We start from the raw sequence: 115,343 nt of genomic DNA on the forward strand, positions 1-115,343 counted from the left end.
CGAGATTGGCGATATCGAAGATCATATCGCGCGTACCACGGTAGCCGACGGATAGCTGGTGTCCTGCACCAAGCCGATCGAACATCGGAAAACCCGCGCGATAGAACGGGATTTTCAGCCGAGCCGCCGCTTGCCTGCCATGCGAATGCGTGACCAGTAGGTCGCATTGCTTGGTTCCGGCGAGTTCTTCGAGGTCCTCGAGGTCGCCAATGAGGACCTCCTCGGCCTTGACTCGCTCAATAACGACCGACTGCGTCGTTGTCACTGCTGCGGTCACCTGCGCACCCATGTCATGCAGCATACTGGATAGGTCGAACAGGAGGTCTGGCTCGGCGGCGATCGCAACTCTGCGACCACCAATATGGAAGTGCGCGTCCAGCATTGCATCGGTGAGCTGGCCACGCTGACGCCGATATTTCACCGGTACGGGCCGGCCACTGATCTCGCTCAAAAAGGTGATAAATTCGTCGTTGGGATCGAGACCGCAAAGCCGTTCGAACAGGCGAAATGGCACGCCGGCCTTGCCCTGCAGGACCTCCGCCGCGCGTCGCATCTGTGCGCCAATTGCGATCGTCCATTGAGCGCGTCCCATGCTCGCAATTTCGTCGATGCCGATGCCGCCTATGGTTGTCGGCGTAAACTCATCGGGGATATGCCCATCAAGCGAGCCTGCCAGATCAGGCAAAAAGGACGGCCGCAAGCCGAAATCCTCCAGGATGGCCCGGAGTTCGTCTAGATCACCGGGGGTAAGGTGGCATCCTGGAAGAACATTCACCTTGGACGGGTCGCGCAGTCCACTTACGCCCGGCCCCTCGACCAACGCCTCCACAATGCGCGCCACAGCCTTCTCCCAGCCGTCCTGGAACGCTCCCTTGAAATCTGGTGTCGAGACATAGACCAGCGGCAATTTTGCAAGTTGCGGATGCTTGTCCCGGATCAGCTTGAGGTAGGCATCGACATCGTCGCCATTGGTCTCTGTAACCCCGGTCGAGCAGATCCCCACGATCTTTGGCTTGGCTCGGCTGTGGATATTGAGTATCGCCTGCTCGAGATTCTCGTAGCCACCGAGCACGGTTGCGACCTCGCTCATAGCGGTGGTTTGCAGCGGCACTGCTTCCTTGAAATGGCGCACGAAGAGCGTGAGCCCGAAGGATGTACAGCCTTGCGAACCGTGCAGAAGCGGCATAGCCCCACGCAACCCCATAAAGGCGAAGGCTCCACCGATCGGCTGGCTCATCTTCAGCGGATTGACCGCACAAGACTTAGTAGACGCTTTGACGAGGGCCATAACAGGTCCTTATTCTGCGGCCTGTGGCAGGGCAGATGGTGAGGCCGCCAAGATTCCCTCGATGCGTCTGTTGCAGCAGCCGCCGACCGCATTGGTGTGCTCTCTGACAGCTTCCACGCTGATCAAGCCATGCGCGGTGATTGCATCCTCGATTGTTCCGAGATCGACCTTGTTGCAGCAGCAGATCTCCTTGGTTCGGCGCGCCGTTTCGCCGAGCGCAGGATCGCAAGCGATCTCGGCCAGCGGTGATCGCATCTGCACCATCGCCTTCGCCAAGACCTGCCATGGCGCAGGTCGACGCAGCTGCTCCCACATCGGATTGGAGAGCGACTTGTCGATCTCCTCCACCAATTTGACCATTCCAAGATAGCCCAGATAGGCATGGCACCGCTCCTGGTTGATATCGATCCAGGGCATCGCCGCCTTCAATGCGACAAACTGCGATTTGCCGCCCGACAGCATGATGTCCGCTTCCGCTTCTTTCAACATTCTGTACATTTCGCGCGGCGTCATCTCCTCGATCATGTGGGCATCCTGCCCCATCAGCTCCTTGATGCGTTCCTTGTCCTCCCTCGTCGATTTCTTCACGCTGGTTCCGACCAATTCGAGACCGGCTTCCTGCAGTGCCGCCACGACCGACCATGACTTGACGCCGCCGGTAATCAACAAGACCTTCTTGCCTTTGAATCGTGGCTTGTACGGTTCGATGGCAGCCCAGGCGCGCGTTTCCTCGCGCGCGATCACCGCATCAGTGCGCCCGAGCAACTCTTCGGGGGCGCCGCGCTCGACCAATAAGCGGGCGATCTGGCGAAGCGAATCACTCGAATCCTGGATACCGTAGAACGACCCCTCGAAGAACGGGATCCCGTAGCGCTCCTTCATTTTGCGTGCGACGTTGATCATAGATTTTGAGCAGACCAACATCGCCGCCCGCGCGCGATGAGAAGAAGCGACCTCGCGATACTTTCCGTCGCCAGAGATGCAGGAGAGAATCCGGACTCCGAGCTCGTCCAGCAATGGCTTCACTTGCCAGAGCTCTCCTGAAAGGTTGTATTCTCCGATCAGGTTGATGTCGTACGGCGTTATGTAGTCCGGCTCCTGCGTTCCGATGACATGTTCGAGCAGGGCCTCGCCGGCGAGCTTGTTACCCAGGTTCTTGGAGCCAACGAACCCTGGGGAATTGACCGGGATAACTGGTTTTCCGAACCTTTGAGACGCAGCCTTGCAAACCGCATCGATATCGTCGCCGATCATCGCCGGGATGCAAGTCTGATAGACGAAGATCGCGGGAGGGTCCCACTTATTGATGATTTCTGTGATTGCCTTGCACAGCCGCTGCTCGCCTCCGAATACGATATCGGTTTCGTTCAGATCGGTTGTGAATGCGGTCCGCCACAGATTTGAGCCAGACGACGCCGAGCCGCGATTGTCCCAGGAGTTGCCTTCGCACGCAATCGGACCGTGCACCAAGTGAGCGACATCGGTAAACGGCTGCAGCGCGATCTTGGCACCGTCGAAGGCGCAGCCGCCCGCAGCACTGCCCGGCTGCAGTTGCCTGGTGCAGCCCTTCCTGCGATCAGCCTTCGACTTACTGCCATTCTTGGCGCAGCCCGGCTCGTCGAAGATATTCTGGACCGTGGCCGCTAGCGAACTCATCCGCTTTCCCCTCAGCAAACTAATTGAAGGATTAACCGCCGTGCGTTTGTGCCATCGCCGGGTTTGGCGATGGCACGCGCACCGTTCGTCATCAGCGAATGATGTCGAAGCTGTAGTCGGTTTTGCCAAGAAGGTTGGTCTTCTTGTCGATTTCGTCGAAGATCTTGTCGAGGATCTTGACCAGCACATTCAGGCCACCCTGATAACCCCAAACGGGCGAGCGGTGATGGTGATGCCGATCAAAGACTGGAAAGCCAATTCGGATCAGTGGCGTTCCAGTGTCGCGCTCGAGGTACTTGCCGTACGTGTTGCCAATCAGAAAATCGACCGGCTCGGTAAATAGGAGCGAGCGCATGTGCCAGAGGTCCCGCCCAGGGTAGACTTGGCAGCCCTGCCCAAACGGCGAGCTTGCAAGCAGCGCCGCCATTTTTGTCTGCCATGCCTTGTTGCCGTTGGTGGAAAGCACATGGGTTGGCTCGGCGCCCAGTTCGAGCAGAAAAGCAGCTACCCCGTAGCAGAGATCCGGATCACCATAGATCGCGAACTTCTTGCCATGGATATGCGCACTGGAATCGGCGATGGCGTCGACCAAGCGGCCACGCTCTCGTGCGAGTTGCTCCGGAATGTCCTTGCCGCCGATCCGCGATAACGCCACCAGCAAGTCATCAGTTGCGGATATGCCAATCGGGTAGTTGAAGGACACGACATCCTGCCCATGCTCGGCCACGAATTGCAACGTTTTCTCCGTACACCACTCCTGCATGGAGATTGTCGCCTTGGCGTGAACGGCGTTGGCTGCGTCTTCCAGCGTGGTGCCACCGTCATACATCCGGAACTCGCCATCTGTCGGGGTGTCGAAGACTTCGGAGTTGTCGGCGAGTATGGTGTGCTGGATTCCCATCAGTTCCAGGATGCGCTTGATCTCTCGAAGGTTTCCGACCGTATAGCCATCGAAACCGCCGATGATGTTGATGGCCTGGTTCGGCCTGCGCTCCAGCTTCGGCACCGTTCCGGCCTTGCCGTCCCAAAAATGCTCCAAGATGCCCTTGAGCGCGTTGTCGTAGCCGGTGACGTGGCTGCCGACGAAGGCGGGCGTGTGGGCGAATGGCACGTCGAACTCCGCCGGAACCGAGCCCTTCTCCTTGGACGTCTTGATGAAGGCGTTCAGGTCATCGCCGATCACCTCAGCCATGCAGGTCGTGGAGACCGCAATCATCTTAGGTTTGTACATGTTGTAGCTGTTGGCGAGCCCGTCGATCATGTTGTTCAGGCCACCGAATACAGCAGCGTCCTCCGTCATCGACGAAGAGACGCAGGAGCTCGGCTCTTTGAAGTGTCGCGACAGATGGCTGCGATAGTAGGCCACGCAGCCTTGCGAGCCGTGAACGAAGGGCAGCGTGCCTTCAAAGCCGACGGAGGCGAATACGGCGCCAAGCGGCTGGCAGGCCTTGGCCGGGTTTATCGTTAGCGCCTCCCGCGCAAAATTCTTCTCGCGGTACTCCGGCGTTTTCGTCCATTCCTTGATACGCTCGACTTCGGCGGGCTCGCGGGGATCCTCGAACATCTTCTTCTTGTCCAGCATCTGCTGGTATTCTGGACCGCGGAATAGTTCGAGATGATCGAGCACGTGCTCGGCACTTTGCGCCATTATTGAGATCCTTTTACTATCGAAATTGACCGCCCCGCTCTCCGCTGAGAGCGTGACTTGTTGCCCTATTCTGCAGCCAAGAGCTTGGCCCTCGGCAGTTCCTTCCAGGGCGCCTTCGTCTTTTTCCAGACAGGCGAGTTGACAGCCATGTCCATGTCGCGCGCAAAGATCGCAAAGCCGTCATAGCCGTGATATGGACCCGAATAGTCCCAGGAATGCATCTGCCGGAACGGCACCCCCATCTTCTGGAACACATATTTTTCCTTGATGCCCGAGCCGATGAGGTCAGGCTGGAGCTTTTCGACGAAGCGCTCGAACTCGTAGCCATTGACGTCGTCATAAATCAGCGTGCTGTCCTTTACGTAGTTCTGAGCGGTGCGCTGATAATCGTCGTTGTGGCCAAACTCGTATCCGGTGCCCACGACTTCCATCCCGAGGTCTTCGTAGGCGCCAATCACATGACGCGGACGAAGCCCGCCGACATACAGCATGACCGTTCGGCCCTCCAGGCGCGGGCGATACTTCGCAATCACCGCGTTCACCAGCGGCTGGTACTTTTCAATCACCCGCTCGGCCCCTTCCTTGATCTTGTCGTCGAAATAGGCCGCAATCTTCCGCAGCGATTCTGCGATCTTTGAAGGTCCGAAGAAGTTGTATTCGCACCAGGGGATGCCGAATTTCTCTTCCATGTGACGGGAGATGTAGTTCATTGAACGGTAGCAATGTAGAAGGTTGAGCTTAGCTTTCGGAGTTGCCTCGAGTTCAGCGAGGGAACCGTCCCCGGACCACTGCGCGATCACCCGCAGGCCCATTTCCTCCAGCAGAATTCGCGATGACCAGGCATCGCCGCCGATATTGTAGTCGCCGATGATCGCAACATCGTAAGGCGTCGGCTCGAACTTTGGTGCGCCGTCGGGCTCGAGCTTGTCGAAGATCCAGTCACGTACCGCGTCGTTGGCGATGTGGTGACCTAGTGACTGCGACACGCCACGAAAACCCTCGCAGCGGACCGGCACGATAGTCTTGCCTCCATACTCCTTGGATTTAGTTCTTGAGACAGCTTCGATATCGTCGCCGATCAGTCCGATCGGGCATTCCGATTGGATGGTGATGCCGTTGTTGAGGGGAAACAGCTCCTGGATTTCGTCAAGAACTTTGACCAGTTTCTTGTCACCACCGAATACGATATCCTTTTCCTGGAAGTCGGAGGTGAATTGCAGGGTCACGAAGCTATCGATCCCCGTCGTACCAACGTAATAGTTGCGGCGCGATCCCCACGAATACTGACCACAGCCAACAGGACCATGGCTGATATGGACCATGTCCTTGATCGGTCCCCAAACCACGCCCTTGGATCCCGCATAGGCGCAGCCTCGGATCGTCATCACGCCGGGTATGGATTTGATGTTGGACTTCACCCCGCAGTCGGACTTGCCGGCCTGGTGAACGTTGAGGTGCTTGGCACGCCTTTTCGCGGTTTTCTCCGGATAGACTTTCAGCACCTCCTCGATCAGCTGTTTGTTGCGAGCCCTGATATCTGCGATACTCTGGGTCGTGGCGAGACTCATCTGATGTCCTCAAGGTTAGCTGTTGCAAGAGCGGCTTCTGACCCGGACTTTTGCAACCAGCATGCCAGCGCCTCGTGAACACAAAACCCATAACGATTAACGGCAGTTAGCGCGTCTCGCGCGGGGGGCAACGCCGTTGTTGCGAACGCGACATCGCGCTTTGCTCGCAGACTTCTTGGTTTGACCTGTTCGAAATGGAACAAGGACGAGCTATGCGCGAAATGGCCCCGCGCAGCTATCAGCGCGTCTTTTCGTTCTAGACGTGACCCCATAAATCTGCCGGGCGGACGGCTTGCCAGAATCCGCTATGGCCCGATAGCGACCAAATTCCGCAGCGCGACGAAATAACGCGAAGGGTCAGAGCGGACGTCAGCTCCGGCTCACGCTTCGCTATAAACTTGGCGCAATTTCAGACCTGATCCATTCCACGAAGGTCTGCAAAGCGCGGCGCTGACGGCCAGCGCGCGGGAACACTAGATGATGACCAACGTAGCGGATGTCGGTGGAGCGGCCAGCCAGGGGCGCTATCAGGCGCCCCGATTCTATCTCACTTTCAGCCAACCGAGTTGATTCCAACGTCACGCCAACCCCGCCGCAAGCCATGGCTATTGCGAGGAAGCTGCGGTCGAATCGCATTCCATGGATCGCTGGAGGTTCGAGCCCGTTCGCGGCGAACCATTGATACCATTGAACCTGCTTCACGTCGGAGCGAATAAGAACTTGGCTCAACAAATCCTTTGGCTGGCGGATTTTCTTCGCGATTTGAGGAGCACACAGAGGGGTGACGGTTTCCTCACCAAGCGGGATCACTTCGAGGCCCTCACCGCGAGGTGAACCGTAGACGATGTCCAGATCGAAATCGTCGTTCGTGAAGCGGGCGTACTCCGTATTGGCGGCGAGCCGAACCTCCAGTTTCGGTTCGGCCGCGAGAAATTTGGTCAGGCGCGGGGCCAGCCATTGCGCTGCGAAACTTGGGGCACAATGCACCCTCAGGAGCTGCGGCCCGCGACCTGCGACTTCTTCGATCCCGCGCCGCAAATTGTCGAAGGCCGCACCGGCGTGGCGCATCAGGTTCTCGCCAGCGGGCGTTAGACGGACGGAACGAGCACTCCGCTCGAACAGAACGGTGCTCAGGGTGCTTTCCAGCTTGCGGATCGCGTGGCTGACGGCGCTCGGCGTCAAATGCAACTCGTCGGCCGCATCGCTGAAGGAGCCAGTGCGCGCAGCCGCTTCGAAGGCCCGGATAGCGGAGATCGGGATGCTCGACAGCAGCATACCCATAAGTGAACCAGATTCACACATCCAAGACAACTGCGCGTTTGTCCCGGCCGGCCCCTCGGCTCTAGCAATGGGGCAAGAGGACCGGCTGCCTACCGCGGCGTCCAAAACGACAGGGACAGGGAGGATTCGAATGCTGCTTCGCGGCAAAACGGCGATCATCACGGGGGCGGCCTCGCCTCGTGGGATTGGCCTCGCAACCGCCAGGCGATTTGCCGAAGAGGGCGCGCGGGTCGCCATCCTCGACATCGATGGGACCGCCGCACAGGCCGCCGCGCAAGGCCTCGGCGACGCTCATATCGGAATTGCTTGCGACGTCGCCGACCAGGCTTCGTGTCAGAAGGCAGTCGAAGCTGTCGCTGACGCTTTCGGCCAAATCGATATCCTGATCAACAATGCCGGCATCACACAGCCGGTCAAATTCCTCGACATCACGCCGGCCGACTGGGACCGTATCCAGGACGTCAACCTGAAGGGCATTCTGTTCCTGTCCCAGGCAGTGATCCCGCATATGCGCAAGCAAAAATCGGGATCGATTGCATGCATGTCGTCGGTATCGGCCCAGCGCGGCGGCGGCATTTTCGGTGGTCCGCACTACTCGGCGGCGAAGGCCGGGGTCCTTGGGCTCGCCAAGGCGATGGCTCGGGAATTTGGCGCCGATGGTATCCGCGTCAACTGCGTCACGCCGGGATTGATAGGCACCGACATCACCTCTGGCAAGCTCAACGACGAGATGAAAGCGAAGGTCCTGGAAGGCATTCCGCTCGGACGGTTCGGGGAGGCCAAGGACGTTGCCGGTATCTACACATTTCTTGCATCGGACCTCTCGGCATACGTCACCGGCTCCGTGATCGACGTCAACGGCGGGATGCTCATTCACTAAGAGCAGCGATGGAGAGATGGATGTCCACGAGTTTACTTGTCAACACGCCCAGCCTTTCGCAGCGTGCGCGCAACATTCGCCGCAACGCCCTGCGTATGGGCGAAGTTCAAGGCCAAGGCTATATCGCGCAGGCGCTCGATATTTCCGACGTGTTGGCGGTCGCATATTTTCACGCGATGCGTTACCGGCCCGAGGAGCCCACCTGGGAAGATCGCGATCGTTTCCTCCTTTCCAACGGTCACTACGCGATCGCCCTTTATGCCGCACTGATCGAGGCCGGCATTATCCCCGCAGTCGAACTCGAGACGTATGGTTTCGACGAAAGCCGCCTGCCGATGTCAGGCATGGCCTCCTACACGCCCGGTATGGAAATATCCGGCGGGTCCCTGGGGCTCGGACTGAGCATCGCGGTCGGCATGGGGCTCGGGTTGAAGCGCAAGGGCTCCAAGAGCCGCGTTTTCACGCTGTTCTCGGACGGAGAGCTCAACGAGGGTTCGAAGTGGGAAGCGATGATGTCGGCTGCACACCACAAGCTCGACAATTTGATCGCGATCATTGACGTCAACAACCAGCAGGCCGATGGCCCTTCGAAACAGATGATGGGGTTCGAGCCGTTGGTCGACAAGCTCGAGGCCTTCGGCTGGTTCGTACGCCGCGTCGACGGCAATGACCTGGACGCCGTCGTGGCAGCATTCGACGCGACGATTTCGCACCCCGAGCCGCAACCGAGGATCATCATCGCCGACACTCTCATGGGCAAGGGAGTTCCGTTCCTCGAACAGCGAGAAAAGAATCACTTCATTCGGGTCGAAGCGCACGAATGGAAATTGGCGCTGGCAGAACTTGATGCGGGAGACAGGTCATGAAGTCGGTTACCTCAGCTACGCCCGGGAAACCGCGGCTCACCACCTCCGCGATGATCGCGTCGATCGCCGCCGAGGGACAAAAGACGAAACCAGCGCCGTTCGGTCACGCGCTTGTCGAATTGGCCCGGAGCTGCCCCGAGGTGGTGGGCCTCACCGCCGATCTGGGCAAGTACACGGACCTGCATATTTTCGCGAAGCAGTTTCCAGACCGCTACTATCAAATGGGTATGGCGGAGCAGCTCCTCTACGGTGCGGCTTCGGGCATGGCGGCTGAAGGATTCATGCCCTTCGCTACGACTTATGCGGTGTTCGCCTCGCGGCGCGCCTACGATTTCATCCACCAGACGATTGCAGAGGAAGACCGCAACGTAAAGATCGTCTGCGCCTTACCAGGTCTCACTTCCGGCTACGGCCCAAGCCACCAGGCGGCGGAAGACCTCGCGCTGTTCCGCGCAATGCCGAATATGACCGTGATCGACCCCTGCGACGCTCACGAGATCGAGCAGATCGTTCCGGCCATCGCGGCGCATCACGGGCCCGTATATATGCGGCTCTTGCGTGGTCAGGTGCCCCTCGTCCTGGACGAGTACAACTATCAATTCAGGCTCGGCAGGGCATCCTTGATTCGGGACGGTCGGGACGTCCTGATCATCTCCTCTGGAATTATGACCATGCGAGCGCTGGAAGCCGCAAAGGAACTCGCCGGTGATAGCGTGGACGTAGCCGTGCTGCATGTACCGACAATCAAGCCGCTCGACCACGGAGCGATACTGCGCGAAGCAGCAAAACCCGGCCGTCTCGTCGTGGTCACCGAGAACCATACCATCATCGGCGGGCTCGGAGAGGCGATTGCAGCGCTGTTGATGCGCTCCGGCGTCCATCCAGCCTTCCGCCAGATCGCGTTACCCGATGAGTTCCTTGCCGCTGGGGCGCTTCCCACGCTGCACGATCGCTACGGCATTTCGACTGCGGAAGTTGCAAGGCAGATCAAGGGGTGGCTGCGCTAAGCGCGCACCTAGATACGTCAACTTCGACTGAGGGAAGCATCGCCTACGCGGGCGTCGCCGCGGAGAACGATGGCCGCTGCCTGACGGCCGGTGCCCGAGAACCGGCCGGAGCTGCAGAAGCGTGCTGCTGCCGATCAACATACCGATACTCAACAAGGAGGAAGCAATGACCCAACGCAAATCGACTGCCATCACCCGCCGCAATTTGCTCCTGGCCGGCGCGGCTGTCCCGTTGTGCGCCGTCCTCAGCCGCCCGGCCGCCGCCGCAGAGTTCACTTACAAGCTCGCGACCGGGCAGGACCCCGCGCATCCGGTGAATGCTCGGGCCAAGGAGGCCGCCGATCGCATCAAGGAAGCGACTAGCGGGCGCTTGGAAATCAATCTCTTTCCCGCCAACCAGCTTGGCTCGGATACGGATCTGCTGACGCAGGTTCGCAACGGTAGCGTCGAGTTTTTCAACCTCTCCTCTCTGATCCTCGCTACCCTTGTACCCGCCGCCGGCATCGTGAATCTCGGCTTCCTCTTCCCCAACTACGATGCCGTCTGGAAGGCCATGGACGGCGAACTCGGCGCCTACATCCGCGCGCAGATCGCCAAGACGCCCATCATGGCGGTGTCCAAACCTTGGGACAATGGCTTCCGCCACATCACGTCGTCGGGCCGTGAGATCAAGACACCGGACGACCTCAAGGGCTTCAAGCTCAGGGTACCTGCCGCACCCAATCTGACGTCGCTGTTTCTTGCGCTCGGGGCAGGACCAGCGCCGATCAACTTCAACGAGGTCTATTCCGCGCTCCAGACCAAGGTCGTGGACGGTCAGGAAAATCCCCTTCCGATCATAGCAACGGCGCGCCTGTATGAGGTGCAGAAGACCTGCAGCCTGACGGGTCACGTCTGGGACAATTACTGGATCCTCGGCAACAAGCGCGCGTTCCAGAAGCTTCCGCAGGACGTGCAAGAGATCGTGACGAACGAACTCGATCGCTCGGCCAACGATGAACGAGCCGACATCGCAAAGCTCAGTGAATCCCTCCGCACCGACTTGACAGCCAAGGGGATGCAATTCCTCGACGTCGACCGATCCGCCTTCCGGCAGGCGCTGGCAAAGACGAGCTTCTATGCCGACTGGAAATCCAAATTCGGCGCGGAGGCCTGGGTTCAACTTGAGAAAGCCGCGGGTAAGTTGGGGTGAGCCATGGAACATGTGCACATGGACGGGGCGACACTTGCTCTTCCTGAGCCTGCCTCCGGATGGCGCAAGGCCATTGTGAACCTGAACAAGGCACTGAAGCCCGTCGTCGCCATTCCTGCCGCACTGCTGGTCATCGCAGAGGTGACAGTCCTCTTCGTCGGCATCGTCTCTCGCTACGTGCTCCATACCCCGATTGTCTGGTCGGATGAGCTCGCCGGCATCCTGTTTCTGTGGCTGGCGATGCTGGGATCGGTCGTCGCCTTCCAGCGGGCCGAGCATATGCGGATGACGGCCATCGTTGGCATGATCCGCCCGGAAGCCAGGTTGTTCCTTGACGTCTTTGCGACGGCTGCCTCGTTCGCGTTCTTACTTCTGGTAGTTCGCCCCGCCTACGAGTTTGCGGCCGACGAAGTCTTCGTCACAACTCCGGCTCTGGGAATAGTCAACACTTGGCGCGCCGCCGCCCTGCCGGTCGGCATCGGCTTGATGCTGGTCGTTGCCACTCTGAGGCTGGCAGCCACGGCCAATGTGAAGCACCTCGCGGCTGCAATCGCTGCGGTGGGAACGCTGATCGGGATTCTCGCGCTGCTCGCACCAATCCTTAAACCGCTCGGCAATCTGAACCTGCTGATCTTCTTCGTGTTTATCGTTGGCGCCATGGTTTTCGCAGCGGTGCCGATCGCCTTCGCGTTCGGCCTTACGACCATCGGCTACATAACGCTGACGACCAGCACACCCGACGTGGTCGTTATCGGTCGCATGGACGAAGGCATGAGCCATCTCATCCTGCTTGCGGTACCGATGTTCGTGTTCCTCGGCTTGTTGATCGAAATGACCGGCATGGCCCGCGCCATGGTCGGTTTCCTCGCCAGCCTGCTTGGCCACGTTCGAGGCGGTCTCCAATATGTGCTTGTCGGTGCGATGTATCTGGTCTCGGGTATTTCGGGATCCAAGGCGGCCGATATGGCAGCAATAGCGCCTGTGCTCTTCCCAGAAATGACCAGACGCGGCGCGAAGCGTGGTGACCTCGTCGCGCTCCTGGCGGCGACCGGCGCTCAGACCGAGACGATCCCCCCATCATTGGTGTTGATCACAATCGGATCGGTGACGGGCGTGTCGATCGCGGCCCTGTTCACGGGCGGGTTATTGCCGGCGATCGTGCTCGCGGTCGGACTGTGCGCGGTGGTGTGGTGGCGGTACCGTGGAGAGGATTTGTCGCACGTTCAGCGGGCGACCAGGCGTGAAATCGGCCGTTCTTTTCTGATCGCGATTCCCGCCATTGCCCTTCCATTTGTGATCCGCGCTGCGGTGGTCGGGGGGGTAGCAACAGCCACCGAGGTCTCGACGATTGGCATCGTCTATTCCGTATTGGCCGGGCTTTTTATCTATCGCCGGTTCGACTGGCGTCGCCTCTATCCGATCTTGGTTGAGACTGCGGCTCTTTCCGGCGCGATCCTCTTCATCATCGGTGCGGCGACGGGGATGGCCTGGGCTTTGACCCAATCGGGCTTCTCGGCATCACTTGCGAAGTTCATGACCTCCTTGCCGGGTGGTGCGCCGATATTTCTGATCGTCACGATCCTTGCGTTCGTCGTCCTGGGAAGCGTGCTCGAAGGCATCCCTGCCATCGTGCTCTTCGGTCCGCTGCTTTTCCCCATTGCCCGTCAGGTGGGGGTGCATGAGGTCCACTATGCCATGGTCGTCGTTCTGGCGATGGGGATCGGACTTTTCGCGCCGCCATTCGGCGTCGGCTACTATGCGGCGTGCGCCATCAGCCGGATTCATCCCGACGAAGGCATGGGTCCGATCCTGGCGTACATGCTGGCTCTGCTCCTCGGCACGGTCATAGTGGCTGCAGTGCCGTGGATTTCGATAGGTTTCCTTTAAAGTCCGCAAAACGTCTCAGCTGCGGAGATCGTCCGCAAGGTGAGCTTCTGGCGAGCTAGACAGGTTGTTCGCACAGCTCTTTGTGGAGGCAACGATCCGGGCGCGAAGCGACACACCGCGTTCAGGGCCATACGCGACTATGGATCGCGCATCGACCGAATCGCCATGCGAGTTTTCGAAAAGGCCTGACGTGAATGCGGGTCGCCCTTCGCTCGAAGCTCCGATTACTTTCACGACAGCGCGACTAGACTCTGGAAGGCCGATCCTACGTCATGTCCACTTCGATCATGGACGACCGGGTCGAGCCACTAGCAAGCCCGGCCAAGTCCGCTATGCCGCCGAAAGCGGAAGTATATGCAAATCGTTACCGGTACGGCCGCGGGGCGTTGCCGGTTGATGGCGCGGCCCGAGACATGATTCAAGCTCCGAAACCGGAGCCTCGAATCATGCGCCACGAACTCAGCGATTACGAATGGACCGCCATCAAACCGATGCTGCCGAACAAGCCGCGCGGCGTTCAGCGCGTAAATGTCCGTCGCGTGCTTAATGGCATCTTTTGGGTCCTGCGTTCAGGTGCGCCATGGCGCGACCTGCCGTTAGAACTACGGCCCCCGCGCTCGACGAAGGCGGACACAAAGGAAAAACGGCTGCAAGGTGCCCTGGCCGAGCAGGCCTGCCAGTGCGAACTTTGCTTGCCGAGACCTCAGGTGTTGACCTACTGCGATGACGATGATCAGGGCACGACGTCATTCTACTTCGCAGCTCAATGCAGCCTCCCTCTCACCTCGACGCAGCACGCCCGCCGATCACGCCAATAGCTGGCGTGCCTTGATAAGTGCGCGCGCGAGCACATCAATTTCTTCACGGGTGTTGTAAAGTCCAAGGGACGCACGGCATGTTGCCAGCGCGCCGAAGCGCTTGAGCAGCGGCATCGCGCAGTGAGCCCCCGCCCGCACCGCTACACCGGCGCGATCGACGACGGTGGCAATATCGTGCGCATGCGCACCTTTCACATCAAACGAGATGATCGGCCCCTTCTCGGCCGGCGTCCCGATCATGCGCACGAAGTTGATGTCCTCGAGCTTCTCCTGCGTGTAAGCGAGCAGTGCGCTCTCGTGCTTGCGGATCTGCGCCTTGCCTATCGAATTGATGTAATCCACGGCTGCGCCCAACCCGATCGCCTCGACGATCGGCGGCGTACCCGCTTCGAACCGGTGCGGCGGATCCCCATAAATGACGCCGGAACGCGAGACCTCGCGGATCATCTCGCCGCCGCCATTGAAGGGCGTCATCGATGCCAGATGCTCGGATTTTCCGTAAAGAACGCCGATTCCGGTCGGACCATAGAGTTTGTGGCCGGTCATGACGTAGAAATCGCAATCAATATCGCAGACGTCGACGCTCAGATGGACGCATGCTTGCGAGCCGTCGACCAGCACCGGGATACCACGAGCATGCGCGACCCTCACCAGGTCTTTCACCGGCAAGACCGTGCCGAGCACGTTCGACATCTGTGTGATTGCGACCATCTTGGTGCGCGAGGTCAGCAGTCGCTCAAATTCATCGAGTAAGAAGTTGCCGGCATCATCCACTGGTGCCCATTTGATCACTGCACCGAGCCGTTCCCTAAGAAAATGCCATGGCACAATGTTGGAGTGGTGTTCCAAAATTGACAGAACGATCTCATCACCCGGGCTGACGCGCTCACGACCAAACGTCTGTGCGACCAGATTGATCGCCTCGGTGGCGCTGCGCGTGAAGATAATCTCTTCGTTCAAATGCGCGTTCACAAACCGCGCTACCTTGGTACGGGCGCCCTCATACGCTTCGGTCGCCGCATTGGCGAGATAGTGCAAGCCACGATGAACGTTGGCATATTCGCTGGAGTACACCTGCATCATGCGGTCAAGTACCACATTTGGCTTTTGCGCGGACGCAGCGTTATCGAGGTAGACAAGCGGCTTGCCGTACACGGTCATGGCCAGCGCCGGAAAGTCACTACGCAGACGGTCGACCTCGTAACGACCATTGCTGACCGCGGGATGTTCGCTCATTGCCGTTCCTGCAGCCAGTGTTCAGCTTGCGCGGTCACAAAATCGCGCAGGTTATCGGCGAAAATCTCCTCAATCGACTCTCCGATGAACGCTTTAATCAGCAACATCTGCGCATCCTTCCCGGACAGCCCCCGCGCGCGCAAATAGAATACGAGATTGCCGTCTAGCGCTCCTGAGGTCGCTCCGTGGCCGCAGGTCACGTCGTCGGCCGAGATTTCAAGTTCCGGCTTACTGTTCGCCTCGGCCTGGTCGGATAAGAGCAGCGCTCGCGTCGACAGGCTGGCGTCGGTCTTCTGGGCGACGGGACGAACGACGATTCGGCCCTGAAACACCGAGCGGCCGCAATCATCAACGACCGCGCGGAAGTTCTGCCGACTGGTGCAATGCGGCACGGCGTGGTCGACCACGATTGTTGTGTCGGCGTGCAGTTTATCTTTGATGAGATTAACCCCGTTCGCAGAGAGCTTGGATCCCTCGCCACCCAGCGTCACGAATCCCTGATAGCGATTGATGGAGCCCCTGCACGTCATGCTGAAGAGATCGAGCTTAGCTCTGGTGCCGACCGCGATGATCCCCGACGAGATGTTCACCGCATCAGCGCCGTCAGCCGCTATGCGAATATGCGAAAGGCTCGCCTCGTCCCCAGCCAGGGCGATTAAGACATCGTTGGCCTGATAGCCGCTCGCGCCTTCGGCCGAGATGAAACTTTGCACCACGGTCGCATGCGCCCCTTTCTCGAGCTGCAGATATGAGCGTGTAAAAGCGGACACCGACGATCCCGTTGCGACCTGAACGATTTGAATAGGGCGTCTGATCGTGTTGCCTTCGGCAATCGAAATTACCAGACCATCCGAGGCCATTGCCGCATTGAGCGAGATCACCGCATCGTCCGTCGTCGAAAGCACCAAACCGGCCATTGCGCCAGTGGCCGAATTCTCCAACGCCTCTCGCAGTGACTGCACATGGAGCTCATTTTCCAGCTCGCCGAGATCCGATAGCTCAGGCGCGAATATGCCGTCCACCAAGACCAATTTGACCGCCTGATCGACAGCCACTCGCCTGGCCGACGCCTTTGCGCGCGCCAACGCCGCTGCATCCGGTCGCGGAGCGAGTGGCAACACCTCGCCGATCAGGGCACGCAGATCCGTGTATCTCCAGGCCTCCATGCGCCGATGCGGCAGGCCGGCGCGCTCATAGGCTTCGAATGCCCTCGCACGGATATGGGGGACGATGCCCGCGCCAGGCAACCGTCCGAGCGCGGCTGCGAGAAAATTGCTCGTTGCGCACCCGGCATCGGCCTTGGCCAATACTTGCTTCATGGGAAATCCCTAAAGCCGTCAGGCCGCGGTTTCGAACTGGGCGTAGCCACAGGCCTCGAGTTCCAGCGCGAGTTCCTTGCCGCCGCTCTTCACGACGCGGCCTTTCGACATCACGTGCACATAATCGGGCACGATGTAATGAAGGAGCCGCTGATAGTGGGTGATCACGATCATCGCCCTTTCCGGCGAACGCAGGCCGTTGATGCCGCTCGCGACAATACGCAGGGCGTCGATATCCAGCCCGGAATCGATCTCGTCCAGTATGCATAGACTCGGCTCGAACAACGCCATCTGCAGGATCTCGTTGCGCTTCTTCTCGCCGCCCGAGAAGCCGACATTGACGCCGCGCTTGAGCATGTCCCGGGTAATGTTGAGCGACTCGGCCACCTCACGGACCTTTTTCAGAAATTCGGGCGTGGATAATTCCCCTCGGCCGCGCGCCTTGCGCTGGGCGTTCAGCGCCGTGCGCAGGAAGTTCATGGTGGTGACGCCGGGGATCTCGACCGGGTACTGGAACGCCAGAAACACGCCCTTGGCGGCGCGCTCGTTGGGCTCCATCTCCAGGAGGTCCTCGCCCCTGAACAGGATCTGGCCGCCCGTGACTTCATAGCCCGGTTTGCCGGCGATGACGTGGGAGAGCGTCGACTTGCCGGAGCCGTTCGGCCCCATGATCGCGTGCACTTCGCCCGCATTGACCATGAGATCGAGGCCGCGGATTATTTCACGACTGTCGACACCAACATGCAGATTTTGGATTTCGAGCAGCGTCATTTTTGATCTGATCCCTCAAAATGCGTCGTCCGGAACGGCGAGCCGCGTTCGGGGGCTCGCGGGACGTTTGGTTATCCGACAGATCCCTCGAGAGAGATCGAGATCAGCTTCTGCGCCTCCACTGCGAACTCCATCGGAAGCTTTTGCAGGACATCTTTCGCGAAACCGTTGACGACAAGGCCGATGGCCTGTTGCTCGCTCAAGCCTCTTTGCAAGCAGTAGAACAGGACGTCCTCGGAAATCTTCGACGTCGTCGCTTCGTGCTCGAACGTCGCCGAGGAGTTCTTGGCCTCGACATAGGGCACGGTGTGCGCGCCGCATTTGTCGCCGATCAGGAGCGAGTCGCAGGCGGTGTAGTTGCGCGCGCCGGTCGCCTTGCGATGGGCGCTGATGAGGCCGCGATAGGTGTTCTGTGACTTGCCGGCAGCGATGCCCTTGGAGATGATCCGGCTCGACGTGTTCTTGCCGAGGTGGATCATCTTGGTGCCGCTATCGACCTGCTGAAAACCGTTCGAGATCGCGATCGAGTAGAACTCGCCGCTCGAATTGTCGCCGCGCAGGATGCAGCTCGGATACTTCCAGGTGATCGCCGAACCGGTCTCGACCTGGGTCCAGGAGATCTTCGAGTTCTTGCCGCGACAGTCGCCACGCTTGGTGACGAAATTGTAGATGCCGCCCTTGCCTTCCGAATTTCCGGGGTACCAGTTCTGCACCGTCGAATATTTGATCTCGGCGTCGTCGAGCGCAACCAGCTCGACCACGGCGGCATGCAGCTGGTTCTCGTCGCGTTGCGGCGCGGTACAGCCTTCGAGATAGGAAACGTACGAACCCTTGTCGGCGATGATCAGCGTACGCTCGAACTGGCCGGTGTTGCGCTCGTTGATGCGGAAATAGGTCGACAGCTCCATCGGGCAGCGCACGCCCGGCGGCACATAGACGAACGAGCCGTCGGAGAACACCGCCGAATTCAGCGTCGCGAAATAGTTGTCCGAGGTCGGCACCACGGTGCCAAGATATTTCCGCACTAGCTCGGGATGCTCGCGGATCGCCTCCGAGATCGGCATGAAGATCACGCCGGCCTTCTTCAGCTCCTTCTGGAAGGTGGTCGCCACCGACACCGAGTCGAACACCGCGTCGACCGCGATCTTGCGGTTCGGCGTCTGCTCGCCGCCGGGCGGCGGCTCGACGCCTTCCAGGATCGCGACCTCGCGCAGGGGGATGCCGAGCTTCTCGTAGGTCTTGAGGATTTCCGGATCGATCTCGTCGATCGACGACAGCGTCTTCTTCGGCTTCGGCGCCGCGTAATAGTAGATGTCCTGATAGTCGATCTTCGGATAGTTGACGCGCGCCCAGGTCGGCTCGGTCATGGTCAGCCAGCGGCGATACGCCTCCAGGCGCCATTCCAGCATCCAGGCCAGTTCGTTCTTCTTTGTGGAGATGAAGCGGACGGTGTCTTCCGACAGCCCCTTAGGGGCCTTGTCGGACTCGATCAGCGTCTCAAACCCATATCGATACTGATCGACGTCGGTGCGCCGGACGCGCTCGACCGTCTCTTGTACAGCTACCATTGCCCACTCCGTTCACGCATGGACGATTCTCGGCGGCGATGATTGCGTCGCCTCTCCTCCGAGCGGATCGCGCAAGTCACGGCCGACTCGAGGCCAGGTTGGGAAAGGACCAGGAGACCGACCCAAAGGGGAGCCGCCCTCGATAGGGTTTCGATCATGTTTTGCGCCGGAGTGCCACCCGTCGGCTACTCGATCTATGCCGGCACACAGGTATCAGGCACCGGACAAACGACGGCGCATTGCGGCGCATCAAAATGCCCTTCACATTGAGTGCACTGGCTCGGATTGATCACATATATGTCGTTCTTCAGGCTGATCGCGGCGTTAGGGCATTCGTACTCACACGCACCACAGACCGTGCATTGTGACGCGATTATTTTGTAGGCCATCACTACGATTCCATAAGCAAAGGTGCGGGACTACGCCTTGCCTTCAAGTCTCATGCCAAGGAGTCTTGTGCTTGATTTGTCTTGGCTACTTTCGATAGCGCAAGCCGCCGCCTCGACCGGGTGTCGTAAACCCTACAATCGGCATCGCAGCTACTTGATCTCATAGCTTGCGCATTGTCGAGATTTCGCGATAGCCAGCGATCATGTGAAGGAGTTCGCCAATAAGACGCAGCTCGGCTCGACCTGACGTAGCGGCGGAGCGCTTTTGAAGTGGTATCGATTGTAGCCGTGCCACCGTCTCGGGGGATCGCAGATCGCCCTCTGGTGATGGTTCTGCTCACCCGGACAGCGGCAGCGAAGGCATCACGATGTCAATCGGGCGACGTCGTCATCGGCTCAAGCAACGTCTCCATATCGCAACCAGAAAAATCGTCGCGAGATGGCGCCAAATAGAGCCGCTCTGGTGATCGAGCGCCCCCTGGCCGAGCCGGCGCACGCAAATGTTCAAATCTCGCAGATTACGGTCGCGCTCGGCGTCGCAAATAAATCTCAGCGGACCCCAGCAGATTGATAGAGCCGAAAAAAAAAGCCACCCCGGAGGGTGGCCCAAGTCAGGGAGGAAACGCCCGTAGGGGGCCTCTGGGATCAGGCTGCAGCCTGCTCGATCGGTGAGAACGGGAGCCCGAGACTGTCGGCCACCGCCTTGTAAGTCAGCCGGCCTCGATGGACGTTGAGGCCTGCACGCAAATGCGGATTTTCCAACACGGCGGAAAAACCCTTATTAGCCAGAGCCAAGCCAAACGGCAGCGTGGCGTTATTTAGTGCCTGGCTCGAGGTCAGCGGCACGGCGCCGGGCATATTGGCCACGCAATAATGAATGATGCCATCCACTTCATAGGTTGGATCGGCGTGGGTGGTTGGGTGCGAAGTCTCAAAACAGCCGCCCTGATCGATAGCGACATCCACGAGCACGGCCCTCTTACGCATCGAGCTCAGCATGCTCCGGCGGATCAGCTTCGGCGCACTCGCACCTGGAACGAGCACGGCACCAATCACAACATCGGCCGCAAATACCTCTTCCTCCACAGCTTCGATGGTCGAAAACCTGGTTCGAACGCGCCCTTCGAATAGCTCATCCAACTCGCGCAACCGAGGTATCGAGCGGTCGATGATGCTCACCTCTGCACCCAGACCGGCCGCCATCCGTGCCGCGTGCGTACCAACGACGCCACCACCGATCACCACAATGCGGGCCGGCTGAACACCGGGCACGCCACCGATCAACAGCCCTCGTCCGCCTGCACTGCGCTTTAGGGCGCTACCCGCCGCTTCGACCGCGAGCCTGCCTGCGACCTCGCTCATCGGAGCCAGCAGCGGAAGACCACCATGCCCATCAGTCACGGTCTCATAGGCGATTGCGGTGCATCCCGATTTTAGAAGCCCCTTGGCCTGCTCCGGGTCCGGCGCCAGATGCAGATATGTGAACAGGATCTGGCCCTCCCGCAGCTGGCTCCATTCGGACGGCTGAGGCTCCTTGACCTTCACAATCATTTCGCTCGATGCGAATACCTCAACTGCAGAATCCAGAATCGCTGCGCCAGCGCTGCGATAATCATCATCGGTTGCGCCAATGCCAGCGCCGGCATTGGTCTCGATCATTACGCGGTGTCCTGCTGCCGCGTATTCGCGGACGGCTCCAGGGGTCAGGCCCACTCGATATTCGTGTGCCTTGATTTCCTTGGGAACTCCGACCTTCATTTGCAAACTCCCTGCCTAGTGCGCCTTTCTAATTGAAAGAGCGCAGCGATATTGCGACGCAGCAGCCCAAATTGCGCAGGAATTCAGCGATCTTTGACCAGCCGTGCAGGTTTTCGATGCCGAATGGGTTGAGCGACCGTGCTCGCTAAGCTTAACCGTCGTACTCCGCGATGGAGATGACGCGCTTAATCGGATTCTCGGCTCGCGGAAAAGTTAACAACGATTCCAGTCTTGCCGACCTTGTTAAAGAACGAACAACGTAGTCTGCCAGTGAGGCAGGATTTGCCCAGAGGCTGGATTGTTTGCCACCGCTGATGGCCAAATGACCATTGATCATCAATCTGATTCCTAGATGCGCACGCTTGACGCCTTCATACTCGTCGCAAATGGGCGTGGATTGTTCAACAAATCCGAGGCAACTGTTCGCCTGACAACCAATCGACGATCCGTCCGCCGCCGAAACTGGTCGCTATCTGCACAAATTTGTGATCGTCAGCTACCGTCTCGCCAATATCAGCAGCATCGCGTCCGAGCGGATGCGCCTTCATAGCTGCAAGCACTGCATCGGCCAAATCGGGCGCGACGATCGCAACGAGCTTGCCCTCATTGGCGACATGGATCGGATCAAGCCCAAGGAGTTCGCAGGTTGCCGCGACCGCTGGCTTCACCGGAATGGCTGCTTCCTGTAGACGGAAGCCAAGGCCCGATTGATGCGCAATTTCGTTGAGGGTTGCGGCAAGACCGCCGCGCGTGGGGTCGCGCATCACCCGGATGCCGGCGCCGCCAGCCGCAATCATAACGGCGACAAGGTCATGTAGCGCTGCGGAATCCGACACGATCTCGGTTTGAAACCCGACGTTCTGGCGTTTTGACATGATCGCCACGCCATGGTCGCCAAGGCTGCCGGACACCAACACACGGTCCCCGACCATAGCCTTATCGGCGGAGAGATCGAACCCATGGGCGAGAGCCCCGATTCCGGTCGTGGAGATAAACAGACCATCAGCCTTGCCGCGCTCGACGACCTTAGTGTCCCCCGCAATGATGTAGACGCCCGCGCCGCGCGCTGCCGCGCCCATCGAATCCGCAATCGCCTTCAGATCAGACAGCGCGAACCCCTCCTCAATGATGAAGCTGGCCGACAGATAGAGAGGGCGCGCGCCGGACATCACGACGTCGTTGATCGTCCCGTGCACAGCGAGTGAGCCGATATTGCCGCCAGGGAAGAACAGCGGCGAAACCACATAACCGTCGGTCGTCATCACCATTTTACCCGTCGCAACGTCAAAGGCCGATTGATCATTGCAGCGGGCAAGCCATTCATTACCGAAGGCTCGGTGAAAAAGGCTGGAGATCAGCTGTGCCATGGCTCGTCCCCCGGCCCCATGGGAAAGATCAACGCGTCCGTTCTCGAGATCGAGCTTGCGTTGATAGCCCTGTACGCTCATGACGTTCGCCTCACCTGATCATCGCGAACGCGGCCATATGTCCAATACGCCGCACAGGCGCCTTCCGATGAGACCATGCAGGATCCTATGGGAGTTTCCGGCGTGCAGAGGGTTCCAAACAGCTTGCAATCGACTGGCCGCTTGGCGCCGCGCAGGATGGCGCAGCACTCGCACGCCGGATTGTCGGCGACCCGCAGTTCGTGCATCGCAAAACGCGCCTCCGCGTCGAACCGCGCGTAGGCCCGCTTCAGCTTCAGTCCACTATTTGGTACGAAACCGAGCCCGCGCCATTCGAACTGCTCACGCGGTTCGAATGCCTGCGAGACCTCGTCTTTGGCGCGCCGATTGCCTTCACGCCTCACTGCACGGCTGTATTGGTTCTCCACGTCGTAGCGGTCTTCGTTCACCTGCCGCACCAGCATCAGAATCGCCTGCATCACGTCGAGCGGTTCAAATCCCGCGATCACGATCGGCTTGCCGAATTGTTCCGCCAGGAGCTCGTAAGGCTGCGTCCCGATGATCGTGCTGACATGTGCAGGCCCGACGAAACCGTCGATTGCAGCCCCGCCGATATTGCGGATCTTCGGGTTCTCGAGAATGCTCTGCATCGCAGAGGGTGTAAGCACGTGGTTGCAGAACACGCTAAGGCTCTTCAGCCGCTTCTTCTCGGCTATCCGGATCATCACGGCCGTCGGGGGTGTCGTGGTCTCAAATCCGATGGCAAAGAACACGACCTCGCGGCTCGGCGCCTGTTCGGCGATCCGGATAACGTCGAGCGTCGAGTACACCATCCGGATGTCTGCGCCGAGCGCCTTGGCTCGCAACAGGGACTGTCCTTGCGAGCCAGGCGCCCGTATCAGATCGCCGTAGACGCAAAGGGTGACCTCCGGCCGCTCGACGAGACGAATCGCCATGTCGATCCGGCTGGCAGGTAGAACACAGACCGGACAACCGGGCCCGTGGATCATGCGCACATTCGCGGGCAGCAGATCCTCAAGGCCATAGCGTGATATGGCATGAGTGTGTCCACCGCAGAATTCCATGAACCGATAGGCTTTTTGCCGATCGGCTTCGGCGCTAATCGCAGCGGCGAGCCCCTGCGCAAGGGTCTTGTCGCGAAATTCGTCGGTATATCTCATGGCCGGAGTTCCTGCCCTGTGCTGCCTAGCTCCTGCAGGAGCTCCAGCGTGCGCTTGGCTTCTATCGGATCGATCTTGGCCAGCGCATACCCAACATGGACAAGGACGTGATCACCGACGTCGAGCTCGTCGATAAGAGCAACCGATATCTCCAGGCTAACACCATCGATGCACACGGCGGCCATGTGGTCAGGAAGAATTTTTACGATCTTTGCCGGAACCGAAAGACACATATCAGCCTCTCCCTTCGCTGGCGGACGACTGTTCAGCAATCTGCAAAGCGGCAATCCAGGCTTGGCCAAGGCTCAAACCACCGTCGTTGGGCGGCACCCGCTGTGGCACCAGCGGGGTCAGGCCGGCAGCGCAGCACCCGCGCCAGATTTCATCCATCAGTATCGCGTTCTGAAAGCAGCCGCCGCTCAGAACGACGGTATTGACGCCGGTTGTCCGCGCGGAGCGCATGACCCAGTCAACGCAGGCGGCGGCAAAGGTGCCATGAAACAGGCCGGCTCCGCCCGCGGCGTCAATGTCGTCTGCAATCAACCGCGCAAACATCGGACGAAGCGACAGCACGCCACCATCGATCGTCCACCCGGCCTCTAGAATCGTAGTCCGCCGCACCAGCGCCTCGAGCTTGATCGCGGCTTCCCCTTCATAGCTCTGCCAACTCACAATCCCCAAGAGCGCCGCCACCGCGTCGAATAACCGGCCTGCGCTGGTCGTGGTGGCCCCGCCCGACTGATCGAGCAAGGCCGAGATACATCGAGCTTGCCGTTGCGCTGCAAAGCGCGGCGCGATTTCGTTACCCCGTCCGAGCCAGTGTAGTATCGCGCTCGCCATGCGCCACGGCTCACGGGCTGCGCGATCACCACCAGGCATTGGCAGCGGCACGAGATGCCCGATGCGTCGGCACATCGCGCCTTCGCACAACAATAGCTCGCCACCCCAGTTACCGCTATCCGAGCCAAAGCCATGGCCGTCGAGCACCAGAGCAAGCGCCGGTCCCGCATGACCATGTTCAGCGATCACGGCGGCAGCGTGCGCGTGGTGGTGCTGGACTGCAATCAGCCCGCGGCCGCTTGCTTGCGCAAAGCGTGTGGATGCCATGTCGGGATGCAGATCATGAGCGATGACGACAGGCTCTACGTCAAGAATCGATGTGAGGTGCTGGATCGTTTCCTCGAACACACGGATGCCTTCGGGCGTGTTGAGGTCGCCAATATGTTGGGAGACGAACGCTTGGTTGTCTCGCGTGATGGTGACGGTCGATTTCAGCGCGCCGCCGACGGCGAGCACGGGCGGCACAGACTGCGCAAGCCGAATCGGTTCGGGAGCATAGCCACGAGCGCGACGAATGAATTGGGAGCGGCCAGCTACCACTGCGACCACGGAGTCATCAGCACGCGTCACAATATCCCGATCATGGGTCACGACAAGGTCGGCAATCGCCTCGAGTCGGCGCAGCGCCTGCGCGTTGTCGATCAGGAGCGGCTCGCCGCAAGGATTGGCACTGGTGACGACGATGACCGGGCTTGGTTCCGCAATCCACGCTCCTGTCGAGCGAAGCGCATGAAAGATCAGATGATGCTGCGGGGCTACAGGCAACATGACGCCAACGCGAGACAAGCCGGGCGCTATGGCGGGCGCCAGACATTTGCGCGAAGTTAAAAGCACAATGGGCCGCGCTGCGGATTCGAGTAGCGCGAGCTCGAGAGCGTTCGCTTCCGCGATCTCGTTGACGCACTCTATGGAACCGAGCATAACTGCAAACGGCTTCTGACGGCGCTGCTTTCTGCTGCGCAGGCGCTGCACAGCGTCCTGGTTACGGGCATCGCAGAGGAGCTGGTAGCCGCCGAGACCCTTTATGGCTATGACTTGACCGGCCGCGATTGCAGCGACAATGGCGTTGATCCGATGGCTAAGCCGAGGGCCGCATTCTGGACACGCGATCGCCTCCGCATGAAACCTGCGGCTCGCCGGATCCGCATATTCGGCCGTGCAGGCGGCGCACAGCCTGAACGCCTTCATCACCGTGTTGTGGCGATCGTATGGGAGCCGCCCGGCAATAGTGTAGCGTGGACCACAATGGGAGCAGCTAATGAAGGGATAAAGGTAATGGCGATTCTGTGGATCGAACAGCTCGCCGAGGCATTGCCCGCAGGTCGCGGCGTCGGCGATGATGTGCGTTGACAATTTGCCGCCTTCGCTCGCGCCGATCGAAAAGTTTTCTGTCGCGAGCGCCGCTGTCTCCTGAACGCAGATGTGGTCGATGCGCGCCAATGGAGGCGCCTCGAGCGGCAATGTGGCAAGAAATTCCGACGCACGGCCACCTTCGACTTCGATTGTGACGCCCTCCGGGCCGTTGGCGACAAATCCCGCCAATCCGTACCGCGTAGCGAGGCCATAGACGTAAGGACGAAAGCCGACCCCTTGCACCGCTCCGCTCACGCGCACGCGCAGTCGTGTCCGGTCGCAAATGGTTGCGGCGCTCATCGCCTGGCGTCCTCTACGGCCTGCCTTTGGTGGGCCACCTGTCTATCGATCCAAGCGTAGAGCGCGCCAAAACCCTCGCCGGTACGGGCCGAGACCGTAAGCACTTCGATCTTTGGATTGGCGCGTCTGGCATATCCAACGGTCTTGTCCAGATCGCACTCAAGCAGTGAGGCCAGATCGATCTTGTTGATCACCATGAGTGAAGAAGCCGCGAACATATCGGGATATTTCAGCGGCTTGTCTTCACCTTCGGTCATCGACAACACAACGATCTTGCAGGCCTCGCCAAGATCGAAGGCCGCGGGACAGACCAGGTTACCGACGTTCTCGATGAAGAGAATACCGCGCGTGAGCCGCGGCAAGCGGCGATAAGCCTCGCCAATCATTGCAGCATCGAGATGGCACCCCTTACCCGTATTGACTTGAATAGCTGGCACGCCGGCCGCTCGAATGCGTTCGGCATCGTTTGAGGTCTGCTGATCGCCCTCGATGACTCCGGTCGGATAGCTGAGCTTGAGCTCGGATACGGCGCGGACGAGCAGCGAGGTTTTGCCCGCACCGGGACTCGACATAAGATTAAACACCAGCAGCTCGTCGGCCGCAAAGAGCGTCCGGTTGTCGGCCGCGATCGCATTGTTCTTGCCGAGGATGTCACGCTCGACCCGAATGACGCGTTCGCGGCTCGTGCCCTTGACCTTCAATCCAGCTGGGCCGGCGCCGCAGCTCAGAAGCGCTTGCCGACCATCACTCTGATAATGTTCGTGATCATGACTGTGGCGGGCATGGGACGAATGCTGCACCCTCTCGTCGCCGTGAAAATGCGCGTCATGGCGCTCGCCATCGTCCTGCCTATGAGGATAGCAACGGCCTTGGCTCTCCGGATCACGAACTCTGGCAAGTTCGATCGAAGACGTCGCTTGGCTACAACCGCAAACGGTACACATCAATCGATCTCCAGTTCTTTCACTCGCATCTGCTCGCCGCCCGTTACTTGCAACTGATAGCTGCCGCAGCAAGGACAGGGGTCACCGCGGCGAGCAATTTCGACACTGTTAGAACAGCTCATGCACCAGGCGATACCCGGAAGTTCGAGGATCTCAAGAGCTACCCCCTCGGCAATCGTTCGCGTCGCAACGACAGCAAAGCAGGACCTGATCGCATCAGGCGCGACATGGCTGAGCGCCCCGATTTCCAGACAGATGCTCCGCACCCGCGACAAGGATCGCTGACGCATCTCCTCCTCGACGAGTTGGATGATGCCCAGACAAATCGCCACTTCATGCATCGTCAACTTTGCGAAACCTGAGCGTGAATCCGACACAGGGATCAAGCGATTCAATCACCGCACGAACCGCTTTCTGATGCCGTCTCGCCCTCAGCACCACGCCCTGCAGGTTCCGGACAAGCGGTCCGCTCCTATGGAAATTCCATTCCGTCGGAGCAAGAAATTCGAAGCGGCATATCTGGCCCTGAGGATCAAGCTCAACCGCGTGATAGAGCCTGCCCCTGGCGCATTCGACCGCGGTCGCGGCGCGTCCCGAACCCAACCGGTAGCTTTCGATGATCCCAGGCTCCGCTGAGTCGATATGAGCGCCGGACTTGAGCCAATCGCAGAGCCGAACGATTTCTGCAATTCTGGCCTTCAGCCGCTCGACCGCACCCGACCGACCCAGCCAGAGCCGATCACGCGTCATTTGGCGTGCCCATGGACCCGTCTCGGGCGCACGCCCCCCAAGGTCGGGACAATGACAAAATGTCGGGTCATCGCCGAGCAGCCGTTCAATGATGTTGCGGTCGTCGGCAACGGACAGGAACGAGTGCGCGATCCGGATCGATTTCAGGTCGATCTCGTCCAGCGCGGCTATGCGAATTGCCAATGGGCTGCAGGGCCTGGGCACGCCATCTCCGTTCGGCATGCCGATCGCGGCCAGCCCAGCCACAATCCTTGCCGTCGCTTCGCGTCGAGCAGGCCCGCAGGCCGGTTGTCCGCTACCGATAAGTGCGGACATTCCCTGCATCACGGAGCGAATAGCCGCGGCACTGGCGGTGTCCCGGGCAAGATGTCCGACCAAGAGACCCCGCAGCAATTCCGCGATGCGCTCGGCAACGACCAGCGCAACACGATGCTGCCTTGTCGTGGGGCTGATCGCTTCGTCGCGCGCCGTCTCGATCGCAGACAGCAGCGCCGTTTGCTGCGCAACGGCACACAATGCGAAGAGCCGCGGGATCTGTTTGAGCAGCGACGAGGCCGGTTTGCCGACGAACAGCCGCGCCAGCGGTGGCCGGCCTCGGGGCATGATCTCGACCGCGGCAATTACGTCGGCAGCAAGCCAGACCGAGACATCGATTTTGTTGCGGACCGCGAAGCTCATATGCACCGCTGCGTCATTAGCCCACGCAAAACATGTCGGCAGCAGCCGTCCGCGCGCAGTCTGCGAGGTCCCACCGGATTGCGAGCATTCTTTGAGTTCTTCATGTGAAGTACGCCTCCATAATTTCCTGCAGGCGCTCGGCAGAGTCCTCGAAATCCTCGTCAGCAGCCAAGGCAACGATCGGCACGTCTCCGACCTCCACCGTATCAAGGATGACGTCGTCCAAAGAATTGAAGTACTGCACCGACCAGACGTTCCTCACTCCGGTCGCCTGCACGCGGCATGTGCCGTAACCGCGGAAGATGAGCTGGACCGGACCATTGCCCAAACTTTGCTGCAGGAACGCCATGTCCACAGCACTCATCGGCAGCAACGTCAGATTGATAACATGCGCCCGCATGCCCGACCGCCAGACACGCGCCCGCTCGCGTATTTCCGCAAGCACCGCGAGCACGTTCATGGCGCCGTCCGGTACCGCGCCGATCGGAAAGTCGGCAGACGTCAACTCAGTTGCGGCGCGCTGCACAATCTGCGGGATTGCCCCAACCTCAACATATTCGTGCGCCGATTCGGCCCCGATACGCACGCGCCAGATTCCCGCAAGGACCGCCTCCCGGAGTTGCGCAAACGAGCCATCCGGCAGCGCAACCACGCCGGCGACCTCGCCCTCCCCGAGCACCTCGCCAATCAGCTTGCGCTCGAGCTCGCTGAGATTGGCGAGTCCGTACAGCTGCGTCCGAGTGCTCTGCCTCTGGCCGCGAGCGGCAGCGGCGACATTCGACAACAGCACCGTGACATTCGAATAGTTCCTTGCAAGCTCGTTGCCGTCGCGCCGGGCGCGCTTGGCTACCGCCTCCATAGTCGTCAGCCCGCTATGGAATACATCGAGACTTTCCGCGCCCGTGGCAGACTTGCTCACCACCTGCTCGGCGTCCTCGGATACGACGCGGACCGCTGTCTTCATGATACGATGTCCCGTTGGATCTATCGGGAGGCATAGCCGGCACAAATGCTACCCGCGTACAGCCAAACGATCGGTGCGACGATGCGGCCGATCTTGACCAAACGGTCCAGACGCCTGCCGATCAGGCAGAGCGTATCGTGCCGATGGCACAAAATTGGCGTCGATCGACGACGCGGGCCGAGTCTTCCGACCAGCTTTCCAGCCAACGCATGCGTAGGACCTGCGCTTTGCACGCAATGCCGAAAAGCCTTGATCAATTCAGGAAGGGATAATGCGACATGGACGGCCCGGAGCGAATGCACGGCAGCGACCGCCAGCAGCACTTCGGGCGCGCTCGCGGAAGCGTGCGTGGCCAGGCGTGCATGCGCGCTGATGCTCTTCACCTCGGACGGACAGGGTGCGAGATCATGCCGCGCCGGCTGGAACTTCATCAGACTCCCTTCAGATAGTCCTTGGTTTGAGCTAGGTGAGATGTAGCAAGGCACGTGCCAATCATCGTCGCGCTGTGAGGGAGACTGGAATCATCGCTCGAAGCATTGACCTTTCCATGCGGAAGGTGCGCGCGATTGATCGATTTGCGAGCAGGCGTAGTCACCGCAACATCCGCAGCAGAACCGCTAACGTAGATGCTCGGGCAATTGCGGCTCACGACCGACCAGGTCCGCAAAGAAGGGGCCGCAGTCCTGGCCGTTACGGCTGGCGTCAAGCCCGTCGAGTGCTTCCGAGATCAGTCTTGCTTCATCCTCATCCAAGAGTCGCACGGCGGTGTCGATATGAACGAGCACCCTGGCGCCGACCGGGGCGCAGTAGAGCAGCATGACCGAGACACGCCGCTGTTCGTTGCGATACTCACAAAGTGCCGTGATGTCGTCCGTCTCAACAATCATCATTGGTAAGCCAAGACACATGATCAATCGCGGGCCGCTAGATCGGCTGCGCTCCCATCTCATAACTTGCATGGTCGATATTGTTCGCCAACAGCCGTTCTGATGCAGGCAGCGGCGCCGTTCGCAGTGTGGCCGGCGAGCCCCACTGCGCCAGGAGTTTGCAAGCCAATTCGATCGCCGGCGCAATCTGGAAGCGCACCTGAGCTGTCAGCGGACCGCCCCAGTGCTCCAGGTCCAGCGCCTGACACCCGATGAGAGCGAGGTCTCGCGGGCAGCGGCCAAGCAGATCGGCCGCACTCAAGACCTCCTGAAAGCCGGTCTGATGTAGGCTTATCTTCTTGGCGCCAGCAAATTTTGGCACCTCGGCATCCCGCATGAGCTTCAACTCTCCGGGTGGGAGTGCAAAGTCGATGGCGTCGAACACGATCAGGCAATCGGCCTGCTCAAGATAACTCACGAGGTAGAGCCCCTGCGTGCCGCCATCAAGGACGGTGACGTTGTCAGCGACTACATATCGGCGATGGAACTCCTCTACCGCCCGCACGCCGAACCCCTCATCGGCCCACAGGATATTGCCGATGCCAAGCACAAGGATCCGTTGCTTTTTCTCCGGAACTAGTAACCGCGTGCCATTCAATCGCGAAACTCGCGCTCACCCGAAATCATGGAGGAGATGCTCCGGCGCGACATGATGTCCTCCCGGATCACTGCGTAGATGTGAACCAGCACAAAGACCAAGATCACCCACAGGCCGAGATGATGCCAGGTATGGACGTCCTGGCTATTCGGCCAGATTGAAAACACCCAGCCGAACAGCCTGTCCTGCCAACTGTCGCTACCGGCGCCCTGCCCATAAAGTGCAAAGCCTGTGATGATCATGAACGTGATCGTTTGCGTAAACATAAGGAACATTGCGAGCTGAGCCAGGGGGTTGTGCCCGACGCGTCTGTCGGGCTCAACTGCAAGGAACCCGTACCGGCGAATCTCGTGGTGCACCTCGCGCCAAAAGCACCCGCGCCAGAGCGGAACGCAAAAGATCTGCGTGGCATGTCGATTTCCAATCAGGGCCGAGTAAATGCGCAGAACAAAGCCGACGCTGAGGACATATCCCGCAGAGAAATGCGCAAATCGGATATAGCCGAACAGGAAATTGCCGCTTGCTTGTCCCGACATCGCCGGTGTGCCCGTTCCAATCAGATAGCCGGTTAAGGCCAGCATCAGAATGGCCGCCGCATTGACCCAGTGCCACAGTCGCACCGGCGCGTCATAAACGTAGGCGCCGCGATGGCCGATGCTGCACTCGGTCGGTGCCGCATCGACGGCAGCGAGGGGCTGCCGAGCCTTGTTCAGCATGTCCCTAACGAACATTGACTGAAGCCATTTCTTGGCCGTCAAGACTCATCACATGGGTCGAGCACGCCAGGCACGGATCAAAGGAATGGATCGTACGCAAGATCTCCAGGGGTCGCAGCGGATCGGCCAACGGGGTGCCGATCAGCGAGGCTTCAAAGGCGCCAATATTGCCCTTGGGATCGCGAGGAGATCCGTTCCATGTCGTCGGCACGACACATTGATAGTTGTCGATCTTTGTGTCCTTGATCTTGATCCAGTGTCCAAGCGCACCGCGCGGCGCCTCAGCGAAACCGTAGCCCATCGCCTCCTTGGGCCAACTTTCCGGCTTCCATCTTGTGACATTGGCAGTTGCCGTATTGCCTGCCTTAATGTGGACGACCAACTTATCCTGGAAATAACGGAGCTGATGCGCCGCCCACTGGCATTCGAGTGCCCGCGCCGCGGTACGGCCAAGCGTCGAGAACATCGCCGTCAGGGGAAGATTCAGTCCCTTGAGCAGTCTGTCGGTCGGCTCCTTGAACTCGGCTTTGCCCTGCGCATAACCGATGATGTATCGCGCCAAAGGTCCGACCTCGACGGCGTGGCCGCGCCAGCGCGGCGCTTTGATCCACGAATACTTGCCGCCTTCGTCGAGTTCCTTGATATCGGTCTGACTGCCCTTGACTTTTGGCCCGAGCTCGAAACTCGGTTCGGTGATGCCATCCCATGGATGCAGTCCACAGCAATCGTGCGGGTATTTATACCACGAATGCGTGACGAACTCCTGGATCTGCTCCGGATCACTATGGTCGATCGGCAATATCTCCGTGAGGTTGCCATCAAGGATCACGCCGCGCGGCAGCTTGAGATTGTTCGAAGAACAGTCGTTGGCGTTTTCGAGGATGTCGCCATAGGACATTACGCTTTTGCTTGAAAGTCCGCCGCCATGGAGCCAATCCTTATAGAACGAGCCGATCATTGCGACGTCGGGCAGATAGACCTGCTCGACAAACTCGATCGAACGGTCGATGATCGAGGATACGAGATTAAGGCGCTCCATGTTGATCGCACCCACCGCACCAGTTCCGTCGATGTTGATCGCGCAGGGCACGCCGCCGACCAGCCAGTTCGGATGCGGATTCTTGCCCCCATAGACGGCCTGGATTTTGACGATCTCCTTCTGGAAGTCGAGCGCTTCCAGATAATGCGCCAGGGCTATCAGGTTCGCCTCCGCCGGCAGCTTGTAGGCCGGATGCCCCCAATAACCGTTCTTGAAGGGACCTAATTGCCCTGATCCGAAGAATTTAGTCAGCCTGATCTGCAGATCCTTAAAATAGCCAGGAGACGACAACGGCCACGGCGAGATGGACTGCGCCAGCGCGGAGGTCGACTTGGGGGCGGCCTGGAGCGCGGAGACCACGTCGACCCAATCGAGTGCATGCAGATGGTAGAAGTGCACGAGATGATCATGCACGAGCAAGCACAGCTGCATGATGTTTCGGATCGAATTGGCATTCTCCGGAATCGTGATCCCTAACGCATTCTCAACCGCGCGCACAGAGGTCAGCGCATGGGTGCCGGTGCAGACACCGCAAATCCGCTCAGTAAACGCCCAGGCGTCGCGTGGATCGCGCCCGCGCAGGATGACTTCGATGCCACGCCACATCGTCCCGCTCGAAACCGCATTGCGGATCACGTTGTCGGAATCGACATTGGCTTCGACACGCAGGTGGCCTTCGATGCGCGTCAACGGATCGATGACAATTCGCTTGCCGGAGCGATCGAGATTGAACCCATTTGGTATCTGTCCGGCCACCGTCGCCCTCTTCTCAATTCCGTTTACTTTGGTGGAGCTGTGCGATCCGGCTTGTTGGTCAACCGCTTCACGGCGGTGACCGCCGCATGGGCGGCGACGGTCAGCCCAACCACCCCGGCAGCAGCCATACCAATCTGATCGGCGTTCTTCTCAATGCCGAACTGCTTGATGGTCGTGAGTCGGTCGTAAAATGAACCCTTGTCCCAAAAGCCGTCTTCGGAGCAACTGAGGCAGCCGTGGCCGGATTGAATCGGAAATGAAACACCGCCGTTCCACCGAAGGGCCGAACAGGCATTGTAGGTGGTTGGCCCCTTGCAGCCCATCTTGTAGAGGCAATAGCCCTTGCGTGCGCACTCATCGTCCCACTCTTCGACAAATTGGCCGGCGTCGAAATGGGAACGTCGATAGCATTTGTCGTGAATGCGCTCGGAATAAAACATCTTTGGGCGCCCTTGGCGATCGAGCTCCGGAAGCTTTCCGAACGTGGTGATGAAAGTCACCAAGCCGCTCATGACCTCTGCGATAGGCGGACAGCCGGGCACCTTGATGATCGGCTTGTTCTTGATCACCTGATCGATCGGCGCAGCGCCAGTCGGATTGGGCTTGGCCGCCTGGACGCATCCCCAGGACGCACACGTGCCCCAAGCGATGATCGCCATCGACTCTTCCGCCATCGACCTGAGCTTTTCAACGAACGGCTTGCCGCCGTCAATGCAGAACATGCCCCCCTGCTTCAGCGGCGGATTACCTTCGACCGCAAGCACATACTTGCCTTTATACTTGGCGCGGACTTCCTCCAGGATGGCTTCAGCCTGGTGTCCAGCCGCCGCCATGATCGTATCGTCATAGTCGAGCGAAATCATCGACAGCAGCGTGTCTTTGATCAGCGGATGGGCCGAGCGGATGAAGCTTTCCGAGCAGCAGGTGCACTCGAGCCCGTGCAGCCAGATCACGGGTACGCGCGGCTTGGTCTCCAGGGCGTCGGCAATAGTGCTTGCGGCAAGCGGACCAAGTCCCAAGCTTGCGGCCGTCAAACTGCAGAATTTGTGGAAACTACGACGCGTGATGCCCTGACGTCTGATCACGCTGTAAAGCGTCTCCGTTGCCCCACCCATGAACCCTTCCATGTGAGTCGTCGTCGGCAGTAACGAACTGCTGACGCAGCAGCAAGAAACAGGCCATCGGAGCGCAACGCTTGACTTGGTGCCAAGCCAGCCTTTCGACTCTTGTCCTATCGGCGAGCCGGCCAGCAAACCCCAGGCTCGCGCCGTTGAGCCCTGTCACGCCAGTGATGTCGGGCTTTGAACGTCGATGTGAGAACTTCAACAGAGCAGCACAATGATTTTGCCAATCCAGGGCGACGACGTCATACCCGCTTTTGCACGATCGGAACACGCGCGCGCATACCGGTTGTTGAACGAGTTGGTGCAGTTGACGGGCACCGTCCATCTCAATCAGACTTGCTCTCTGCGGGCCAAATGGGGTTCGATCCGTGTCATAGTCCGACTGCGGAAACATGCCAAAGTGGCCGGCCCAGCGCCGAACAGAACGCGATGCCGAGCCGCGCAGCGCAGCGCACATGCTTTGATTTGCAAGGCGGATCGGTCCGATCTGTCTGTCATTCAATGTGGCTGCCGCACGGCGTTACCAAGGGATCGGGCGCCACGGTCTGGATGTTCTAAAGCGATCATCTAGGAGAGCATCGCGCGGGTCAATCGACGGCAAGCCGCGGTTCTCTTAGCATATCACGACGCCGCACTCGCCTGCGAGAGTCTCTTCGCGATGCCGGAAGCGTCACGTTCGTTCCTAGCACCGGCGCAATCCGGCCGAGGATAGCAGCTCCGGCGCTGAGTTCAGTCATCGGTGTCTAGCGGCAACGCCGGTTTCCAACCACGCAAAACTGTCGTCGGGGTCTTTCAACGCCGGGCGAATTATCGAATTATTCCAGCATAGACGATGTACTGGACTTGTTCGCGATAGTACTTGCGGATTTCTCCGGGCGCGGCCGTTCCGACCACCACGATCAGACGCTCCTTCGGGTCGCAGAAAAATTGTGTTCCGTAAGCGCCGGTCCAGGTGAACTCACCTGGATTGCCCGGAACCGCCGAGATACCCTCGCTTATGCGCACAGCCACTCCGAGTCCAAAGCCGAAGCCGGCACGATGCGCCTCCACATTGGCGACCTTATTCTTGATCTCCGGCCCGAGGTGGTTGGAGATCATGTGGCGCACCGTCTTCGGGCCGAGAATGCGCTGCCCATCGAGCTCCCCGCCGTTTAGCAGCATTTGCCCGAAGCGCACATAGTCACCGACTGTCGCAAACGCGCAGGCTCCTCCGCAGTCAAACATTGTCGGACTTTCGAGGAGCTCGATCTTTTGTGGCTTTCCAGTCAGCGGGTCGTCTGGAAACGGATGCGCGAGGCGCTCGCGTTGTGATGTGGACAAATGGAAAGTGGCATCCTGCATCCCGATCGGCTTCCACAGGTTGCTGGCAAGATAGTCGCCCAATCGTTGTCCGCTGACCTGTTCCACAACAGCTCCGAGCACGTCGGTCGAGAAGCCGTATTCGAATTCCGTCCCCGGTTGGTGCGCTAGCGGCAACTTGGTAATGGCCTGGATGAATGCCTGCTTGTCACCCTTTAGCGGCGGGGCTGCAAAATCCGGGTAGAGACGCGCCACTTGGTCTGGACTATCTGGAGGCGCGCCATAGGTGAGACCTGATGTGTGCCGATAAAGATCGTGGATGTAGATCGGAGAACTCTGCGCTTGATACTTTAACGAACCGTCAGGCCGTGGCACCGCGACCTTCATGTTTGCGAATTCCGGGTAATAATCCGTAAGCTTGCCCTGTAGAGGCAGGCGACCTTGCTCCATGAGGGTGAGCCCGGCAACGGCCACCATCGGCTTGGTCATAGATGCAAGCGCGAACATCGCATCGAGCCGCATCGACGATCCTCTTGCAGGATCAAGTTGGCCATACGCCTTGTAATGAATCAGCTTGCCGTCTCGGGCGATTGCAACCACCGCGCCCGGCACGCGCTTGCTTTCGATCTCACGATCGAAGAACTCGTCTAGCTTGGCAAGGCGTTGCTGAGAAACTCCGACGTCATCGGCCATGGCCTCGGGCAGAGGCGCTGAATGCACTGAGTTGAAGCTGATTCCAGCAACCACTGCGGCCATAACAAGCTTGTTCATTCTATCCTCGCCAATAGACGGAGCTGGCTTGCGCTGCTCCAGCTCTGGCATGTCTGGTCTGGCAAGCGGAACGCCCCTCGACCCGGCTTGGCGTGCCTGCGCTCATGTGCTTCTCCTGGAACAGCGTCTGTCGAGGAGAGCTAAGGTGAAGATGACCGCAAAAGCGAACATCACCATACCGCCCGCAACCACACTCGCCTCGCGCCAGCGTGATGCTTGGACGTAGTCTATGACGTAGGCCGACAACACCTTGGTGCGCCCGGGAATATTGCCGCCGATCATCATCACGACGCCGAATGTGCCGATCGTATGAGCAAAACCAATCACAGCGGCTTTGACAAACTCCAATCGCGCCAGCGGCAAACCGATGGTAATGAAGGCATACAACGGAGAAACCCGCGCCGCAGCTTCCAGCGGAGGGTCGCCCATCGCAGCAAAGGCGTTGCGGATTGGCTGCACCACCAAAGGCAACGCCGAGAGCACCGATCCGACTACGATTCCTGCGAAGGTAAAGGCGAGCGAGCGTTCGCCCCAGAAAGAAGCGAGAAGCCCGCCCGGGGCCGCTGGGGCCGAGCAGCACGAGGACGCAGAAACCGAGTGCCGTCGGCGGTAGCACCAGCAGCAGCGTGATGATCGCTGCCACCGCCTCGCGCAGAGCAGTCTTTGAACGCGCTAGCCACCACGCGAGCGGCGCACCAATCACCAGGAGGATCATGGTCGTCACGCTGGCGAGCTCGACCGTAAGCGCAACGGATTGCCAAATCTCTGCCGAAAACGCATCCATCGCCGTCAGCCCCCCAGCGAGAGACGGTCGCCGTCTCGGGGCAGTGATCGCCTGCACGTCCGGCGCGCCGAGGCATGGGGCGCGCAGCGCCTCTTAGTCGTGCGGAACTTCGTGGCGGCCCCCACATTGACGCGCGTCGTTCTCGCAAGCAAGAGCAGCGTCGCAAGCTTCATAGGAAACTCCTGTTACGGGGCCGCTTCGACCGATCTTGACGGCGGCAGCTCCTCGCTCGTCGTCCAGCAATCCCTGTGCCGCTTGCGCAATGTGGTGCACCTAGGCTCAACGCGAGAAAATACGCACAGCCGACGAGTTCGCTGTGGAGTGGATCTTGCGCTCTGTCAGGTTTCCGGCATCTTTGTTCCCGAGCAGACAGCGGCGGCACAATGATGCGGCAGAGTTTGACGCCCTCAGGGTTGCTATTGGATCTTACGGCGCTTCATGATCACTCGACGCGACCCTTAAGTGGATTCTGTTTCGAAAATTGCCCCGGTCGTTTAGAGTTCGCTCGAGCGCGGGCGCGGCTGAGCGCAAGCACAATCCGCCACAGTCCCATTTACGATAATGGACGCGGCTGGTAGCAAGCGTATCGGAATTCATGCCTTGCTGGACATTGCCGCAAAGGGCCTCCAAGCAGCGACGCCTTCATCCGGTAATCATGTGCGCACCGTGATAAACGAGCGCACAACCTTGCGACATGCAGCTAGTGTGCCGGGAGGCACCGAAAACGGTTTGCAGCGACCTACAGAGCGTCCGGGCGGTGCCGTATATCGACCGTGATAGTGCCCCGGGCGCGGGAGACACATGCACAGATCTTTTCGTTCGCGCGTTTCTGCGGCTCGCTGAAGAAGACGTCACGATGATCAAGCTCACCGTCGATCTTGATGATGTCGATGGCGCAAACACCACACTCGCCGCGCCGGCAATCCGCAATCACCTCGCAACCGGATTCATTGAGTACGTCCAGCAGCGAGCGATCACTCGGAATTTCGATTTCGAGGTTCCGATCGACAAAGCGAACCCGAAATCCTTCAGTCGGCAGCGAGCCGCTCGACCCGAAGGTTTCGTAGCGCAGGTCGGACACCGTTCGTCCTGCGCTATCCCAGGCCCGGCGCGCGGCATCGAGCATCCGCATCGGACCGCACAACATGGTCAAGGCGTCAGGCGGCAGCGAGGCGAACAGATTATCGAAATTGAGCCGGCGCCCCTCATCGGCTGCATGGACAATAAGCCGCTCGTTCAGCAAGGGGGCGAGGACATCCAAATAGGCGGCCTGCTCGCGGCAGGGCACAGCATAATGCAGCGTGAAATCGGCATCGCGGCAGGCGAGCACCTGAGCTGCCCCAACCAGTGGCGTAATGCCGATGCCGCCCGCGATCAGGCAGTAGTGCCGGCGCGCCCAGTCGATCTGCAGCAACGAGGCAGGCAATGTGATGCTCAGCCGCGCACCCGGCGCAAGGGACCACATGTACCGCGAGCCGCCGCGGGTGTCCTCGGCGCGGCGCACCGCGATACGATAGCCGCCTCGGTCGGCTTCGCCGACCAGCGAGTAAGACCGCGTCTCTGGGCGCCCATCGATAGTGACAGCGACATTGATATGGCTGCCGACCGGATAGGTCGCGCCATCAAAGCTTTCCGGTCTGATCAGCAACTCGCGGATCGAAGGCGTCAGATCGCGCGTCGCGACAAGGGTTGCCGGTATCCAGCTTTCAATGAACCGCATGCAGATTCCTTTACTCGCCTGCCATCCTGATAAGCGCCAGCCCCGGCAGTAGGTCAAAATGCGTCTTGTTCTGGAGCACCAAGCGCAAATTGCGCGCCGCCACTCGCGCATGCTCGCGCATGATCGCCTCAGCGCGCGCACCTTCGCGGTTTTCGATTGCGTCGATCACGACGCGGTGTTGATCTTGCGCAATCATGAGCGTGTCGCGCGCATCCGGCAGTGTCGATTGGGTCATCACAAAGCCGCTTGGGGAGGCAAAGGGCAGCGCGGAGGCGCGATCCACCTGCCGGATCAAGGGCGGGCTACGCGACAATTCAGTCAACATGGCGTGAAGGCGCGCATTGAGCGCGACGTAGGAAGAGAAAGCGTCCACAGAGATTGGATCCTGCCGCACCACGCCGTCGATCTCGTCAAGGCATCGTTTCAAGGGCTCGAGATCGCGCGACGAAGCACCGCGCTCGGCTGCAAAACGAGCGGCGAGACCTTCGAGCGTGCCACGCAGCTCAATCGAATCCATGACATCTCGCTCGGAGAACGTCTTCACCATGAAGCCGCCAGAAGGAATGGCTTCCAGAAGTCCCTCCTCCTCCAGGCGGACCAATGCCATTCGCACCGGGGTGCGCGAAGCGCCGGTCGTCTCAACAGCCTGCAATTCGGAGATCCGCTCGCCCGGCCGCAAGTCGCCGGACAGGATCAGATCGCGCAAGCTGAGCTGGGCACGTACAGTTTGTGAGACGGAGCGATCGCTTTCGCGCTCGGCCATGCCCTACTCCGCGGCCTGCCGACTGTGCGATTTCTCGGCGTCGATCATCCGCTCTACCAGGCGGCGGGCCCACATCGCGCCCGCATCGATATTAAGATTGTAAAAGGCGCGGTCAGGATTTTCGTCAATCGCGCGCTGCTGCGCCTCGAGGATGACCTCGTCCTCACGGAAGATGCCAGAAACACCTTGGCGGAGCTCGGTGGTCAGGCGCTGTTCGTTTAACCGATAGTTGCGCACAAATGCCCAGAAATAATGGCAGCTCGTTTCCGTTTCGGGCGTGATCGTGTTGAGGACAAGACCATTGACCCCGGCAGCGCGATTGCCTTCGGGCGCGCCGGTTCCAGTGGGCGCCACGCCGACGTCGATATTGATCGTGCACGGAGCCTCGAAACGAATGATTTGCCAGCGGTCCACCGGACCAGGTTTTTGCAACTGCTTGGCCCAAAATGGCGGCGCGGTAATCCCCTTCATCCAGCGCGTCACGGTGGCGGTCTTCTCCCCATGAGTGACGTCAAACGGCGCTTCCGCGATGGCGTCGTTGCCGATGCTGGCGCCGTGCACAAAAGTTTCGTGCGTCAGGTCCATGAGGTTGTCGATAACCAGACGATAATCGCATTTCAGATGAATGGTATCACCATCGCCGGCCCAAGCGGGATCATCGTTCCAGTGCATGTCCGGCACCAAGGCCGGGTCGGCTAGCGCCGGATCACCCATCCATAGCCAGACGAAGCGATGGCGCTCGACGACGGGATAAGCACGCACACAGGCGGAGGGGTTGATCGTTTCTTGCGAGGGCATGAAGGTGCAGCGGCCCTGCGCGTTGAATTTCAGACCATGATAGCCGCAGACAACGCTGTCGCCCTCAAGGCGGCCTTTTGAGAGAGGCACTAGTCGATGCCAACAGGCGTCCTCGAGCGCTACCACTTCGCCATTGGTGCGCCGATACATCACCACGTGCCTGCCGCAGATCGTGCGCGGCAACAAGGCCTGCTTCACCTCGGCATCCCAAGCGGCTGCGTACCAGACATTCATCGGAAAGCACCGGCTCATGTATCACCCCAACTCTGGACACTTTATGTATACAATGTCCAGTAACTTCGGCTGAAGTGTGGCCATAAATGCACAATTGCGCGGCTGGCCCAGGAAAGTTTGTATACAGAAAAGGGTCCTAAATTGATCTCGCCAGCCAAGCATCAGCTTGGGTTAGAGCGCGGCAAAACGGCAGCACCCGCTGAGTTCGACCTCGCCGGCGCGCATGCCCGACGGCATCTCGCGCCAGAATCTGCGCTGTCCTCATATGGCGATCTGCTGGGTCCCTAGCCTGATGGGGCTCTCAGCACCGTCCAGCGTGCGCAACAACCGCGCGATAGCCCGAGATCGGATCGAGCTTGATAGCTCCAGGTGAAATACGCAGCGCGAATGGCAGCACCTTTATTGATGCCAACATCGTGCATACGCGCGCTCCCCGAAGCGATAGCAAAGGGTCGATGGGCGACATTCAACACCCAAGCAGAAGGCGCCATTGGTCCGTGCGATCCGAATGGCCTCCGCCAATTTTGCCGAAGCGCGCCTCTGCGCGATTTACGATAGTGGCTCCCCTTCCCCGATGCGCATGGATGGCGTGAAGGCGCGTTGCTCAAGCATCGCGCAATGCTTGAACAATCCGATAAAAACGACGGAATCAGCGCGCCCATTCATCTTGCGCCGCGCCGCATGCGCTCGTGCTCGGAGATTCTCATCAAACGACGATTCGGCTCTGTAGTACGCCTACATGCGGGAGCTATCGAGCATGTTCGGTGTTCCCATTCTGGCCAACCGCGAGGTCGAGCAGCGACGACGATACCCCGTCTTGAGGGGCCACGTTGCCGCTGAACTCGGCAACAGACGGCAGGACTTCAAGGGCCATAAGATTGCTTCTTCTTGGACGACCTCTGCGGGCTCTTGTGCGCACAGCCAGATCTCCGCCTTCTGCTGAGCTGTGCGGTCACTTCACCTGGAGACAAATGCCCCGCGAACGGACATGCTTTGCCGCTAGCGAAAATGCAGCGCCTCCATCACAGAATTTGCGGCAATCGGGTTCTAGATCTTCGATGTGCCAGACTTCCATCCTGTGAATGCCTACGATCAAAACTATCGATTTTACCAATCTCACGCAGTGTTGCATCAATCTCATCAGTCGGGGCATCCGATCACGCCAAACTTCCAGCTCGAGACGTGCCCGCGCTACGCCCAGCCGACCAAAGATACGCATTATGCTGCAACGTCATGTTCGAGCTTGCAACCGCGGTCCGAGCACCTGGACCGAGAGCCAACGGCGAGAGACGGTTTATCCGCGGACACTTGATTGGCCGCAGATCGGGCATCTGGTGCATATCTTGCTTAGCGAAAAAAGATAACGTAACTGAACGCCTGCCTTTGGGATGACGCGCCGCCTCTCGGATCGTCTTCAATCGGACACGGCTAAAACGACGAGCCTCGCATGATGCTGTCGCCTCTCAACGACGCGGCGGCTTGCATTCGAGTATATTCGGGAAGGAAGCGTCATGACCACCATGGCAACCGCGGCGCCCGCGCGCGCGTCGCAAACTTGGTATAAGATCCTCTACGTCCAGGTGTTGATCGCCATCGTGGTTGGCGCCTTGGTCGGTTGGCTGTGGCCATCTGTCGCGACCAACGATTGGGTCAAGGCGCTCGGTGACGGATTCATCAAACTCATCAAGATGGTGATCGCGCCGATCATCTTCTGCACCGTCGCATCCGGCATCGCACACATTCAGGATGCAAAGAAAGTCGGGCGCGTCGGCGTCAAGGCATTGGTCTATTTCGAGATCGTCTCCAGCTTTGCGCTGCTGTTGGGCCTTATTATGGGTAATCTGGTCCAAATCGGTCATGGCCTTGCAGTCAAGCCGGACGCTGCAGCGGTCGCCAATTACGTCAAGCAAGCGGAAGCCTCCAAGAGCGTCGATTTCGTTCTCAACATCATTCCCGATACAATAGTTGGCGCGTTTGCTCGCGGCGATGTTTTGCAGGTGCTCCTGTTCGCGATCCTGTTCGGTTTTTCTCTGATGGCGCTAGGAGAACGCGGGGAGCGGCTGCGCGGCATGATTGACGACGTCGCGCACGCGGTGTTCGGCGTAATCGCCATCATCATGAAAGCGGCCCCGATCGGAGCCTTCGGCGCCATGGCCTTCACGATTGGCAAGTTCGGGCCGGCAGCGCTCGGCAATCTGATCGGTCTGATCGCGCTATTTTACGTGACGGCTGCGCTTTTTGTGGTGGTGGTGCTCGGCATTATCGCACGCATCGTCGGCTTTTCGATTTTCAAGTTCATTGCCTATATCAAGGACGAGCTTTTGATCGTGCTCGGCACTTCGTCCTCGGAAAGCGCGCTGCCGCAATTGATGGGGAAGCTTGAGCGGCTGGGCTGCTCCAAGCCCGTGGTCGGCCTGGTGGTCCCAACTGGGTACTCCTTCAACCTCGATGGCACCAACATCTATATGACGCTTGCCACATTGTTCATTGCCCAAGCACTCGGAGTCGATCTCACCTTTGGCCAACAGCTCACGATCTTGCTCGTGGCAATGCTGACCTCCAAGGGGGCAAGCGGCGTCACCGGCGCGGGCTTCATCACGCTCGCCGCAACATTGTCGGTCGTCAACCCAGCGCTGGTACCGGGTATGGCAATCGTGTTCTCGATCGACAAGTTCATGAGCGAGGTACGCGCCCTTACCAACATCACTGGCAATGGCATTGCAGCCGTGTTCGTATCCTGGTGGGAAGGCGAGCTAGAGCACGCGACGTTGCACGCTCGGCTCGACCGGCCCACCACTGTCGACACAAGGAGGTAGGCCCCGGATCTTGGTCGCCGTCATTGCAAGACGCGTCGAATCCAAGCGCAACCGCATTCACGATCCTTCGTAGTTCAAGTCGGCAGCGTGTTTGAACTGCGAATCGGAGCTTTCTCCCACGGGATCTCCAGAACGCAGCTCTTGCTCCGCGTCACGCCCCCGGCAGTCGCCTGTGAGGCGCTACCGCACGCGAGAAGGAGCTGCAATTTTGGAAAGTCATTTTCAAGCGTGGTCTTTCGAGGTCAGGCTGCTGGCCAGCCGAGCGCCTGTGCAACATTGCCGAGCCAGACAGTAAGACTGCGAAAGAACGTATCCAGCGTGACGGACCAAGGCGTTGGCTTGCCCACAAATGGCCACGTCCGTGGTCACCGCACTCGCCTCGCCCGGCCGGCTAGGCGGTAGCCTCTTTCGCGTTCGGCTCAGTCTAACGGCGCGTATCCAGATCGCGATAAGTGTGATCTGCGTGGACTAGATTGGCACCTTGACTGAGACGAGGCGGCTCGAAGAAGCTAGTGTCGGCTCGGCGTCATATACGCGCTCTCGATTCCGGCTAACGGCTCATCGGCACGAAACCTGGGCTGAGATGGCCGCGAGGCATAGACAGCCGTTGCATAACTTCGCCTTGCTATCTTGGCACATTACATTGCGTTCCCTTCCGCATGATCGATCGCGAGATGCGTGGTCCCGCAGCTTGCATCTATCTTTTCCGGATTCGGCGAGCGGGATGCTTTTTCGGCCGCGACGTCCTCGCTGAACTGCAGCCCTTGTCCTCGTCGTGGCGTGCCAACAGGTCCCGGCGGCGATCCTAGGGCCGCAACCTCGAATGCCTGCCCCGAGGTCACCGGCCGCGGAGGAAACCAGACAACGCAGCCTCGATTGTACACAGGTCAGCGCGCACTATTGAAAGGTTTAGGACAACTATACGTACGTTTGTAATGCGTATTTCTTCGGCGCGTGCTGAGTTCGACAGAAGGCAATCGATCTCGGGTCCGCTCACGAGCGTCTGTCGGCAGCGAAACGATTGCCCCATTTTTGCCTAAAATGTTATAGCTCTCCCGCCGGAGAAAAGGCCGGACGGTATAAAAATGCGTAGCCAGATCAGCAGTTTGAAAGTTTCAGCGCCTCAGTTTACCTTCGGCAGCATAACGTTGGCCGTGGTAACGCTGGGTTGCTTGTACCTTCACGCGCAGTTCGCTGCGACGGCGTTCGCCTATTTGTTAGTCGTATTGCTGTTTTCGTTGATGGGCAGCTTCATCGCGTCATCCGCGCTTTGCGTCGTGGCCATCGCGGCTCTCGCTTACTACTTTGCGCCGCCGGCGTTCAGTCTGCGGATCGATGATCCACAAGATCTTCCGGTGGTCGTTGCGTTTTTCATTGTCTCGATCGTCGGAACGCACTTGATCGGAAAAGTCCGCCAGGAAAGCCAAGCCGCGCGTGAGGCCGCAGCCAAGCTCCGGATCAGCGCAGCCGATTTGGAGGACCGCGAGAAACGCTGGCAAGCAATCTTTGAACACAATCCGGCCATGTACGTCATGGTCGACGAAGCCGGTACCGTCCTCAATACCAATACGTTCGGCGCGGCACAGCTCGGCTATGCGCGTTCCGAGCTGATCGGCCACTCCATCCTGGGAGTCTTTCTGGAGGAGGATCGCGAGTTAGCTCGCGAATGCATTCGCGCCTGCCTTGAAGATATCGGTCAATCGCGAACCTGGGAGGCACGGAAAGTCAGGAACGACGGCTCGGTACTGTGGGTACGTGAAAATGCCAAAGCCATGATCTGGGCTGATGACCGGCCCATTGTTCTGATATCCTGCGAAGATATCACCGAACGGAAGCGGACCGAGTTTGCCCTGCAGCGGAGCGAAGCACATTTGGCCCAGGCCCAGGAGCTGAGCCATACAGGCAGCTTCGGCTGGAATGTCGTCACCGGCGAGGTCTTCTGGTCAAAGGAGACGTTTCGAATATTTGAGTTGGACCCGCAGACCGTTCCGTCGCCGCACCTCGTCGTCGAGCGCACGCATCCAGATGATAGGGCTTCGGTTCAAGAGGTCATTGATCGGGCGATGCGAGATCCGAAGGATTTCGAACATGAATACCGGCTGCTGCTGCCGGACGGCTCGGTGAAGCACATCCATGCGCGGGCACGAGCCACGAGAACCGCCAGCGGTGATATTGAGTTTGTCGGAGCAGCGACGGATGTTACCGCGGAGCGGCAAGCAGAGCAGAAGCTGCGGCGCAGTGAGGCCTATCTCGCCGAAGCCCAGCATCTCAGTCACACGGGCAGTTGGTCCTGGGACGTTCACGGGCTCGATTTTGTGTATCGCTCCGCCGAGGTCGATCGTCTGTTTGAGTTTGATCCGCAAGAGACTGTATCAATAGAGACCATTCGCTCGCGCATCCATCCAGACGATCTCCCCGGGCTCCAGGAGGTGCAGCGCCAGGCTATCGAGCTCAAGCAAGACCGCTTCGAGTATGATTTTCGAATTCTTCTAAAAGACGGCGGGATAAGGCGCATACACTCTGTTGCGCATGTCGTGGTCGGCAACGATGGCTGCGTGAGCGAACTGATCGGAACGCATATGGACGTGACCGAGCAATACGCCGCTAGAGAGCGCCTGGAAAACACACTGGCTGCGCTGCGCGAAAGCGAGCAGCGCTTTCGCGATTACGCCGAGACGGCTTCCGATTGGCTCTGGGAGACCGGGCCGGATCACCAGGTTACGCGCTTGTCCGAGCACACCAGCGCTGCGGGAATCTTAGCGACAGGATTGATGGGCCTGCTCCGCTGGGACATTGCGTGCGATGTGGAAGAGGAACCTGAGAAGTGGCGGCAGCACCGGGCCACACTGGAGGCGCATCTGCCGTTCCGGGATCTGGTCTACCGTACCGTCAACCGGACCGGATCTCCGATCTACGTTCGGACCGGCGGCAAGCCCTTTTTTGATGCGAACGGCAAGTTCCTTGGCTACCGCGGCGTCAGCACCGACATCACCGCTATTATTCGCGCAAATCAAGCCGAACAACAGTTGCGGAAGGCACAGGCGGAACTTGCGCATGTGACACGTGTAACGACGTTAGGAGAGCTGACAACCTCCATTGCCCATGAAATCAACCAACCACTCGCCGCTATTATCAGCAACGCTGACGCGTGCCTCGGTTGGATGGGCCGCGAAACTCCTGATCTATCAGCGGCGCGCTCTTCGGTTGAGTGGATTATTGAAGACGCAATACGGGCAAGCGAAGTAATCCGTCGCGTGCGCGCACTTGCGAAGAAGGGCGAGATCGAGATGGTGCCGCTCGATATCAATGAGGTCGTTGGGGACGTCATTGCGCTGGTGACACGAGAGCTGGTGAGCCACCAAGTGGCTTTACGAACCGAGTTGACGGCAGCTCTCCCTACGATTCTCGGTGACCGGATTCAGCTGCAGCAAGTGATCATCAATCTGGTGATGAACGGGATCGAAGCCATGGACGCAGTCACGGACCGAAAGCGTGAGTTGCTGATTCAGTCATCTATGGACGATATGGGGCATGTGCAGGTGGCCGTGACAGATTGGGGCGTCGGGATCGCCGAGAATGATGCGGACCGCGTGCTAGATCCTTTCTTCACCACGAAGTCCAGCGGACTGGGAATGGGTCTTTCGATCTGCCGGTCAATCGTAGAAGCTCACGGAGGACGGCTGTCAGTGGTGCGCAAGCAGGAGCCGGGCGTGACATTCCAGTTTGCCCTGCCGTTGCATGAGGAGGTCGGCTCGTGACGCGACGCTTTGACTCGCCAAGCAGCAATCCCGAGACCTCGACAAAGGCGATCGTCTTCGTCGTCGAGGACGACATCTCCATGCGTCGGTCGCTCACCAACCTTTTTCAATCGGTAGGTTTGGACGTCGTTGCATTTGGGTCGGCCCGCGAAATGCTGCAGAGCGCACTTCCGGATGTTGTTAGCTGTCTGGTTCTTGATGTCCGGCTCCCAGGCTTGAGCGGCCTGGAGTTCCAAACTGAGCTGGCGAAGTCGAACATCCATATTCCGATCATTTTCATTACCGGCCATGGCGACATTCCCATGAGCGTCAGGGCGATGAAAGGAGGCGCGGTCGATTTTCTTACCAAACCGTTTCGCGATCAGGAATTGCTTGACGCGGTGATCGCCGCGACCGAGCGCGACCGCAAAAGACGGGAGGCCCAGCAAACCGTCGCGAACCTGCAGTCCCTATTTGAGACCCTAAGCCCGCGCGAACAGGCGGTGATGAAGCTGGTCGCTTCCGGCCTGATGAACAAGCAGGTCGCCGCTGAGCTTGGGCTCGCCGAGATTACGGTCAAGATCTACCGGGGACACGTAATGAGAAAGATGCGTGCCCGCTCGCTGGCCGATCTGATCAGAATGGCTGAGACTCTGGGGATCGGCGCCAATCGTTCTGAACAAACCTAAGTATGATTTTACAATTTCGTCACTCGAGCCCACTTTTCGCCCAGGGTGGCTAATGCCTCGGCAGCCGTTAGTCCCGCGCCAGGAGGAATCGTCTTGTCCACGCCTTTGATTTCTGTCGTTGACGACGACGCATCTGTCCGTGCGGCGACGGAGAACCTATTGAAATCGCGCGGCTACATCGTTCAAACGTTTGCGTCGGCCGAGGATTTTTTGAGGTCCCAGCGGTTGAATGAGACCTCCTGCGTAATTACGGACATGCAGATGCCGGTTATGAGCGGCCTGGATCTGCTGGCGGAAATGCGGACCCGCGGCTACGGGGTGCCGTTCATTTTCATTACTGCCTTCCCGAACGACCGCGTGCGCGCCTCAGCTCTGAGCGCAGGGGCGATTGGCTTCTTGGCCAAGCCCTTCGCCGGACATGCACTGATCGAGCACCTCGATGCCGCACTGAAGGAAAGCCGCAACGGAGGACGCACTTGAAACGATCAGCCGGCGGCGAGTCATTTCAGCCCTGAATGTTGAGATCCGGTCGCGAGCTCGGTACGATCTTATATGAAGCGGACTCTCCGAAATCTGGCGGCACCAGCGGTAGTCGATGTCGTATTGCCTTCTTGGCCCGTGAGCTGCCCACCAGGCATCAGGCCGCTCAGAACGACGTTGTCACCAACGGCCGCAGTACTTGGCACTTCTAGGCTCCGCTCGTCTCTGCTTTTTGACACTTCGGGTGACCTTGCGCAGAAGTTATTCGACAAGCTCAAGCGCTTCTTCGCTCAGATTCGTAGCAGCAAAATACGATTGCGACATATCGCTTGGCGCAACAAAAGAGCTTCGTTCAACCCAGAAGCTCTCTGTGGGGCCATCGTGAGAAGTCATGCGTGTTTTGGGTGATATGGGTTGGCGCGCAAAGGCCCTGCGCGAGTTCTTTCGGCCACGACGCCAGTCACCACATTTTTGCCCTGCTTGTCTATTGGAGCTTGGCATCGCTCCGCGCCTTCTTCAGGCCACCCCTTGTGACGACCTCTTCGACCCTCCCCAACTGCTGCGCATGTTAGATGGTGCACAAGACCTCCACAGCCAAGCCGCCCAGATACTCATGCGAAACGCCCGGCCGCCTAACGGCGGCCGGGCGGAACTGGTCTGATCTGACGCAACCAATCAGCGGATGCGAGCTATTCCATCTATTGGATTGCGCATCGGATCGGCTGCCCAGTAGGCACTAAGCCCGGTGGCGCGGCTGCACTCCAGGCGGTATCTCGCTCGAAACCAGCAGGCTCTCTACGGGCTGCGGCGGCAATAGACCGCTTAGCTACGCAAGATTTTGCGAAGAGCGGCGCTAAATAGTCTAGATGCCGACCTTATGTAAGATCCTCTCGTCACATGAAATCGTCCTCGTAGTCGTACCTTGAGGAGCTTTCTACGTTCTCGCTATCGCTACCGTCACTGTCGTCAGCTTTTGAAAGGTACCGCCCAGTGGTGCCTTTCCGCTGCCATTCACCATCACTGTTCCTTATCCAATTGGCCGACTTCTCTGGGTCGAGAACCATGTTGTCTTCATCAACCTCGACGAACCCCATCTTTGCCGCACGGGCTCTTGCTTCTGGATTAGCCGGACGCAAATTGAGCAATGGCCTTTCGCCGTCCATTCGGAGCTGGTGCTCAAGCAAGATATCGCCGGCGTTCTCGACAAGCGGATGAACGACTTGAAGGTCCACAGTTGATGTAGTCCCAGTTCGCCCAGGAAATAGCTGCTGCCATCTCTTGACGTCGAACTCCGTCATGCTGTCGCCGCCCTCCATTCTTAGAAGTCCGACACTCTTGTTCCCCAACTGGTAGCTGAAGTATCGCGCGTCGTCGGAATCTCGGGTTGTTCCATAGTCTTCGGCAACCTCTGCAGTTCGCCTTGCTCTAGCGGACACGAAGTCGGAGTACTCTTGCGGGTTATCGGCGATGTACTTGATCTCGTCGCCATGATAGGCCTTCGCGGCTTCCCGGAACGATCTGCGATCTTTGAATTCTATCACAGGAGGAGTTGAAACCAGCGAATACGGCCTTGTCGCCGAAGATGAGCTGCCGCTTGAGCCAGATTCGCCCAACCGCATGTTGGTGAACGCATCCGCAAAGCTGTTTGCATCCGCTTGCTCGTCAGCTTCGGCAGAGGGCGGTGATTGGTAGTAGTACGAGCCGTTGATGCGATTATACATGGCGATTGGTGCTCCCGTCGGGCAAGATTTCTGCACTTGGTCAAGGCCTGTTAGGCCGTGTGGAGCTGATAGGCAGCCTGGCTTACGAAAACCTGACGTGGATCCCGCTAATCGTACTTCACTCTGGCTTGTCACCGTGCTTGCTTCCAAACGAGCACGGCACACGCTCAAGCCATTGGCATTCAGTAGGCTTGATGAGGCCGCGAGCAAGTCCCAGAATGCCTCTTCACAAACAATTGGATCGTTCGATGTTGGCCTGCTGACCCCATACAAAGTCCCGCCGCACCGCCTCATATCCTTGTTCTTCGTTGCGATGGTTCAGTGGAGCTCGTGGACGGGCCGTCTTAAATAGATTGACGACGTCCAGGCTTTGACCGGCGATATCGCTTATCCAACTACGACTCGTAGAAGCGCACCCTTCGTCAGCGTCAACGCTCATTTATCCAAATCCGCATTTCGCCTTCACCGCGGTTAGCCCAGCTGAACCACGGAATGAATGTCAACCGCTGCGGTTCTAGCTGTCCAGGCACCTTGTCGTACTGATAAAGTTCCGCTTCTTCGCATTGCGTGTGTTGCAGTCGCACTCCGTCAGCCTGCAGCAAAATCTTGCCCTTGAAGAGACCAGTTCCGTCGACAAGCGAAAACCGGCTGTCTGCAGGAAGCCAAACGTTGTGTAACTCGGTCCCGTTGTCGACTTCCTCAAGGCAATAAACTAACGGGCCACGCTCTATGGCCACCTTGCCGGCCAAATTACGAACTTGCGGATGGCCGTAGACGCGACGCACTTGCATCGGCAGCAATAGTTTGACGCGATCTCCCTGCCTCCATGTCCGGTGAATGTGCAAATAGCCATTTCGCGGCTCGCAATTGATACGCTCCCCGTTCAGGCTCGCCGCCGGCGCGCTGCACCATTGTGGTAGGCGCAGAGCGAGCGTGTGAGAGATTGGCCGTGCAGATTCGACGGCGATCTCCACCTCGTCTTTCCAGGGATAGTTGCCGCTCATGAGCAGTCGCAGCTTAGCCCCGCCGACCGATATTTCCACCCTATTGCCGACGTAGAGATTTACATAGAGCGTATCGGCGCGAGGCGTATAGATATAGTGACCTATCGATGCGAAAAGCCGTGCGATGTTCGGTGGACAGCACGCACAGCCAAACCAGGGCCTTCGCACTGGCGAGACATGATTATAAATGCCATTGAACCTCAGCGTTTTTGGATGCATTTCAAGCGGGTTAACATAGAAATAATGACGACCGTCGAATGCGATACTGCCGAGAACGGTATTGTAGAGCGCGCGTTCCATCACGTCGGCATAGTGACCATCCAGCTCCATCTCCAGCATACGACGCGCGAACATCATTATTCCAATGGACGCGCAACTTTCCGCGTACGCAGTATCGTTCGGCAGATCGTAGTCGCAGCTAAACGCTTCGCCCGCGCTTTGCGAGCCGATGGCTCCGGTGATATAGAACTGGCGTTGCACCATGTTTTGCCACAGCCGTAGGCAAATCTGACGTTGCTGATCGTTCTGACGCAGACGCGCAAGATGCGCTACCCCGGTCATAAGGTATACAAAGCGCACCGCATGGCCGGTGGCAGTCCGCTGCTTGGAAAGTGGCAAATGCGCTTGGCTATATGCTTTGTTTTTTAACATCCAGGGCGGGCCGCCTGATTCGGTGGCGCAGGATTGCCGGCGCTTCTCGTACTCAATGTCGTAAAAATGTGGCTCCGAGCCGCGTTGCTCCACGAAAAAATTGGCTAGCGTGAGATATCGCTGCTCATGCGTCACTTCGTAGAGGCGCGCCAACGCAAGTTCAATTTCCGGGTGGCCATCGTAGCCATGTAGCTGATCGCGCTCCGGGCCGAAAACTGTGTCGACGTGGTCAGCAAGTCTGCAACCAACCTCGAGCAATCGCCGTTTGCCCGTCGCCTGAAAGAAAGCGACACCCGCTTCAATCAAATGGCCGGCGCAGTAAAGCTCGTGGCACTCTGCTAGGTTGCTCCAGCGCTCCCGAGGCGCGTTCAGTATGAAATAGGTGTTAAGATAGCCATCGCCACATTGGGCGGTTGCAATCAATTCAATCAGCTCGTCGGCAGCCTTCTCCAGCTCTGGATTGGGCGCCTGGCATAGTGACCAAGCAACCGCCTCTAGCCATTTTGCGACGTCACTGTCCTGAAAAACCGTTCCATGGAACTCGCCTCTCGCATCTCCTGCGGCGATGCGGAAGTTCTCCACCGCGTGGCTCGGTATCGCCTCGGGATTGCGATCGTTCAGCACCTCCCATTGGTAGGGAATTGCCACTTCCCTTACCAACTGCTGGCATTTCCCAATCAGCGGATCCAAGACGTGCAGGTTGTGAAGATCGATTTCGGCAACATTCCGCTCACTCATTTCGTTCCTCCCTGGTGGGTCGGAAGGACGCCTAGCAAGGCAAGCCGACTCACCATGATTGCGTTGCTGGGGTTGCGGCCCAGAGGTTTGCGGCTGCACAGTCCTATTCCCGAAGCGAGCGTTGCAGTGACAGAAATGGAGAGGGTTCTCCTGCGGCGTCGTACGACCAGACATGGGCGGGCAGCGGCTCGTTCGAGGAGCGGGCCAGCAATTCCTATGCCGAGAATGAGGACTGTTCTTCTGGTCGATCCGATCTGCGGCTCTGCGATAAGCATCCGTTGCGATCGCTGGTCCACCAACCGGATTTGCCAGTCGAGCTAAATCCCGCATCGCCGCGGCGCTGGGTCGATCCTGGTACACGAACCGGTCGGCTGTCCCCGGGCAGATAATAGCCCACGACCCTCGCCGGCCGCAGATACAGCCGGAACGCCGCTCCCTTCGTCGCGACCAGCCGCCCGCACCTGATTCGAGCCTTCAATACGCTGCGCGGGAATGTCCGGTTTCAAACAGTCCTTTGATGACGCGTGGCAGGTGGGAGGGCCGCGCAGGGCGCGTGAACCCCAGTCGGATCGAATGGGCAGCCGCTACGCAGGATTCAACGGAGAAACTGGGCCGTTAATCCTAGGCAATTCCGACGGGTCGAAGCGCATGCTCAAGTCGGCCGACATGGCGCGCATGCTGGCATATGGAAAACAGTAAGTTGCCGCGCCTACGCGCTGCCAATGAGCTAGCCGCAACGAAGCAGCCCGAAGATCTCTACGCCGGTCTGCTCGTCGGCTTTGGCAAGGGCGCGAGGATACGGAGCATCGGTTCTGAATCGGCTTCAGGCTGATTTAGCCTTGTGGAACGGTAGCCCTCGCTCCGATCGCGTTAGTCAGGGCTACGATGATGACCCAAGCAAGATCGAATCTGCTCGTCCAGCTGATCGGTCTATTGATTGACCCGTTGATGCCGGGATCGTTCTCCTTCGAAGCCCACCCGTCCGGCCGATCAGCGGAGCCCGAGGCGAAGGCGACAGCATTGCCTGAGCGCGCAACCAGCAGAAACTACGAGCAACTTCGGATGCAACTAGATCAAGGACTTGTCCGCTCCGTCATCCACAACCAACGCAACGGAACGCAAATCCAACACCCCCATGCCGAGGCGAGAGGCTCCGACATTAATACTGCGGTTTCATTCGACGGTCACCGATTTGGCGAGATTACGTGGCTGATCTACGTCCGCACCTCTTATGAGGGCGGCATGGTAAGCCAAGAGCTGAAGCGGAATGGCATAGATCATCGGCGTAAAGTTCGCGACCGTCTCCGGCAACACAATGGTCATGAGTGTGTCCAGCGTCGCTTCCAAAGCGCCCTTCGCATCGGTGATCAGGATGATCTTGCCGCCGCGAGCCGCAACTTCTTGCATATTCGATACGGTCTTCTCAAAGAGCTCGTCGTAAGGCGCAATCATCACCACAGGCACGGCCTCATCGATCAAGGCGATCGGTCCGTGTTTGAGCTCGCCGGCGGCATAACCTTCTGAGTGGATATAGGAAATTTCCTTCAACTTGAGTGCGCCTTCCAACGCCAGGGGGGCCGACGTGCCACGACCGAGATAGAGCACGTCCCTCGAGTTGGCGATATCACCCGCGAGCTTTTCGATCTGCGGCTCGGTCAACAGCGCCGCAGCAATCAACCGCGGCACTTCGATGAGCTCGCGCACGAGCTTCGATTCATGGATCTCTGACAGCTTACCGCGCTCTCTTCCTGCTGCGACGGCAAGCACCGCCAATACCATCAGCTGGCAGATGAATGCCTTCGTAGAAGCGACGCCTATTTCTGGCCCCGCCAGCGTCGGCAGCACGGATTCGCTCTCGCGCGCAATCGTCGACGTAGGGACGTTGACCACAGATATCGTGTGCAGGTCCTGGCTCTTGGCGTATCGCAACGCAGCTAGTGTGTCAGCGGTTTCGCCGGACTGCGAGATGACAATCGCGAGATCGCCCTGACGCAAAGGCGCCTCCCTGTAGCGGAACTCGGAGGCTACATCGATCTCGACAGGCAAGCGAGCCAACCGCTCGAACCAGTATTTGGCGATGTGACCGGCATAGTTTGCCGTTCCGCATGCGGTAATCGAGATGCGCTGAATGGAGTTAAAATCGAACGGCAATGTGAGCGGCAGGGCTACGCGCTCGCCTGCGCTATCAAGATAATGCGCCAGTGTTTTGCAGGCCACTCTCGGCTGCTCGTGGATTTCCTTGGCCATGAAATGGCGATAGTTCTCTTTATCCACAAGGAGTGACGATACGCCAGGCTTTGATGTCTCCCGCTGGACGACGGAGCCGTCTGCGCCATAGATCACGCAGATCGCGCGGGTAAGGACGGCCCAGTCGCCGTCTTCAAGATAGGTAATGGTGTCGGTCAACGGCGCGAGCGCGATCGCGTCCGATCCTAGATACACTTCGCCGTTGCCATGTCCGATCGCGAGGGGCGATCCCTTGCGCGCACCAATCATAAGGTCGTCGTGGGCCTTGAAGAGGAATGCAAGCGCGAAGGCTCCGCGCAGCCGCGGGAGCGACGATTGTACTGCATCCTGCGGCGAGTAGCCATTCTTGAGATAAGATTCGACGAGATGCGCCACCACCTCCGTGTCCGTCTCTGAGCGGAAGTTGGCCCCATCCCGCTCCAGCTCGGCTCGCAACTCGCGGAAGTTTTCAATGATCCCGTTATGAACGACCGCGACATTTTCCGTCGCATGCGGATGAGCATTGCTCTCGGTCGGTTTTCCATGAGTCGCCCAGCGGGTATGACCGATACCGGCATGACCCTCGGGCGGACAATAGCGCAGCCGCTCCTCAAGGTTTCTCAGCTTACCTTCAGCCCGCCGGAGCTCGATACGTAGCCCTTCGAGCGTCGCGAGGCCTGCGGAGTCGTAGCCACGATATTCCAATCGCTTAAGCGAAGCGACCAACTGCCCCACGACCGGACCACGCCCCAAGATGCCGACAATTCCACACATATCGATTAATGCCGCCCAAGTTCAAAGAGCCCGACGTCCCCGACAGGAAATCTGGTCATGAAATTCGCTTTCGACAAAAACTGACTTTCGCTGGATAGCGACGATGGCGTCATTGCCGAACGAGGCCGCCGCAAGGATACGTCGTGCAAGTAGTGTGGCGTCACCTTACAACGTCCTGCTCTCGCATTCACGCAACCGTTCTAGGGTTTGTCGCGCTGGTGTAATAGGCTCATCAGCCTCTGACGGTTTCCAGCTATGTTGGTCGGGATGAGACTAATTGATTGCCACCGAAGCTCCATTGTACGAACGTAAGCTTTCGATATCGAACTTGTTCGAAGAACTATACCAACGTTTGCTGCATTCTCACATTTCGTGCTCGCGTCGACCATTCGCCGCTTACGACAGCGGGCCGTCAGCAGAAGAGCGATGATCATCGTCGATGATCCTGCCGCCCAGACTATGGGTTCCGTTCAGAAGAAGGATCGGGGCATTTTGTAGAGCTAATGTTGTTGATGCGCGGGCTTCGCCGTGCTCTGGCTTACGTGCCAGAGTTCAGACGAATGCATCGACTACCGCGGCTTGAGCAAGTCACCCTCTTGCGCCATCGCCACACCGAGCGAATGCACGCACCCAATGAAAGACAGAGAACACGGACTTTCGGACTTTCGGGCTCTCTCATTGACGTATGCACATAACGGGGTTCGCCATCTGCGATGGTCGTTGGCTTTCATTTTGAAGCTCGATGGTATTCCCCCTCCAGCACGATATAAATCAATGTATATAGTGTGCATTTCTGCACGATGTGTATGACTAGATCTAACGATCGGCTTCCTCTGATTGCGGGTGAAGTGCGCCGGCGGATTTCTCGAGAAGCCCGTTTCGCAAAGTACGATTCGAAGGGAAGCTTTCTTTCCAGCGTAGCTAAGAGAGACCATGGCGACTCAGGATTCGAAGCAGCGCGTTGCGCTGATCACCGGCATCACCGGGCAGGACGGTGCGTATCTCGCCGAATATCTGCTCGGTCTCGGCTACACCGTCCACGGGATCAAGCGCCGGTCGTCCTCGCTCAACACCGCGCGCGTCGATCATCTCTATCAGGACCCGCATGCCGGCAATGTGCCGTTCCTGATGCACTACGGCGACATGACGGATTCGACCAATCTGATCCGCTTGATGCAGCAGATCCGGCCGACCGAGATCTACAATCTGGCCGCCCAGAGCCACGTCCAGGTCAGTTTCGAAAGCCCGGAATACACCGCCAACGCGGACGCGATCGGCGTGCTGCGCTTGCTGGAAGCGATCCGCATCCTCGGCATGGAGAAGGACACCCGGTTCTATCAGGCCTCGACCTCGGAGCTCTACGGGCTGGTGCAGGAGGTGCCGCAGAAGGAGACCACGCCGTTCTATCCGCGTTCGCCCTATGGCGTTGCCAAGCTCTACGGCTACTGGATCACGGTAAACTACCGCGAGGCCTACGGCATGTTCGCCAGCAACGGCATCCTGTTCAACCATGAGAGCCCGATCCGCGGCGAGACCTTCGTGACGCGCAAGATCACCCGCGCCATCGCCCGCATCGAGGTCGGCCTGGAGAGCAAGCTCTATCTCGGCAATCTCGATGCCAAGCGCGACTGGGGCCACGCCCGCGACTATGTCGAGGGCATGCACAGGATCCTGCAGATCGACGAGCCCGGCGACTTCGTGCTCGCGACCGGCGAGACGCGGTCGGTCCGCGAATTCGTCGAGCTGGCGTTTGCCGAGGTCGGCCGTAGCATCGAATGGCGCGGCAAGGGCGTCGAGGAGGTCGGCATCGACAAGGCGTCGGGCAAGACCCTGGTCCAGATCGATCCGACCTATTTCCGCCCGACCGAGGTCGATCTTCTGATCGGCGACGCCAGCAAGGCGCGCGCCAAGCTCGGCTGGGCGCCGAAGACGCCGTTCGCGCAACTGGTGAAGGAAATGGTCGAAAGCGATCTCGTCGAGGCCAGGCAGGATGCGGCCAATGGCAAGCACGGCGTTTGAACTGAAGGGCAAGACGGTTTTCGTTGCCGGCCATCGCGGCATGGTCGGCTCGGCGCTGATGCGCCGGCTGGCGCGCGAACAGGCCGATCTCCTGACGATTTCGCGCAGCGAGGTCGACCTGCGCGACCAGGCCGCGGTCAACGCCTGGTTTGCCGCGAAACGGCCGCAGGCCGTGTTCCTTGCCGCGGCCAAGGTCGGCGGCATCGTCGCCAACAACACGCTACGCGCCGAATTCCTCTACGACAATCTGGCGATCTCGACCAACGTGATCCAGGCGGCGCACGCCAATGGATGCGAGAAGCTGATGTTCTTCGGCTCGTCCTGCATCTATCCGCGCCTCGCACCGCAGCCGCTGCGCGAGGATTCGATGCTGACCGGGCCGCTGGAGCCGACCAACGAGCCCTATGCGATCGCCAAGATCGCCGGCATCAAGATGGCCGAGGCCTATCGCAGCCAGTACGGCGCCGATTTCATCAGCGTGATGCCGACCAACCTCTACGGTCCCGGCGACAATTATCACCCCGAATACAGCCACGTCGTCGCCGCGCTGATCCGCCGCTTCCACGAGGCCAAGGTCTCGGGCGCGACCAACGTCGTGGTGTGGGGCACCGGCACGCCACGCCGCGAATTCCTCTATGTCGACGATCTCGCCGACGCCTGCATCCATCTGATGAAGACCTATTCCTCCCCTGAACTGGTCAATATCGGCACCGGCGAAGATATCACCATCGCCGAGTTCGCCCTGTTGGTCGCGGCCGCCATCGGCTTTCGCGGCGAGATCAGCTTCGACACCTCGCGCCCGGACGGCACGCCGCGTAAGTTGCTCGACGTCAGCCGACTGGGCAGGCTCGGCTGGCGCGCCCAGACCTCACTGCAGGAGGGCATTCAGTTGGCGTATCGGGCGTATCTCGCCGACAGCAGATGGACGGCCAGAGTAACCGCGTGTCCCGACAAGCGGGCGCAGGGCCGATCCCAGAATACTCGGCGGTGAATGTCCCAACATAGCCGGGCTAACCACTCACGCAGATAATCAACCTCGCCGCGCAGTCAACCCAGTTCGTTAACAACAATGCTCGGTGGGACGCCCAACGCCGAGTGATCCGGTATGTCAAAGCTGCGGCTCAGCCGGCCGACTTGCAGGGACAGAGGCATGATCGACGTGCTTTCCACAGCCATCAAGTTGCGAGCTATCGACGGTCGGCACGAACGCCGCCTTGCGACCGGTCATTAGCTCGACGCGCGTCGCTATTCCCTCTGAGCCGACGTTTAGAGAGACTCTGCCATCACCATCCGCGCCGACAGCGTCGCGATGCACATGAGCACGCCTAACATCGCGAACGCTAACGGCAAGCCGACCATGTGTGCGACGAGCCCGATGCTGGCGGGACCGACCAGTATACCCGCATACCCGGCTGTGGTGATGACTGCAATCGCAACGCCTACGGGCATCACTCTCTGCTTGCCGGCGCGTCGACACAGTACGGGTACAACATTTGAAACACCCAATCCAATAAGCACGAACCCCGCCATGGCAATCAACGCAATCGGCGCGGCCACCACGGCCAAGAAGCCGGTCAAAATTGGCACGGTCCCGAGCATCAATGTGGTACGGTCGCCGAGCCGAGCTACCATGGTATCTCCGCTGAGACGGCCTGCGGCCATCGCAATTGAGAAGAGCATACAACCAAGGCCGCCGTGCGCCTCTGCGAGGAGGCCTTGCCCAACGAGAAGCAAAGCGCTCCAATCAAGCATTGCACCTTCGACGAGAAAGGTGACAGCCGCGAGTACGGCTACCAGCAACACACTGCGATTGGGCAAGACAAACAACGGTTCCTGCGGTTTCAAACTCATGGCGAGCAGCCGCGGCCATGCTGACATAATCGCGATCATCATTAAGGCCGAACAGACCAACGTCGAGATAAGCGGGCCACGCTGCAGCGAAAGGAACGAGGTCACCGCGGCAGAGCCGGTGAATTCGCCAATGCTGTACTGGGCGTGGAAGCCGGACATCAATGGACGTCCTGTGACGTGCTCCAATTCGATCGCATGAATATTCATGGCTACGTCGATCGAACCAAGTGAAACACCGAAAGCAAACAGCATGGCACCAAGGCTGAGAGGTGTGCCGGCAACTGCAAGCCACGGCAGGATGAGCGAGATGCCAAGCCCACCCGCGATGATGATGGGCTTGCTGCCGTACCGCGCATTCGACACACTGGTCAAAAGCATAGCGATGACGGACCCCGCTCCGAGACAGAGTAGCAGAAGACCGAGCACGCGGTTATCCACCCCAAGCCGCTCCTTCGCGAGCGGCACCAAAGGCGCCCAGGCCGCGAGGCCGAAGCCGGCCACAAAAAATGCGAGCCGCGTCCCGAGCAGGCCCGCAGACCAATTGGCAGATGGTATCACAGGCACTCCTGAGAGAACGGCTCGCGAGCGCAGCGCACCTCATCCCTGCGCTACGCCTGCAAGCGGCCCGAAGCTCGATGATGACGGCCTCAAGTTGACGATCTTCATCTCTGCAAATGCTATGCCGTCGCAAAACGGGCCCAAGTCCTGGCGCGCGAACGTCAAATGAGAGTAATTGTCGATCACCATCCGGCGTGTCGCGCAATCTTTCTGGGATAAACCAGCCCTACGAGTGACAATCGTCTTTGCTGGTACCCGACGGAGCGCAAAGCTCAAGGATCCTTGTCGGAAAACATACAAAGCCCAGCGCGCCCTTCCATGCGCTGATTCACCTCGAACACGGTCGTCAGTTTTTATGACATCCCTTTTCAGCCAATCCGGAAGCTCTCATCATAAGCAACGACACTGGTTGCAAGATCAATACAACGCGCATCACCAGAGCGGGCTTCCAGATCAACACCTAGCTTTATTCGGCACTGTCGCGGAGGCCAAGGCCCCCTTCATTCGTGCGGCGTGCGCGACGCCTCGGGCCGTGCATCTGGCTTCTGCGCAAGCGCTTCCGTCAGCCCAATGATCTCAGCGAATTGCCATCTCGTTATCTGGGAGAGATTGCGCCGAGTGCGACGATGGTAGAAGCTGAGCAGGCTGAACGTGTGCGCGGGGATCTCTGGGACGAGCTGGGACGTAATTAAGTCCCCGCTGATGACGAAAAAGACCTCTCCGCCGATAAAGCCGCCGGGGACGATTGAGCCTTAGTGAAAGGCGATGACCGATAGGATGGCGGTCGCGCGCAAGCCGTCAATGCCGGTCCAATACTTGTGAAATTCCTTTTATTCCCGGCTTCAGGCTGGTGATCCCCTACGCCGTGCCAAATGTCTTCGCATTTCGGGTGATCCGGTCTTTCAAGGTTAGTGTGCACTGACGAAGATCACCACCATTTCGAGTGGAACGGCAAGAACATCAGCCTCCAAATGTTCTGGGCTTTCCTCTGATATTGGATATCTGGCTCGTGCGCTGTGTTGTCTTTGGAGCAATCAGCTGGATGTCCATGTCGTTCTCGTCGACACCGAAAGGGGCAGCGCGGCGCCGCGAGCACATCAATTCAATTAGCTCCGCGATCGCTTGGCCAGGTCCAGGACGGGTGCCTTCGACATCAAGGGCCCGCTGGCATCGTTCAAGCGCTTATACCCGCACCTTGCCGAGGTCGCCGTTCTGACCAGCTCGAACGGCGCGTGGTAAGGAACGAGTATAGCAACCAAAGATCGATCAATATCGTCGCGGCCATCACGCTATAAGCCCATGCGCTCTGCACTAGATTGAGCTCGATCAGAACCCGTGACAAACCGAAGCCCACGATCCAAGCATCGAAGCTCATGCAGATGCGTCGAAATATCTCCGGATCAAGTCGGCGAATGACGTAGGATCCCAGCGGGATGCCGAGCACAACGCTGGGTACTAAGACATGGAGAAGACTGCCGCTTTCGGAAATGAACAGACCGAGCTTGTAATAGACGAAAGCGGTCACGCTCGATTCCGCCACGCGCACCAGGGCAAGGCCGGCGCGAAATTCGTTTTTGACCAGGCCCTGATTGTTAAACAGCATCGCCAAGGGCGGGCCGGAGATAGTCGTCACCGAATAGAGGATGCCCAGCATCGATCCGAATGGCAGACCGATCAGCCAGCTTGCTTCGATAGGGCGGCGCCAACCGGCGGCTTGCAGCAGGATCAAGGGAAGAATGATCGTGTAGGTGGCGAATTTGATCCAGCCTGGCTGCAGTGAAGCCAATGCATAGCCGCCAAGCGCAATGCCTGGCAAGAGCCCAACCAAGATGGGAAACACGCGTCTCCAAACCGCCGGTACGCCCTTCAAATTGATGAGGAGCACGTAGACGTTGACGAAGACTTCGACGATGACGATGGCAGGATTGAGAATGCGATTGGTGTAGAAAACCAGCGCAAGCGGCACAGTGAGCGACGAAAAACCGTAGCCAATGGCTCCGTTTACGAAAGCCGCAAAACACGTCGTTGCAGCCAGGAACCAGATAGAAGCATCAAACCCAGGCATTTCCTTAACTTTCTCACGCCAGAGGGCGTCCAATCCCGCCAGGGAATCAGGCGTAAACATTGGTCTTCAAGATTGCGAAAGATTCTGACCACTCGCTTACGAGCTCCGGCCGCCTTGATAATGGCGACGGCCGTGGTCAAGTGCAGAGCTTCTACATTCGCTCCCTGTTACGGGCTGCAGTTGTGCAACAATAAGCGGCGCTGTACTCCCCGCTACCTAACTAAATCACCCAGCCATGCGCCTCAGTTTGCTCAACCAATGGCCTTCGTATCGAAATCGCAACAGCGTCAGCATCCGTATAAGTGCGGACAACCAGTTCTCCAATCCCACAGAATTGCACTTGCGGTAGCACCCTAAGGCGGATCAGACCGGAGTTCATCTCTTTCAGCTAGCAATTCAACGCGGCCAGACGAAAGAAAGCAAATTCTCTTTCAAGAGCAATTTGGATGATAGAAAAGCTGTCTTCTGCTCGAGAACGCATTAATTCTCTCCGCGCGCGGCGCGGTGGGCCAACGTTCGGCTGCGGTGAACATGCGGCAATTCATCGTGGCGAAGCAACAGCGGATTGTTGACGTGTTCTTCGAGAGCCCGATGCGCGGCAACCTCGGCGGCAATGGCGCGAAGATCTCGATGCAACGGAGCGTTACGCCCCTCCTGAGGCTCCGCCGTTCACGACGCCGACACCTTGAAATGATCTTCTTTCCCCTCTATGAGGCAGTCCTTTGCCGCGGGCGAACGATGGGTCGAGAGGAGCGCCGCCACGAGAGACCGTCCTTTGGTCCCGCCCCGAATTTCGGGCAGCATTACCACGTTTGGCAAGAAACGTCCCTACCGAGAGCAGTAATCAGTCAATCCGGCCTGATCCTGGCGTTATTGCTCGGCCGGCTGGGCCTCGGCAGCGCTGGTGAGGTCGAACTTGGCGCCCTTCTTCGCGTGACCGGCACTCGCATCGACACGGTGATCGGAGGCGATCGCGACATAGACCGCCGGCAGGACGAAGAGCGTGAACAGCGTGCCGATAGACATGCCCGCGACGAGCACCAGCCCAATCGAGAAGCGGCTCGCGGCGCCAGCTCCTGTTGCCGCCAACAAAGGTACCACGCCTGTGACCATCGCCGCCGTCGTCATCAAGATTGGACGAAGTCGGACGCGAGCCGCCATCTCTATCGCCGAGCGACGGTCAAGTCTCTCCTTGAGCTGCAGCTCGTTGGCGAACTCAACCATCAGGATCCCGTGCTTGGAAATTAAACCGACCAGCGTCAGCAACCCGACCTGAGTGTAGATGTTCATCGTCGCCCAGCCAAAGAATAGTGGTATCAAGGCGCCGACAATTGCCATGGGTACACTGATCATAATAATGAGGGGATCGCGCAGACTTTCGAACTGCGCCGCAAGCACCAAGAATATGACGATCAGTGCAAATGCGAAGGTGATGGCAAGTTGGTCACCCTCGTGCACATATTGCCGCGCGTCGGCAAGGAAGTCGTGGCTGAAACCCGCCGGCAGCTTCTTTGCCTCTGCTTCCAAAAAGTCCACGGCTTGACCGATCGTGACCCCAGGCATCGGCACGGCCTGAAAGGTCGCGCAGTTGAGCTGGTTGTAGTGGGTGAGCGCGTTCGGATCAGTCGCAGTCTCGACCGAGACGACGGTAGATAGCGGAAGCATCGAGCCCGTCGCAGTCTTTACATAGTAGTTCCCAATCGCTTCCGGGGCCATGCGTTTCTCGCGCGGCACCTGCGGGATCACCTGGTAGGAGCGGCCCTGCAGATTGAAGCGATTGATGTAGTTTCCGCCAAGTAGGGTGGCGAGCGCGTCGCCGATATTCTGCATGGTGATGCCAAGATCGTTGGCCTTGGACCGATCGACCTTGATTCGCACCACCGGCTGGTTGAATTCGAGGTCAGAGTCGCTAACGATGAACAGACCGCTCTTGCGCGCGGCGTCCTTCAGTTTCGACATCTGCTCATAGACGGATTGGAAGCCAAGCGTCGAATTGATCACCATCTGAACGGGCAGGCCGTCCGATCCGCCCGGAAGCGCCGGTAAGCTAAAAGCAAATGCGTTAATGCCTTCGATTTTCGACAGCTCAGCTTGAACAAGGGACCTAAGCACGATCGATGATCGCTTGCGCTCGTCCCATGGCTTCAGCAACATTCCGGCCATGCCTGATTGCGAGCCGCCACTTCCGTTGAGCACGAAGCTCAAATCGGTCTCGGAAAACTTCCGGAATGCCTTTTCGAGCTTGGCACCGTAATAGTCGAGATAGTCGATATTGGCATATTTCGGCGCCTTCGTGAGTACGAATACGATACCTTGATCCTCCTCGGGTGCAAGTTCCTTAGAGGTATGCACATAGAGAAAGCCGACAAGGCCCAGCATGGTCAGCGCAAACAGCCAGGTAATTGGGCGATAGTCGAGCGAGCGATCAAGCTTGCGGCCGTACCAGCATGTCATGGCAGCGAACACGCGGTTCGCGGATCTTGCAAACCGCCCCTCCCCGGCGCTCTTTAGAAAGACCGAGCACATCATCGGCGACAGCGTCAAAGCGATCACGCCAGACACGATCACCGCCCCGGCCAGCGTGAACGCGAACTCGCGGAACAGCGCACCGGTGAGGCCACCGAGAAAGCCGATGGGGGCGTATACGGCCGCCAACGTAATCGTCATGGAGACAACGGGGACCACGATCTCGCGCGCTCCCCTCGTGGCGGCCTGCAGGGGCGGCGCCCCTTCCTCTAGATGACGATGGATGTTCTCCACCACGACGATCGCGTCGTCGACCACAAGACCTATCGCGAGCACCATCGCAAGCAGGGTCAGGAGGTTGAATGAGAACCCCAGCGCCAGCATCAAGCTGCAGACGCCAACGAGCGACAGCGGAATGGTGACGACGGGAATGACGACCGATCGCAGCGAGGCCAGGAACAGGAAGATCACCACCACCACGATCACGATGGCCTCGATGAGCGTCTTCTCCACTTCATCGATCGACGATTGGATGAATTTCGTTGAATCGTAGGCCACTTTCATCTTGAGCGATGGCGGCAGGTTACGCTCCATTTCTGGAAACAGCGCGCGAACACCTCGCACTATGTTCAGCGGATTGCCTTGTGGACCCGCCTGCACGCCGATGACGACCGCGTGCTCGCCGTTCATGACGGCACTGACGTCTGTCGTCTGTGCGGCAAGCTCGACTGTCGCAATGTCCTCAATGCGCACAAAGCCACCATCATTGGCTTTAACGATCATGCGCTTGAAGTCATCTACACTCCGTAGGTCGGTATTTGCCGTGACGTCGGAGATAGTGAAATATCCCTTGGTCTGGCCGGCCGCCGCCTGGAAGTTATTGGCGGCGATTGCAGCCGAAACATCAGCCGGCGAGACGCCGCGCCCTGCCATTTTCGCCGTATCGAGCCATAGCCGCATCGCAAAACTTTGGCCGCCCAGGATGTCTGCCGCGGCGACGCCGTCAACGGTTGACATAACCGGTTGCACGACGCGCGAGAGATAGTCAGAAATCGCGCTGGCCGTCAGTTCCTCGCTGGAGAAAGCGATATACATGACAGCGGTGGCCTGACCCGTTGCCTTAGTGACGACTGGATCGTTTGATTCCTTCGGGATTAAATATTTGATTGAGTTGACCTTAGAAAGCACCTCGGTGAGCGCCTCGTTGGGATCGAAATTCAGCTTTATGTGGACTTGGATCGTCGACGTACCGAGTACCGATGAGGAAGTGATGTAGTCGACGCCCTCGGCGGAAGCGACGGCCTGCTCCAGTGGAGCGGTGATGAACCCCTGGATCATGTCGGCGGAGGCGCCAGGATAGGAAGTCGTGATATTGACGACCGTATTGGACAGCTTGGGATACTGCCGGATCGGCAGAACGGCGGCCGCGCGAAGTCCGATCAGCAGGATCAGGAGACTGAGGACGACGGACAGCACCGGGCGTTTGATGAAAAGTTCGGTAAATGCCATCTCGACTCGCATTCAAGGTAACGCAAATTCGCGAGCAGGTCGCGCTGCCCGCGGCTAATGCGCGTAAAATTTGGGAGCTGGAAACGCCTGATCCAAAGGCACACGCTCCCAAGCAGGGAGCTCAGTGCTGCGCTTCTTACATCTTGGTTGCTTGGATGGACATCGGCCCTACCCTTCTCATCACTGACCGCGACCTCGAATTGCGGGAGCACTTCCCAAGTTAAACATCCATGTCTTTTTTGCGCCTAAGCAGCCTGCGGGCCGCCTCGAGACGTGGAATTGGGCTCACCTGTTTCCATGTAGTTTCGTCCTCAGACCTTGATGGAACTCAACGACTTTCCAGCAAGGAATCAAGCCAGCTCAAGGCTTCGCTTCGATCGCTCGTTCGAATGATCCGGCTTCGATGTCGAAAGTAGAAACGATCTGATGGATGCTCAACTCTACAAAGGTGAGTGGGTAATATAGGATGGGCTGTCAAACCTATACCAAGGTTTTGTCAAAACGGAACGCTGAAGCCTCATCGCCCGCCTCAACACCAGTGAAGAGCTCGCTAGGTTGGAAAACCGTATCTTTTGACTCGGCTCCGGCGCGGCCTGCTAATTCTACGCACGTCGCGCGCCTTCATAACGACACATGATAACTGCGCCAAAGCAGGCCTTCGGACCGAATTCACGCTTCGAGCTACAGAACGGGAAAGGAACGTATGCGGAGAAGTCCGAAGCCCGGGCGCGGAAGTGTGACTGAACCTTGCGGGAGCGACAGACAACCTGTAACGATGCCAGCATGCCGCGCCGCCGCCTTTTAGTGGCGGGGCCTGTAGCTCAATGGTTAGAGCCAACCGCTCATAACGGTTTGGTTGCAGGTTCGAGTCCTGCCGGGCCCACCAATTTCGTTAATAATATGTTGGTCCACTTTAAGAACGACTCGCTTGGGCTATAAGAGCGACTCGATTCCGGGCTCTAAGAACGACTCGATTTCGTAAGTCATTGCCAGATCACCTCAAATCGGAAGAAAATCTCGAACCCAAACATTAACGCTGCGCTGCTTTCACCGTGAGTACGGTGCGCGATTTCGCTGAGATCGCAACTATGGTCAGCGGCCCCTGGGCCGTCGGCTAGTCCGACGGCGCCGATCGGGATGCGAGGATGGTATTGCCGCCGGTGGTGGTGGTGCTGCTGCTGGTAGTGCTGGAGATGATGATGCCGGTGACGATGCCGATGCCGTGGCGATCATCATCGACATGCCGACGAGCAGCAGCACCATGCTGATCATGCGGCGCCGATGATCGGCGCCTGCTAGGAGGTTTCTCTGGGTCCCATTCGTACATTTCGACGATGATGATCATCGTCGCGTCGCTGGCATTTCCGGCGCCTACTCTCGAGCGGCATCCAACTCGGCCAGCCGCTCCAATGCCTGGTCTATTGACCGGTCGTCTGCCTCGGTCTGCGCGCGCGCGACGTCGCGGTCCAATTGGTAGACCAGATCCGCAGATCCCGGTCGTTCAATGAGGGTACCAGATCAAAGGCCTCATGCTCGATCACCAAAAGCGGGACACCGTCTTCACCGTAAAGCTTGAACGCTTCGGCCGTCTGCGTCGGCAGCCACCGTTCGTAGTCCCGCAACGGGACGCGGAACGCGCCGTCGTATTTCCTGAGAGCAAGGCGGTTGCTCAGCAGACCTTGATAGTCCTCGTTCCGTCGAGCCCGAGCCCGCGTCTGGCGGGCCCGTTCGTAAACCGCGCGTCTGGCTGCGCGAAGAGCGTCCATCTCCGCCGCGGCGGCATTGCTGGCGAACGCCACCCCACCGCCCTTCGCGGTTCGCACCAGAAAGCCTTGTTTCTCGGATAGGCGGCCTTTGTAGCCCTTTTTGACCGTGCAAGCCTGCCAGACGTCTACGACGGTAAGCGAGGCCGGTCCTCGAAGAATTTGGGACGGCACCCTCTTCAAGCTCAACGGATGATATTCAAGAACAGAATGCAATCCAGTGTCGTAGACGGCGGTTAGCCAGTCCCGATGAACGGGCAGAACGTCGCGGTTGAACATTGCACAAGCTTCTTTGTGATCGTCGACGACCTGCACGTTCCACCCTCCGACCCTGGATGGCATCACCTGCCTGACCAGCGCCGCAAACCTTTCATCAGCCAATCTCGGCATCCGTCGCCCCCTCGCTTTGTGCCGTTTCTGCTCTCGCTTTGGCTTCCAGAAGATTAAGTCGAGGCCGCCGACGGCGATGCCGACGGGGCAACCGTCGCTTCTTCGTCAACGAATCCTTGAAAGCTCCAGGCATCAATCGTCTCGAAAAGCGACGGATTATTTTCGACGACATGTACCGGTGTCATTTCTCACCGCGACGCCTTCAATTTTAACGATCCGCGCGGGACGCCGCCGGTCTCCGCGTCCACCCTTTCAGGGCCGCACGTTTTGACCACGCTTCATATCGCCGACGTGTTTTCCTCGCTCGCGTCTTGCAGGATGCGGTCATAGAATCTTCGGCAGCAGGAGTGCGACGATGAGAGCCACCGATATCGCAGCCTACTTTGTGAAGAAGATCGCCAAGCCGATTCAGTTTGATCTTGTTTGTGGAAGCGACCACCGCTTCTATGCGATCGAGCCGACTGCAGTCGAAGACGACGTCATCCATGTGCTGGTTTCGCTGAAATACGAGATGTCGGGGCTCGAGAAGCGGAAGCGGGACGAGTATCTCGGGGCAGTCGCGATCCCCTTTTGTGATGGCGACACCGTGGAAAGCGTCTTCGATACGGCGATCGCAGTCGCCGCCTTTGGGGAACGAAGTGAAAGGACCCACACCGGCGGAGACGACGACAACCGAATCCGCCGGGCCTACGCAAAGTACGTGGAGCGTTCAGAAGCGCAATCAGCCCGACCGCGGATCTAGATGGGCAGCACCAAGCTTAGGGGTTAGCCAGGGAAGGCCTCGGAACGTTGCCAGGATCTAGAACCGGGCTCATCTCCTCGATTTTTGCATCGATCTTACTAAGAACAGCGGCCGGAACGACTTCCCGTTCTGGGAGCTGCCACCAATGGTCGTTCACCAACGATACGACCTCCTCGACGGCCGAGATGACCGCCGGTTCAGGTAGCCGGGCGCGATTGGCGAACTTTCGCCAGCGGTCCGGAGTAAGCGCTTTGAAGGATTTCTCTCCTCCCAAAGAGAGCGCCATATCGTCCTTCGGAAAATAAGCGGTGGTTGATAGGACGTCGTACACGGGGCCGATGGCCGGAGTGCAACCATCACCTGGATATATTGTTGACCAGTTCTTCAAGTGCATGTCGCCGTTGCCGACGAGCGCGGCAAGTGCCAGTCGGCGGACGAATTCGAGTGCGGCGTCGGTCGAAACCGCGACATTCAGCGCGGAGGCGATGTCGTGGTATGATGCGTCATCGTATTTTTGGGATGGCTGCCGGCCAAAGATCTGAGCGAAGTCTTCGATGTGAATTCGAGTACCTTTGGGCCCACGGTCGAACCGCTTCACCAGCAAGACCTTGCCGGTCGATAGCGTATTGAATTCTTCGGGAATTCCCTCGAAATCGGATTTTTCGACAAGCTCGCGTTCCGGCACATCCATTCCGAGGACCTCGGACAGCGCCAAAATGGCGAATTCGTTTTCTGACAATCCGACAAGATTGGTCGAGGGGAATTTTGCGATGTACTGACCTTGCCCGTCGCCGATAGGCAAAGTCAATCCGCCACCCTTGCCCGTGTTTTTCATCACGGAGAGCTTCATCTGAACTCCCGCCAAGGAAAACCGCGCTTTGATCTCACGTGGATTGTCTTGTACGGCTATCGTGGTGCTGCCGTCGCTCGGCACGACGCGCACTGCACCTGGCAGGTCTTCGCCAAGCGCCGCCAGGAGGTCGAAATCGTTTCCTTGCCTCACTGCTCCCGCGTGGTGCTTTTCCATCGCCTCGCGAAGCTTGTCCTCGGGCAACATATTCGCGAAGAACGCGGGCAGCATGTGCGCTGCGGGCTTCGGATCCTTGCGAAGGCCACCATCGGCGGAGCGGAGCGAGAGGCTTAGTATCGGGGGCTTCGCCATAGCTCGATAGGCCGGATCGAGACTGAAGGCGTTGAAATCGCCCGGCGTACGCACAACCGTTCCGACCTTGAGGTCTTTAAGGAACACATCCAGCGACTGAATGGTGTTAGGGGCGCGGACCCGGGTGCTCATCATCATCATCCATATCGGTGGTGAACGCTGGTCGGTCCTCGTCTTCGGACGGCCGAAGGAGTGCGTTGACGCCGGGCACCATGGCCTGTGGGATCAGCATTAGCTCCATGCCGAGGGCGCGCGCGACGTTGATCAGCGTGGTCGCCCGCGCAGCGGCGTTGCCCTGCTCAATATCGCGGTAACGTGGCCGGGAAATACCCGCTCGTTCGGCCACCTGCTCTTGAGTCAGGCCCGCTTGCTTTCTTGCATCCCGGAGGAGGCGTCCTAGTTGTTGGGTTGCTTCGGAGTTCCGTTCCATGATCTGTTTACATATCTTTTTTCTTTTATAAGATACGAGAAGGTATCATTTCTCGTCACCCTCGTCAAGGATCTGATCTGTTTACGTATCATTTAACAATGAAATGATCCTCAAACGTATCTTCTAGGCCAAAAGCACGGTTCCCTAAAGCAATCTGCGACCAGCGCGGGGCGAACCGCGGCGTCCGTATGGACTTCCACGGCTCCCGCCGCCCCGCCAAAACGGCTGTAGAGCAAAGTCTCCGACGGCGCCGGCGACACGCCAAAATCAAGGAATTTTTTCAAGTGCAGGCAATACGTCCGCCACAGGTAGTTTTGCAGATCCACGCTGGTTACCTACGCCGGTAGTTTAACTCCGGTCAGCTCGCCCAACTTATCGATGAGTTCGTCCTGGAAGCTCGGATCAGTCGCCTGATTCGCCGGCTCCTGTTGCCGGAGTTGATGCCAGTAGCGGCCGCTAACTAGCGCGGCCGGATCGTCGCTCACGGCCAGCCAGGCTTGCGTCTTCTGAGCCGTTTCGACATCTACCGGGGCGCCCGCGCCGCCCATCTTCGTGCGCGCCCAGCCTGGATCGACCGCGTTGCTTAGGACGCGCGGCCAGCGTCGCGCCAGCGCGGACGCCAGCGCAACGAGGTGCAGCTTGCTCTCTGCGTAGGCCCTGGCCGAATCCCAAGACCTTTTCGTCCAATCGAGGTCGTCCAACGAGCCTTCCCCGCCACGATGCAGCCCGCTGCTGAGATAGACCAGTCTAGCGGGGCGCTCGATCAGTGCCGTCAGCAAGTAGGGTGCAAGAGTATTGATCGCCAGCGTTCCAGCATGGCCTTCCGGGGTCGAACCACGACTCCGCTGTGTGTAGACGCCCGCGTTATGGATGACCGCATCCATGCGCCCGATCGCATTCACTTGGTCCGCGATGCCTTTCGTCTCGACGCCGCTCTGCAGATCCCCAACCACAACTCGTTCGGAGCGCAACGCGAACTCTCCGAGGGCTGCGGCGCGATCCGCCGATCGCGCGTGCAGCACCACTCGATGCCCCTGATCGAGAAGCGACTGCGCCGCCGCCCGGCCGAGACCATCCGTACTGCCAGTAATGAATACGATCGCCATGCGCTGCACCTCCGGATGTTTCCGAACGCACTCTACAGCACGTGGTGCTATTTCAGCCACGTACCAAAACTTGCCCCGCATCTAGACGCCAACCACGCCCCAAATTTCTTCGGTCGGAAGTAAGACGTCCCGTGTTGAGGGGCAGAGAGGTTTCAGATCGCAACGATTTGCCAACCATAGATGCTTTCCGAGCCGGCCGCTAACCAATCGAAAATCGATCCGCCTCATGTTCGCGTCTCGAAGCTGAATGGGGAAATCAAACATGACGGGATCGGCAATTCTGGAGAACGTGGGTCGCTATCGCGCAATCGCTTCGCTGTGCCGTCAAGCCGCAGCATTCCGCCCAGTCCAACGAATCTCATTGCTGACACAGGCCGACGAATGGGAGCAGAGAGCGGTTGGTGAGATCGAAGAATACTTTGACGCCCAAGACTCTCCAATACCGGGTCAGCCCTCAAGCAGCGTCAATTGACCTAGAGCTCAGTACGAAAGCGGACAGCTTGACACGTCAGGGGACAAAGTCGCCTAGGTGCTTGACTATTTGCCACGAGTTAGTCGTGCGCGGCGAGATCAACCCCGACCACCCGGCTTAGTGGGTTGTTGCAAGACGCTTCCTGGTCTCAATGCCTGGATCAGCGCCAGATTTTTGCTCGCGATGATCGAACTCTTTGCTGCGACCTCGCGGTTGACATCACCAATATGATCGGCGTCGGTTAGTACCCGCGCTGGCAGGTCCGCCCGCCCCCAGAGAACTGCCGCAAATCGGGGCGTAAAGGCTAACCATACCTCCACCGAACTGTCGTGGAGATCGTTCGGACCATTGGACGTCTTAATGACATTCGAGCTTCCGATGATGTATTCGGAATTGCTTGGAGCCTCGACGATCACCAGCGACTTTTCCTGAAAGGCCCTCAGCACTTCTCCGCTTGACTTCCTGAGCGCACGCCCTGGGATCTCCTTCAGGACGTCTGGGTTATCGAGGCTATCAATGAGACGGGCCTTCTCGTCTTCGGGCAAAGGGCCCTTTGTCCGCTCGTAGTCGCCTATCGCAGTTTCGACCCGGGAGCGGAAGGTTTCGGGCTTCAGAACTCGCGCGTGCATATCGGGCACGCGCCGCCACTGCTCATAGATGAAATGATCTAGGAGCCGACGGCTCCGGGCCGAAAGTACCGGACTTCCTCCCTCATCGAGCTTCTGCTCAATTCGATCGAAAAGCTCATTCGCCGCTCCTTCGAGGCGGCTGTATCGCTCCTCAAGGGAAAAGTCCCGTTCGCCATCCGCATTTGCCGGCGAATACAGATAACGTTGGAGCAGGATGTTTTTCGGAGTCGAAGGCCGGATCAGATTGTCGTCCAACCTTTTATCATGGAAAAAGAACTTGCCATCTGGGCGCGCGAAGCGCTTTGAAAGCATTTCGGGAATGAAGTGCTGCTTCTTCGTCGTGTTCATCAGATCCTTAGCGCCCCTTCTCAGAGCGTTGCGACTAGCCCTCTTCGATCCATGCATATGACGCCCAGCAACCGCCTCGGGGCATCGATGGAACGCTAAACTCATGCGACGCAACTGCCGCCATCGGCGGATGCTGGGAGGCCGGTGCCTCCCCTCATCAAAAGTCGAAAGACAGTTGACCGGGTGCCGATCGGTAGTGAGAACAAACCTGTTCCAACTTCCCGAATCTCCACCGGAGATACGCGTTTACAAAAACTGACTTCCGACTGGCGCTATGACTTCGCATAGCTCTGCCTCCTCTGTTGCGCGGAAAAGACAACCCGCAGGCTCGCTCCTTGTACGCGGAGCCCGGACCGATTGAGCCTCCAGCCTTGCGGCTAGATCACAGAAGAGATGCCGATGGCGGCAGACCGAGACTACCCTCACAGGGGAGCCCCGGACCGATGAGAGTCGGCGAGTCGTGACTACTCGGCAAGTCGCGATTCTTGAAATTCACCATTTGCCACGTTGGGCGAAGGACCAAATCTATCTGTTTGGTACAGCACCCAAGGTGGACACTCGAAGATGCCGTCGAGGCATCGGAAGGGTGGATGACGGTCAACTTGCGTCGTCCACGAGACGCTTTAAAGCGTCAGTCGGCAGGATCCATCGTCTCCACTCAGGGTCCTCTGTCGCACCGACACCGCGGTAAAACGATTGCGCCGGCGCATTGTCGGTCAGCACGAACCAGCAGAAGCGCTCGTGACCCGTTTTACGAGCATGCAGCGCCATCTGGCGCATAAGCCTTCGGCCAATACCCGTGCCTCGATATTCGGGATCGATATAGAGCCACTTCATCATCAAAAGGGGCTGCAAAGTATGCATGAATGGGATCTCGTAGTGGACCGCCATTCCGGCGAGTGCCCCTGGGCCGACGTCTGCAACGTAAGCGCCGAACTCTGGCCGCTCACCGAAGCCACGGCGAAGCAACTCCGCTTCGCTGAGCGCGAAGTTCTGACCACGCTCAAAACTGACGATCGCATGCATTAGCCGAAGCAATTCCGGAACGTCGCTCTCGACCATTGGCCGTATCGCAATTGTGTTCGTTCTACCGTGGCTTGTCGGCTGCTCCATGTAGCGCGTACCTTTTCCTCGGCTGATGGACGGAGGGATCACTTTTATGCGGTATCGCTCTCCGCGGCCAGCCGAGATGATAGTTCACGTCCGAATCTAGCCGCTCGCAAGATATCGCCATGCCGCAAAGCTTTGTCGCTGTGGGAGTAATGCGGCTGTAGTCCGCGTCCCCGCCGGGTTGGTGCGTACGCGGCCTATCATTGGTTATTGCAGCCTTATGGTGGCAACGAATAATAGGCCCATCAAACGTAGAAACTACTGTACCATCCCTGGGATCAGCAGACACCTTGATCGACCGTTCGCGTGGCCGAACTAGCAAGCCGACGCTTGCATCCCGCTGTAGAGGCCTTTGACTGCCGGCCGGGCGCCAAACGTCACGCAACACGCCTGCAGTCCTTGGTCCGAAACAAGGGCGGGCTGCGACCGACGGCGTCGCAGCCCGCATAGGCTTGCGCTACGGGATCAATGGACGATGACGTCCAGCTTCTTAAACCCGCGCAGTGTGTTGTTTATGGCTCGTTCGCTGGATCTGATCTCAAAACGCTTCACTCTCTTGGCAAGCGCAGTCAGCAATGCTGCCATCTCCATGCGAGCCAGGTTTATCCCGATGCATGAGTGTTCACCGTGGCCAAAGGCCAGTTGGCCGGACACTCCCTCTCGACGTACGTCGAACCGGCCCGGATCCACCCATCTCCGCTCATCACGATTGGCGGAGCCGTAAAGCACGATAACACGCGATTCTTGCGGAATCGCCATGTCGTCGAACGAGTGCTCTTGCACAGCAAACCGTGAGAATCCTTGGATCGGCGACTCCATCCGAATCACTTCGCTGATCGCGTTGGGAATCAGCGTCGAATCCTCCCTGATGAGATCCCATTGATCGGGATTATTGGCGAATAGCCAAATCGCACTGGAGGTCGCAAAGATCGTTGTATCGAGGGAAGGCTCCACATAAGACAGCGCCATGAGGCTCGCTTGCTCCTTGGGTATTTCTCCTCGATCCGCCGCATCGTGCAACATCTCGGCCCACTGCCTGGCTTGAGCTTTCCGCGACCCTCGGCAATGAACTGTGCGAGCGCGAGATGAGTTGCCGTCGCGAAGGACGGCGACAGACACGCTGCAGCTTCCCCAAACCGCGATTTTAGATCATCTGGGACTACCAAGAAGCCGAGGTTCAGGGACGGTTTCAGCGTCTTGCTGAAACTCCCGATGTGAATGACTTTTCCGTAGCCGTCTTCAGACGCGAGTGCCGGCCGGGCACGCCCCACTAGCTGAAGTTCGCTCAGATAATCATCTTCGATGATCCAGCGGTCACCATACGTGGCCATTTGAGTAGCTGGCTCCGCCTTTCCCTAGACATAGTAACCCCAGTTGGGGCGTGCTGGCCTGGTGTCACGAGGCCTATAACCTCCCGCTTGGTTGCATCTCCCACCTCTATCGCAATATCGCTGCACGCGGTCCCGGCGTGATCTCCAAGGTCGGGCTGAAGACTTTCGTGGATCCGCGCCTCGAGGGCGGCAAACTGAACGAGAAGACCACCGAAGATCTCGTCGAACTGATGCGGATCAATGACGAGGAGTGGCTTCGCTACAAGTCCTTCCCGATCAACGTAGCGTTGCTGCGGGGCACGACGGCCGATCCGGCGGGGAACATCACCATGGAGCGGGAGGCGCTTACGCTCGACAATTTGGCGATGGCAATGGCCGCGAAGAATTCTCGCGGCTTCGTCATCGCGCAGGTGGAGCGGATCGCCGCCAGTAACTCGCTCAATCCGCGGGAAGTGCCGATTCCGGGCATCCTCGTCGACTGTGTCGTCGCCGACGCTATCCATGCCGCTGGTGACTCGTTCTGCCCTCCAGAAGCTTAAGCTGGAACGCCGCCTGCGATCCTGACGGAATGCTCGTTCGAGTCTTCCTCAACGAATCCTTGGGAAATCGCCAGAGCCGAAGTCTCGAAGGCAACGGATTCTTTCCCATTAAACGAACCGGCCCCGCCCTTCGCCGGAACGCTTCAAATTGTAGCGATCGTTCGCGGCACTCGTTCACCGCCGCCGGCCAATCCTCGAAGCACACGCGAGAGCTTCTCCCGCGCACAGAAACTTTGCCGCAGGCGACGTGCCTGGCCGGCGCCAAAAATGGAAGTGCGACGTGTCCTCGGCCCCCTCAAGCATCTGCAGGCGGAAACTGCCTTATCGGGACTGCCACGTAATCGTCTCAGGACCGGAAGATCCGGCGGGCCCGGGCACCGTCACCTGTATCGACGTCGAGACCGGCACGTTCGTCGGTAACGCGCGGATCGCCGATCGGGACGATCGTCCGATCGGGGACGAGGAAGTCACGCGGATGGTCGGGGGAGCGTACCGATTGGCCTCGATCGCGGTGGATTTGGAGACGGATCTCCTGTCTCGCCGCAGCAGGCGCATTTCGGATATCCTGCGGACCCGCCGACGTCTCTGGCGTCGCCGCTGCCACGCCCGACTGCACGCTCTCGGCTGATTTTTCGCGCCGCCCGCGTCTTGCAGGGCCGAACCATTAAAATCTTGAGCACGAATGTAGCGCGATCACGGCCACTTCGGACCGGCCGGGAAATCATCCGGATCAGGCTCGTCGGGATCGACCTCATCTTCCTGACGGCCGGTCAGCCGAGCGCAGGCATCGTCGAGGAGCCGCTGGCCGACCTCCTGCCAGACCGACTCGGGACCGTACAGTCGTAGCGCGAGCGCCGGCGCCCGCCGGTCCTTTGTTCGAATCCTGGATGTCCCGATGGCGCCATTACATTATCTGCCCCTCTCTCGGGAGGCCCCCAATAGCGAGTTCGGGAAGGCAGGCGATGATGAATATCCTTATCGACCTCAATATCGAAGCAAAATGGCGGATCCAATTATCGCCAACAGGATCGCTCTTGATCTCGGACGCGCCCTAGCTGCCATTCGACAGATAAGGCTCCGTTTAAGGCGCCCTGAGAAGACGGCGGAGTCTTGCTGTGGACATGGACGCCGCTGGTCTAATCGAAACCGTTGACCTCCCGACAGCACACGTCCCGGTCGCTCTAGCATCGCCACCGGCAATGGAGAGCTATTTCACAAGAGAGACATCTCATGTGCGAAGGTTGGGGATGTCCCCCTGTTCGACTTACTCTCCCCCCTCGTAGAAGAGCTCCAGCGGCAGACCGACCACTGCCTTCCCGATCCAGTCGCGCGCGATGACATTGGACGGCCCCATCGCGATCGCTGCACGGGCGTCGCGATAGGCGCGCTCGATCGGGCCGCGATGATAACCGTAGCCGCCCGTCACCGTCAGCGCGGTCGCGGCGACCTTGTTGGCGACCTCGGCGGCGTGCACCTTGAACTCGGTCAGCGGGATCAGGATTTCGCTTTGCGGCTTGCCGGCGCGCCAGAGCGCGTCGAGCTTGCCCGCGAGCTCATTGCGCCACGGCCGCAGCGTCTCGACCAGCACCTTGGCCGCGCCGAGCTCCTGGCGGATGGCCTGATAGTCCGACAGGCTCTTGTTCCTGTCCTTGTGCACGAAACTCGTGGTGTGGGCGATCGCAGCATTCAACGCGCCGCGCGCGACGCCTTCCCAGACCGCGCCGAGCCCGATCAGATAGACCGGCGACACGCCGTCATAGATGATTTCCTTGCCCTGCCCTTCGGCGCCGAGCCGGTCGCGCTGCGGCACGCGCACATTGCTGTAGCGGATCGGGCCCGAATGGTTGGCGCGCACGCCGAGCGCGTCCCAGGGCCGCGACTCGATCCCCTCCGCCTTGCCGTCGACAATGAAGAAGATGATGTCGGCCTGGTCCTTGGCGCCTGGCGTGCGCGTCTGCACCACGTAATAGTCGGCCTGGCCCGAGCTGGTCGTGAACGACTTCTCGGCGTTGACGCGGTAGTCTTCGCCGTCGCGCGAAGCTTCGGACAGATTGTACCACCAGTGACCGCCGGTGGCGCGTTCGCTGGTCGAGTAGGTGCCGAGCAGGCTGCCATTGCTGGCCTTCAGCCAGCGCTCCTTCTGATCGGTGTTTCCGAACAGGTTGATGGTCTGGGCCGCGCCGACGTGCATGACATAGACCAGGCCGGTGGAGGCGTCGGCCTGCCCGATCCGGTACGCCGCCTCGGCGAAATCCAGATGGCCGAGGCCGAGCCCGCCGAACTGGGTCTCGTTCAGCACGCCGGTCCAGCCGGCCTCCGCCAGCGCGCGAAGATTCTCGCGCGGGAAGCGGCTCTCGCGATCGTTGCGGTCGGCATTCACCTTCACCGTCGCGTCGATGCCGGCATCGAGCCTGGCATAAACGTCGTCGTCGATCTTGCGTGCGAGATTGTCGTTGGCCATGGTCAGTCTCTCCGGGTTGCAATCATGCGACAGCCTGCGTCGGCTGCTTCCGGCTGAGATCGCCCTGCGACGATCCGCCGAGATAATGGGTCTTGATGTCGGCACGCTGCCGCAGCTCGGCTGCGCTCCCTGCCAGCACGCTGCGCCCGTTCTCGAGCACCACCGCGTGATCGGCAAAGCGCAGCGCCACGGTCGAATTCTGCTCGGCGACCAGGATCGACAGCCCCTGCTCGCTGTTGAGCTGCTTGAGCGCGCGAAAGATCCCTTCGACGACCAGCGGCGCGAGCCCCATCGATGGTTCATCCAGCACCAGGAGCCGAGGCCGCGACATCAGGGCCCGGCCGATCGCCGTCATCTGCTGCTCGCCGCCGGAGGTCAGACCGGCGAGCACGCGGCGATGCTGCTTCAGGCGCGGAAACAGCTGATAGATGCGCTCGAGGTCTGCGGCGATCTCGGTCCGCCGCGCATCACGCCCCATCGCGCCGGTGATGAGATTCTCCTCGACCGTCAGCGAGGCAAAGCAGTGCCGCCCCTCGAGCACGGGCACGAGGCCGGCGCGAACCAGGGTCGCCGCCGACGTGCCCGCGACGTCGCGGCCGTCAAGGATGATCCGCCCGGCGGTGATCTGGCCGCGACGCGCCGAGAGCAGCGCCGAAATGGCCTGCAACGTGGTCGACTTGCCGGCACCGTTGGCGCCGAGCACGGCGACGATCTCGCCGCGCCGCACCGCGAGCGAGACGTCGCTGACCGCCGCGATCGCGTGGTTGTAGGTGGCTGCGAGTGCCTCGACCGAAAGCAGGGTTTCACTCATCTGTTGATCCATGGCGTTGCAGGACGCGGGAGCCGGATAGCTCCCGCGGCCTGTGGCTGCGTCAGTTGCTGACCGCGTCGTCGCCGGAGGTTCGCACCTTGATGCCGTGCTCCTTGGCATAGGCGGCGGCCGACTTCTCGATGATCGGGCGAAGGAAGGCCCAGTCCGGCGCGATCCAGCCCGAGACGACCTTCCATTTGCTGCCATCCCACTGCTGGAAGGTGACCCGGCCGTCGCCCTCGTGGTTGTCCCAGGTGACGTTGATCGAGTGGAACAGATCCTTGGCGCCGAGCGCTTCGACTCGCGCCGGATCGAGCTGGAGGTGCTCGAAGCCCCAGCGCACTTCGTCACCGGTCAGGGTGCGCTGGCCGAACTTCTTCTGCGCGATCCTGATCGCCTCGACATTGAGGATGCCGTTCACGATTCCCAGATTGTGGTAGACGCTGCCGATCCGCTTCTTGTCATCGAGATTGCCCTTGCCGGCGCCGTAGACCGTTTTGATCACCTCCTGCAGCACCGGATATTGCTCGCCGGATGCCTGCGTCGTGATCGCGATATAACCCTTGGCGGCGTCGCCGGCCGGAATCACGTCTTCCTCGGAATTGGACCAGACGTTGCCGATGATGTGGTCGGCGGGGAACCCGACCTTCTGCGCGGTCTTCAGCGCCACCGGGTTCATCACGCCCCAGCCGCGCAGCACCACGTAATCGGGCTTCGCCCGGCGGATCGACAACCATTGCGATTGCTGCTCGTTGCCGGGGTGCGGGACCTCGATCTGCTCCAGGCTGAACTGATACTTGTCGGCCAGCAGCTTGTAGATCGGGATGGTCTCCTTGCCGTAGGGCGAGCCGTGGTAGAGCACGACGAGCTTCTTGTCCTTCAGCTTGTCGACCCCGCCCTCGCGGCTCGCAATGTAGTTCACGATTCCCGAGGTCTCGCTGTAGGGATTGAGCAGCAATGGGAAGACGTAGGGAAATACGCGACCGTCGGTCGAATCAGTGCGGCCGTGATTGATGGTGATGAGCGGCACCTTGTCTTTGGTGATGCGGTCGATCATGGCATAGGCGATGCCGACCGACAGCGGATTCCACGCGGCAACCCCGGGCCGCCCCTTCAGCCGCTCATAGACCTCGACGCCACGCTCGACTTCGTACTGGGTCTCGCCCTCGTCCCAGGTCAGCTTGACGCCGTTGACGCCGCCATCGCGGATGTTGATCAGGTTGAGATAGTCGATGAACCCGCCGAAGAAGCCGGTGCCCCCGGCCGCATAGGGGCCGACCCGGTAGCTTTGCAGGGGGAAAAACTGCTCGTCGGCCCGCGCGGCAGGTAGCCCGGCCAGCACCGAGGCGACCGCCGCGGCAAAGGCAAATTTCAGATATCTCGATTTAATCATCTTGAACTCTCCAGTGGTGCGAAATGTCATGTGTTGCTGATGGCGGCCGGCCGCGTGACGGCGCTCCAAAGCCGATCCCACAGCGCGACCAGGCCGCGCGGTTCGGCAATCAGGAATGCGATGATGAGCGCACCGACGACGATGCGCTGGCTCATCTCCAGCACGCCCGAATCGAACACACCGCCAAGCAAGGCCGCGCCGGCGCGTGACAGGATCAGCGGAAACACCACGATAAAGGCGGCGCCGAGAAATGCGCCGCGCAGCGAGGCCAGCCCGCCGATGATGATGATGAACAGGATCTGGAACGAGCGGTCGAGATTGAAGCCGGCCGGCTCGACCGTGCGCAGATAGGCGAAGGCCCACAACACCCCGGCGATGCCGATCAGGAACGAGGAGACAGCGAAGGCCAGGAGCTTGGTGCGCAGCAGCGGCACGCCGATCACCTTGGCCGCGAGCTCGTGATCGCGCACCGCGATGAAGTTGCGGCCGCTCTGCGCGCGCAGCAGTCGCAAGGTCAGGAACGTCGCCACCACGACGACACTCAGCGAGAACACATAGCGCCCGGCCGGGCTTGTGAAGGTGAGCCCAGCCACGCCGAGCACCGGAGCATCGATCACGCCGGACGGATTGTCGTTGGAGAACCAGCCGAACTTGGTGAGCGCCCATTGCACGAAGAACTGCGCGGCCAAGCTCGATACCGCGAGATAGAACCCGCGCAGGCGCAGGCTTGGCAAGCCGAACACGATGCCGATCGCGGCCGCGATCAGGCCGGCGAGCACCAGATCGACGATCAGCGGCAGCTCCGGAATCCGGAGGTGAAGGTTGTAGGCGGCATAGGCTCCGACCGCGAGGAATGCGGCGGAGCCCAGCGACACCTGCCCGGCATAGCCGGTGAGAACGTTGAGCCCGACGGCGGCGAGCGCCAGCGCCAGAAATGGCGTCAACACCGCGTCCATCAGATAGTCGGAACCAAGCAGTGGAACGGCGCCAAAGGCGATAACCGCTGCGGCGGCGATCGCAATGGTCCCGACGCCAGGCGCGAGCCGTCCTCCCGGTGCTGCTGCGCTCATCGCCTAGACCCTTTCCACCAGCTTCTGCCCGAACAGCCCGGACGGCCGCACCAGCAGCAGCACCAGTGCCACCACATAGGCGGCCCAGGCCTCGATGCCGCCGCCGAACAGCGGCCCGACATAGACTTCCGCGAGCTTCTCGATGGCGCCGATCAGAAGACCGCCGATGATCGCGCCGGCGATCGAATCGAAACCGCCGAGCACCAGCACCGGCAATGCCTTCAACACCACGAGCGACAGCGAGAACTGCACGCCGAGACGCGCGCCCCACAACAGCCCCGCGACCAGCGCGACGATGCCGGAGGCGGTCCACACACTGGCCCAGACCCGCGGCAGCCGCAGGCCGACGGCAAGTGCCGCGAACGGGTCGTCGGCAACCGCGCGGAACGAGAGCCCGGTTCGGGTGTAGCGGAAGAACAGCGCGAACAGCGCCACCAGACTCCCTGCGACTGCTGCGGCGAACAGATCGAACCGGCTGATGAAGACCCCGGCGATGTCGAGCGGCACGTCGCTGATCCCGATGTCGAGGCCGTGAACCTGCGTGCCCCACAACAGCTGCGCCGCGCCCTCGATCACGTAGGACAACCCGAGCGTTGCCATGAACAGCGTAATCGGCGGCTGGTTGACGAGCGGCCGCAGCACGGTTCGCTCGACGCTCACGCCCAGCACGACCATGATCGCGAGCGTGACCAGGAACGCGACCGGAAACGAGATGCTCCGCTCGATCAGGCTGACGAAGGTCAGCGCCGCGAACAGCAGCATCGCTCCTTGCGCGAAATTGAGCACGCCCGAGGTCTTGTAGATCAGTACGAAGCCGATCGCGACCAGCGAGTACATCACCCCCGACAGCAGGCCGCCGACCAGCACCTCGATCAGAAACTGATAGTCGAACATCAGATCGCGAGCTCCGTGACGTCCTGATGCGCGACGCCGAGATAGGCGTCGATCACCGCCTGGTTGGATCTCACCTCGTCGGGCGTGCCGTCGGCGATCTTGCGGCCGTTGTCGAGCACCGCGATGCGATCGGACAATCCCATCACCACGGCGATGTCGTGCTCGATCAGCACGATGGTGGCGCCGTAGCTGTCGCGCGCGTGGCGCACGTGCTCGGACAGCTCGAGCTTCTCGCTCAACGTGACGCCCGCGAACGGTTCGTCCAGCAGCAGCAGCGCAGGCCGCGCGACCAGCGCCCGCGCCAGCTCGACCCGCTTCTGCAAGCCATAGGGCAAGGTTCCGGCGGCGCGCTCGCGGACATCGTCGAGATGCAGGAAGCGAATGACGTCGTCGGCGGCGGCGCGGTTCTCCGCCTCGATCCGGCGCGCCAGTGGCGAGCCGATGATCTGGCGCAGGAAACCTGTGCGGACACGATGCGCGAGCCCCATCAGGACATTGTCGAAAACCGACAGCCCCTTGAAGATCGCGAGGTTCTGGAACGTGCGCGCGACGCCGTGCGCAGCCAATCGCGCCGTCGGCACCTGAACGAACGCATGCTCGCCGAGCCACACCTGGCCGCGGTCGGGCCGATAGAGCCCGCTGATGACGTTGAGCAACGAGCTCTTGCCGGCGCCATTGGGCCCGATCACGGCGCGGATCTCACCCGGCGCGACCGCAAGGTCGACGTCGCGCAGCGCCGCGACGCCGCCGAATGTCAGCGCGATGTCGCTCAACGCCAGCACCGGCCGTGCCGCGCGATCGGCGGCCGGCGCGAGCCGCCGATCGGGAGCATCGGCCATCGCCGTTGCCCGCGGCTTGCCTTCCGCTGGAGCCGCCTCCAGCGCAAGGACGTCAGCATTCGTCGCCATCGCCGTCACGTCGAAAGGCTCCCGATCATTCGGCGGCCTGGGCGTGCGCGGCGGTTTTCGCCTCCAGCGCACGGACCAGCGGAATGACGCGGCGGCCGAAATATTCGACCTCTTCCTGGAAATGCAGGAAGCCGAGCAGCACGAGATCGACGCCGACTTCCTTCAGTGCCACGATGCGCTCGGCAATCTGCTCAGGCGTGCCGATCAGATTGGTCTTGAAGCCGTCATTGTACTGGACGAGGTCCTGGAAGCTCGACTTCGCCCAATTACCCTGACCTTCCGGCGAGGCCTCGCCGGCATTCTTCACCTCATGCGCGAAGGCGTTGACCGCATCGGGATCGGCCTTGACGACGATCTCGTCCAGCACCGCGCGCGCCTCGGCCTCGCTGTCCCGCGCGATCGCAAAGGCGTTGACGCCGATCTTGACGGAGTGATTGTTGGCTCGCGCCTTGGCCCGGATGTCGTCGACCTGTTTCTTGATCTCCTCGACCGAGTTGCCGTTGGTGAAGTACCAGTCCGACACCCGCGAGGCCATGTCGCGCGCGGCGCGCGAGCTGCCGCCCTGGAAGATCTCGGGCAATGGATACGCCGGCTTCGGCTTCAGCGTGTAGTCCGAGAAGCGGTAGAAATCGCCGCGGAACGTAAAATTGTCCTGCGTCCAGATCCCGCGCAGCGCGCGGATGAATTCTTCGGAGCGGCGATAGCGCTCGTCGTGGTCGAGCCAGGGCTCGCCGATCGCGGCGAACTCGCCGCGGAACCAGCCGCTGACGATGTTGACGGCAACGCGCCCCTCGGTCAGCTGGCTGATGGTGGCGATCTGCTTGGCGGCGACCGCCGGATTCCACGGTCCGGGCAGCAGCGCCGCGATCACCTTCAGCTTCGTGGTTGCGGCGAGCAAAGCGTGGCTGAAGGCGACCGGCTCATGCTGGAACTCGGCGCCATAACCGGCGGTGAAGCGGATCTGGCTCAGCGCATAATCGAAGCCAGCCTGCTCCGCGATCTGCGCCAGGCGGCGGTTATAGTCGATGTCCCATCCGGTTCGCTGTTCGATCTTGCTGATCACAAGGCCACCGGAAACATTTGGAACCCAGTAAGCGAATTTGACCTGATCATGGCTGGTGGTCATTGGAATTACCTCAAATGTTGGACGTGAAGGGGTGAGGAAGGCAGCACGAAGCGTTCGCGCGGGCGCCCATCCAGCGGGCTGCAGCGCGGCTCATGCGAGCGGCCGGCAGATTTGAACTAAGGAAAGGATGGCCGATCAGTATCCGTGATACGCGCCGGCACACGCTCGCTGCGTCAACAACACACCGGTCGACACGATGTCAGCGGCGCGGCGCGACTTCGAGATCGGTCAAACGGGCCATTGCAAGTCATCCGCATTCCCCTCGCAGGCAGCATCGGCGAACGATCAATAGTCTCAGAGAAAGCAGAGACGAGCGAGTCCAAGGCAATCTCTTTTTCAGCCAGTCCGGGAAAGCGGTATTCTTTTGTTGATGCAAAATGCATCGTTTGATGCTGAACGGTCGATTTTCTTCGGATTGAACGCGCCGCCAAACACCAAGCGACGCTTATAACGCGCTGGTATTGCGTCTAGCCCCGAGCCTTGCTGCTCCATTCGGTAAGGCGAGCATGCATGCGCGAAGAGATGAGGAGCTGACTATCACGGACCAATGTGGGTTTTGCGCGCCTCCAGGAGGTGTCGGCAAATTGTTCCAGCGATTGGTAATTGCCCGATGAAGCCAAAAGCATTTCTCTGTCGAAGCCAATATCTATTACCGCATGGTAGGCCGGAGTGGCCGTCCGGTTAGAGATGCGAGCAATAATCGGGATAGCTTTTTTTGTTTTTGGGTTTCTGCGTGGCAACCGAAGCCAAGGTATCAAAAGCGATATGGCAATATGTATTTTTGTACCTTAAGCTGGATCTGTAATGCTCAGGAGGTTGCCAGCATGGATGGTGCAGACTCGATGTCTGATTTGGTCGATTTCGCGTTCGAGATCGCTGGAAGCGCAGGTTCTCACGCCACCGAATGGTTTCGACGGCCGATAGACATCAACACGAAGGATGACGAGAGCCCCGTTACGGAGGCAGATCGGCGTGTCGAGGAAGCCATCAGAAAGGCGATTTCCGCTCGATTTCCAGAGCATTCGATTTTCGGTGAAGAATACGGGATCCAGGGTGATCTCGATTCGCCTACGTGGGTGGTCGATCCCATAGATGGCACGCGCAGCTTCATTTCCGGGTCTCCGCTTTGGGGAACGCTGGTCGCGCTCGCTATCCAAGGACGTTCACAGATTGGCGTCGTCGAGATGCCCGCATTGCGGGAACGCTGGACGGGCGCAACCGGCCTGGGTAGCTGGTTTGTCAACTCGAGCGGCATTCGCACAAAATGCCAAGTTCGCGACTGCAGGCGCCTCGCCGACGCGAACTTCTACACCACGTCGCCCCTCTATTTTGCAGAATCAGAACGCGATCAAATCCTGGGCATCAGCCAAACTGCCCGGATGTGTCGCTTCGGCGGCGATTGCTATAATTATGGGTTGCTTGCATCGGGACACATCGACCTCGTCATCGAGACGCGGATGGAGCCTTACGATTTCATGGCGCTGGTGCCGGTGATCGAAGAAGCCGGCGGCATTGTCACCGACTGGGAGGGCAAGCCGCTCACGATCACCTCCGGCAAGCGGGTCATCGCTGCAAGCACGGCAGAACTTCACGCCGAAGTTCTGCCGTTGCTCTAGAAACGATAGAAGCGCGGCTGAGCCGGTCAGTTACGTGGAAGGATGGGCGCCAGCATCATGTCGGTTGGACGCATCGAGCCTATTGTCGCATCGCGCTATGGCCAGCCGACGATAGAAACTGCTAAGATACTGGGGAGCATCTATGTGGCAAGAGGAACGACGGCGTCACATTCGATCGATGTTGGCAACGTTCGGCACGCTAAGCGTTGATCGGCTGACGGAAGATTTTGGAGTATCGCTCGAACCGATACGCCGCGATCTCATGGAAACGAAAAGAGCGGAGAGCTCCGCCGGGTCCGCGGCGGAGTCATTCCGGTTGCCAAGGACAAGGAGGCTCCCTGCCAATTGCGCACTGCCGTACGTAGCCGCGAGAAAAGAGCGATTGCCAGGGCAGCGGCAGCAATGGTCGAGGCCGGTCAGACGATCTATCTCGACGCGGGAAGCACGACAACCACCCTGGCCCAACGCTTAGCTCAGATGGAAGGGCCCATTGTCGTCACCAGCTCGGTGAATGCCGCCAAGTGCATGACATCCGTTAGAGATTGCACACAGCGCGGAAACAGGGCGGTGATCCTGGGTGGGGACAGACGATCCGCCCGCAACGCTCTGGGCGATTACCGTCAATGAGATAGCTCGCTACCGAGAAGATTTCGCGATGGCCTCTCCTTTCGGTCTCGATGCGACCGCTGGTGCGACGAGCCACATCCCGACGAAGCAGAGATAGCAAGAGCGATGCTTGCTCATGCGCGGAAGCGCGTTATTCTCGCCGACTATTCCAAAGTAGGTGTCGTTAGCCGGGTTTCATATAGCGCGCTGGTAGACGCTGACTGCGTGATCGTCGACGTCAGAGCCGCGTCAGAACGCCATGTTTTCCGCAACTGTGCTCAGTCAATCCGAACGTAGTTGTCGCTTGGGGACCGCGGCGCATCGAGAGGCACGTGAGGCATTTCCCACATCCCCAACTACCTAGGCTCCAAATTTCTAAAAACTCAGCAGGCCAGTATCCAGCCCGATACGATAGAGAGTTCATTGTCGAAGAAGATCGTAGTTTGTCTTGAGAAACTGGACCCTGACGCCTTGGGCTTGGTCCCGTACCAAGCGGCAGATCTTCAAGGTTGCGGGCCAAGCGGATCATAGAGTGTCCCTTTCCGCATGTAGCCGATCACCTGCGCCGTTTCCTTGGCGAGGAGAGATCGATGAAGGAGCAGTGAAGGTGTATACTGACGAACTGACGATCGATTCTGAGGGTGTCTAACCCATCATAACAACCTGCCCCGTCCTACCCTTTCAGCGACTCACGTGCTGTCAAGAAAATCTGAAACGAACCCAGTTGTGAGCTGCGGTGAGGCTCTAGCGACCGCTTGCGGCTCGCGCCATTGTACGGCCATCGAATTGCTCAGAAGTGAGCGGAGCGCGTGTCCGATGTAGCGCAGCGCTGTGCTGCCTGTGCGGATATAGCCGCGCACCCGGATCGCTCGTGGGCACGTGCACGTGGTTGCTGCGCGATTGTCCGCGGAAGTCGCTGCCGCCCTCGTCATCGCCGTCCTCCTTGAAACTGCTCTGCCCGGCCCAGGCCTAGATCAACGTGCCATCCACACTGAAATGTTCGCCCGACAACCATCCCCGGTCATTGGCGATCTCCACCACTTTGTTGAACAGCGCGACCACCGCATCGTGTTCGATCAATCGCTCGCAGTTCTTACGACCGTAGCCGGCCGCTTACCGATCCAACATGACGTCCGGATGGTCGGCCTTGCGCCGGCTCAGGGCGGTGTCGCTCATGTTCGCTCCATCGGTCGCATTGGGCGACGAATCGGACCGACGGCAGTGCGCGGACGCCATCGCCTCCCGCGCGTTCAGGCCGGCGCACGCTAGCCTCCCCCCACAGCGTCGCTGCGGTAGCGGCTGGTCGAGGTCTGGTAGTACTGAGCGCGGATGGCCGCCATGGCCTCGATCAACGCGCCCCACGGCGCGGGAAAGCGTTCTTCCGCCATCACCCCGTGCAGCATGCGCGTATGGCCGGCCAGCTCGTCGTTAAGGAACTCCACCACAGGCATAGCCGGATAGCGTTGCAGCAGCAGGATCGCGGCGTTGCCGGCCTCGCCGGCCGACCTGTCCTTGTCCCGTCCATGCAGATCGTTCTGTAGGCGCCCTATCGCGGAAATGAGTCGCAGGACCTGACGAAACGCCGGACGCGCGCGCAAGGTCGCCATGTCCAACCCCCACAGCAACGACAAGCAACAGAACACGTTCACGTAGGCGATCGAATCGATGCCGTTGTGCAGGTACTCGGCGTAAGACCAGCGTTCCGCCTCTGGCGCCCGCGCCTGTCCGGCGCGCAGCGCAGCGCAGTAGCGCCGGGTATCGTGGAGAAGCTGAGCATAGTCGCGACGATCGTAGGCAAGCGCCGCCAGCGAAGCGCGTAGCACAGCGCAGCCCTCGAATCCGGGGAGCGCGCACGGCTCGCCCTGCCCTAGTGCCTGCTCCACCGCGGCGAGTTGTTCCGACGCGATCAGGCCGAGGTCGTTGCAATCGTCGAGCCAGAACAGCAGCGCCAATTCGCGGTAGAACGCCACGATCAGCGTTTCGTCCTGCGGATCGCGGCCGGTGCGGGCGCTGGTATCGCGTAGGCTCGGGTGGATGCACTGCAGGATGTACTGGCCGCCCCTGACCGCTTCCATGGCATGCTCGTCGGCGAACCCGGTCAGGGAACGCCCCCACTCCAGCACCTGCTGCAGCGCGCGTTGGGGCTGGATCATCGCGCCGCTCCTGTTCCCTCGGCCTGGACGCGCCGCCCCCAATGAAGCGAGAGCCACAACCCGGCGAGTTCGGCCACGCGCACGACCCGGGTGGGGCAATACAGTTCCTTGCCGATCCACAGCGGCGTTTGCGGCAGTGCATACGCCGCATGGCGGGCGAGCATCCACTCCAGCGCACGCGCGACCGCCTGCGCGATGCGCCAGCGCCCTGTCGGCTCTTCGCTGCCGTCCATCACGCGCAACGCAAACAACGCATAGGCGGTTTCCTCGAATGTGGACGCGCGACCCGCGCCCCAGCCGCCGTCGTCGCGCTGCGCCTGTATCAGCGCCGCCAGCGCGCGCTCGTCGCGCCACTGGGGCTTGCCTTGCGCCAGCGCAGCGATCGCATGCGCGGTGGGATACAGCCACGAAACGTGCCATTTTTCGTTGTTCCATAGACCATACGGGTTGCGATTGGCCTCAACGTAGGCGCTGGTGCCGTCGGCGGGCTTTCCCAATAGTCGCAAGGCATGCAGGGCATGGATGTTGGTCGACACCGAAGCATTTCGCTCGCCGGGGAAGGTGGCGAACAGATCGCCGATTTCGAAATGGCGCAACGCATCGACCGCCGGGTCACGGCCAGCAAGGTGCAGGACGCATAACGCAACGGCGGTGTCGTCCGCATCGGCCGCGAAGTGCAAGGCCGGCCCCAGACCGCGCCCGCTCAGACGCGCGTCGAGCCGCGCGACTATCCCGCGCACCGCCTCGGCGAGCGCGGGATGCGCAAACAGCCCGGCCAAATGCAGGGTGTACAGAGACCAGCATGGCTCGAACACATTGATCGGCCAGACGTTGGGAACGACACCTTCGATGCCGCTGCGCGTTGCCCGCGATGCCGTCTGCAAATACGCGTCGGCGCGCGCGACCTGCGGCGTGCTCCCCTGTGTCGCGGCATGCGCGCGCCACGCGACGGTGGCCGCCGGACTGATGCCGATGCTGCCGTCCTCATCCGGGCGTGCAGTGGTCGGCGACGTCCCCCAGGCTTCCCAGGAGTGCAGCAGCGGATGGCCGCTCGGCAACGTCGCCACCGCCGCCAGCTTGATCAGGCACGCTTGCCGCAACGGCAACAGCGCTGGGTGGCGTCGAAACGTCACGCCGCCCAGCAAGGATGCGGCCTCGCCGCAAAGCTGTGGCAGAATGAGTTCCGCGCCGATCGGCGCGTCTTCCGGGACTGCACGCGCATAGGGATCGGGCTGGCGCTGGAGGAACCGGGTTGCAGCCTGGACTGCGTCGGCAGCGCCGGAAAGAGGACAGGCGCGCTGCAATGCCAGCAATGCCGCCCACGTAGGCGCATGGCGGAACAGCGGAAAGTCCGCGCTTCCCCATCCGCCATCGGCCTGTTGCTGCGCGATGACCCACGCGTATGCGTCCTGCCGACCGGTGACGTCGCCGTGAAACCGCAGAGCTCGCGCCGTGTCGTAGACGGACGGACCGACGCTGCCGCCATCGCTCATCTCGCTCAGCAGATGACGCAATTCGGAAATGATCTGTTCGGAGAGCGCGTTCACGCGGGATGCTCCTCCTGCAGACGGATGGGCAGACGTCGAGCATGTCGCCGCGGGCCGTCGCATAGGCAGTGCCGGACGGCCGCTCTGCTCCGGCGCGGGCGCCCCGATGCTGGCGCCGGGCCGCCGCATAGGCTTGCGCTCAGCGCGCCGCGGCCGTGCGGGGCAACCGCTGCGATCGGTGCCGGAGACTTCGCACACAGTGCAGCATGCACCGCTGCCGCCAGCCGATCGCAGCGGCACACGGGCATCTCCAAGCGGACGGGCACGCTCATGCGCATGGCGCGTGCTTGAACAGATACGCGTTGGCCTGCTGCAGGATGTGCGCCAACCGTTCTGCACCCGGCCCCAGCGGCGCGATGGCCTCCCCGGCATCGCGCAACAGATCCAGCGCGAACTGGCGCGCTGCCTGCAGTCCCATGATCGACGCGCAGGTCGGCTTCTTCGTCGCCGCGTCCTTGCCGGGGGTCTTGCCCAGCGTCGCGGCATCCGCGGTCACGTCGAGAATGTCGTCGATCACCTGCAACGCCAGGCCGAAACAGGCGCCGTAGCGATCGAGCGCACAGTACAGCGCAGCGTGCGCGGCATCCTCCGCGATGGCACATAGCGCGCCCATGCGAACGGACGCGCGCACTAGCGCTCCGCTCTTCATCCGGTACATCGCCACGATCCTGTCCAGCTCCGCGTGCTTTCCAACCAGCGACAGATCGATGGCCTGCCCGCCTGCGGCACCCTCGGCGGACACCGCCTGCGCCAGTTCGCGCACGAGCGCGATACGGTAGTCGCCCGGCGCATCCAGGCTGGCCAGGGTCAGAAAGGCGTGCGCCTGCAACGCATCGCCGACCAGGATCGCAGTAGCTTCACCGAACTTGACGTGCACGGTCGGAAGGCCGCGGCGAAGCACGTCGTCGTCCATCGCCGGCAGATCGTCGTGGACCAGGGTGCAAGCGTGCATCATCTCGATGGCAGCGCCGACGCCGTCGAGCATGTGCGCCGGCGTGTCGGACAGTGCGCCGGCAGCCAGGCAGAGCAAGGCACGGGTGCGCTTCCCGCCATGCAAGGTGGCGTAGCGCATCGCGGCCATCAGCTCGGTCTCGCCGTCACGTTCGACAAAGAGAAGGCGCGCCAGCACCTGTTCGACCCGCTTTGCACCGTCCTGCATCCAGATCTCGGGCAGCAGCCCGCCGGATGTGCCGCGCGCCGGCGCGCCCAATCCGCGGAGCGCGGAATCACCAGTTCTGTCGTCCTGTGGCGTGGAACCGGTCTGCATGTTGTTCATGTCCTAGTCCCCGACAAGCGAGCCCCCGAGGTTTTGTCGGCGTCGGACCGTGCGCGCGCCGAGTGCAGCATTGCCGCGCGTCGCCGGCGCCGCTGCCTCGCCACATGCGCATGGGATGCCGGCTCATGAGAATCCGATGCGCATAGTCATGGACGGATGTGCGGTCGGGTAATAGCGCCGGCCTTTTTCGGCGTCGCTCAGCAACCGCGGCCGCACCCCGGCCTCGTGCATGGTCAGCGCCAAGGCGATGCAGAACTGCACCAGTTCCAGCCATGCCAAGTGGTAGCCCATGCAGACGTGAGGGCCGGTTCCGAACTGCAGCATGTCCATCGGACGGATCGGTTCGGTGCGTTGCAGCCACCGCGCCAGCCGAAACTGATCAGGCGCCTCGTGCAGCAGCGCCGAGGTCGAGAAATGCAGCAGCGGGATGCACAGATCGGTGCCCGCGGGAATGCGCCGTTGGCCGACTCGCAATTCACGCACTGCGCGACGCACCAGGAGCGGCGTCGCCGGATGCACGCGCAGCGTCTCGCGGAACAGCGCCTCGGCGACCGGACACTGCGCCAGATCCGCGTGCCGGGTCGGCACCGCACCCACGCGTTGCGCCTCCTCGACCAGGGCGTCCCACAGCCCAGGCTGCCGCGCCATCTCGATCACCATCCAGGCCATCGTCGAGGCGGTGGTGTCGTGACCACCAAGCAGCAGCAAGCGGATATTTGCGACCAGGACGTCATCGGAAAGCGCATCGTCACTGCGATCGAAGGCGCTCACCATGTCGTTGATCAACCCGGTGCGCGAGGCATGTTCGCGCGCGGCGCGGACGAACTCGCGCAACCGTGCATCGATCCAGTCGCGGGCGGCGCGGCCGCGCCGCAATGGCAGTCCGGGCAGGTCGACCGGGGGCGCGACGATCAGCTGCAGCAGTTGCCGGTACTTGCGATGCCATCCCGGCAGGTCCTGCGCGGGGATTCCCATGAGACTGAAGATGAGCTTGAGCATCAGATCGCCGGTTTCGCGCAGGATGGTTACGTCGCCGCGGTCGCGCCACCTCTGCACGCGCGCCCGGATGACGGGCGCGAACAGCTCGCCGATGCCGGCCTGGGTCAGTCCCTTGGGCAGAAGCGCCACCTGGATCGCATCGCGCGCCTGCCGGTGCGCGATGCCGTCCTGGGCAACCAACGTTCCGCCAAACAATTCGGGCGCGATGTCTTCGATCAGCGCCGAAGACACGTCCTTGTGCCGGAGCAGTGCGAGAGCGTCCGGATCCAGACTGGTCATCAGATGTCCGGCAGGGCCGAAATCCAGCCAGAAGTGGCTGCCCAGCGTCCGTTCCGCGCGCCGCAGCAGGCGCGGCAGGTCGCAGACGACGGCGGGAAGATGTCCGACCAAGGGGAAAGCGCCCGGCACGACCGGGATGTCGTGCCGCAGCCGATGCCGACGGTTCAGCGGGTTGAGCAACATGTCCATCAGCAGCCCCGCGACGCGTCCGCTTCGGCGGTCTTGCCGGAAGGCCGCGCGGCGCGGCTGTTGCCACCATCGGCGTACGTCGGCACATGCGCCAGCATGCCGCCGTCGATGCACACGACCTGGCCAGTAATGAACGCAGCATCGTCGGAGAGCAGGAACGCCACCAGCGCGGCCACGTCGTCGGGGCGGCCGACGCGCGGCAGGAGCTGGTGCCGGCGCAGATGCCATTGCGTGCACTCGTCCAGCTTGGCGAGGAGACGATCGGTCATGATGAGACCCGGCGCAACCGCGTTGCAGCGGATCTGCGCATGACCGTACTGGGTGGCGAGCGAGGCGGACAGCATGTTCATCGCCGCCTTCGACGCGGCGTAGGACGTCTGCGCGGTGTCACCGCTGAGCCCCTGGCACGACGACATGTTGACGATCGCGCCACCACCGCGGGCGATCATCCGTGGGATGGCCTGCCGGCAGCAGAGCAACGTGCCGCGCAGATTGGTCGCCATTGTCTGATCCCAGACCGCCAGGTCCAGGTCGAGGATCGCGCTGTCGCGCGGAGTCAGATGCATGGCGCTCGCGTTGTTCACCAGCAGGTCGACCCCACCGAAGTGTCGCTCCGCCGTTTCGAACAGTGCAGCCACCGCCTGCGCATCGGCGATGTCTGTGGCCGAGGCAAGCGCCCGGTCCGCCTCGGATGCAATTTGCGCGGTGCAGGCGATGGCCGCCGAGCCATCAATGTCGGCGACCACCACCCTGCCTCCCTCGCGCGCGATAGCAAGGGCGCATGCCTTGCCGATGCCGGCGCCGGCACCGGTCACCACGGCCACCTTGTCTTCAAACCGTCCCATCGTGTCCTCCTGGATGGCGTTGGTCTCTTGCGGCATGCCGCTCGGCCTCCGGTGGAGAAGGCGGAGGGTCGGCGCTGCCGCGCTCGTCATCGCCAGCGTCGCTTTCGATGACCCGAATGGCGGCGACTGGGCACTGGCTCGCCGCCAGCCTCACGGCGGCGTGCAGCGCCTGCGGGACCGTCGCCACGCATACTTCGGCCACGCCGTCCGATTCGCGCTGGCGAAAGGTGCCCGGCAGCGTCAGCACGCACTGCCCGCTGGTTCCGCACAGATCCTGGTCGACCACGACGCGCATCTCAGCTCCGCTGCGCATGCAGCCGCACCGGCAGCGCGCGGAACGTCCGAAGGAACGCGGAGGGCTCCCGGGTCGGCTGCCCGGCCAACGCCAGCGCGGGGAAACGGGCCTGGATCCGCGGCAGGCTCTCGGCCAATTGCACCCGGGCCAGTTGCGCACCGAGGCAGAAGTGAATGCCGTGGCCGAAGCTCAGCATGATCTGCCCGTCGGTCGACACACCTGGACTGGTGCCGTAGAACCGCGCCGGGTCGAAGCGATCGGGATCGGCGAAGGCGTCCGGGTCGCGATTGCCGGACGCGATCAGCACGCGCACGTCGGCGTCCTTCGGGATCACCACGCCGCCCAGTTCGATGTCGCGCTGGGCGATACGCGGAATGGAGCTGAACATCGCGGGCGCGTCGCAGCGCAGGACTTCTTCGACGAACGCCTTCACCCCCACGGCGTCTCCCTGCAGCCAGTGCCTCTGTTGGGGATACGCCGACATCGCCAGGACCGCATGGTCGATGGTGGCAGCAGTGGTGGCGAAGCCGCCGAGCAGCATGCCCCACAACATGCTGATCAACTCCGCATCCGACAGCGTGTCGGCATCATCGTCGTGTGCGCCGACGAGCATCGACACTATGTCGTGGCGGGGATCGGTGCGCTTGCACTGTATGAGGCCGCCGAAATAGGCCTTCACTCTGGCACTGGCCGCGTCCGCCGCGGCGAGCTGGGGATCGCTGGCGTGCGGGCTCAGGCCTTCCAGAATGGCGCCGATGCCGACGGCGAGCCCGAACATGTCGTCCTGGGGCATGCCAAACAGTTCAGCGAAGACCAGCATGGGCAAGACCAGCGCGAATTCCCGATGCAGGTCCACGGCCTCCCCGCGCTCCAGTGCGGGCGCCATGCCGTCCAGGCGCGCGGCGACGATGCGCGCGATGCTCGGCCGCAGGTCGTCGATCTGGCGCATGGTGAAATCGCGCGAGATCAGCCGGCGCAGACGCGTATGCGCCGGTGGGTTCTTCATCGCCAGCGTGGACGCCAGCAGATTGAGCGACAGGCTGGTCGCCGCATGCGGAAAATAGCGCGCCAGCTCGCCCGGCGCCGGTCCCAGAAACGCATCGCCCGTGGCCTTGAGCGCCCAGTAAATGTCGGCGTGGCGGCTCAACAGAAAGAGGCCCGACGCCGCACGATGCACCGGATCGGTCTCGCGCAACCACCGCATGAACGGATATGGGTCGTGGATGCACGCTGGCGACGCCAGTTCGGCGAAAGCATCCGGGCATGCTGCCGTGGTTTCTTGCACGTCCATCCTGATTACCTGTCGGCGGCTTGATCTGACCGGCGCGCCCCAGGCGCGCCGGCAAATTGCGGAGAGGATCGCGATCAGCGTTGGCGTCCGTGCATCACCAGAGCACCGGCAATTCCTCGAAGCCGCCAGTAATGATCTCCTTGCGCAACTTCAGTTCTTCAGGCGCCACGGCCAGACGCAGCGCGGGAAAGCGCTGGAAGATCGAACCGAACACCGCCTTGAGTTCCAGCCTGGCCAGCGCCCCGCCGATGCAGGAGTGCGGCCCGTAGGAGAACGCCAGGTGCGGCTCTTCCTGGCGTTCGATATCGAAGATTTCCGGGTCATCGAAATGGCCCGGATCGAACGACGTCGCCGGCAGGCCGACCAACACTTTGCTCTCCGCGGGAATATCCACGCCCGCGATGGTCACGTCGGTCCTCGGATAGCGCATGATGCCGTCCCAGCCCGCGCCCGGCGGGTACATGCGCAGGATTTCCTCCACCGCCATGTCCACCAGGGATGGATCGCCGACCAGGCGTTCGCGCTGTTGCGGATGGCGGAACATGGCCAGCAGGCCGAATTCGATCTGCGCGACGGAGCTCTCGTGCCCCGCCACCAGCATGCCCGCCGCAAGGCCGACCGCCTCTTCCTCGGTCGCCTTGCCCTGGTCGACCGCCGCGAGCAGATCCGTCAGCAGGTTGTTGCCCGGAGCCTGGCGCTTGTCGCGCATCTTGCCGCGCATATAGGCGCGCAGTTCTTCCCAAGCCCGGCGCGACGCACTGCGCGGGCCGCTTTCATGCTGGTGCGTCATCACCTCGTCGGACAGCCGGGCGAAAAAGGCGTGATCCTCGTAGAGCACGCCCATCAGCGCGCTGATGACCATGGCCGGAAGCGGAAAGGAGAGGTGGCGCCTCAGGTCGGCGGGCTGAGGCTGGGCCGCTAGTTTCTCAAACAACTGCGCGGCGATCGCTTCGACCTGCTGCGCGAGCAGCTTCACCCGGCGGTCGCTGAAGGCCGGCGCCACGATCGTGCGTAACCGGGCATGCTCGCCCCCCCTCGTGCGAGACCAGCCAGCCCGGCGAACCGAGAATCACCGAATCCGGGGTGAATGCCGCCGGCGGCATTCCCGCGGGCCGGAACGCCGCGTCGGACAGCACTGCCTTGGCCTCGTCATAGCCTGTGACCCACCAGCCTTCGTGTCCGGACGGGAAGCGCACGCGGTGGATCGGACCGTTGGCGCGTAGCGCCAACATCTCCGGCGAAGGCTCGATGTGATCGACGCGCCACATCGGCAGCGTCGGCAAGGATTGTTCGGACATGGTGGCACATCACTCTCTAAGCGATGAAAGGCGGAAGGTGACCGATAGGAGCCGCAGGCAGCGAAGACGGCAGATAGACGACAGCCTCCGCGACGTTGGTCCGCACCAGATCCCCCATCCGCACGAGTGGCGCGAAGAAGGCCCATCGCAATTCCAGGCGTCCCAGCGCACGCTCAGGCAGAAGGGCGGCCCCTAGCCGAACGGCAGGTGCGGGTTGTGCCGCCGCATGACATCGAACCTGTCGGCATCGCCAAAGATCGACTGACCGTAGGGATTGGTGAAGGAGCCTCGAGGTACCCGCCACCAACTTGCCCGCCAATTTAGCCTGCGGAGCAGTCGCACTTTTCCGGTGGCAGTTTCGCTGGCTCCCAAAAGAAGAACTCTAGATCGCATCCAACCCTTCCCTGCATTTCTCGGTCCACTACCGAGCGCCAAGTCATGCCACAGCAAACCGTCGGAACGGACCAAACGCGAACGGCGACGCGCGCCGTGTCCGTCCCGAAGATCATCGCACCGCGATTGGTGATGATGCCGTGAACAGAGCAAATCGCGTGCCGAGATGAGTTCGCAGGCTCAGCAGGCACTTCGTAGCGCGCGTATGTCAGGTTTCTGGCATTGAGTCTCAATGCCGACAACGGCGAAGCAAGTGCCCGACAAAGGCCTGCTCTCGCGCTGAATGTGCCGGGCGGCCTTGGACGGATTTCAAGCAACCGGATTGGCTGTGGAATGTGGTTCGCAGGAAACCACTTCGATGTCGGCGGTAGTTATCCCGAAAATGAAACCCGCCTCTCCGACATCTCGCTGAGTTGGATGGCGCATGCGGCCGAGACCTTTCCGGACCGCAAGGGACCCGACGGATTCGGCATCAAGGTACACGATAGATTTCTGAAGCTGAATGCGGATCGCTTGGTCCCTGGCACGACGAGCGCGAACTCGGTCACATTTGACTGCAAGTCAGGGGCCGTCCACCCCAACACGAGAGCGCGGTGCGGCTCTGCCTGCACGCGCAAAGACCTAAGCGCACGTGATGCAGACCATTCTACAAGAACCGCCCGGCATCTTTCACAGGGATCTCAGAATTGGGGAAACCTTGTCCTCTGCTTACTGGGAATCCAGCCTTGTGCGAGGAGCCGGAACAGATGGCGGACCACAGGATTCGTCGTATTCGGAGCCTACTTCAATGCTGATGACTACTGAACGAAGGCCGACAATACGGACGCTGCGCGGATGGGAGATCCACGTGCTCCGGGAAGCGGGCGCCATCAGCGAGTGCGAGGAGCACGGTTGGATGCAGGACCGCGCCGATCCGCGTGCACGAGAGCGGGCCTTCCATATCGCCCGTCGAGACCCGCCAATAGGCGCATCCGCTGGTGCAGCGGAAGCCGCTGTTCGCGACGTGCTGGACTCGATTGGAGACACCTGTCCAGAATGCCCCAACGAGGATGACCGGCACTAAGCGTCTACGCCAATTCGTCTCTGACTCTGCGGCCTAACTGTTTCTCCATCCGCTTGCGCGCGTCGCCGACCTTTTTGACGGCCTTCTTCACCACGGTGCCGACTTTCCGGTCTTCTTCGCCTCGTACTGCACTTCGTAGTCCTGCCCGCCTGCCACCCGCGGCCGGTCCTGCTTCGTTCGCGCGCCGTGTTGCATTCTTCGCTGCCGCCATCGGTGCCTCCTGTTGTGACATTGAAAGCACTGCGACAGGGATGCGCAGGTTCCGGCACGATTCGAACTGTGCCAATTTGAATCGGCTGCAACGTGGAGTTCTTCCTGTGCCGTTTCAGCGTAAAGCCAATAGCTACCGGCGGCCGACGGCACGACCGACTTCTCGGTCCTGCAGAACGAGCTCAAGGGCAAATCGAAGAGCATCGTCCTCGTAGCGTTCGATCTGCTCTATCTGAACAGCCCCGCGACATCCGACTCCTGCTCTTTCAGCGCAAAGCCGAACTTAAGAAGATCCTAATAGCGGTACCCGGGAACGGGTAGTGATAGCCACGCCGGCATACGCTATGACGGCGGGCCCCTTTCCCGAGTGCCCCCGGCGAGGAGCTTCATGAGTCCTTTGCGCGAGGGATCGAACCCGCATGGCCGAGACGCTGCGCGGCTCGGTTCAGGAGAGCCCGTTGCGGCATCGGCCGCACGCGCCAAGCGGAAGAAGTGACCCGGGCTTGAATCTGAGGGTCTAGATTTCCTCACGCGCATGCGTCTGCGCGTCATAGATCCTGACCCGAAGCTTGGGAAAGCGTCTCTTCAGTTCTTCTCCGCCGGCCCTGGCGCCCTCTTTCGTTGCAAACTCAGTTTTTAACAGGCCATCGACTTCGATTGCGAAGCCTGAAGTCGGCATCTTGCGGGCGGTAGCAACCATCTTGTTTCGTCTCATATTGGATTTTGCGCACAAACTGCTTAGCCTGAGTCGGCGAGAAGCCGCCAGTCACAACGGCCATTGTTGACCCAAGTGGCGCCTGTCTGCAATTCGCATGCTGGTCTGGATGCTTTTCGGTCTACGCCTCCCCCAACCTAGGCCGCCTGGATTCTAGCGAGGAAGTCGTCCAGCTCGCGCTTCAGCCGAGTACCTTCCTCAGAAAGCAGTTCGGCAGACCTTAGCACTCCCGCCGAAGCCTCCTCGGTCAGCTTTGCGCCCTTAGTGACCTCACCGGCGCTTGTCGCCACCAGCGTCGTCCTGGCTGCGGCTTCCTGCACATTGAGTGCGATGCTTTGGCTGGTCGTCTCCTGCTTTCCGATGGCCTCCACCACGGTCCCCGCAATCTCCGAGATGCGTCCGATGAGGCCGCCAATTTCGGCAATAGTCCCGACCGAATCACGTGTCGCAGCCTGTATTCCGCCGATGTGTTCGCTGATCTCAGCGGTGGCATGGGCGGTCTGTGTCGCGAGAGATTTCACTTCCTGTGCGACGATCGCGAATCCCCTGCCGAAGCCTCCGGCGCGTGCAGCCTCGATAGTGGCGTTCAGCGCGAGCAGATTTGTCTGCCGCGCGATCGCGGCGATCAGCTGAACGACGCCGCCTATCCGCTCCGCCGCGACCGCCAAACCGGATATTCGCTGGTCGCTCAGTTGCGCCATACGGACCGCTTCGTGCGACATACTGGCCACCTGGTCAACCTGCCGGCCGATGGTGGCGATGGTTCCCGCCATTTCGCCGGTAGCGTCAGCGAGGCGCTGAACGTTGGCGGAGGTCTCCCCCGATGAAGATGCGACCTCGACGGAGAGTTGCCTGCCGCGATCGGCCGCGCCGGTAAGGCTGCGCGCGGACGCTTCGAGCTCTGATGATGCGGATGAGACGGCGCCGATAATCTGACCCACGGCGCTTTCGAACTCACCGGCGAGCCGCGCGATATCGGCCTTACGCCGTTCGGCAGCGACACGATCCAGTTCGGCGCTCGCATCGAGCTCGGCCCGCGCCCTCTGGCGGGCTTTCAGCTTGAACATTTCGACCGATTCGGCCATCTCGCCGAGTTCGTCCTTTCGGCCAAGTCCTGGCAAAATCACGTCGAACCGCCCCTCGCCGAGCTGGCGCATGGCCGCCGTCATCGAAGCCACTGTTTCGGCGATGCGCTGGCCGAACAGCACTGCGGTGAGCCCCACAAGAACCGTTGAAAGTCCAATCACCCAGATGAGCGTCTGCCGGATCTCTTCAGCATGGGCTTCAGCAACCTGCGAACGCGCGCCGGCCGAAGCCATGATCTTCACGAGCGCCGGACGGACACGGTCGTAGATGTGTCCAAGATCGTCCACTTGGTCATTCAGCGCTTGCTGCGTGACCATGAACGCAACGAAACTCAACTTGTATGCGCGGATCAGGTCGAGGATCTGGGATTTCGCCTCCTCTGGCAGGTTGGCTTGAGCAAGCGCGGTCTCGAATATCGCCTCTTGATCGACCAGTTGATCGCCATATTTGTCCTCGCCGCGCAGGATGAAATCCTTCTCGTGCCGGCGCATCATCAACATCAAGGTCGTGAGGCGCGGCTGGCTCAGCTCTTTCAGCCGTTGCTCGACGTCGTGAACGGCATTGCGCAGCTTGCCTTGAAATCCCTCATTCTCATTGAAGCCGAGATTGCGTTGGGCGGAGACAATGTTATGAAAGCGCGTTGCGTAGAGACCGATCACCGAGCGCAGGGACGTCACCTGCTTGAGCGGGTCGTTATCGGGCAACATCGTCGCAAATGTTTCAACGTAACCGAGGTCTGAAAGCTGCCGTTCATAATTCTCGGCATGGTTCTTGATCAAGACATCACTTGGTTTGCGGAGGAAGTCGTTTGCGATTTGTCGCGACTCCAGGAAGCTCTGTGACAAGGATGCGATATGATCCTTCAATTTGTTGCTGTCGTTTGATTCGCTCTGAACAAGACGCGCGTAAGTCAGTGCGCCGGCGCAGATAACGCCAGTGACAAGGACCCCGGATATCCCGAGCAGCGCCATTTGGCTGCGCAACCCGATGCGGAAACGCTTCGATGGCTTGCCGTTCCTTGTCACAACTTCTCTCATGTTACCCCTTGAATGAGTTCGTGCCCCGGTGGCCGTGTTGGTTAACACGGCGCCGACAGACGTTGGCCAGTATTGGCTGAACGGGAGTTGTTGACCTGGTTCATTCGGTCGATGTTGACCGGCTCAATAGGTCAGATTGATTTCGAAATCCTGAACTTGCACTGTACCTGCTGGTCGGCGTGAACGACGAGCACTCTCCGGCGATTGCAACAGCATGCCCGCAAGGTGGGACTCGTCGATCGCTTTTGCAGAAAAGATGCGAGCCTTGCGCGAAATTCGCCGTCAACCGGCGTGAGACATCGATATCGCTATAACCGCTCGCGCAATTGGGGGCCGTAATAAGACCCAACTGGCTGCGGGCTGGATACTTCCGGTCGAATCATCGTGATAATCATCTTCGGTTGATGTTGACGTGCGTCATTGGCACTTGGCGATAATACGCCCTTTCGTTGCACGGAGATTTCTGCGACGCACTGCACCGCTCAGTACATACAATCGTGCGCAATGGACAAAGATGGGGAGTAGATAGTGCGTTGGTTGTTTGCAAGTAACGCGGCAGGCGCCTCTGGACGGGCGCGCCGAGCGAGCCTGCGTCCGCAATCACGCCAAGCAGACGCCGGATTTCACGCCGCGTGGCCATGTCCGCGTTCTGCAGCGGTTTGAGCAGCGCCGCGGCGCGGTCGCCATTTGATCCATAGCCTCAGAATTGCTGATCGGTTTGATGTTTGTCGACGTAGAACCCGAGCCACTTCACAAGCCATTTTGTCCGCTGCTTTGTGTCGAAGCGCTCTGCGAAACGCAGGAGCGCAAGAGCTGCCGACGGGGAGTAGGCCGTGGCAGTGACCCAGCCGTCGATGGCGGGCAAGGTCGCGTCAAGGTGAGGCCAATCAGGAGGAATCGGCGACATATATGCTCCGACGAAACCTGCAGCTGCGGCTCCCCTGCCAAGATCATCGAGGTCGGACCTGTAATCATGCGCTCGAAGATGTAATTGGCAGGCGGCTGCCGCACTGCCCAAAATCTGGCATCTGGCGCGCGCCCGTTCTGAACGAACTCGGTCGCGATGGCATCGAGGTAGTCCCCGATGAGATCATCACCGGTAGCGATGTTGATCCACCGCCGGCGGCCAAGCGTCCTGTCGCGTTTGCCACAGCGTGCACCACTTCGTACCCTCATGGGCGATGCGAAGTACCGGGCTGACAACAAAACCTACTCGCCTGCAGAGGGCTGCGGTTCGCTTGCACCATCGCCTGGTGAAGATTCATCCGTTTCTTAAGACAACGGAAGGCATGCCCGCATCATGGCGGCTACGGTTCTGGACCGTGTCTACAACGCAAAGCCGATTGATTGGGCGGGCGGGATCTTCAAAAAATGAATGAACGCCGAACGGCATATATCGCTCCGCTTAAGGCAGCGGACAAGGACGATATCAATCCGTTACTGGAATTTGTAGGCGAGGCGTGATGAACGCTCCGTCGAATGCAGTACGAGGACACGAGCAAGAAAGCCAACTGTGGCTTCAGCCACAAAATCCAAAACAACGCGGAAAAGACGCGATCCGATCATCCATGGCGCTCCATCCAAACGGCGTCGACCAAGAGTCCTTGCGGAAGAGTCCCTTCGAGGTGGTTTAGCTTTCTGTTCGCTTGCTTAGCCACACCTGGCTCAAGGTTTGAAATCTGCCAATTTACGCAGTCAAGCTAAGTAAAAATGCGTAAACGTAAACTCCTCCGGGCCATCGACGAGAATTTTGAGGCTGAACACGCATTGTCCCGTGCAACCATCCGATTTGTGCGCCGCTGCACGCATGGGCTTCCGAATCGGACCGCGTGCCCTTGCTTGGACGAGCCAAGCATGTTGCGATGCACAGATCGGCGGAATGGATCGCCTAGCATAGGGCATCGCGATGCCACGGCAAACAGCGCTACCGCCATCACTTGCACCACGGCTCATCAGTCGCGAAGCCGCCGCCGCTTACGTCTGCGTGTCACCCAACACGTTTGATGAGATGGTGAAAAACGGCCAAATGCCCCGAGCACGATTGCTCGGGGAGCGGCGTCGGGCTTGGGATGTCCGTCAACTAGACATCGCCATTGATGAACTGCCTTCCGATGGCAATAATACTCGCGTTGATGACACGTGGAATGATGTCGATGCCCCGCAAGCTGCCGCCTTACGTCGAGCGTAATCACGTCAAGGGCCATACCTATCTATCGTTTCGTCGTGGCAAAGGACCGCGCTCTCGTTTGCCGAATGATCCCACGAGCGAAGAATTTATGGTGGCGTACCAAGCCGCGTTGCTAGGCCAATTTGTACCGGTCCGAAATCGGTTTGTGCCGGCCGCGTCAGGCACTATCGCGTCGCTCATTGCTTCCTACATGAAGAGCGCCGAATACATTGGCCTCCGTGACACAAGCAAGACGGGCTACATTGGCCGTCTTGAGACGCTCCGGATCGAACACGGTCATCGCACAATCGCCGGGCTCTCGCGCGAGCGAATCGTCACCGGCATTCTTCAACCCTATGCGAATCGCCCAGGTGCGGCACTCGATACACTGAAGAAGCTTCGGATACTGATCCGTCACGCGATCAATATCGGATGGCTGAAGCATGATCCGTCATTGGGTATCAAACGGCCGAAGATCAAGAAAATTCGGTCGTGGACCGACGACGAAATTGAGCAATTCAAAGAATGCTGGCCGCTCGGCACCAAACAGCGCACTGCGTTTCACCTGTTCCTCAATCTGGGCCAGCGTCGCTCCGACGTAGTCAGGATGGCGCAGACGCACATCACGCCAGAACGCAAGATCAGGATAAGGCAACAGAAGACCGGGCGCGAGCTTCTCATCCCGTTGCATCGGGACACCGTCGAGGCGCTCGACGCATATGACATGCAACGCGTCGTGATCATTACTACTGCTTATGGCAAGTCCTTCACCGTTGATGGTTTCAGTGGATGGATGCGCGACGCTATCTCGAAGGCCGGACTGCCTCTCGATTGCAAGCCGCATGGTCTACGGAAAGCCGCCGGACGTTTGCTCGCCGAAGCCGGCGCAACGGCAAAGATGATCATGTCTGTCCTCGGACACACGACGCTAGCTGAAGCTGAGCGCTATACGGAGGAGGCTGATCAGGCGGCCCTCGCTGAAGACGCGGTGATCAAGCTTGAAGGACACAACGCGAACAGGATTCCCCAAACCACTTCCGCGAGTTTGGGGAAAAAGCCGAAAATGAAAGGGAAATCAAGCCGAAAGGTGTCAGGCTGGCGCTCCCTAGGGGAATCGAACCCCTGTTTCAGCCTTGAGAGGGCCGCGTCCTAACCGCTAGACGAAGGGAGCGTTGAGAGGCAAGGCAATAGCCTTGAAATCCGGCCGCCGCAAGATGCCTTGTGCATTGCGGCGGGGATTTTGTCACGCATGCTTTACGAACGCCCCCGGGAGCATCCGGCGCCATAGCGCTGGATTCCGGGTTCATCGCCGCGCGATGCCCCCAGTGCGCAATCGCGCACCGGGGACGGCGGTGCCGGGCGAGATGCCGCGCGTGCCTTTGCCCGAGCGCGTCGCACCTGCACGCGACAGTGGCACCGCCCTCGCGATTGCATGATGGCCACCCTGAGATGTCATGTCGTCGTCGTGCACGGCCCTGCTTTCGCCAAATGGCAATGCAAAACACTTGGCTGTGAAGTCACCCGGCGTCCGTCTCTGCTAACATCGCAGCCCTTCACCATGCTGCGCCCCGCACGGCGCCGGACAAGCGAGAGGAGTGCTTGGAACAAAGCGCAAGCGCTTGACGGCCTTGGCGCACGGCAGATTTGGCTCACGAATATCTTGGCACAACAAACATCAGCGCGGTCGCAGGCCATGGAAGACGTTCCGCACCTCGCGCCGCACAGGTCAATAGCTTAAGCAGAGCGAGGACAGACCATGATCAAACTAAAAATCAACGGCCAGGAACAGAATTGGGACGGCGACCCGGATCTTTCGCTGCTCTGGTATCTCCGTGACGAAGCAGGCCTCACGGGCACCAAGTTCGGCTGCGGCCAGGCGCTGTGCGGCGCCTGCACCGTGATCGTCGACAAGGAGGCGGTTCGCGCCTGCATCACCTCGGTGTCCGACGTCGTCGGCCGCGAGGTCACCACCATTGAGGGGCTGCATCCGACCGGCGACCATCCGGTGCAGAAGGCCTGGCGCCAGGTCAACGTGCCGCAGTGCGGCTACTGCCAGGCCGGCCAGATCATGCAGGCCGCGGCGCTGCTGGACCAGAACCCGAAGCCCAGCCACGACCAGATCCGCGAAGCCATGGCGGGCAATATCTGCCGCTGCGGCTGCTACCAGCGGATCGAGAATGCCGTCCATCTCGCATCGACGGGGGTGTGACATGAATATCCGCACCAATCCCAGCAAGCTTCGCGGCTTCGAGAAGCACGTGAAGGTCGAGAACGTTTCGCGCCGCAGCATCCTCAAGGGGCTCGGCATCGCCGGCTCTTTCGTGCTCGCCGCGCCCGTGATGACGCGCCAGGCGTTCGCCTATGAAACCGGCGCCGGCAAGATGCCGCACGGCGTCGTGGTCGACCCGCGCGTGTTCGTCGCGATCGCCCCCGACGGCATCGTCACCATCCTGGCGCACCGCTCCGAGATGGGCACCGGCGTGCGCACCAGCCTGCCCTTGATCGTCGCCGAGGAAATGGAGGCCGACTGGTCGCGCGTCCATGTCCAGCAGGCGCATGGCGACGAGGTCAAGTTCGGCAACCAGGACACCGACGGCTCGCGCAGCACACGGCACTATCTGATCCCGATGCGCCAGATCGGCGCCTCGGCGCGCTCGATGCTGGAAGCCGCCGCCGCCAAGAAATGGAGCGTGCCGGTCACCGAGGTGAAGGCGCAGAACCACGAGGTGGTGCACAGCGCGAGCGGCCGCAAGGCAGGCTTCGGCGAACTCGCGGCCGACGCCGCAAAGGAGTCGGTGCCGAGCGTCGAGGGCCTCAAGCTGAAGGACCCCAAGGACTTCCGCTATCTCGGCAAGGGCCAGGTCTCGATCGTCGACCTGCACGACATCACCACCGGCAAGGCGCATTACGGCGCCGATGTCCGGCTGCCCGGCCTGAAATACGCCGTCATCGCGCGTCCGCCGGTCACCGGCGGCAAGCTCAAGTCGTTCGACGACAGCGCGGCCAAGAAGGTGCCGGGCGTCGAGAAGGTGATGGAGGTCAAGGGCTGGCCCTGGCCGTCCAAGTTCCAGCCGCTCGGCGGCGTGGCCGTGATTGCGCGCAACACGGGTGCTGCGATCAAAGGCCGCGACGCGCTGAAGATCGTCTGGGACGACGGCGCCAACGCCAAATACGACTCCATCACCTATCGTGCCTCGCTCGAGGAAGCCGCGCGCAAGCCCGGCCTCGTGGTGCGCAAGGAAGGCGACGTCGATGCGGCGCTGAAGGGCGCCGACAAGGTGATCACGGGCGAGTACTATTTGCCGCATCTCGCCCATGTCAGCATGGAGCCGCCGGTCGCGGTGGCCGACGTCAAGGGTGACAAGGCCACGATCTGGGCGCCGGTGCAGAGCCCCGGCGGCACCCGCGAGGACGTCGCCAAGACGCTCGGCATTCCCGAGGACAATGTCACCGTCAACGTGACGCTGCTCGGCGGCGGCTTCGGCCGCAAGTCGAAATGCGACTTCGCGCTCGAGGCGGCATTGCTGTCGAAGGAGCTCGGCGCGCCGGTCAAGGTGCAGTGGACCCGTGAGGACGACGTGCATCACGACTTCCTGCACACCGTCTCGGTGGAACGGATCGAGGCCGGTCTCGACAAGAGCGGCAAGGTGATTGCGTGGCGGCACCGCAGCGTGGCGCCAACCATCGCCTCGACCTTCGCCGCCGGCGCCAATCACGAGGCGCCGTTCGAGCTCGGCATGGGCCTGATCGACAACCCGTTCGAGATCGCCAACCTGCAGTGCGAGAATCCGGAAGCGGCCGCGTTCACGCGGATCGGCTGGTTCCGCTCGGTCTCCAACATCCCGCGCGCCTTCGCGGTGCAATCCATGGTCGGGGAAATCGCGCATGCGACGGGCCGCGACCAGAAGGAGATGCTGCTGGAGCTGATCGGAAGCCCGCGGATCGTCAACCTGTCCTCGGTGAAGGATCCCTGGAACTACGGCGAGCCCTATGACAGCTACCCGATCGACACCGCGCGCTTGCGCAAGGTGGTCGAGCTGGTCGCCGAGAAGGGCGAGTGGGGCCGCAAGGTGCCGAAGGGCCACGGCCTCGGCATCGCGGTGCACCGCTCGTTCGTCAGCTACATCGCGACCATCGTCGAGGTGGCGGTCGACGACAAGGGCAAGTTCTCGGTGCCGCGGGTCGACACCGCGATCGATTGCGGCACCTATGTCAATCCGGAACGGATCCACTCGCAGATCGAGGGTGCCGCGATCATGGGGCTGAGTCTGGCCAAATACGGCGAGATCAGCTTCAAGGACGGCAAGGTGCAGCAGGGCAATTTCGACGACTTCCCGGTGATCCGGATGGACGAGTCGCCTGTGATCACCAACGTCTACATCGTGCCGCCCGGCGCGGACACCCCGCCGAGCGGCGTCGGCGAGCCCGGCGTGCCGCCGTTCGCGCCGGCATTGATCAACGCGATCTTTGCCGCGACCGGAAAGCGCATCCGCGCCCTTCCGATCGGCAAGCAGCTGGAGACCTGAAGCTGGAACGTCGGACGAGATAGGTCGTTCTCATCGATCCACTGGAGCAGATCGATGAGAACCCCACCTCAAACATTCGGGACGCTCGCGGCAACCCTGTCCGCGGGCGTCTTGCTTTTTGCGACACAGACGGCGCTTGCCCAGACCGCCTCGCCGCCGAACGCAACGGCGACCCGTCCGGCGCGGGTGCTGCCCGACCAGAACTCGGTTCCGAGCAGCGGCCCGCCAGCGACCACCGGCCAGGCCAGCCGCGATCCCACGATCAAGCAGATGAACGACGACGAGAAGCGGAAGGTCGATACCAAGGGCAAATAAAGCAAGCGCGGACCGGGAAGCGGCGGTCTCCCCATCCGCCGCTTCCCGATCGCATCGCCCCCTATAGGTGAGAAGCGTTTTCGAACGAAACGAACACCGTTTCGCTTGGAGAAAACGCGTCATAACAAGCCGGCGCTTCGGTCCTGATTCAATCAGGACCGAAGCTCGGATCACGTGGCTTACTTCTTGTCGAGCGCGAACACCCAGATCACGCCGCCTTGCGGGACGTTGTTCTCGAAGCCCTTGACCTTGCCGGCCAGAGCATCCTGGATGCGTTGCGCGTCGACGCCCCAACCCGACTGGACCGCGATGTATTGCGTTCCGTCGACCTCATAGGACATCGGCATCGCCATGATGCCGGAGTTGGTCTTCTGCTCCCACAACAGCTCGCCGGTCTTGGCGTTGAAGATGCGGAACATCCGGTCGTTGGTGCCGCCGGCGAGAACCAGATCGCCCGCGGTCGCCGTCACCGAGCCGAACAGCTGCGAGGTCTTGAAGTCGTGCTGCCAGACCTTCTTGCCGGTGGCCGGATCCCACGCCTGCAACTCGCCGAAATGATCGGCGTTCGGTGCCGGCGTCAGTCCGATGTCCTCCGGCTTGGTGCCGAGCCAGAGCTGGCCGGGTACCAGCGGCTGCTTCTCGCCCGTGAAGCCGCCGCAGAAGTTCTCGTTGGCGGGAACGTAGACGAGCTTGGTGCTCTGGCTGTACGCCGCCGACGGCCAATCCTTGCCGCCCCACAGCGACGGGCAGAACTCGACCCGCTTGCCGATCACCGGCTTGTGCTCGGGATCGACGATCGGCCGACCGGTCTCGGCCTCGATGCCCTTCCAGACATTGGTCTTCACGAACGGCCAGCCGGACACGTAGTTGATCTTGTCGGGCTTGTTCTCGAGCACCCAGAAGATGGCGTCGCGTCCCGGGTGGATCAGGCTCTTGAACGAACGTCCGTCACGCTGCAGGTCGACCAGCATCGGCGCATCGACCTCGTCCCAGTCCCAGGAATCGTTCTGGTGATACTGGAAGTGCTTCTTGATCTTGCCGGTCTCGGGATCGAGACCGATCACCGAGCTGGTGTAGAGGTTGTCGCCGGCGTGAGCCGAGCCCGGCCACGGCGCAGCGTTGCCGACGCCCCAGAGGATCGTCTTGTTGTCCTTGTCGTAGGTGCCGGTCATCCAGGCCGATCCACCGCCCGACTTCCAGTCGTCGCCACTCCAGGTCTCGTGCCCGGGCTCGCCTTCGCCGGGGATGGTGAAGGTGCGCCAGAGCTCCTTGCCGCTCTCGGCATCGTAGGCGACGACATAGCCGCGCACGCCGAACTCGCCGCCGGAGCCGCCGACGATCACCTTGCCGTCGACCACCAGCGGCATCAGCGTCAGATACTGACCCTTCTTGTAGTCCTGGACCTTGGTGTCCCAGACCACCTTGCCGGTCTTGGCATCGAGCGCGACGACATGGTCGTCGGTGGTGGCGAAGTAGACCTTGTCCTGCCACAGGCCGACGCCACGGCTGGTCGGGTGCAGCTGGAACAGATCGTCGGGAAGCTGCCGCTTGTAGCGCCAGTACTCCTCGCCGGTCTTGGCGTTGAGCGCGATCACCTGCCCCATCGGGGTCGCGGCAAACATCACGCCGTTGTTGACGATCGGCGGCGCCTCATGGCCCTCGATGACCCCGGTCGAGAAGGTCCAGACCGGCTTGAGGTCCTTGACGTTGGAGGTGTTGATCTGGTTGAGCGGACTATACCCCTGTCCGTCGTAGGTCCGGCGATACAGCATCCAGTTGCCGGGTTCGGGATTTTCGAGACGCGCCGAGGTCACCGAACTGTAGTTTTCGATCGGCCCCGCGACGGCATAGGTCGAAATGAGGCACGTGAATGCGACACAACTCGACAGTAACCACTGCTTGCTTGTCATGAGATGCTACCTCCCTGCTCTGTTTTGATTTTTTCAGTTTAGGTCATGCAGAAATCCCGATGTGGCCTCATCCTCCCTGCTGAGCACCCACCTTTCCGACGAATGGCGCTGCGACCGTGATCGCGCCGTCGGCAACCGTCAGCGGCAATGCCGCGAGGCGACGTGGCGCCGGCCCGAACACGACCTGCGCATTCTGCCGCGGATCGTATTCGGAGTTGTGACAGAGGCATTTCAGGACGTTCTTGTCGCCCTGCTCTTCCTTCAACCAGGCAGTGATCGGACATCCGGCATGCGTGCAGATGACCGAGTAGCCGACGATGCCGTCAGGGGCGCGGGCGCGCGTGGCATCGTCGAGTTCGGCGGGATCGAGCTTGACCAGCACGACCTCGTTCAGCCGCGAGCCCTTGCGGATGACGGAGGTCTTCGGATCCTGCGGCCAGGCGCGAATGGGCGGGCCGCCCAGGGTCAGATCGTCCGACTTGATGACCTGGCCGGCCTTGTCGCCTTCGGCGCGCACGAGCCGATCGGCTTTTTGCGGCCGCTCGCTGGCACCGGGCTGTTCTTCATCATCGGCGGCGGCGGGCTCGATCGCGGCGAGGCAGGCGCAGCCTGCGAGCGCGGTCAACACCCCGCGGCGCGTCGGGTCGGCGCACGACCCTGCCGCATCGGATTCACCGGACTGTTCGATCGAAGCGCTGGAGTTGGCTTGCGACATGGCGCAAGCTGAACGTGCAACTCGGCCGAAAAGATGGCGACACACCTTCTCGATGCGCGAACGCATGCGCAAAAAATACGCTGCAGCTTTCGGTTGATCGACGGCGCGGCTTCGCGACTGCTGCGATCAGGGTTCGTTGACGAAGCTCAGCCTGCCGACAGGTTTCAGCGTCTTTGCATCAAATGTGCGAATCTCTGTTGCACCGCCCACGTCAAGCGTGAGGACCAATCGTTCGCCGGCGACACCGGTGGCGACGATGCGCGCGCCTTTCGGCAGCGCAGCAGTGACGTCGGAAACGGAAACGGGGCTTCCCTCGCTGCGATAAAGGCGGTAGCCGATGGCAATCAATACGACGGCCACGGCCAGTGCCGAGGTCAGGCCCGCGATCAGCATCATGCGCCGCACCCGCGCGATCAGCGCGGCCTGGTCGGGGGTCGGTTCGGTCACAGCGGTATCGGTCATCACAAGGCTCTATCTTTGCAAGTGTCTTCGCAACAAGTCTCTTCGAATGGCGGTCGGAAGCTGGAGGTCGTCGTCGCCGGCGACGAGGGCTCGGCCCGGCTCGACCGCGTGCTCGCGCAGCGCAGTCCCGAGCTGTCCCGGTCCCGGCTGAAGGCGCTGATCCTCGCCGGTTCCGTGACCGTCAAGGACGCCGTCGTCCGCGACCCCGCTTATCATGTCGCCAAAGGCGATACGATCATAATCGACGTGCCGGAGGCCGCGCCCGCCGAGCCGCAGGGCGAGGACATCGCGCTCGATATCGTGTTCGAGGACGACGACATCATCGTCATCGACAAGCCGAGGGGCCTCGTCGTGCATCCCGCCGCCGGCCACGCCAGCGGAACGCTGGTCAACGCGCTGATCGCGCATTGCGGCTCGAGCCTGTCCGGCATCGGCGGGGTCAAGCGGCCGGGCATCGTGCACCGCCTCGACAAGGACACCACGGGGCTGATGGTGGTCGCCAAAAACGACCACGCCCACCAGTCGCTGACCGCGCAGTTCGCCGACCATGGCCGCACCGGGCCGATGGAGCGCGGCTACATGGCGTTCGTCTGGGGCGTGCCGAACCGGCCCCACGGCACCATCGACGCGCCGATCGACCGCCACCCGCACGCCCGCGAGAAGATGGCGGTGCGCCAGGGCGGCCGCGAGGCGATCACGCATTTCGAGGTGCTCTCGAGCTTCGCCGGCCGCGACGGCAAGCCGGTCGCCTCGCTGCTGGCGTGCCGGCTCGAGACCGGGCGGACCCATCAGATCAGGGTGCACCTCGCCCATCTCGGCCATCCCCTGCTCGGCGACAGCGTTTACGGCGCCCACTTCAAGACCAAGGCCGGGCAGCTCGGCGCGGAAGGTAAGGACACACTCACTGCGCTGGGCCGGCAGGCCCTGCACGCCTATCTGCTGGCATTGGAGCACCCCCGGACCGGAGAACTTTTGCACTGGGAGGCGCCTTTGCCGGAGGATTTGCTTCTTCTGCAACGGGCGCTGGAAGCGGCGGTATGACGCACCCTCCCGGAAAAGCCGCGTTATGACAACAGGTTATACCTGCCACACGGGGACGTGACGTCAGCAATCCTTCCCTATCACGGACAGTTTGGTGTATGTTGCACCTGCGCTGAATATCCAGCGCGGAACATCGCAGCATGGCCGGCTTTAACCCAGCGGCCACCTGCCGGGCCCGCCGCTATCGGGGGCCTGAACCACTGGAGGGCGCTCAAATGGCCCGTACAGCTACGTTGCCGGTCCTCAATGGAGAATCCGGCCTCTCTCGATACCTCGCCGAGATCCGCAAGTTCCCGATGCTGGAACCCCAGCAGGAGTACATGCTCGCCAAGCGTTGGCGCGAGCATGACGATCGCGACGCGGCGCATAAGCTCGTCACCAGCCATCTCAGGCTCGTGGCCAAGATCGCCATGGGCTATCGCGGCTACGGCTTGCCGATTTCCGAGGTCGTCTCGGAAGGCAATGTCGGCCTGATGCAGGCGGTGAAGCGATTCGAGCCCGAGAAGGGCTTCCGTCTCGCCACTTACGCCATGTGGTGGATCAAGGCGTCAATACAAGAGTACATTCTGCGTTCCTGGTCGCTCGTGAAGATGGGCACCACCGCGAACCAGAAGAAGCTCTTCTTCAACCTGCGCAAGGCGAAGAGCAAGATCTCGGCCCTGGAAGAGGGTGATCTCCACCCCGACCAGGTCAAGCTGATTGCCAAGCGCCTCGGCGTGACCGATCAGGACGTGATCGACATGAACCGCCGCCTCGGCGGTGACGCGTCGCTCAACGCCCCGATCCGCGACGACGGCGAAGCCGGCGAATGGCAGGACTGGCTGGTCGACAACTCGCCCAACGCCGAAGCCTTGATGGCCGAGAGCGAGGAGTTCGATCATCGCCGCCAGGCCCTGAACGGTGCGATCGGCGTGCTCAACCCGCGCGAACGCCGCATCTTCGAGGCGCGGCGTCTGGCGGACGAGCCGATGACGCTGGAAGACCTCGCCGCCGAGTTCGGCGTGTCGCGCGAGCGCGTGCGGCAGATCGAGGTCCGCGCGTTCGAGAAGGTGCAGTCGGCCGTGAAGGGCACGATTGCCCGGCAGGAAGCCGCGCTCGAAGCCGCGCACTGATCGCGCAGCAGCGAGCCAACAGACACGAAAGCCGGCGGCAACGCCGGCTTTTTTGTTGTTTGCAAAGTGGTGCTCGGCACGCACCTCGATCCGGGGCGTGTAGCCATCAATCCGCCTGCCGACGAATGTCCGCATCAGCCTCGGGTGCGGACTCGCGAGGCGCATTCGGTCATGCCGGCTAAGGGGCCAGTTTCGGACCTTCCCGACAGGCTGCAGTGTCTTCGTGCAACGCCACCTGTTCCCCGGATGCGTCAGGTGCCGTAGAATGTCACGGCCCTTGAAGCGGGACGTGCCGAAATCACCGTCCGGGCAAACGAGCAGCACTGGTGCTATCGGCAGGCACACGCTCTCCTAGAGGCCGTTCTTTTTTCGGTTTCACACCACCGTTCACCACGAACTTTGCGCGCTGCATTTGCGGCCGCTCGTTCGGTAACGTCGGGAGAAAAGCGATGAGGAAGGTCGATCGAAGGTCCGCACTGGGAATCGCGTTGGCAGCGGTTTCGACTGCCATGATCAAGCCCGCCAAGGCTCAAGCCACGGGCTACAAGGATGCGGCACCTTGGCCAGGTGTCGTGGTGCGTGAATATGAAGGCGAGACACCATCCCTGATCCCAGGATTTAAGACGGTCTCAATGCGCGATGTCATTATGCAGCCGGGATCGAAGACCATGGGCCCCCCGATGATGAATGCCATGATCTGCCATATCACCGAAGGGGAGCTTCGGCTTGAGCAGGACGGAAAGACCTTTACGGGCAAGAAGAATTTTGTCTGGACCTGTAACAAGGAAACAAAAGAGCAGGCGTACAATGATGGGAATGTGGTCGCGATCATGCGGATCACGGACCTGAAGGCCTGAGGCTCTTTTTCTTCGCAAGAGATAGCAAGAGATAGATTGCAGGAGCGGATGGCGCACGCGACGACGCCATCCGCGCGCAGGACCGCTTCGGGTCAGAAGGCGATATCCGTGAACTTGGATCGGGTTTCCGCTTCGTCCCCGAAAGCAGGCGTTCTGGATTTTGATGGAGTACGCGGCCCTACTCGCCCACTGCCGCGCTTCGCCGCGACATCGCGATGAAACCCGAGCCGCCCACGCTCATTCCGCCGAAAACCACGGAGTGTCCTATGGCTTCG

At 60.4% G+C, this 115,343-nt stretch carries 85 protein-coding genes, 2 tRNA genes and 10 pseudogenes (1 of these 97 cut by a window edge); 28 read left to right on the forward strand and 69 right to left on the reverse strand.

Annotated elements, in window-relative coordinates:
* The 5 genes from nifN to ACVWZM_RS09995 form a co-directional block, all read right to left on the reverse strand.
* Nucleotides 1-1,288, reverse strand: partial view of a nitrogenase iron-molybdenum cofactor biosynthesis protein NifN gene (gene nifN, locus ACVWZM_RS09975; RefSeq protein WP_456852979.1) — the 5' portion only. 119 nt of this gene lie to the left of the window's left edge; the window shows 1,288 of its 1,407 coding nt (coding positions 1-1,288); its start codon is at nucleotides 1,286-1,288; its stop codon lies beyond the left edge, outside the window.
* A gap of 9 nt (nucleotides 1,289-1,297) precedes the next feature.
* On the reverse strand, nucleotides 1,298-2,944 hold the full coding sequence (gene nifE / locus ACVWZM_RS09980) for a nitrogenase iron-molybdenum cofactor biosynthesis protein NifE (RefSeq protein WP_456852981.1): 1,647 nt from the start codon (nucleotides 2,942-2,944) through the stop codon (nucleotides 1,298-1,300).
* Nucleotides 2,945-3,035: 91 nt separating this feature from the next.
* Nucleotides 3,036-4,592, reverse strand: coding sequence for a nitrogenase molybdenum-iron protein subunit beta (nifK, locus tag ACVWZM_RS09985; RefSeq protein ID WP_456852983.1), 1,557 nt, complete (start codon nucleotides 4,590-4,592; stop codon nucleotides 3,036-3,038).
* Nucleotides 4,593-4,657: 65 nt separating this feature from the next.
* Nucleotides 4,658-6,160 carry a nitrogenase molybdenum-iron protein alpha chain gene (gene nifD, locus ACVWZM_RS09990; RefSeq protein ID WP_456852985.1) on the reverse strand — a complete coding sequence of 501 codons (1,503 nt, stop codon included), beginning with the start codon at nucleotides 6,158-6,160 and terminating at the stop codon, nucleotides 4,658-4,660.
* 390 nt (nucleotides 6,161-6,550) lie between these two features.
* Entirely contained in the window at nucleotides 6,551-7,432 is an 882-nt protein-coding gene (locus ACVWZM_RS09995; RefSeq protein WP_456856670.1) for a LysR substrate-binding domain-containing protein, read from the reverse strand.
* 139 nt (nucleotides 7,433-7,571) lie between these two features.
* On the opposite strand from ACVWZM_RS09995, the gene ACVWZM_RS10000 reads away from it, so the two are divergent.
* From ACVWZM_RS10000 to ACVWZM_RS10025, 6 genes and pseudogenes are all read left to right on the forward strand, one after another.
* Entirely contained in the window at nucleotides 7,572-8,321 is a 750-nt protein-coding gene (locus tag ACVWZM_RS10000; protein WP_456856672.1) for an SDR family NAD(P)-dependent oxidoreductase, read from the forward strand.
* A 20-nt stretch (nucleotides 8,322-8,341) separates the two neighbouring features.
* Nucleotides 8,342-9,187 (forward strand): transketolase, encoded by an 846-nt coding sequence (locus ACVWZM_RS10005; protein ID WP_456852987.1) that lies wholly within the window; start codon nucleotides 8,342-8,344, stop codon nucleotides 9,185-9,187.
* On the forward strand, nucleotides 9,184-10,194 hold the full coding sequence (locus ACVWZM_RS10010; RefSeq protein ID WP_456852989.1) for a transketolase family protein: 1,011 nt from the start codon (nucleotides 9,184-9,186) through the stop codon (nucleotides 10,192-10,194). Before ACVWZM_RS10005 ends, ACVWZM_RS10010 begins: the two co-directional genes overlap by 4 nt.
* A gap of 166 nt (nucleotides 10,195-10,360) precedes the next feature.
* Complete coding sequence (locus ACVWZM_RS10015; RefSeq protein WP_456856673.1) at nucleotides 10,361-11,386, forward strand: TRAP transporter substrate-binding protein; 1,026 nt, start codon at nucleotides 10,361-10,363, stop codon at nucleotides 11,384-11,386.
* Nucleotides 11,387-11,389: 3 nt separating this feature from the next.
* Nucleotides 11,390-13,273: a TRAP transporter large permease gene (locus ACVWZM_RS10020; RefSeq protein WP_456852991.1), complete on the forward strand. Its 1,884-nt coding sequence runs from the start codon at nucleotides 11,390-11,392 to the stop codon at nucleotides 13,271-13,273.
* Between the two features lie 446 nt (nucleotides 13,274-13,719).
* Nucleotides 13,720-13,884 (forward strand): annotated as a pseudogene (locus ACVWZM_RS10025) (transposase); the annotation flags it as partial.
* Between the two features lie 195 nt (nucleotides 13,885-14,079).
* On the opposite strand, the gene ACVWZM_RS10030 reads toward ACVWZM_RS10025, so the two are convergent.
* The 25 genes and pseudogenes from ACVWZM_RS10030 to ACVWZM_RS10150 form a co-directional block, all read right to left on the reverse strand.
* Nucleotides 14,080-15,327, reverse strand: a complete 1,248-nt coding sequence (locus tag ACVWZM_RS10030; protein ID WP_456852993.1) for a cysteine desulfurase — start codon at nucleotides 15,325-15,327, stop codon at nucleotides 14,080-14,082.
* On the reverse strand, nucleotides 15,324-16,646 hold the full coding sequence (sufD, locus tag ACVWZM_RS10035; protein ID WP_456852995.1) for a Fe-S cluster assembly protein SufD: 1,323 nt from the start codon (nucleotides 16,644-16,646) through the stop codon (nucleotides 15,324-15,326). The genes ACVWZM_RS10030 and sufD overlap by 4 nt, the downstream gene beginning before the upstream one ends.
* Nucleotides 16,647-16,664: 18 nt before the next feature.
* Nucleotides 16,665-17,417, reverse strand: a complete 753-nt coding sequence (sufC, locus tag ACVWZM_RS10040) for a Fe-S cluster assembly ATPase SufC (protein WP_456852997.1) — start codon at nucleotides 17,415-17,417, stop codon at nucleotides 16,665-16,667.
* A gap of 71 nt (nucleotides 17,418-17,488) precedes the next feature.
* Complete coding sequence (gene sufB, locus ACVWZM_RS10045) at nucleotides 17,489-18,985, reverse strand: Fe-S cluster assembly protein SufB (protein ID WP_456852999.1); 1,497 nt, start codon at nucleotides 18,983-18,985, stop codon at nucleotides 17,489-17,491.
* A gap of 194 nt (nucleotides 18,986-19,179) precedes the next feature.
* Nucleotides 19,180-19,374: a 4Fe-4S dicluster domain-containing protein gene (locus ACVWZM_RS10050; protein ID WP_128971097.1), complete on the reverse strand. Its 195-nt coding sequence runs from the start codon at nucleotides 19,372-19,374 to the stop codon at nucleotides 19,180-19,182.
* A gap of 645 nt (nucleotides 19,375-20,019) precedes the next feature.
* Entirely contained in the window at nucleotides 20,020-21,132 is a 1,113-nt protein-coding gene (ald, locus tag ACVWZM_RS10055; protein WP_163156063.1) for an alanine dehydrogenase, read from the reverse strand.
* 401 nt (nucleotides 21,133-21,533) lie between these two features.
* Entirely contained in the window at nucleotides 21,534-22,580 is a 1,047-nt protein-coding gene (hypE, locus tag ACVWZM_RS10060) for a hydrogenase expression/formation protein HypE (RefSeq protein WP_456853001.1), read from the reverse strand.
* Nucleotides 22,577-23,719 (reverse strand): hydrogenase formation protein HypD, encoded by a 1,143-nt coding sequence (gene hypD, locus ACVWZM_RS10065; RefSeq protein WP_163156067.1) that lies wholly within the window; start codon nucleotides 23,717-23,719, stop codon nucleotides 22,577-22,579. The genes hypE and hypD overlap by 4 nt, the downstream gene beginning before the upstream one ends.
* Nucleotides 23,716-23,952, reverse strand: a complete 237-nt coding sequence (locus ACVWZM_RS10070) for a HypC/HybG/HupF family hydrogenase formation chaperone (protein ID WP_456853003.1) — start codon at nucleotides 23,950-23,952, stop codon at nucleotides 23,716-23,718. The genes hypD and ACVWZM_RS10070 overlap by 4 nt, the downstream gene beginning before the upstream one ends.
* Before the next feature lies 1 nt (nucleotide 23,953).
* Nucleotides 23,954-26,212 (reverse strand): carbamoyltransferase HypF, encoded by a 2,259-nt coding sequence (gene hypF, locus ACVWZM_RS10075; RefSeq protein WP_456853005.1) that lies wholly within the window; start codon nucleotides 26,210-26,212, stop codon nucleotides 23,954-23,956.
* Nucleotides 26,209-27,156, reverse strand: a complete 948-nt coding sequence (gene hypB / locus ACVWZM_RS10080) for a hydrogenase nickel incorporation protein HypB (RefSeq protein ID WP_253624777.1) — start codon at nucleotides 27,154-27,156, stop codon at nucleotides 26,209-26,211. Before hypB ends, hypF begins: the two co-directional genes overlap by 4 nt.
* On the reverse strand, nucleotides 27,156-27,497 hold the full coding sequence (gene hypA, locus ACVWZM_RS10085) for a hydrogenase maturation nickel metallochaperone HypA (protein WP_456856675.1): 342 nt from the start codon (nucleotides 27,495-27,497) through the stop codon (nucleotides 27,156-27,158). The genes hypB and hypA overlap by 1 nt, the downstream gene beginning before the upstream one ends.
* Nucleotides 27,490-28,584, reverse strand: coding sequence for a hypothetical protein (locus tag ACVWZM_RS10090; protein ID WP_456853008.1), 1,095 nt, complete (start codon nucleotides 28,582-28,584; stop codon nucleotides 27,490-27,492). Before ACVWZM_RS10090 ends, hypA begins: the two co-directional genes overlap by 8 nt.
* Nucleotides 28,585-28,684: 100 nt before the next feature.
* Nucleotides 28,685-29,548, reverse strand: coding sequence for a hydrogenase expression/formation protein (locus tag ACVWZM_RS10095; RefSeq protein ID WP_456853010.1), 864 nt, complete (start codon nucleotides 29,546-29,548; stop codon nucleotides 28,685-28,687).
* A 20-nt stretch (nucleotides 29,549-29,568) separates the two neighbouring features.
* The gene (locus ACVWZM_RS10100) at nucleotides 29,569-29,979 is read right to left on the reverse strand and encodes a hypothetical protein (RefSeq protein WP_456853012.1); all 411 of its coding nucleotides are present in this window, start codon (nucleotides 29,977-29,979) and stop codon (nucleotides 29,569-29,571) included.
* A gap of 186 nt (nucleotides 29,980-30,165) precedes the next feature.
* Entirely contained in the window at nucleotides 30,166-30,456 is a 291-nt protein-coding gene (locus tag ACVWZM_RS10105) for a HypC/HybG/HupF family hydrogenase formation chaperone (RefSeq protein ID WP_050402936.1), read from the reverse strand.
* A 16-nt stretch (nucleotides 30,457-30,472) separates the two neighbouring features.
* Complete coding sequence (locus ACVWZM_RS10110; protein WP_456853014.1) at nucleotides 30,473-31,072, reverse strand: HyaD/HybD family hydrogenase maturation endopeptidase; 600 nt, start codon at nucleotides 31,070-31,072, stop codon at nucleotides 30,473-30,475.
* Nucleotides 31,069-31,788 carry a Ni/Fe-hydrogenase, b-type cytochrome subunit gene (gene cybH, locus ACVWZM_RS10115; protein ID WP_456853016.1) on the reverse strand — a complete coding sequence of 240 codons (720 nt, stop codon included), beginning with the start codon at nucleotides 31,786-31,788 and terminating at the stop codon, nucleotides 31,069-31,071. Before cybH ends, ACVWZM_RS10110 begins: the two co-directional genes overlap by 4 nt.
* A 4-nt stretch (nucleotides 31,789-31,792) precedes the next feature.
* On the reverse strand, nucleotides 31,793-33,583 hold the full coding sequence (locus tag ACVWZM_RS10120) for a nickel-dependent hydrogenase large subunit (RefSeq protein WP_456853018.1): 1,791 nt from the start codon (nucleotides 33,581-33,583) through the stop codon (nucleotides 31,793-31,795).
* A 23-nt stretch (nucleotides 33,584-33,606) separates the two neighbouring features.
* A complete protein-coding gene (locus ACVWZM_RS10125) occupies nucleotides 33,607-34,698 on the reverse strand; it encodes a hydrogenase small subunit (RefSeq protein ID WP_456828130.1) in 1,092 nt (363 codons plus the stop codon).
* A gap of 816 nt (nucleotides 34,699-35,514) precedes the next feature.
* Complete coding sequence (locus ACVWZM_RS10130) at nucleotides 35,515-36,777, reverse strand: serine hydrolase domain-containing protein (RefSeq protein ID WP_456853020.1); 1,263 nt, start codon at nucleotides 36,775-36,777, stop codon at nucleotides 35,515-35,517.
* A 102-nt stretch (nucleotides 36,778-36,879) separates the two neighbouring features.
* A pseudogene (locus ACVWZM_RS10135) lies at nucleotides 36,880-37,561 on the reverse strand (molybdate ABC transporter permease subunit).
* A 739-nt stretch (nucleotides 37,562-38,300) separates the two neighbouring features.
* A complete protein-coding gene (locus tag ACVWZM_RS10140; protein WP_456853022.1) occupies nucleotides 38,301-39,281 on the reverse strand; it encodes a PDR/VanB family oxidoreductase in 981 nt (326 codons plus the stop codon).
* 10 nt (nucleotides 39,282-39,291) lie between these two features.
* Nucleotides 39,292-40,044: a GntR family transcriptional regulator gene (locus tag ACVWZM_RS10145; RefSeq protein ID WP_050422951.1), complete on the reverse strand. Its 753-nt coding sequence runs from the start codon at nucleotides 40,042-40,044 to the stop codon at nucleotides 39,292-39,294.
* Nucleotides 40,045-40,047: 3 nt separating this feature from the next.
* The gene (locus ACVWZM_RS10150; RefSeq protein ID WP_456853024.1) at nucleotides 40,048-41,094 is read right to left on the reverse strand and encodes an aromatic ring-hydroxylating dioxygenase subunit alpha; all 1,047 of its coding nucleotides are present in this window, start codon (nucleotides 41,092-41,094) and stop codon (nucleotides 40,048-40,050) included.
* 1,493 nt (nucleotides 41,095-42,587) lie between these two features.
* On the opposite strand from ACVWZM_RS10150, the gene ACVWZM_RS10155 reads away from it, so the two are divergent.
* From ACVWZM_RS10155 to ACVWZM_RS10170, 4 genes are all read left to right on the forward strand, one after another.
* Entirely contained in the window at nucleotides 42,588-43,892 is a 1,305-nt protein-coding gene (locus ACVWZM_RS10155) for a dicarboxylate/amino acid:cation symporter (RefSeq protein ID WP_253640872.1), read from the forward strand.
* Between the two features lie 1,085 nt (nucleotides 43,893-44,977).
* On the forward strand, nucleotides 44,978-47,650 hold the full coding sequence (locus tag ACVWZM_RS10160; protein WP_456853026.1) for a PAS domain S-box protein: 2,673 nt from the start codon (nucleotides 44,978-44,980) through the stop codon (nucleotides 47,648-47,650).
* Nucleotides 47,647-48,318 (forward strand): response regulator transcription factor, encoded by a 672-nt coding sequence (locus tag ACVWZM_RS10165; protein ID WP_456853028.1) that lies wholly within the window; start codon nucleotides 47,647-47,649, stop codon nucleotides 48,316-48,318. The genes ACVWZM_RS10160 and ACVWZM_RS10165 overlap by 4 nt, the downstream gene beginning before the upstream one ends.
* 93 nt (nucleotides 48,319-48,411) lie before the next feature.
* Complete coding sequence (locus ACVWZM_RS10170) at nucleotides 48,412-48,798, forward strand: response regulator transcription factor (protein WP_253624801.1); 387 nt, start codon at nucleotides 48,412-48,414, stop codon at nucleotides 48,796-48,798.
* An 893-nt stretch (nucleotides 48,799-49,691) separates the two neighbouring features.
* Here the strand turns inward: ACVWZM_RS10170 and ACVWZM_RS10175 are convergent.
* The 3 genes from ACVWZM_RS10175 to glmS form a co-directional block, all read right to left on the reverse strand.
* On the reverse strand, nucleotides 49,692-50,519 hold the full coding sequence (locus ACVWZM_RS10175; RefSeq protein ID WP_456853030.1) for an Effector protein NopP: 828 nt from the start codon (nucleotides 50,517-50,519) through the stop codon (nucleotides 49,692-49,694).
* 428 nt (nucleotides 50,520-50,947) lie between these two features.
* A complete protein-coding gene (locus ACVWZM_RS10180) occupies nucleotides 50,948-52,912 on the reverse strand; it encodes a glycoside hydrolase family 127 protein (RefSeq protein WP_456853032.1) in 1,965 nt (654 codons plus the stop codon).
* A 1,173-nt stretch (nucleotides 52,913-54,085) separates the two neighbouring features.
* Nucleotides 54,086-55,912, reverse strand: coding sequence for a glutamine--fructose-6-phosphate transaminase (isomerizing) (gene glmS, locus ACVWZM_RS10185; RefSeq protein WP_456853034.1), 1,827 nt, complete (start codon nucleotides 55,910-55,912; stop codon nucleotides 54,086-54,088).
* A gap of 933 nt (nucleotides 55,913-56,845) precedes the next feature.
* On the opposite strand from glmS, the gene gmd reads away from it, so the two are divergent.
* Nucleotides 56,846-57,931, forward strand: a complete 1,086-nt coding sequence (gene gmd / locus ACVWZM_RS10190; RefSeq protein WP_456853036.1) for a GDP-mannose 4,6-dehydratase — start codon at nucleotides 56,846-56,848, stop codon at nucleotides 57,929-57,931.
* Nucleotides 57,912-58,922: a GDP-L-fucose synthase gene (gene fcl / locus ACVWZM_RS10195; protein WP_456853038.1), complete on the forward strand. Its 1,011-nt coding sequence runs from the start codon at nucleotides 57,912-57,914 to the stop codon at nucleotides 58,920-58,922. Before gmd ends, fcl begins: the two co-directional genes overlap by 20 nt.
* A 275-nt stretch (nucleotides 58,923-59,197) precedes the next feature.
* Here the strand turns inward: fcl and ACVWZM_RS10200 are convergent, their stop codons facing one another.
* The 3 genes from ACVWZM_RS10200 to ACVWZM_RS10210 all read right to left on the reverse strand — a co-directional run bounded on the left by ACVWZM_RS10200 (nucleotide 59,198) and on the right by ACVWZM_RS10210 (nucleotide 66,380).
* Nucleotides 59,198-60,337 (reverse strand): MFS transporter, encoded by a 1,140-nt coding sequence (locus tag ACVWZM_RS10200; RefSeq protein ID WP_253626061.1) that lies wholly within the window; start codon nucleotides 60,335-60,337, stop codon nucleotides 59,198-59,200.
* Nucleotides 60,338-61,514: 1,177 nt separating this feature from the next.
* Nucleotides 61,515-62,465, reverse strand: coding sequence for a sulfite exporter TauE/SafE family protein (locus ACVWZM_RS10205; RefSeq protein WP_253624806.1), 951 nt, complete (start codon nucleotides 62,463-62,465; stop codon nucleotides 61,515-61,517).
* An 810-nt stretch (nucleotides 62,466-63,275) separates the two neighbouring features.
* Nucleotides 63,276-66,380, reverse strand: a complete 3,105-nt coding sequence (locus ACVWZM_RS10210) for an efflux RND transporter permease subunit (RefSeq protein ID WP_456853040.1) — start codon at nucleotides 66,378-66,380, stop codon at nucleotides 63,276-63,278.
* 810 nt (nucleotides 66,381-67,190) lie between these two features.
* Between ACVWZM_RS10210 and ACVWZM_RS10215 the strand changes: the two genes are divergently transcribed.
* Nucleotides 67,191-67,266 (forward strand) — tRNA-Ile (locus ACVWZM_RS10215).
* A 228-nt stretch (nucleotides 67,267-67,494) separates the two neighbouring features.
* Here ACVWZM_RS10215 and ACVWZM_RS10220 read toward each other — a convergent pair.
* Both ACVWZM_RS10220 and ACVWZM_RS10225 read right to left on the reverse strand, forming a co-directional pair.
* Entirely contained in the window at nucleotides 67,495-67,725 is a 231-nt protein-coding gene (locus ACVWZM_RS10220) for a hypothetical protein (RefSeq protein WP_253624808.1), read from the reverse strand.
* A 73-nt stretch (nucleotides 67,726-67,798) separates the two neighbouring features.
* Complete coding sequence (locus ACVWZM_RS10225) at nucleotides 67,799-68,458, reverse strand: hypothetical protein (RefSeq protein WP_253624809.1); 660 nt, start codon at nucleotides 68,456-68,458, stop codon at nucleotides 67,799-67,801.
* A gap of 430 nt (nucleotides 68,459-68,888) precedes the next feature.
* Between ACVWZM_RS10225 and ACVWZM_RS10230 the strand changes: the two genes are divergently transcribed.
* Nucleotides 68,889-69,275, forward strand: a complete 387-nt coding sequence (locus ACVWZM_RS10230; RefSeq protein WP_253624810.1) for a hypothetical protein — start codon at nucleotides 68,889-68,891, stop codon at nucleotides 69,273-69,275.
* A 16-nt stretch (nucleotides 69,276-69,291) separates the two neighbouring features.
* On the opposite strand, the gene ACVWZM_RS10235 is transcribed toward ACVWZM_RS10230, so the two are convergent.
* The 6 genes from ACVWZM_RS10235 to ACVWZM_RS10260 form a co-directional block, all read right to left on the reverse strand.
* Complete coding sequence (locus ACVWZM_RS10235; protein WP_253626062.1) at nucleotides 69,292-70,569, reverse strand: type II toxin-antitoxin system HipA family toxin; 1,278 nt, start codon at nucleotides 70,567-70,569, stop codon at nucleotides 69,292-69,294.
* The gene (locus ACVWZM_RS10240) at nucleotides 70,544-70,867 is read right to left on the reverse strand and encodes a helix-turn-helix domain-containing protein (RefSeq protein ID WP_253624811.1); all 324 of its coding nucleotides are present in this window, start codon (nucleotides 70,865-70,867) and stop codon (nucleotides 70,544-70,546) included. Before ACVWZM_RS10240 ends, ACVWZM_RS10235 begins: the two co-directional genes overlap by 26 nt.
* 335 nt (nucleotides 70,868-71,202) lie before the next feature.
* Nucleotides 71,203-71,973, reverse strand: coding sequence for an SDR family NAD(P)-dependent oxidoreductase (locus tag ACVWZM_RS10245; RefSeq protein WP_456853043.1), 771 nt, complete (start codon nucleotides 71,971-71,973; stop codon nucleotides 71,203-71,205).
* 570 nt (nucleotides 71,974-72,543) lie between these two features.
* Complete coding sequence (locus ACVWZM_RS10250; protein ID WP_253624813.1) at nucleotides 72,544-73,422, reverse strand: DUF4238 domain-containing protein; 879 nt, start codon at nucleotides 73,420-73,422, stop codon at nucleotides 72,544-72,546.
* Between the two features lie 597 nt (nucleotides 73,423-74,019).
* Nucleotides 74,020-74,484 carry a GNAT family N-acetyltransferase gene (locus ACVWZM_RS10255; protein ID WP_253624814.1) on the reverse strand — a complete coding sequence of 155 codons (465 nt, stop codon included), beginning with the start codon at nucleotides 74,482-74,484 and terminating at the stop codon, nucleotides 74,020-74,022.
* A gap of 513 nt (nucleotides 74,485-74,997) precedes the next feature.
* Complete coding sequence (locus tag ACVWZM_RS10260; protein WP_253641383.1) at nucleotides 74,998-75,555, reverse strand: cytochrome P450; 558 nt, start codon at nucleotides 75,553-75,555, stop codon at nucleotides 74,998-75,000.
* A gap of 376 nt (nucleotides 75,556-75,931) precedes the next feature.
* On the opposite strand from ACVWZM_RS10260, the pseudogene ACVWZM_RS10265 reads away from it, so the two are divergent.
* Nucleotides 75,932-76,351 (forward strand): annotated as a pseudogene (locus tag ACVWZM_RS10265) (CoA-transferase); the annotation flags it as partial.
* A gap of 1,315 nt (nucleotides 76,352-77,666) precedes the next feature.
* Here the strand turns inward: ACVWZM_RS10265 and ACVWZM_RS10270 are convergent.
* From ACVWZM_RS10270 to sfnG, 7 genes are all read right to left on the reverse strand, one after another.
* The gene (locus ACVWZM_RS10270; RefSeq protein ID WP_456853047.1) at nucleotides 77,667-78,863 is read right to left on the reverse strand and encodes an acyl-CoA dehydrogenase family protein; all 1,197 of its coding nucleotides are present in this window, start codon (nucleotides 78,861-78,863) and stop codon (nucleotides 77,667-77,669) included.
* A 22-nt stretch (nucleotides 78,864-78,885) separates the two neighbouring features.
* The gene (locus ACVWZM_RS10275; RefSeq protein WP_456853049.1) at nucleotides 78,886-79,674 is read right to left on the reverse strand and encodes an ABC transporter ATP-binding protein; all 789 of its coding nucleotides are present in this window, start codon (nucleotides 79,672-79,674) and stop codon (nucleotides 78,886-78,888) included.
* Nucleotides 79,675-79,735: 61 nt separating this feature from the next.
* The gene (locus tag ACVWZM_RS10280; RefSeq protein WP_456853051.1) at nucleotides 79,736-81,067 is read right to left on the reverse strand and encodes an ABC transporter substrate-binding protein; all 1,332 of its coding nucleotides are present in this window, start codon (nucleotides 81,065-81,067) and stop codon (nucleotides 79,736-79,738) included.
* 26 nt (nucleotides 81,068-81,093) lie between these two features.
* Nucleotides 81,094-82,137, reverse strand: a complete 1,044-nt coding sequence (locus ACVWZM_RS10285; RefSeq protein ID WP_456853053.1) for a branched-chain amino acid ABC transporter permease — start codon at nucleotides 82,135-82,137, stop codon at nucleotides 81,094-81,096.
* A 3-nt stretch (nucleotides 82,138-82,140) separates the two neighbouring features.
* Nucleotides 82,141-83,031, reverse strand: a complete 891-nt coding sequence (locus ACVWZM_RS10290) for a branched-chain amino acid ABC transporter permease (RefSeq protein ID WP_456853055.1) — start codon at nucleotides 83,029-83,031, stop codon at nucleotides 82,141-82,143.
* Nucleotides 83,031-83,939 carry an ABC transporter ATP-binding protein gene (locus ACVWZM_RS10295; RefSeq protein WP_456853057.1) on the reverse strand — a complete coding sequence of 303 codons (909 nt, stop codon included), beginning with the start codon at nucleotides 83,937-83,939 and terminating at the stop codon, nucleotides 83,031-83,033. The genes ACVWZM_RS10290 and ACVWZM_RS10295 overlap by 1 nt, the downstream gene beginning before the upstream one ends.
* A gap of 25 nt (nucleotides 83,940-83,964) precedes the next feature.
* Nucleotides 83,965-85,065 (reverse strand): dimethylsulfone monooxygenase SfnG, encoded by a 1,101-nt coding sequence (gene sfnG, locus ACVWZM_RS10300; RefSeq protein WP_456853059.1) that lies wholly within the window; start codon nucleotides 85,063-85,065, stop codon nucleotides 83,965-83,967.
* 824 nt (nucleotides 85,066-85,889) lie between these two features.
* On the opposite strand from sfnG, the gene hisN reads away from it, so the two are divergent.
* The 3 genes and pseudogenes from hisN to ACVWZM_RS10315 form a co-directional block, all read left to right on the forward strand.
* The gene (hisN, locus tag ACVWZM_RS10305; RefSeq protein ID WP_229160701.1) at nucleotides 85,890-86,681 is read left to right on the forward strand and encodes a histidinol-phosphatase; all 792 of its coding nucleotides are present in this window, start codon (nucleotides 85,890-85,892) and stop codon (nucleotides 86,679-86,681) included.
* 142 nt (nucleotides 86,682-86,823) lie between these two features.
* Complete coding sequence (locus ACVWZM_RS10310) at nucleotides 86,824-87,153, forward strand: DeoR family transcriptional regulator (RefSeq protein ID WP_456853061.1); 330 nt, start codon at nucleotides 86,824-86,826, stop codon at nucleotides 87,151-87,153.
* Nucleotides 87,057-87,584 (forward strand): annotated as a pseudogene (locus tag ACVWZM_RS10315) (hypothetical protein); the annotation flags it as partial. The gene ACVWZM_RS10310 and the pseudogene ACVWZM_RS10315, both read left to right, overlap by 97 nt.
* A gap of 506 nt (nucleotides 87,585-88,090) precedes the next feature.
* Here ACVWZM_RS10315 and ACVWZM_RS10320 read toward each other — a convergent pair.
* The 9 genes and pseudogenes from ACVWZM_RS10320 to ACVWZM_RS10360 all read right to left on the reverse strand — a co-directional run.
* Nucleotides 88,091-88,382: pseudogene (locus ACVWZM_RS10320) on the reverse strand (IS5/IS1182 family transposase); the annotation flags it as partial.
* Nucleotides 88,383-88,552: 170 nt separating this feature from the next.
* Nucleotides 88,553-89,440, reverse strand: a complete 888-nt coding sequence (locus ACVWZM_RS10325; protein ID WP_253624824.1) for a terpene synthase family protein — start codon at nucleotides 89,438-89,440, stop codon at nucleotides 88,553-88,555.
* Entirely contained in the window at nucleotides 89,437-90,987 is a 1,551-nt protein-coding gene (locus ACVWZM_RS10330) for a hypothetical protein (RefSeq protein WP_456853063.1), read from the reverse strand. The genes ACVWZM_RS10325 and ACVWZM_RS10330 overlap by 4 nt, the downstream gene beginning before the upstream one ends.
* Nucleotides 90,988-91,255: 268 nt before the next feature.
* Nucleotides 91,256-92,254, reverse strand: a complete 999-nt coding sequence (locus ACVWZM_RS10335) for a polyprenyl synthetase family protein (protein WP_253626064.1) — start codon at nucleotides 92,252-92,254, stop codon at nucleotides 91,256-91,258.
* A 132-nt stretch (nucleotides 92,255-92,386) separates the two neighbouring features.
* The gene (locus ACVWZM_RS10340) at nucleotides 92,387-93,730 is read right to left on the reverse strand and encodes a cytochrome P450 (RefSeq protein ID WP_253624826.1); all 1,344 of its coding nucleotides are present in this window, start codon (nucleotides 93,728-93,730) and stop codon (nucleotides 92,387-92,389) included.
* The gene (locus ACVWZM_RS10345; protein ID WP_456856678.1) at nucleotides 93,730-94,575 is read right to left on the reverse strand and encodes an SDR family oxidoreductase; all 846 of its coding nucleotides are present in this window, start codon (nucleotides 94,573-94,575) and stop codon (nucleotides 93,730-93,732) included. Before ACVWZM_RS10345 ends, ACVWZM_RS10340 begins: the two co-directional genes overlap by 1 nt.
* On the reverse strand, nucleotides 94,562-94,870 hold the full coding sequence (locus tag ACVWZM_RS10350) for a ferredoxin (RefSeq protein ID WP_076827908.1): 309 nt from the start codon (nucleotides 94,868-94,870) through the stop codon (nucleotides 94,562-94,564). The genes ACVWZM_RS10345 and ACVWZM_RS10350 overlap by 14 nt, the downstream gene beginning before the upstream one ends.
* A gap of 1 nt (nucleotide 94,871) precedes the next feature.
* Nucleotides 94,872-96,161, reverse strand: a complete 1,290-nt coding sequence (locus ACVWZM_RS10355; protein ID WP_456853065.1) for a cytochrome P450 — start codon at nucleotides 96,159-96,161, stop codon at nucleotides 94,872-94,874.
* Nucleotides 96,162-96,255: 94 nt separating this feature from the next.
* Nucleotides 96,256-97,459 (reverse strand): annotated as a pseudogene (locus tag ACVWZM_RS10360) (cytochrome P450).
* A 726-nt stretch (nucleotides 97,460-98,185) separates the two neighbouring features.
* Between ACVWZM_RS10360 and ACVWZM_RS10365 the strand changes: the two are divergent.
* Nucleotides 98,186-98,317 (forward strand): annotated as a pseudogene (locus ACVWZM_RS10365) (phospholipase effector Tle1 domain-containing protein); the annotation flags it as partial.
* Between the two features lie 322 nt (nucleotides 98,318-98,639).
* Nucleotides 98,640-98,915: a hypothetical protein gene (locus ACVWZM_RS10370; RefSeq protein ID WP_456853067.1), complete on the forward strand. Its 276-nt coding sequence runs from the start codon at nucleotides 98,640-98,642 to the stop codon at nucleotides 98,913-98,915.
* A 4-nt stretch (nucleotides 98,916-98,919) separates the two neighbouring features.
* Here the strand turns inward: ACVWZM_RS10370 and ACVWZM_RS10375 are convergent.
* Nucleotides 98,920-99,110, reverse strand: a pseudogene (locus ACVWZM_RS10375) (DUF3606 domain-containing protein).
* Nucleotides 99,111-99,258: 148 nt separating this feature from the next.
* Between ACVWZM_RS10375 and ACVWZM_RS10380 the strand changes: the two are divergent.
* Nucleotides 99,259-99,422, forward strand: a pseudogene (locus ACVWZM_RS10380) (DNA ligase); the annotation flags it as partial.
* A 220-nt stretch (nucleotides 99,423-99,642) separates the two neighbouring features.
* Here the strand turns inward: ACVWZM_RS10380 and ACVWZM_RS10385 are convergent.
* The 4 genes from ACVWZM_RS10385 to ACVWZM_RS10400 all read right to left on the reverse strand — a co-directional run bounded on the left by ACVWZM_RS10385 (nucleotide 99,643) and on the right by ACVWZM_RS10400 (nucleotide 104,575).
* Nucleotides 99,643-99,825: a hypothetical protein gene (locus ACVWZM_RS10385; RefSeq protein ID WP_076827915.1), complete on the reverse strand. Its 183-nt coding sequence runs from the start codon at nucleotides 99,823-99,825 to the stop codon at nucleotides 99,643-99,645.
* A 152-nt stretch (nucleotides 99,826-99,977) separates the two neighbouring features.
* Nucleotides 99,978-101,951 (reverse strand): methyl-accepting chemotaxis protein, encoded by a 1,974-nt coding sequence (locus tag ACVWZM_RS10390; RefSeq protein WP_253624830.1) that lies wholly within the window; start codon nucleotides 101,949-101,951, stop codon nucleotides 99,978-99,980.
* Nucleotides 101,952-102,663: 712 nt separating this feature from the next.
* Nucleotides 102,664-102,870 carry a hypothetical protein gene (locus ACVWZM_RS10395; RefSeq protein WP_253624832.1) on the reverse strand — a complete coding sequence of 69 codons (207 nt, stop codon included), beginning with the start codon at nucleotides 102,868-102,870 and terminating at the stop codon, nucleotides 102,664-102,666.
* Nucleotides 102,871-104,308: 1,438 nt separating this feature from the next.
* Nucleotides 104,309-104,575: a hypothetical protein gene (locus ACVWZM_RS10400; RefSeq protein WP_253624834.1), complete on the reverse strand. Its 267-nt coding sequence runs from the start codon at nucleotides 104,573-104,575 to the stop codon at nucleotides 104,309-104,311.
* A gap of 9 nt (nucleotides 104,576-104,584) precedes the next feature.
* Between ACVWZM_RS10400 and ACVWZM_RS10405 the strand changes: the two are divergent.
* Nucleotides 104,585-105,037, forward strand: a pseudogene (locus ACVWZM_RS10405) (tyrosine-type recombinase/integrase); the annotation flags it as partial.
* Nucleotides 105,038-105,226: 189 nt separating this feature from the next.
* On the opposite strand, the gene ACVWZM_RS10410 reads toward ACVWZM_RS10405, so the two are convergent.
* Nucleotides 105,227-105,301, reverse strand: a tRNA-Glu gene (locus ACVWZM_RS10410).
* Nucleotides 105,302-105,886: 585 nt separating this feature from the next.
* Here ACVWZM_RS10410 and ACVWZM_RS10415 point away from each other — a divergent pair.
* Genes ACVWZM_RS10415 through ACVWZM_RS10425 form a run of 3 tightly spaced genes read left to right on the forward strand, consistent with a single transcriptional unit; the run spans nucleotide 105,887 to nucleotide 108,971 of the window.
* Nucleotides 105,887-106,339 (forward strand): (2Fe-2S)-binding protein, encoded by a 453-nt coding sequence (locus ACVWZM_RS10415; RefSeq protein ID WP_028333166.1) that lies wholly within the window; start codon nucleotides 105,887-105,889, stop codon nucleotides 106,337-106,339.
* A 1-nt stretch (nucleotide 106,340) separates the two neighbouring features.
* Nucleotides 106,341-108,656: a xanthine dehydrogenase family protein molybdopterin-binding subunit gene (locus ACVWZM_RS10420; RefSeq protein ID WP_168855213.1), complete on the forward strand. Its 2,316-nt coding sequence runs from the start codon at nucleotides 106,341-106,343 to the stop codon at nucleotides 108,654-108,656.
* A gap of 54 nt (nucleotides 108,657-108,710) precedes the next feature.
* Nucleotides 108,711-108,971 carry a hypothetical protein gene (locus ACVWZM_RS10425; protein WP_456853070.1) on the forward strand — a complete coding sequence of 87 codons (261 nt, stop codon included), beginning with the start codon at nucleotides 108,711-108,713 and terminating at the stop codon, nucleotides 108,969-108,971.
* 179 nt (nucleotides 108,972-109,150) lie between these two features.
* Here the strand turns inward: ACVWZM_RS10425 and ACVWZM_RS10430 are convergent, their stop codons facing one another.
* The 3 genes from ACVWZM_RS10430 to ACVWZM_RS10440 form a co-directional block, all read right to left on the reverse strand.
* Nucleotides 109,151-110,881, reverse strand: a complete 1,731-nt coding sequence (locus ACVWZM_RS10430) for a methanol/ethanol family PQQ-dependent dehydrogenase (protein ID WP_038387773.1) — start codon at nucleotides 110,879-110,881, stop codon at nucleotides 109,151-109,153.
* A 67-nt stretch (nucleotides 110,882-110,948) separates the two neighbouring features.
* The gene (locus ACVWZM_RS10435; RefSeq protein WP_456853072.1) at nucleotides 110,949-111,596 is read right to left on the reverse strand and encodes a QcrA and Rieske domain-containing protein; all 648 of its coding nucleotides are present in this window, start codon (nucleotides 111,594-111,596) and stop codon (nucleotides 110,949-110,951) included.
* A 126-nt stretch (nucleotides 111,597-111,722) separates the two neighbouring features.
* The gene (locus tag ACVWZM_RS10440; protein ID WP_028333161.1) at nucleotides 111,723-112,058 is read right to left on the reverse strand and encodes a hypothetical protein; all 336 of its coding nucleotides are present in this window, start codon (nucleotides 112,056-112,058) and stop codon (nucleotides 111,723-111,725) included.
* Between the two features lie 21 nt (nucleotides 112,059-112,079).
* Between ACVWZM_RS10440 and ACVWZM_RS10445 the strand changes: the two genes are divergently transcribed.
* From ACVWZM_RS10445 to ACVWZM_RS10455, 3 genes are all read left to right on the forward strand, one after another.
* Nucleotides 112,080-113,099 (forward strand): RluA family pseudouridine synthase, encoded by a 1,020-nt coding sequence (locus ACVWZM_RS10445; RefSeq protein WP_244435987.1) that lies wholly within the window; start codon nucleotides 112,080-112,082, stop codon nucleotides 113,097-113,099.
* Between the two features lie 215 nt (nucleotides 113,100-113,314).
* Entirely contained in the window at nucleotides 113,315-114,211 is an 897-nt protein-coding gene (rpoH, locus tag ACVWZM_RS10450) for an RNA polymerase sigma factor RpoH (RefSeq protein WP_024581019.1), read from the forward strand.
* 449 nt (nucleotides 114,212-114,660) lie between these two features.
* Complete coding sequence (locus ACVWZM_RS10455; RefSeq protein WP_057018049.1) at nucleotides 114,661-115,068, forward strand: hypothetical protein; 408 nt, start codon at nucleotides 114,661-114,663, stop codon at nucleotides 115,066-115,068.
* The last annotated feature ends 275 nt before the right edge of the window (nucleotides 115,069-115,343 follow it).

The organism is Bradyrhizobium sp. USDA 4501 (assembly GCF_054062115.1).

Coding starts and splice junctions, on each gene's coding strand:
- nifE (WP_456852981.1), bottom strand. CDS start 2,944: ATGAGTTCGCTAGCGGCCACGGTCCAGAATATCTTCGACGAGCCGGGC.
- nifK (WP_456852983.1), bottom strand. CDS start 4,592: ATGGCGCAAAGTGCCGAGCACGTGCTCGATCATCTCGAACTATTCCGC.
- nifD (WP_456852985.1), bottom strand. CDS start 6,160: ATGAGTCTCGCCACGACCCAGAGTATCGCAGATATCAGGGCTCGCAAC.
- ACVWZM_RS10000 (WP_456856672.1), top strand. CDS start 7,572: ATGCTGCTTCGCGGCAAAACGGCGATCATCACGGGGGCGGCCTCGCCT.
- ACVWZM_RS10005 (WP_456852987.1), top strand. CDS start 8,342: ATGTCCACGAGTTTACTTGTCAACACGCCCAGCCTTTCGCAGCGTGCG.
- ACVWZM_RS10010 (WP_456852989.1), top strand. CDS start 9,184: ATGAAGTCGGTTACCTCAGCTACGCCCGGGAAACCGCGGCTCACCACC.
- ACVWZM_RS10015 (WP_456856673.1), top strand. CDS start 10,361: ATGACCCAACGCAAATCGACTGCCATCACCCGCCGCAATTTGCTCCTG.
- ACVWZM_RS10020 (WP_456852991.1), top strand. CDS start 11,390: ATGGAACATGTGCACATGGACGGGGCGACACTTGCTCTTCCTGAGCCT.
- ACVWZM_RS10030 (WP_456852993.1), bottom strand. CDS start 15,327: ATGAGCGAACATCCCGCGGTCAGCAATGGTCGTTACGAGGTCGACCGT.
- sufD (WP_456852995.1), bottom strand. CDS start 16,646: ATGAAGCAAGTATTGGCCAAGGCCGATGCCGGGTGCGCAACGAGCAAT.
- sufC (WP_456852997.1), bottom strand. CDS start 17,417: ATGACGCTGCTCGAAATCCAAAATCTGCATGTTGGTGTCGACAGTCGT.
- sufB (WP_456852999.1), bottom strand. CDS start 18,985: ATGGTAGCTGTACAAGAGACGGTCGAGCGCGTCCGGCGCACCGACGTC.
- ACVWZM_RS10050 (WP_128971097.1), bottom strand. CDS start 19,374: ATGGCCTACAAAATAATCGCGTCACAATGCACGGTCTGTGGTGCGTGT.
- ald (WP_163156063.1), bottom strand. CDS start 21,132: ATGAAGGTCGGAGTTCCCAAGGAAATCAAGGCACACGAATATCGAGTG.
- hypE (WP_456853001.1), bottom strand. CDS start 22,580: ATGAGCGTACAGGGCTATCAACGCAAGCTCGATCTCGAGAACGGACGC.
- hypD (WP_163156067.1), bottom strand. CDS start 23,719: ATGAGATATACCGACGAATTTCGCGACAAGACCCTTGCGCAGGGGCTC.
- ACVWZM_RS10070 (WP_456853003.1), bottom strand. CDS start 23,952: ATGTGTCTTTCGGTTCCGGCAAAGATCGTAAAAATTCTTCCTGACCAC.
- hypF (WP_456853005.1), bottom strand. CDS start 26,212: ATGAGCGCCGCAACCATTTGCGACCGGACACGACTGCGCGTGCGCGTG.
- hypB (WP_253624777.1), bottom strand. CDS start 27,156: ATGTGTACCGTTTGCGGTTGTAGCCAAGCGACGTCTTCGATCGAACTT.
- hypA (WP_456856675.1), bottom strand. CDS start 27,497: ATGCATGAAGTGGCGATTTGTCTGGGCATCATCCAACTCGTCGAGGAG.
- ACVWZM_RS10090 (WP_456853008.1), bottom strand. CDS start 28,584: ATGAGCTTCGCGGTCCGCAACAAAATCGATGTCTCGGTCTGGCTTGCT.
- ACVWZM_RS10095 (WP_456853010.1), bottom strand. CDS start 29,548: ATGAAGACAGCGGTCCGCGTCGTATCCGAGGACGCCGAGCAGGTGGTG.
- ACVWZM_RS10100 (WP_456853012.1), bottom strand. CDS start 29,979: ATGAAGTTCCAGCCGGCGCGGCATGATCTCGCACCCTGTCCGTCCGAG.
- ACVWZM_RS10105 (WP_050402936.1), bottom strand. CDS start 30,456: ATGTGTCTTGGCTTACCAATGATGATTGTTGAGACGGACGACATCACG.
- cybH (WP_456853016.1), bottom strand. CDS start 31,788: ATGCTGAACAAGGCTCGGCAGCCCCTCGCTGCCGTCGATGCGGCACCG.
- ACVWZM_RS10125 (WP_456828130.1), bottom strand. CDS start 34,698: ATGGGTGGGGCAACGGAGACGCTTTACAGCGTGATCAGACGTCAGGGC.
- ACVWZM_RS10130 (WP_456853020.1), bottom strand. CDS start 36,777: ATGAACAAGCTTGTTATGGCCGCAGTGGTTGCTGGAATCAGCTTCAAC.
- ACVWZM_RS10140 (WP_456853022.1), bottom strand. CDS start 39,281: ATGCGGTTCATTGAAAGCTGGATACCGGCAACCCTTGTCGCGACGCGC.
- ACVWZM_RS10145 (WP_050422951.1), bottom strand. CDS start 40,044: ATGGCCGAGCGCGAAAGCGATCGCTCCGTCTCACAAACTGTACGTGCC.
- ACVWZM_RS10150 (WP_456853024.1), bottom strand. CDS start 41,094: ATGAGCCGGTGCTTTCCGATGAATGTCTGGTACGCAGCCGCTTGGGAT.
- ACVWZM_RS10155 (WP_253640872.1), top strand. CDS start 42,588: ATGACCACCATGGCAACCGCGGCGCCCGCGCGCGCGTCGCAAACTTGG.
- ACVWZM_RS10160 (WP_456853026.1), top strand. CDS start 44,978: ATGCGTAGCCAGATCAGCAGTTTGAAAGTTTCAGCGCCTCAGTTTACC.
- ACVWZM_RS10175 (WP_456853030.1), bottom strand. CDS start 50,519: ATGTATAATCGCATCAACGGCTCGTACTACTACCAATCACCGCCCTCT.
- ACVWZM_RS10180 (WP_456853032.1), bottom strand. CDS start 52,912: ATGAGTGAGCGGAATGTTGCCGAAATCGATCTTCACAACCTGCACGTC.
- glmS (WP_456853034.1), bottom strand. CDS start 55,912: ATGTGTGGAATTGTCGGCATCTTGGGGCGTGGTCCGGTCGTGGGGCAG.
- gmd (WP_456853036.1), top strand. CDS start 56,846: ATGGCGACTCAGGATTCGAAGCAGCGCGTTGCGCTGATCACCGGCATC.
- fcl (WP_456853038.1), top strand. CDS start 57,912: ATGGCAAGCACGGCGTTTGAACTGAAGGGCAAGACGGTTTTCGTTGCC.
- ACVWZM_RS10205 (WP_253624806.1), bottom strand. CDS start 62,465: ATGTTTACGCCTGATTCCCTGGCGGGATTGGACGCCCTCTGGCGTGAG.
- ACVWZM_RS10210 (WP_456853040.1), bottom strand. CDS start 66,380: ATGGCATTTACCGAACTTTTCATCAAACGCCCGGTGCTGTCCGTCGTC.
- ACVWZM_RS10220 (WP_253624808.1), bottom strand. CDS start 67,725: ATGATCATCATCGTCGAAATGTACGAATGGGACCCAGAGAAACCTCCT.
- ACVWZM_RS10230 (WP_253624810.1), top strand. CDS start 68,889: ATGAGAGCCACCGATATCGCAGCCTACTTTGTGAAGAAGATCGCCAAG.
- ACVWZM_RS10235 (WP_253626062.1), bottom strand. CDS start 70,569: ATGAGCACCCGGGTCCGCGCCCCTAACACCATTCAGTCGCTGGATGTG.
- ACVWZM_RS10240 (WP_253624811.1), bottom strand. CDS start 70,867: ATGGAACGGAACTCCGAAGCAACCCAACAACTAGGACGCCTCCTCCGG.
- ACVWZM_RS10245 (WP_456853043.1), bottom strand. CDS start 71,973: ATGGCGATCGTATTCATTACTGGCAGTACGGATGGTCTCGGCCGGGCG.
- ACVWZM_RS10250 (WP_253624813.1), bottom strand. CDS start 73,422: ATGAACACGACGAAGAAGCAGCACTTCATTCCCGAAATGCTTTCAAAG.
- ACVWZM_RS10255 (WP_253624814.1), bottom strand. CDS start 74,484: ATGGTCGAGAGCGACGTTCCGGAATTGCTTCGGCTAATGCATGCGATC.
- ACVWZM_RS10260 (WP_253641383.1), bottom strand. CDS start 75,555: ATGTTGCACGATGCGGCGGATCGAGGAGAAATACCCAAGGAGCAAGCG.
- ACVWZM_RS10270 (WP_456853047.1), bottom strand. CDS start 78,863: ATGGCCAACGACAATCTCGCACGCAAGATCGACGACGACGTTTATGCC.
- ACVWZM_RS10275 (WP_456853049.1), bottom strand. CDS start 79,674: ATGAGTGAAACCCTGCTTTCGGTCGAGGCACTCGCAGCCACCTACAAC.
- ACVWZM_RS10280 (WP_456853051.1), bottom strand. CDS start 81,067: ATGATTAAATCGAGATATCTGAAATTTGCCTTTGCCGCGGCGGTCGCC.
- ACVWZM_RS10285 (WP_456853053.1), bottom strand. CDS start 82,137: ATGAGCGCAGCAGCACCGGGAGGACGGCTCGCGCCTGGCGTCGGGACC.
- ACVWZM_RS10290 (WP_456853055.1), bottom strand. CDS start 83,031: ATGTTCGACTATCAGTTTCTGATCGAGGTGCTGGTCGGCGGCCTGCTG.
- ACVWZM_RS10295 (WP_456853057.1), bottom strand. CDS start 83,939: ATGGCGACGAATGCTGACGTCCTTGCGCTGGAGGCGGCTCCAGCGGAA.
- sfnG (WP_456853059.1), bottom strand. CDS start 85,065: ATGACCACCAGCCATGATCAGGTCAAATTCGCTTACTGGGTTCCAAAT.
- hisN (WP_229160701.1), top strand. CDS start 85,890: ATGGATGGTGCAGACTCGATGTCTGATTTGGTCGATTTCGCGTTCGAG.
- ACVWZM_RS10310 (WP_456853061.1), top strand. CDS start 86,824: ATGTGGCAAGAGGAACGACGGCGTCACATTCGATCGATGTTGGCAACG.
- ACVWZM_RS10325 (WP_253624824.1), bottom strand. CDS start 89,440: ATGATCCAGCCCCAACGCGCGCTGCAGCAGGTGCTGGAGTGGGGGCGT.
- ACVWZM_RS10335 (WP_253626064.1), bottom strand. CDS start 92,254: ATGCAGACCGGTTCCACGCCACAGGACGACAGAACTGGTGATTCCGCG.
- ACVWZM_RS10340 (WP_253624826.1), bottom strand. CDS start 93,730: ATGGACATGTTGCTCAACCCGCTGAACCGTCGGCATCGGCTGCGGCAC.
- ACVWZM_RS10345 (WP_456856678.1), bottom strand. CDS start 94,575: ATGGGACGGTTTGAAGACAAGGTGGCCGTGGTGACCGGTGCCGGCGCC.
- ACVWZM_RS10350 (WP_076827908.1), bottom strand. CDS start 94,870: ATGCGCGTCGTGGTCGACCAGGATCTGTGCGGAACCAGCGGGCAGTGC.
- ACVWZM_RS10355 (WP_456853065.1), bottom strand. CDS start 96,161: ATGGACGTGCAAGAAACCACGGCAGCATGCCCGGATGCTTTCGCCGAA.
- ACVWZM_RS10370 (WP_456853067.1), top strand. CDS start 98,640: ATGCTGATGACTACTGAACGAAGGCCGACAATACGGACGCTGCGCGGA.
- ACVWZM_RS10385 (WP_076827915.1), bottom strand. CDS start 99,825: ATGGTTGCTACCGCCCGCAAGATGCCGACTTCAGGCTTCGCAATCGAA.
- ACVWZM_RS10395 (WP_253624832.1), bottom strand. CDS start 102,870: ATGTCGCCGATTCCTCCTGATTGGCCTCACCTTGACGCGACCTTGCCC.
- ACVWZM_RS10400 (WP_253624834.1), bottom strand. CDS start 104,575: ATGCTTCAGCCATCCGATATTGATCGCGTGACGGATCAGTATCCGAAG.
- ACVWZM_RS10415 (WP_028333166.1), top strand. CDS start 105,887: ATGATCAAACTAAAAATCAACGGCCAGGAACAGAATTGGGACGGCGAC.
- ACVWZM_RS10420 (WP_168855213.1), top strand. CDS start 106,341: ATGAATATCCGCACCAATCCCAGCAAGCTTCGCGGCTTCGAGAAGCAC.
- ACVWZM_RS10425 (WP_456853070.1), top strand. CDS start 108,711: ATGAGAACCCCACCTCAAACATTCGGGACGCTCGCGGCAACCCTGTCC.
- ACVWZM_RS10430 (WP_038387773.1), bottom strand. CDS start 110,881: ATGACAAGCAAGCAGTGGTTACTGTCGAGTTGTGTCGCATTCACGTGC.
- ACVWZM_RS10435 (WP_456853072.1), bottom strand. CDS start 111,596: ATGTCGCAAGCCAACTCCAGCGCTTCGATCGAACAGTCCGGTGAATCC.
- ACVWZM_RS10440 (WP_028333161.1), bottom strand. CDS start 112,058: ATGACCGATACCGCTGTGACCGAACCGACCCCCGACCAGGCCGCGCTG.
- rpoH (WP_024581019.1), top strand. CDS start 113,315: ATGGCCCGTACAGCTACGTTGCCGGTCCTCAATGGAGAATCCGGCCTC.
- ACVWZM_RS10455 (WP_057018049.1), top strand. CDS start 114,661: ATGAGGAAGGTCGATCGAAGGTCCGCACTGGGAATCGCGTTGGCAGCG.